This is a genomic window from Rhodanobacteraceae bacterium (genome assembly GCA_016713135.1).
Lineage (GTDB): Bacteria > Pseudomonadota > Gammaproteobacteria > Xanthomonadales > SZUA-5 > JADKFD01.
This window is the reverse complement of sequence record JADJPR010000004.1, coordinates 173,015-287,645: the sequence shown is the minus strand read 5'-3', so window position 1 is coordinate 287,645 and position 114,631 is coordinate 173,015. Positions and strand designations below refer to the sequence as shown.

Below are 114,631 nucleotides of genomic sequence, written 5' to 3'. Positions count from 1 at the left end.
CCAGCAAGGCCAGCAACGCCGCCTCGTCCAGCACCGGCACGCCCAATTCCTGCGCCTTGGTGAGCTTCGACCCCGCCTCGCTGCCGGCGACCACGAAACTGGTCTTCTTCGACACGCTGCCGGACACTTTCGCGCCGAGCGCCTCCAGCCGCGCGCCGGCCTGGTCGCGGGTCAGGCTGTCGAGCGTGCCGGTCAACACCACGGTCTGACCCTTCAGCGGGCCGTCGACGCGCTGCGCCGGGTCGGTCTCGGGCCAGTGCACACCCGCCTGGCGCATCTCGCCGATGATGCGCAAATTGCGCTCGTCGCTGTAGAAGCTGCACAAACGCTCGGCGACCACCGGTCCGATGTCGGGCACTGCGATCAGCGGCTCGGCGGCAAAGGCTTTCTTCGTCTCCGCCTGTTTCAGAGCCGCCGGGTCGGCGAAGTACGGCGCGAGGCGCCGGCTGGCGTCGATGATCCGGTCCAGGCTGCCGAAGTGCTTGGCCAGCGCCTTCGCGGTGGATTCGCCCACATCACGGATACCCAGCGAAAACAGGAAACGCTCCAGGGTGGTCGACTTGCTGCGTTCCAGCTCGGCCAGGATGTTGGCCGCCGAGCGCTCGCCCATGCGGTCCAGCCCAGCGAGCGTGGCCAGGTCCAGCTTGTAGAGATCCGAGATATCGCTCACCAGGCCGGCATCGATGAGTTGCTCGGCCAGCTTGTCGCCGATGCCCTCGATGTTCATCACCCGGCGCGAGGCGAAGAAACGGATCGCCTCCTTGCGCTGCGCCGGGCACACCAGTCCACCGGTGCAGCGGATCGCCGCCTCACCCTCCTCGCGGCGCGCCGGAGAACCGCACTCGGGGCAGGTCTGCGGCAGCGGCGCTGGCTGCGCGTCCGCCGGGCGCCGTTCGAGCACCGGGCCAACGACCTCCGGAATCACGTCGCCCGCACGGCGCACGATCACCGTATCGCCCGGCCGCAGATCCTTGCGCGCAACCTCATCGAAATTGTGCAGGGTCGCATTCGACACGGTGGTGCCACCGACAAACACCGGCTCCAGCCGCGCCACCGGGGTCAGCGCGCCGGTGCGCCCGACCTGCAGCTCGATCGCGAGCAACCGCGTCAGAGCCTCCTCGGCCGGGAACTTGTGCGCGATCGCCCAGCGCGGTGCGCGCGACGAAACCGAGCTCCCGCTGCCAGTCGATGCGGTTGACTTTGTAGACCACGCCGTCGATGTCGTAGGGCAACTGCGGCCGGCGCGCACCGATGCGCTCGAAATAGGCCAGACAGCCCTCCGCGCAGACCGCGACATCGATCTCCGGCGACAGCGGCAACCCGAACGCGCGCAGCCGCGCCAGCAATCCGGTGTGGGTGTCTGCCAGCGCACCGCCAGCGACCTCGCCCAGGCCGTAGGCATAGAAGGCCAGCGGGCGCGCGGCAGCCAGCCGCGGATCCTTCTGGCGCACGCTGCCCGCGGCGGCATTGCGCGGATTGACCAGCTCCTTGTCGCCGCGCTCGCGCGCGCGCCGGTTGAACTCGTGGAAACCGGCGCGCGGCATGTAGACCTCGCCACGCACCTCGAGCACCGCCGGCCAGCCGCTGCCCGGCGCCAGCACCAGCGGCACGGCCTTGATCGTGCGCACGCTGTGGCTGACATCCTCGCCAGTCACACCGTCGCCGCGGGTCGCGGCATAGGCCAGGCGCCCGTTTTCGTAGCGCAGGCTGATCGCCAGGCCGTCCAGCTTCGGTTCGACCGAGAACTCGATGTCGCGCTGCCCAAGCGCCTGTTCGATGCGCGCGACGAACTCCAACACGTCCTCGCGGCTGAAAGCGTTGCCCAGGGAGAGCATCGGCAGCACGTGGGCGATCGCCGGGAAGTCGCCATCGATGGGCGCCGCGCCGACCCGCCGGGTCGGCGAATCGGCACTCGCGAACTCCGGGTGCGCCTCCTCGAGCCGCCGCAGTTCGTGGAACAGCGAGTCGTACTCGGCGTCCGGGATGGTCGGCGCGTCGAGCACGTGGTAGCGGTAGTCGTGGCCGCGGATCTCGTCGCGCAGCCAGGCGATGCGGTCCGCAATCTGAGCTTCGCTGGACATGCGCGGGGCCTACCAGCCGGGCTTGATCTGCAACTGCTCGCGCTTGCGGTCGTACGCGCGCAACTCGTCGCGCAGCGCCGCGATCCGCTGGCGTCCCAGCGGCGTGCGCTGGTCGTCCAGCAACTGCGCGCCGAGCAGGTCGGAGAAGCGCTGCGCCGCCGGCAGCATGGTGTCCCAGGCATCCAGCGCCGACAGTGGCCCGGGCAGGGTCAGGAACAGGACCACGCCCGGCGTGCTGAAACTGTCCATCTGGGCAAGGTCGAACACGCCCGGGCGCACCATGTTGGCCATGCTGAAGATCGGCCCCAGCTCGGGCTTGCTGTCGACCAGGCGATGGAAGATGCCGAGGTCGCCGTGCACCAACCCGGCCTTTTCCGCCGCGACCACCAGTTCCGGTCCGTGCAGGGTGTAGCCGTCCTGCGCCACCACGTACAGGCTGATGATGCGGTCGTGCGGCGCGGCCTCGCGGTGGCCGACCCGCTGGGCCGACGGCTCCGGTCGGTCCTCGCGCTCACTGAGGCCGTCGATCTCGAATGCAGGCAGGTCGTGACTGGCGCCGTCGCGGTGCCAGGGCTCATCCCCAAGGGCGGAAAACGGGGCTCGGCATCGCTGCCGTCGCCAAGTACCGGTTCGCGCCGCGCGTGTTCGGCGCGCGCCTCACTGGCCATCCGCCGCGCCGGCCGCCCGTACCAGTAGATGACCCCGAGCACGACGAGGCCGAGGATCAGCAGGACTACGCGCAATTCTGTGGCGGACATGGCAGCGATCGGTGGATATCTTCGCGCAGCATACGCAACGACGGCGCACAGGCGAAACGCAGGGTGACGCAGACTCAATCCGGGCTTGCGGCGACCGCGGCGCCCGTTATCATGATCCTTGGTTCTGACTTGGCGACGGCGCGTGTCCTTTCTCGAACGACTCAAGCGCGAAGCTGACCAGCAACGGCTGCAAGCCGAGCAGGTGGCGCGCGAACGCGAGGCGCTTGAGACGCGCTACCGCACCCAGATCGAGCCGCGGATGAAGGCGCTGACCCAGTACCTGAGGGCCTTGCGGCCACCTTGCTGGAGGTCCGTCCTGCATTTGTGGTGCAGATGCCCATCCAGGGCTATGGCGAGCTGTGCACCGTGCCGTTTTTCGACTACAAGGTCGAGCACGAACGCCGTCACCGCAGCTTTGGTCACCATGACCTGGTCGCTGCGAGTCGATCCCGAGCGCACACCGGCGGTTCGAGCGGACAACGTCACCCGTGTGCGTACCCTGACCAGCCTGTTCCGCCAGTACCACCTGGGTGGCATCAAGGAGAAGCGCACCGCAGGGCGAGCTCTCGGCGGCGACTTTCCACGCCCGCGGCTACATCAAGGCGCGCCTGCAGGCGCAGATTTCCGCCGAGGATCCGGTATTGCGCATGGTGCTGGACAATGCGAGTTGGCTCGGAGCAGCCGCAAGCAAGTTCCCTGGGAGCGCATCGACGACGCCTTGTTTGACCGCATCGCCCGCTTTGTCGTGCGCGAGGACGATTCACTGTTTTCCTGAGGAACTGCCGGAGGAACTGAAGCAGAAGCTGCGCCGCGAGCAGCCCGCTGCTGCAGCGACGCCCGCGCCAGCGGCAGCCGATCCGGTCATCCTGGCGACGGCGCATTCGCCCGCGCCGCCGGAGGTGCAACCGCCCGTGGCGCAGACCTTGCCGGGGCCCAGTGTCCGCGCCACCAGAGCCTGAACCGCCTTCGCTCGCCACCGCGACCTTCGTGCCTGGGGTGATTCCGGCACCAGCGCCCGTCAGTGCCGTGGATGTCATCGAGTTCGACGAGAGCAAGCTCGGACTGGACCGGTTCGAAGACGCGGACGAGTCGATCGACGGGTTTCCGTTCGGCTCGCCCAGATCGTTGACGCCGGTCACGCCCCCGCGGCGCAGTGCCCCGGTCCCATCGCCCGCCGTCCCTGCGCCCCAGGTCGCCTCGGGACCCGCGCCGGCGGTTGCGCCCAGGCAGTCAACGGCGCGCCCGGCAACCCAGCCACCCCTGCCCGCTGCGCCAGTTCCTGGCCCGACCGCCGCTGCCGCGCGGGCCCCCGCCGCGCCTGCTGCCCCATTGCCACCGCGCCCGGCTGCTGCGCCGGCGGTTCCCGTCGCGGCTCCGCTGCCTCCGGCACAGGACGCGATGCCTGTTGCGCCGGAACCAGACTCCGCGCAATCCGCCGACGCCGAGCGCGAAGCGGCGCGCTGTTTCGCCTCAAGGTCCGCGCCATGCTTGCGCGCATGCGCACCAACGAAGAGCCTGGCAAGAGCTGACGCGCGCCCCGATTCTCGGGGCCGCGGACGTGGCACCCTCAGATCAGCTTGATCTCGCGCAGCCGCTGCATCAGGTAGTCATTCGCCGTGATCGGCTGCGGATAGCGATTCGGATTGTCCGGCGTGATGCACTGCGGCAGGGTCTCGATCAGGAAATCCGGGTTCGGGTGCAGGAAGAACGGCGTCGAGTAGCGCGGCTGGCGCGCCTGCTCGCCCGGCGGGTTGACCACGCGGTGGGTGGTCGACGGGTACACGTGGTTGGTCAGGCGCTGCAGCATGTCGCCGATGTTGACCACGATGGCATCGCCGGAGGTAGTGACCGGCAGCCAGTCGCCCTGGCGCGTCAGCACCTGCAGCCCCTCTGCGCTGGCGCCCACCAGCAGCGTGATCAGGTTGATGTCCTCGTGCGCGCCGGCGCGCTCGTTCGGGATCTCGTCTTCAGTGATCGGCGGATAGTGGATCGGGCGCAGGATCGAGTTGCCGAAATGGGTCTTGTCGGCGAACCAGTCCTGCGGCAAGCCGATATGCAGCGCCAGCGCGGCCAGCACCCGCGAGCCCAGGTCGTCCAGCGCCTGGTACAGCGCATAACCCAGCGTGCGGAACTCGGGCACCTCTTCGGGCCAGAGGTTCTCGCCCATGATCGTGGCGTACTGCGAATCACGCGCGATCTCGCGGCCGATGTGCCAGAACTCCTTCAGATCCGCGTGCTTGGAGTCCTTCGCCGTCTCCACCTTGTAGGGCGTGTAGCCGCGCGCACCGCCGCCGCCGGCCACGTGATAACGGCGCTTGACCGCATCCGGCAGGTCGAAGAAACGCTCGAAGGCCGCATAGGCACCGTCGATCAGGGAGGCCGGGATGCCGTGGCCACTGATGCCGCAAAAGCCGTACTCGCGGTAGGCGCGGCCCAGGTCGGCGACGAAGGCGTCGCGGTCGGAATCGAAGCGGCTGATGTCGAGAGTGGGGACGCCAATGGCCGTGGACTCGCGTGAGGAGATGCGCGGAGTCTAGTTGCGGCGCCTTGAGTGGTGGGTCAGGTCCAAGTCGGAAGTGAAACGTGAAACGTAAAACGTCAACCGGAGCGCGCGCCGATTGACGTTTTACGTTTCACGTTTCACCGGCGCGACGCCGCATTGCGCGACGCAACGAAGGCTCCGCCCCGCGCCTCAGCGCGTCAGCCACACCATCGCGTATGCCAGCGCCGCACTGACCGGAATGGTGAACACCCAAGCCCACAGGATGCGTTCGACCACGGTCCAGCGCAGCGCGTTGGCGCGCTTGGCGAAGCCCACGCCCATGATCGCGGTGGAGATGCTGTGGGTGGTCGAGACCGGCATGCCCAGGGTCGCCGCCGCCGACAGGATGGTCGCCGACGCGGTCTCCGCGGCGAAGCCGTGGATCGGGTGCAGCTTGACCATCTTGTGGCCGAGGGTCTTGATGATGCGCCAGCCGCCGGCGGCGGTACCGGCCGCCATCACCAGCGCACAGGTGATCTTGATCCAGGTGTCGATGCCTTCCTTGTCATGGTCCGGATGCAGGAAGGCGAGCATGTCCGGCAGTCCGTCCAGGGTGCCGGTGGCCTGTGCGCCGATCAGCGCCAGCGCGATGATGCCCATGGTCTTCTGCGCGTCATTCAGGCCGTGGGCGAAACCCATGTACGCGGCCGACACCAGCTGCGCCTTGCCGAAGAAGGCGTTGACCCAGCGCGGTCGCGCCAGCCGAGCGAGCCAGCCGCCGCTCCTGGCCATCAACGCCACCAGCGCGAACAGCAGGCCCATGATCATCATGCCGAGCAGGAAACCGGCGATCGGCGACGAGATCATCGGCACCACGACCTTGTAGAGCAGGCCGCCGCCCTTGTACCAGGGCTCGGCCGACTGCGCCCAGATCAGCGCATCGGTATTGCCGGCCGCAGCGGCCAGCGCGGCGCCGCACAGGCCGCCGATCAGCGCGTGACTGGAACTCGATGGCAAACCCCACCACCAGGTGATCAGGTTCCACACGATCGCCGCCAGCAGCGCGCACAGCAGCACGCCGGAGGTGATCGTCACCACATTGGCATCGACCAGGCCGCTGGAAATGGTCTTGGCCACCGCCTCGCCGGCCAGCGCGCCGATCAGGTTCATGCTGGCGGCCAGGCCCACCGCCTGCATCGGCGTCAGCACCTTGGTGGCGACCACGGTGGCGATCGAGTTGGCGGTGTCGTGGAAGCCGTTGATGAACTCGAAGACCAGCGCCACCACAATCAGCAGCAGGAGCAGCGTCAGTGCCACGGCGACCTCAGCTGTTCTTGAGCACGATCTGGTAGGTCACCACGCCCGCCTCGCGGCAGCGGTCGATGGCCTTTTCGAGGATCTCGTAGAAATCGTGGACCATGAAGGTCTGGATCGGGTCGTACTTGCCGGCATACAGCTCGCGGTACAGCTCCAGCATCAGGCGATCGGCCTCGACCTCGATGGCGCGCAAACGGTCGGACAGCGCCTTCATCGGTTCCAGCTTCATGCCCTTGAGCTCGCTGACCATCTTCAGCACCACCTCGGCCGCGTCCACCAGCATCTTCGCCCGCGGCACGAAGTCCACGCCGTGGATGCGCTCGCCCGCCAGGGCATAGCGCTCGGCGAATTTTTCCACCGTCTTCGGGATGCGGTACAGCGCATTGCCCAGGGTCTCGATGTCCTCACGCTCGAGCACGGTGACGAAGGTGTGCACCAGCTCCGTGCGGATCTCCTCGGCGACCTTGCGCTCGCGCTCGCGCGCCAGGCGGAATTCCTCCAGCGAGGGCTGGTTGGCCTTGCGTTCGACCAGCGCCAGCAGTGCGCGGGTGGCGTCCAGCGCGGCAGCGGCGCTGTCCTGCAGCAATGCGAAGAAGCGATCGCCCTTGCCGAAGATCGTTTGCAGCGAAAACATGGGAACCCCGTCGACTGGCGCATGTGAAGGAAAGATGACAGCGCGCGGATGCTCGCTCAGTCGGGGGTGTCGACGCCAGTGGGCAACTGGAGTCCGACCTCGATGAATTCGCGGATCAAGCTGGTCGCGTAGGCGCCCGGCGGGAGAGTGAAGCGCAGGCGCAAAGCCTGGGGCACGGGGCACGGGGCATGGGGCACGGGAGGCTCCTGCGTGGGCGCCTCGCCAGGCGTGCCGTCGAGCCACTCCCAGACGAGCGACTCCGGGATCATGCGCAACGCGCGCCGCTCCGGTTCCATGCCGACGGACTCCAGGCCGGCGACCAGATCAGCGAATTCGGCCGCGCAATCCTGTTCGAGCGCGGCACAGGCGTCCGCGCACGGCGGCGCCGGCGCGCCCCACAACGGGCCGGTCGGATGGATTTCGCCCTCGGCACAACGCCGCGCCAGGGTCTCGTCCGGTATCGCCGGCCCGAACCAGGCGCGTTTGCCGGCCAGGTTGCACAAATCGCCGGCGACCACCCGGTTCCAGCTGCCCTCGCGCACGCGGCGGTCAAGCACCGCGTTGAAGATCGCGCTGCGCGCCGCGGAGAGCGCGAAGGCACGGTCGCTGCGACCGAGCGACTCGCCGGCGAACAGCCGCCGCGCCAGCGCCAGGTTGCCGTCGGCGTGGCCGAAGCGCTGGGTGCCGAAGTAGTTGGGCGCGCCGGCCGTGCGCAGCGTGGCGAGGATCGCTTCGGCGCGTTCGCGGTCGCCCTCGATGCCGCGCAGGGTCAGTTCGAAGCCGTTGCCGACCAGCGCACCGCGCTTGAGCTTGCGCGAATGGCGCGCGACGTCGAGCACGCGCACGCCGCGCATGTCGAGCAACGACCAGTCGACGCTGCGCCCCGGCAACTGCACGGTGAAATGCTGGCGCGCCACCGCGTGGCGATCCTTCAGCCCGGCGAAGCCCACCGCCACCTGCGGCACCTTGGCGAATCGCGCCAGCCCACGCGCGACCCATTCAGTATTCGCGCCGCGCTTCTCGATGCGCAGCAAATCGTGTTCGCCCTGCCCGTCCGCCTGGATACTGAGGGTCTCCTCGACGATGAAATCCTCCGGGCTGGCCTTGAGCTCGCCCGTCAGCGGCGGCCCACCATGCGCGCAGGCCAGCGTCATGCCGGCACCAGCAGCGCCACCGCCTGCGCGGCGATGCCCTCTTCGCGGCCGGTAAAGCCGAGCTTCTCCGAGGTGGTGGCCTTGACGCTGACGCAGTCCGCCTCGCACTCCAGGTCCTCGGCGATCCGCTCGCGCATCAGCGCCACGTGCGGCGCCAGCTTCGGCCGCTCGCAAACCACCACAATGTCGCAGTTACCGACCGCATAGCCACGCGCCCCGACCAGAGCGCGGCAATGCCGCAGCAGCGCGCGGCTGTCCGCCCCGCGCCAGCGCTCATCCGACGGCGGGAAGTGCTTGCCGATGTCGCCCAGCGCCAGCGCGCCGAGCAGCGCATCGCACAGCGCGTGCAGCGCCACATCGCCATCCGAATGCGCCAACAGCCCACGTCCATGCGCGATCCGCACGCCGCCCAGCATCACATGGTCGCCCGGCCCGAAGGCGTGGACGTCGTAACCGGTGCCGATGCGCGGGTGCAGGGTCATGGTCTGGCAGATTCGTTTTGGAGTGATGTGCAAGTAGAGGAAAAAGTGAAACGGGAAAAGCAAGAACCGGAGCTCGGTTCCGCAACATTCGACTGGAGCGGAGGGATGGCCACAACGCCGGTGGACTCCGGCTCGCCCGAAAGCAGCTCCTCCCTTTCACTTTTCACCTTTCCCTTTTTACCGCTTCTCCAAGCAACCACTCCGCCAGCGCCAAGTCTCGCGCCGTGGTCACCTTGAGGTTGTCCTCGGCGCCTTCGACCAGCAGCGGCCGGCCACCGGCCCATTCGATCGCCTGCGCTTCGTCGGTCGGCTGGCGGTCTTGGGCGATTGCGCCCTCCAGCGCACGCACGAGCGCGCCGCGGCGGAACATCTGCGGAGTGAGGGCGCGCCAGAGTTCGCTGCGGGGCACGGTCTGCTCGACTGCCCTGCCATCGGTCGAACGCTTGAGGGTGTCGCGCACGGGCGCCGCGAGCAGGCCGCCGTCGGCAGCGCCCGCGAGCCGGGTCAGGCGTTCGATGTCGTCCGGCCGCACGCAGGGCCTTGCCGCGTCGTGGACCAGCACAAAATCGTTGTCTCCGACCACCGCGGGCAGCGCGCGCAGGCCGGAGAGCACCGAATCGGCACGCTCGGCGCCGCCGATGGCGGTCAACAGCGGTTTGCCGGATATCGCATCCCAGCCCGGCCAGTGCGGATCGTCGGCGGCCAGCACCACCATCAGCCCGCTGAGCTGCGGCACCGCCGCCAGGCGTTCCAGGGTCCAGCGCAGCAGCGGCCGGCCGTCGATCAGCGCGTACTGTTTGGGCAGCTCCGCGCCGAAACGGCGGCCGCTGCCGGCGGCCGGCACCACCGCCCAGATCACTCGATCGGCTCCTCGCTGCGCGCAGCCGCAGCCGCAGCCGCGCGGCTGGGCTCGGCCACCTGGATCAGCTTCTCGCCCTGCTTGATCATGCCGAGTTCCGAGCGCGCGCGTTCCTCGATCGCATCGCGCCCGGTCTTCAGGTCCTCGACCTCCGCCGCCAGCGCCTCGTTGCGCTGACGCAGCTTTTCGTTCTCCAAACGCTGCACTTCCAGCGCCTTCTCCAGTTCCCAGACGTCGTTCATGCCACCGCGGAACCACAGTTGGTACTGCAGCGCGACGAGCAGGAGCAACAGCAGGAGCAGCAGCCAGCGCATCCGGGAATCAGCGCCTCAGCGGCCGAAGCGGAAGGCGCCGCGACCGGCGTAGCGCGCCGCCGCGCCGAGCGCTTCCTCGATGCGCAGCAACTGGTTGTACTTGGCCACGCGGTCGGTGCGGCACAGCGAGCCGGTCTTGATCTGGGTCGCGGTGGTGGCCACCGACAGGTCGGCGATGGTGGTGTCCTCGGTCTCGCCCGATCGGTGCGACACGATCGCCGCATAGCCCGAGCGGTCCGCCAGCGCGATCGCGGCCAGTGTCTCGCTGAGCGTCCCGATCTGGTTCAGCTTGATCAGGATCGCGTTGGCGATGCCCTGGTCGATACCCTGCTGGAAAATCTTGGTGTTGGTGACGTAGAGGTCGTCGCCGACCAGCTGGCAGCGGGTACCGACGCGCTCGGTCAGCAGCTTCCAGCCAGCCCAGTCGCTCTCGCCCATGCCATCCTCGATGGTCACGATCGGGAACTGGCGCACCCAGGATTCGAGGTAGTCGACGAACTGCTCGCTGGTCAGCCAGCGGTCCTCGGAAGCGAGGTTGTAGCGGCCGTCCTTGTGGAATTCGCTGGAGGCGACGTCCAGGCCCAGCAGCACATCCTCGCCGGCGCGGTAGCCGGCCTTGCCGATGGCCTCGAGGATGACCTCGATGGCCTCCTCGTTGGAGCGCAGGTCCGGCGCGAATCCGCCCTCGTCGCCCACCGCGGTGGCGAGGCCGCGACCTCTCAGCACACCTTTCAGCGCGTGGAAGATCTCGGTGCCGCAGCGCAGTGCCTCGGAGAAGCTCTGCACGCCCACCGGCAGCACCATGAATTCCTGCATGTCGACATTGTTGTCGGCATGCGCGCCACCGTTGATGATGTTCATCATCGGCACCGGCAGCATCGGCGAACGCTCGCCGGCGACGAGTTGCCACAGGCCCTGACCGCGGCTCGCCGCCAGCGCGTGCGCATTCGCAAGCGACACGCCGAGCAGCGCGTTGGCGCCCAGGCGCGCCTTGTTCTCGGTGCCGTCCAGCGCGATCAGCCTGTCGTCCAGTCCTTGCTGGTCGGCCGCATCCAGGCCCACCACCGCCTCGGCGATCGCGCCGTTGACGTTGGCCACTGCCTTGCGCACGCCCTTGCCCAGGTAGCGCGTCTTGTCGCCGTCGCGCAGTTCGATCGCCTCGCGCGAGCCAGTGGAGGCGCCGCTTGGCACCGCGGCACGGCCGCGGTGGCCGGAGGACAGGGTGACTTCGGCTTCGAGCGTCGGGTTGCCGCGCGAATCGAGGATCTCGCGGGCGTGGACCTGGGTGATGGTGGTCATTTCGGATTGGAAAAGGGAAAAGGGAAAAGGAAAAGGGAAGCGCCATTGGGGCTTCCGGGGTGCGCAAGGATAGCCGGATGTGGGCGAGTGAGGGCTCGGGCGATTGGCGGGCAGCGTGCGCCAGCGTCAACCCGGGGCGTGTGACCGCGTTGCAGTTCCCGGCGCATCATCCGTGCGCGCCCTTCGTCGATCCAGGTATAGCCATGCGCCGCTGGTTGCTCGCCCTGCTCCTGCTGCTGTCCACGCCGCTGTCGGCGACGGTCGAATCCGGCCTGTGGTACGACCGCACCCGCGAGGGCCATGGCCTCGATCTGCACCGCTTCGGCGAGGTGTTTTTCGGCACCTTCTACACCTTCGACCAGACCGGCAAGGTGCAGTGGCTGTGGATCCAGACCAGCGACAGCCCGGCGCCGCAAAGCACGCTGGGGCGCTACACCCGCGGCAGCAACGGGGTGGTCAGCGGGCGCGAGGTGGGTGAGATCCGCTTCACCCCGGTGACCGCCTGCCCGGATGGCTTCGCGCGCGAGGGTGCGCGGGCTCTGGTGCGGCTGGACTTCGTGCTCGACGGGCGTGCCGCGACCTGGTGCATCGAGCCGCTGCTCCCGCCCGCCCCGCCGGCAATGGCAGTCACCAACGGGGCCTGGTACGCGCCCGATGACTCCGGCTGGGGCCTGATGTCGCACGCCTATGCGCTACCCGATGGCAGCACCCAGGCCTTCCGCATCCTGTATTTCCACGACCAGGCCGGCCAGCCGCGTTGGGCGTACAGCTATGCCAGCGGCCCGGCACTGGAGCAGGACGCGGTGTTCTACACACCCTATGTGGAATGCACCGATTGCCCGACCTCGCTGATCCTGACCACCCGCATCGGCAGCGGCCGCATCCGCCTCAGCCAGCCGCTGGTGGATGCAGATGGGACACGCAACCATATCGAGGTGAATGTGGCGATCGACGGGGAGCCGCCTTTCGTCAAGTCCAAGGCGCTCGGCATCCTGTCGACGCCCTTGCGCGTGCCAGCGGCGGCAGCAACCAGTGAAGGTCCGGTGGCTGGCAGCATGCTGGCTGAGGGCATCGAACGCTTCGTGAATATCCCTTACGTGCAGCCGCCCACCGGCCCGTTGCGTTGGCGCGCGCCGCAGGCACTGGCCCCGAGCGTCAGCGTGCGCACCGCGCGCGAGCCGGGTGCGCTGTGTCCGCAGCCCGAGGCGGGGCTCGGCGCGCAGGACGAGGACTGCCTGCAGCTCAACGTGTGGCGCCCGGCCGCCCCCGGCCCGCATCCGGTGATGGTCTGGATCCACGGTGGTGGGCATACCCAGGGCTCGGCGGTGCAGGTTCAGGACGGGGCGCTGTTCTACGACGGCACGCCCTTCGCCAGCCGGGGCGTGGTTTTCGTCTCGATCAACTACCGCCTCGGTTTGCTCGGCTACCTGGCACAGCGCGATTTCGTCGCCGAGGCGCCCGACTTCACGCAGGCCGGCAACTACGGCCTGCTCGACCAGATCGCGGCGCTGCGCTGGGTCCAGCGCAACATCGCGTCCTTTGGCGGCGACCCGACGACGGTCACGATCTTCGGCGAGTCGGCCGGCGGGGTCAGCACCTGCGCCTTGATGGCCGCGCCGGCGGCGCGCGCTGTTCCAGCGGGCGATCGTCCAAAGCGGCAACTGCCTGTGGAGCCCGCCCTCACTCGCCACCGGGCTGGCACAGGGCGACCGCGTGACCAGCGCCACTGGCTGCGCCAGCGCGGCGGACAAGCGCGCCTGCCTGCGCAACCTCAGCCCGGGCCAGTTGATGGCCGCGGTGCCGCCGGTGATCGACCCGGCCGGCATGAGCGATGGCGAGAGTTTTGGCCCGATGCTCGACGGCGGCGCGCTGACCGAGGCGCCCGGGCGCGCCATCGCCAATGGCACGGCCGCGCCGGTGCCGCTGCTGATCGGCGTGACCGACGACGAAACCACCACCCTGGTCCCGGCGAACACGCTCCCGGCGACCGCCGCCGGCTACGAGGCGGCCATCCGGGCGCGCTTCCCGGCTATCGCCGAACCGATCCTGCAGCAGTACCCGGCCGCCGCCTACCCAAGCCCTCAACGCGCCTACCAGGACCTGCTCGACGACGCACTGTTCACCTGCGCTGCGCGCCGAGCTGCCAGCGACCAGGCCAGCCGCGGCATCCCCACCTTCCACTATGTGCTGACCGAGACGCTGCCGCAGCCCGGCGTGGCCGCGCTGGAGTCCTTCCATGGCCTCGACGTGGTGCTGCTGTTCGCGCCGGCCGAGCGTCTGGCCGAGTACCCGCTGGCCGAGCGCATGCAGCGCGCCTGGGTGGAGTTCGCCAGCGGTGCGACGCCGGGCAGCGGCGAGGTCCAGCCCTGGCCGTTGTACCAGGCCGCATCCCGACTATCGCGGGAACTGAATGGCGCGCGCAGCAGCAACCTCGTCGACTATCACCGCGACGCCTGCAATTTCTGGGATCGCTACCTGTTTCCCTGAGCCGGACCTGTCCCGCAGACCACATACGGCGGCGAATGGTGGCGTCCCCCACTTCGCATTTGCCTCCGAGATGCGCAGACTCCGCACCTTCGAGACTCGCCCCGGAACCGCCGGCGGGTCCGTCCTGAGGGAGTCCTGCAGATGAGTGACCGGCAGCCATTGCGACTACACGTGCCCGAGCCCAAAGCGCGCCCGGGCCAATCCCACGATTTCAGCGAGATCGTGATCCCGCCAGCGGGCAGCCTGCGCCGCCCGGCCATCGACGAGCCGGACCATGCGATGCGCGAGCACGCCTTCGGCATGATCCGCGTGCTCGACGAGCAGGGAAAAGCAGTTGGTGAATGGGATCCGAAGCTGCCGCCCGAGGTGCTGATCCAGGGCCTGCGGCACATGCTCACCACGCGGATCTACGACGAGCGCATGATGCGCGTGCAGCGTCAGGGCAAGACCTCGTTCTACATGAAGTGCACCGGCGAGGAAGCGGTCGCGGTGGCCCAGGCGATGGCGCTGGACCCGGCCGACATGCTGTTCCCCAGCTACCGCCAGCAGGGTCTGCTGATCGCGCGCGGCTGGTCCCTGGTGGACATGATGTGCCAGGTCTACAACAACACCAAGGACCGCCTGAAAGGCCGCCAGCTGCCGATCATGTACTCGGTCAAGGACGTCGGCTTCTTCTCGATTTCCGGCAACCTCGGCACCCAGTTCCCGCAGGCGGTGGGCTGGGCGATGGCCTCGGCGCTCAAGGGCGACACCCGCATCGCCGCCAGCTGGGTGGGCGACGGCACCACCGCGGAAGCCGACTTCCACTACGCGCTGACCTTCGCAACGGTCTACCGCGCGCCGGCAATCCTCAATGTGGTCAACAACCAGTGGGCGATCAGCAGCTTCCAGGGCATCGCGGGCGGCGAGCAGACCACTTTCGCCGCGCGCGCCGTGGGCTACGGCCTGCCTGGCCTGCGTGTCGACGGCAACGATTTCCTCGCGGTCTACGCCGCTACCCAGTGGGCCGCCGAGCGCGCGCGGAGCAACCATGGCGCCACCCTGATCGAGTTCTATACCTACCGCGCGGCGCCGCACTCCACCAGCGACGACCCCTCCGCCTACCGCCCGGATGAGGAGGCGCAGCGCTGGCCGCTGGGCGATCCGGTCAACCGCCTGAAGCAGCACCTGATCGCGATCGGCGCGTGGAGCGAGGAGCAGCACGAGGCGCTGAACCAGGAACTGGACGAGTACGTCCGCGCGGCGCAGAAGGAGGCCGAGAGCTACGGCACCCTGGGCGTCAAGCCGACCAGCGCGGCGAGCATGTTCGAGGACGTCTTCAAGGAGGTGCCACAGCACCTGATCCGTCAACGCCAGGAATCGGGAGTCTGATCATGGCCCGCATGAACATGATTCAGGCAATCAACTCGGCCATGGACATCATGCTCGAGCGCGACAACAACACCGTCGTGTTCGGCGAGGACGTCGGCTACTTCGGCGGCGTGTTCCGCTGCACTGCCGGGCTGCAGAAGAAATACGGCAAGCACCGCGTGTTCGACACCCCGATCGCCGAGGGCGGCATCCTCGCCACCGCGGTCGGCATGGGCGTGTACGGCTTGCGCCCGGTGGTCGAGATCCAGTTCGCCGACTACATCTACCCGGCCTTCGACCAGCTGGTGTCGGAAGCCGCGCGCCTGCGCTACCGCTCCGGCGGCGAGTTCTGGGCGCCGATCACGGTGCGCTCGCCCTGCGGCGGCGGCATCTTCGGCGGCCAGACCCACAGCCAGAGCCCGGAGGCGATCTTCACCCACGTCGCCGGCCTGAAGACGGTGATCCCGTCCAACCCGATCGACGCCAAGGGCCTGCTGATCGCCGCCATCGAGGACGACGACCCGGTGGTGTTCTTCGAGCCCAAGCGTATCTACAACGGCCCCTTCGAGGGCTACCACGACCGCCCGCTGGTGCCGTGGTCCAAGCATGACCTCGGCGAAGTGCCGGAAGGCTACTACCGGGTCGAACTGGGCAAGGCCAACATCGTGCGCCCCGGCAGCGAAGTCACCGTGCTCGCCTACGGCACCATGGTGCACGTCGCGCTGGCCGGTGTGGCCGAGGCCGGGGTGGACGCCGAGGTGATCGATCTGCGCACCCTGCTGCCGCTCGACATCGACTGCATCGTCGAGTCGGTCAAGAAGACCGGGCGCTGCGTGATCGTGCACGAGGCCACCCGCACCGGCGGCTACGGCGCGGAACTGTCGGCCCAGGTGCAGGAGAACTGCTTCATGCACCTGGAAGCGCAGATCGTGCGCGTGGCCGGCTGGGACACGCCCTACCCGCACGCTTTCGAATGGGAATATTTCCCCGGTCCGGCGCGCATCAAGCGCGCGCTCCTGCAGGTCATGGAGAACTGAGATGGGACGCTACGTATTCAAGCTGCCGGACGTGGGCGAAGGCATCGCCGAGAGCGAAATCGCCGAATGGCGGGTCAAGGTCGGCGACGTGGTCAAGGAAGACCAGCCGCTGGTCGATATGCTCACCGACAAGGCCTCGGTCGAGATCTCCTCGCCAGTCGCCGGCAAGATCATCGAACTCTGCGGCAAGGCCGGCGACATGGCCGCCGTCGGCGGACCTCTGGTGATCCTGGAGGTTGAAGGTGCCGGGACGCCGGGCGCCGACGAGGTGGTCGCATCGCGTGCGGCCGCAGCGGCGGCTCCCGCCCCTGCTGCTGCGCCTGCGCCGCCCCCCGCTGCAACACCAACACCCACACCAGCACCGACGCCCGCGCCGGCGCCGGTCGCACAGTCGACGGCCGCCCCGGCCCTCCCGCGTCAGCCCGGCGAAAAGCCCCTCGCCTCGCCCGCCGTGCGCCGCCGCGCGCAGGATCTCGGGATCAAGCTGCAGTACGTGCCCGGCACTGGCCCGGCCGGGCAGATCCGCCATGAGGATCTGGATGCCTACATCGCGCGCGGCAACGCGCCGGCCGCGGTCGCCGCGCCGGCCGGCCGGGCCAAGCGCGAGAGCGTCGAGGCGATCAAGGTCATCGGCGTGCGGCGCAAGATCGCCGAGGCGATGCAGCGCGCCAAGCAGCGCATCCCGCACTTCGCCTATGTCGAGGAAGTGGACTGCACCGAGCTTGAGAACCTGCGCAAGCACCTCAACGAGGTCCACGGCAAGACCCGAGGCAAGTTGACCCTGCTGCCCTTCCTGGTGCGCGCACTGGCCAATTCGATCGTCAAGTTCCCGCAGGTCAACGTCACCTACGACGACGAAGCCGGAATCGCCTACCGCCACGCCGGCCTGCACTGCGGTATCGCCACCCAGACTCCGAGCGGCCTGATGGTGCCGGTGGTGCGCCACGCCGAGGCGCTGGACCTGTGGCAGACCGGCGCGGAGATCCGCCGCCTGGCCGAGGCCGCGCGCAGCGGCAAGGCCAAGCGCGAGGAGCTGACCGGCTCGACCATCACCATCACCAGCCTCGGCGCGCTGGGCGGCATCGTCACCACCCCGGTCATCAATGCGCCGGAAGTGGCGATCATCGGCGTCAACAAGATGGTCGAGCGACCGATGGTCCGCAACGGCCAGATCGTCATCCGCCAGATGATGAACCTGTCCACCTGCTGCGACCACCGCATGGTCGACGGCATGGACGCCGCCGAGTTCGTCCAGCACCTGCGGGCGCAGCTGGAGAATCCGGCGACGTTGTTCATCGACTGAGAAACGGTGAGTGGTGAGTGGGGAGTGGTGAGTGGCGAGCGCATCGGAACCCGGAATACCGCGCGCTGGACGTTGCCGGGAAGGAGTCCACTACCGCCGCAATTCCACGCACTGGCGAGCTTCTGCCACTTACCACTTACGGCTCTCACCACTTACCGCTGTTGCTGTTGATGATGATCTGGTGGGTTCGGACCTTGTCCGAACGCTGTTGCTGTTGATGTTGACCTGGTGGGTTCGGACCTTGTCCGAACGCTGTTGCCCCCAAAGCGTCCGGACAAGGTCCGGACCCACCAAAGCCCAATACCCGAGGACTCACCGCCATGCCCGAATCCATCCAAACCCAGGTCCTCGTCGTCGGTGGCGGTCCCGGCGGCTACGTCGCCGCGATCCGCTGCGGCCAGCTGGGACTCAAGACCACCATCGTCGAGGCCGACCGCCTGGGCGGCACCTGCCTGATCCGCGGCTGCATCCCGAGCAAGGCGCTGATCCATGTCGCCGGCAAGTTCGAAGCGATGCGCGAGCATGTCGGCGCCGGCAAGCTCGGGATCAAGCTCGACAGCCCGCCGTCCTTTGACCTGGGCGGCGCGGTGGACTGGAAGGAAACCGTGGTCGACCGCCTGAACGGCGGCGTCGCGGCGCTGCTGAAGAAGGCCAAGGTGCGCGCAGTGCACGGCAAGGCGGTGTTCTCCGACGCCAAGAACTGCACCGTCGCGACCACCGACGGCGAGGTCTCGATCAGCGCCGAGCACGTGATCCTGGCCACCGGCTCGGTGGTCGCCGGGATCCCGTCGATCCCCTACGGCGAGCACGTGATGTCCTCCACCGAGGCGCTGCTGCAGCGCGAGCTGCCCAAGCGCCTGGTGGTGATCGGCGCCGGCTACATCGGCATGGAACTCGGCATCGCCTACGCGAAGATGGGCAGCGAGGTGGTGTTCGTCGAGGCGCTGGACCGCATCCTGACCCTGTTCGATCGCCCGCTGGTCAAGCCGGTCGAGGCCTGGCTGAAGCAGCACAAGGTCGCGGTGCACCTGTCGACCAAGGCGATCGGGCTGGTCGAGGACGCCAACGGCCGCGCGCTCGAAGTGGAAGCCGTCGATGGCACGCGCCAGCGGCTGGAATGCGACAAGGTGCTGGTCGCGGTCGGCCGGCGCCCGGCCACCCAGGGCTGGGGCCTGGAAAAGATGGCGGTCACGATGAACGGCCCCTTCGTCAAGGTCGACGAGCAGTGCCGCACCTCGATGCGCAACGTCTGGGCGATCGGCGACCTGATCGGCGAGCCGATGCTGGCGCACAAGGCCTCGGCGCAGGGCGAGATGGTCGCCGAGCTGATCGCCGGCCACCGCCGCAGCTTCAACCCGGTGGCGATCGCCGCGGTGTGCTTCACCGAGCCGGAACTGGTCGGCTGCGGCATGTCGCCCGAGGAAGCGAAGGCCAAGGGCATCGAGGTGGTGGTCGGCCAGTTCCCGTTTGCCGCCAACGGCCGCTCGCTGGCGATGCAGGCGGGTCACGACGGCGGCTTCGTGCGGGTCACCGCGCGCGCCGACAACCACCTGGTGCTCGGCATCCACGCGGTCGGCGCGCATGTGTCGGAGCTGTCCGGCGAATTCGCGCTGGCGCTGGAGATGGGCGCGCGGCTGGAAGACCTGTCCGGCACCATCCACGTGCACCCGACCATGACCGAAACCCTGCCGGAAGCCGCGCTCGCAGCGCTGGGGCACGCGATTCACGCCTGAACCCGCGCCGCCTGCCGCTGCGCGCGGCAGGCGGGTCCCGCCAGCTTGCGGCGGATCTCGCCAGCTTCAGTCGGTGGTGCGGTGGTCGTAGCTCAGCACCCGGCTCAGGCGCCACTGCCCATCCGCGCCGAACTGCCACAGGTTGGCGAAGCGCCCGGTTTCGACCAGTCGCTCGGGCTTGCCGGGTTCCAGCATGTAGAAGCGGTGCACGCCCGTATGCAATGCCCCATAGCCCTGCATCGGGTACACCTGCGAGGTCCCGGCGACCAGTTCGCGGCGGGCGCGGTAGTCCTCGCCGGTGGCCTGGCGCGCGCACATGCCAGCGATCGTCTCGACAAACTGTGTGCCGCTGGACGCCGTCTGGCCGTGCTTGTCGTGGAAGAACTCGAGATCGTCGGCCACCAGTGGGCGCAGGGCCTCGCTGTCGCAGTGGTCGAAGATCGCGCCGAACAGGGTCTGGTCCAGTTGGCTGATGCTCGCCGTCAGCTCCGCGGTTTGCGCCGGCCCGGGCCGCGCCTGGTGCGGTTCGCGGTCAGGCGTGCCGGGCTCGGCGGCACCGGCCCATTGGGCGAAGAACAGCAAGATCAGGATCGGGCGCATGCAAGTTTCCGGTGTGGGATGGCCGCGGCGTCCACGCAAGCGCTGTGCCAGCCGGACAACCTGACAGCTGTCATCCCGACGCACTGACAGCCCGCACTGCGCGCGGGCCCCGGTCATTGCGATTCTGGACTCCCCACCACGGAGTCACGACATGGCCGAAGTTTCGATCGCTGCGCTGCTCGGCGCCAGCAAGCGCTACGGCAGCCTGCAGGCGCTGCAACCCACCGACCTGGCCATCCGTGCCGGCGAGGTGCTGGCACTGTTGGGGCCGAACGGCGCCGGCAAGACCACCGCGCTTGGGCTGCTGACAGGCCGGCTGAGCCCGGACGGCGGTCGCGCCTTGCTGTTCGGCCAGGATCCGCGCGAGTTCGCCGCGCGGCGGCGAATCGGCGTGATGCTGCAGGAAGCCAGGCTGCCGGAGACCCTGACGGTAGCCGAACTGATCTCGCTGCAGTCGGGTTACTACGCGAAGGCGCGTCCGCTGGCGCAGACGCTGGAACTGGCCGGGCTGGAAGACCTCGCGCAACGCCGCTACGGGCGTCTCTCGGGCGGCCAGCAGCGCCGCGTGCAGTTCGCGCTGGCCATCTGCGGCCAGCCGCCGCTGCTGTTCGTCGATGAGCCCACGGTGGGGCTGGATGTCGAGGCGCGCCGCAACTTCTGGCAGGTGCTGCGCCAGTTGCGCAGCGACGGCGCCAGCATCGTGCTGACCACCCACTACCTCGAGGAAGCCGACGCGCTGGCCGATCGCATGGTTTTGCTCGGCGGTGGGCGGGTGCTGGCAGAGGACACGCCCGCCGGCATCAAGGCGCGCGCTGCAGGCAAGCGCGTGCGCCTGGCGACACGCCTGCCCTTAGCCATGATCGCCAGCTGGCCGGAGGCACAGGAGGTGCGCATGGACGGCGAACGCTGCGAGATCTGCTCGGGACAGCCGGAAGCACTGTTGCGCCGCTTGTTCGCCGCCGACGCCAGCGCCTGCGACCTGGAAGTGCTGCCGCTGAGCCTGGAAGAAGCCCTGCTGACCCTGACTGCCGATGCCCAGAAACGCCCGGAGGCTGCATGAATACCCTGACCCAGAACGACACGCTGCGCGCCCCCGGCCTGGCCGGGATCTACCTGCGCGAAGCCGGCTACGAATTCCTGCACCAGTGGCGCACGCCGATGGTGGCGGTGCCCACGCTCGCCTTCCCGCTGGTGTTCTACATCCTGTTCGGCCTGGTCCTGCCCGGCAAATGGGGCCAGTACGACAAGTCCGCCTACCTGCTGGCCACCTATGGCGTGTTCGGCGTGATCGGCCCGGCGCTGTTCGGCTTCGGCGTCGGCATGGCGCTGGACCGCGCCAACGGCCTGCTCGAACTCAAGCGGGTGTCGCCGATGCCGATCGGCGCCTACTTCTTCGGCAAGATCGCGATGAGCCTGATCTTCGGCCTGATCGTGGTGCTCCTGCTGTCGATTGCCGCGATCGGCTTCGGCGGGGTGCGCATCGATCCGCTCACCTGGCTCAAGCTGACCGGCGTCCTGCTGCTCGGCACCCTGCCCTTCTGCGCCCTGGGGCTGTGGGTCGGCAGCCTGGTGCACGGCCAGGCGGCGGTCGCAGTGATCAACCTGGTGTACCTGCCGATGTCGGTGCTGTCGGGCCTGTGGATGCCGCTGTTCGTATTCCCCACGGTGCTGCAGAAGCTGGCGGTGGTGTGGCCGGCGTTCCACCTGAGCCAGCTGGCGCTGGGCACCATCGGCCAGATCCAGGGCGTCCCGCTCGGGCTGCATGCCGGCGTGCTGTTGCTGACCACGCTGTTGTTCCTCAGCCTGGCGGCGCTGCGCCTGCGCGAGCGCTGAGGCTCAGGAGGCGACCACTTCGCGCTCACCACGGTACTGGCCGGGGGTGCGCGCAAAGCGCTCGCGGAAGCACTTGGTGAAATAGGCCACGCTGCCGAAGCCCACCGCATAGGCGATCTCGCCGATCGGGCCGGCCCGCTCTCGCAGCAGCTCCGCGGCGCGTTCCAGGCGGAGCTCGCGGATCAGGTCGCTCGGGGCCTGGCCGGTGCACTCGCGCACCCGGCGGAACAGGTGGCTGCGATCCTGGCGCATGGCATCGGCGAGGTCGCTGACCTTGAAGTCCTCGTCCGCCATGTGGGCGCGGATGGTCGCAATCAGGCGCGCGCGGTAACCGGCGTCGTCGTCGCCCGCGGCCGCGACCGCCACCTCGGCGACCGCCCGCCGCGCGCACTCGCCCGCTTGCGCAAACCGCTCGCGCAGGCGCCGGCGCATGGCGATCAGGTTGTCCACCCGTGCGCGCAGCTCGGCGCCCTCGAAGGGCTTGGTGAGGTAATCGTCCGCTGCCGCGCGCAGGCCCTCCAGGCGGTGGTCGAGGCCGGCGCGCGCGGTGAGCAGGATCACCGGCAGGCCTTCGAGCTCGGCATCGCCGCGGATCTGCGCGCACAACTCATAGCCGTCGAGCCCGGGCATGCTGATGTCGGCCACCACCAGATCCGGCAGGCGCTCGCGCGCCAAGGCCAGGGCGGCCAGTCCGTCGCCAGCTTCGAGCACCCGGTAGGCCGGTGCCAGCTGCGCGCGCACATGGGCACGGATCTCGGCGTGGTCGTCCACCACCAGCACCGTGGTGCGATCAGGATCGCCATCCTCGGCCCCGGCGCCCGCCGCATCCGGCGCTGGCATCACCGCGGCGGACAGCTCCTCCGCGCGGTCGCCCGCCGGCAATGCCGTGCCCGGCGCCAGCGGCAGCAGCACCTCGAACACCGTGCCTTCGCCGGGCGCGCTGCGCACCACCAGGCGGCCATCGTGCAGCCGCGTCAGGTCGTGCACCAGGGCGAGGCCGATACCCGTCCCGGGCTGCAGCCGGGCATCGGCGCCATCGCTGTGGAAGAAGCGCTCGAACACATGCGCCAGATGCTCGGCGGCGATCCCGGGGCCGGTATCGGCCACCTCGATCCGCGCATGGCCGTCCGCCGTCGCCGCCACCGAAAGCTCCACCCGTCCGCCCGGCGGGGTGAACTTGAAGGCATTCGACAGCAGGTTGTCGACGATCTTGCCCGCGTGCCGCCGATCCAGGCTGACGACCAGCGCCTCGCCGGGCGCGCGCCAGTGGAATCCGATGCCGCGCGACCGCGCCAGTGGCTGGAAACGCTCGGCGCTGGCGCGCAGCAGCGCGACCAGGTCCTCGGGGCGTCGCTCCAGGCCCAGCTTGCCCGCTTCCAGGCGGGCCAGGTCGAGCAACTGGTTGGTCAGGTCGAGCAGCACCTCGCCATTGCGGATGGCGCCATCGATGGCCGGCTGCGGGTTGGCGAGGCGCGCATCGCGGATATCCTTGAGCGGCCCCAGGATCAGCGTCAGCGGCGTGCGCAACTCGTGCGCGAGGTCGTCGAAAAAGCGCGACTTCTGGCGATCCAGTTCGCGCAACTGCTCGGCCTGGGCGGCGATCAGCAGCGAGGCCTGCTCGGCCGACGCCTTGCCGCGCGCGAGTTCTTCGGTACGCGCATCGACCTGGCGCTGCAGCTGGCGCCGCTGCGCCTCCAGCCAGCCGACGCGCGCGCGGAAACCCAGCCACATCAGCAGCAACGCGATCCCGCCGAGCAGGACCTTGAACCCGGCGGTCTCGCTCGGGAACGGCTGCACCGTCAGGGCCAGGCGTGCTCCCGGCGCGACCCAGGCGCCACCCGACCAGGCCTGCAGCGCGAATTCATAGGCGCCGGGCGGCACCCGGCTGTAATCGGCGCCACGCCGCGCGCCCGCCTCGATCCAGTCGTCGTCATGGCCCACCAGCCGGTAGCGCAGCCGCGCCTGGTCCGGATCCAGTTGCCGCAATTCGGCGAACTCCACGCTGAAGCTGCGCTCGGCGGCGGCCAAAGTCAGCGGCGCGCCGGCCGGCCACTGGCGGTCGCCGCTGCGCACACGGTCGATCGCAGGGCGCACCGCCGGCGCCAGCAGGGGCGATGCCGGATCGACCACCGCCACCCCATCCTGGGTTGCGAACCATAACTGACCGGTCGTGCTGCGCAGCGCGGCGGTCTGCACGCCACCGTTGGCCTCGCGGTTGCGCAGGCCCGCGGACTCGCGATAGACGTCGATCGCCAGCGGCGCTGGCGTCTCGCCGCGCTCCAGCGCGTCCGCCGCGGCGTCGAGTTCCTGCTGGCGCACGCGGAAGATCCCGTGGTTGCTGCTCATCCAGAACCAGCCGCGATCGGCCAGGATCGCATGCACGCCGTCGCTGAGCAGGCCGTGGGCGGCGCGGATCGAGACGCTGCGCGGCGGCCGCGCCGGCCCATCGGGCCAGCGCATGCGGGCGATGCCGCGGTCCTCGCTGGCCAGCCAGACGATGCCGCCAGGCAGCGGCAGGACATCGCGGATGAAATCGCTGGCGTTGCTGCGGGCGTCGTAGCGCTCCGGCGTCGGCGCCAGGCGCAAGGCGCCGCAGCGGTTGGTCGCCAGCCAGAGCACATCGTCGGGGGCCTCCCGGATCGCACGCACGCTGCAGCCGGCCACCGCATTGCTGCCCGGGTGGCGCACCCAGGCATCACCGGTCCGCTGGTACAGGCCGGCATCGGTGCCCGCCCAGAAGCGGTCCTCGCGATCGAGGAACAGCGAGCCGATGCGCGCCTGGGCCGGGCCCGGCGAGGTCGCGGCCACGAAGTTCCCGGCGTCCGCCTGGCGGAACAGCCCGGCTTCGTAGGTCGCCACCCACAGCGTTCCCGCGGCGTCGTGGGCGATCGCGCGGATGTTGTCGTCGCGCAGCCCCGCCCCCGCGCCGAAACTCGCGACGAGGCCGTCGGCGTAGCGGTTGAGCCCGCCCTTCTGGGTGCCGATCCAGATCGCCCCGTGCGCATCCTGGTGCAGCGGATAGACCTCGCGGGCGGACAGTCCCTGGGCTTCGGACAGCGCGCGGAAAGGCACCGGGCGCAATCGGTGCAGGCCCGCGCCGGAAGTACCCAGCCAGAGCGACCCGTTGTGGTCGAGCAGCCCCTGGGTGATGCGCGTCGCCTCCAGGTCCGGCAGGCGCAGCTGCAAGGCCGGCGCGGGGCCGCCGGTGCGGAACACGGCCGATGCCGAGATGCGCCAGGACGGATCGCCCGCAGTCGCCTGATCCTGCTGCGGCGCGCGGCGCGGGTCGGCGGGGTCCACCTGGTGCAGGCGCCCGTCGCGGTACTCGTGCACGCCATTTTCGCTGCCGACCAGCAAGCCGCCCGCGCCATCGGGCGCGAAGCCGATGGTGGTCTGCAACCAGTCCTGGTCGCCGTCGCGCAGGCGCCGCGCGCCCGCGGGGCCGACCAGCACGACGCCGGCTTCGCCGCCCACCCAGAGCGTGCCATCCGCGGCGGTCGCCAACGCATGGACATGGCCCACGTCCACCTGCGCTGCGCTGGCCACCGCCTGCAACTGCCCGGCCTGCCAGCGCCAGATCCCGGCATCCACCGCCGCCAGCCAGATCGTCGCGCCGGAGAAGCCCATGGCCTCCACCTGCAGCTCGGGCAAGGGCGCAACCGTGAACACTTCGAGCTGGTCGTCCTCGACCCGGCCGAGACCCGGTTGCAGGCTGGCCCACACGCTGCCATCGGGCGCGGCCCAGGTGCGCAGCTCACGGCCGGTCGGCACGGTCCACAGATGGCGCACCTGCGCGGTCGCCGGGTCGAAGGCTTGCAGGGTGCCGACCTCGCTCGCCAGCAGCAGCAAGCCGCTGCGGGTCTCGCGCACGTCGCGCAGGCGGTTGTGCGCGAAGCCCGGCGTGTTGCTGCTGTTGTAGGTGCGAAAGGCGCTGCCGTCGAAGCGCACCAGGCCGTCGAAGGTCCCGAGCCAGAGATAGCCGCTGCGCGACTGCAGCATCTCGCTGATCGAGTTCACCGGCAGGCCGTCGCGCACGCTCCAGGATTCGTGCAGGTAGGCCTCGGCGGCTGGCGCGGCCGTCACCGGCGCGGCCAGCCACCCGGACAGCATGAGCGCCGCCCACCCGGCGGAGGCGCGCGCTGCAGTCGCGTGGATGGAGGGTCGGCGTGCTTCCATGGGCCGGCATCATAGCCAGCGCCGGGGGTCATGATCCGCGCATGACAGCTGTCATGCCGCGGCGCTGACAGCCGCTACTGTGCCCGGCGCGCGCCAACCGCGAATCTCGCCACATCCCCCGCCGAGGTTCCGCCGCAATGAACCGATTGCACTGGCTGGCGCTGGCCAGCGCCGCCCTGCTCGCCTGGCTACTCTGGCAGGCCGTTCCGCAAGCCTCGCGACCAGCCGCCGGGCCGGCCCGGCCGGCGCCCGAGAGCCTGCTGATCCGCGGCGCGCGCGTCTTCGATGGCGAGCGCACCTGGCCGCGCGCCGATGTGCTGGTGCAGGGCGGGCAGATCGCGGCGATCGCCGAGTCGCTGGCGGTGCCCGCCGGTGCCGACGTCATCGATGCCGCGGGGCAGACCCTGCTGCCGGGACTGATCGATGCGCATGTGCACAGCTGGGGCGAGGCGCGCCGCCAGATGCTGCGCTTCGGCGTGACCAGCGCGCTCGACATGTTCTCCTCGCCGGACACGCTGCAGGCGCAACGCGCCGAGCGCGCGGCGCTGGCGCCGACCGACCGCGCGGACTTGTGGTCCGCCGGCGCGATGCTGACCGCGAAGGGCGGCCATGGCACCCAGTTCGGACTGCCGCTGGACACGCTCGACGATCCTGCGGACGCAGTGCGGATGGTCGATGCACGGGTGGATGCCGGTTCCGACTACATCAAGTTCGTGCTCGACAGCGGCCGCGCCTACCGCCTGCCGCGCGCGCTGCCGACCCTGGATGGGGCGCGCATCGATGCGCTGATGGCGGCCGCGCATGCGCGCGGGGTGATGGCAGTGGCGCATGTGGCCGACACCGAGGCGGTGCGCCAGGTGCTCGCCGCAGGCGCCGATGGCCTGGTGCACGTCTGGAGCGACGAGGTCGCCGAGCCCGCCCTGGTGCAGGACCTGGCGCAGCGCAAGGTGTTCGTGATCCCGACCTTCTCGGTGATGGCGGGCCTGTCCGGCGACGGCCGCTCGCGCGAACTGGCGCAGGCGCCGGAGTTCGCTGCCAGCCTGGACGCCGGACAGCGCGCCTCGCTGCAGCAGGAATTCCCGGCACTCTGGCGCAATCCGGCGCACCTCGTGCATGCCCGGGAAACCGTGCGCCGGCTGCACGCGGCCGGAGTGGACATCCTGGCCGGCACCGACGCTGGCAACCCCGGCACCGCGCACGGCGCCAGCCTGCACGGCGAGCTCGAGTTCCTGACCGAGGCCGGGCTGACTCCCGAGCAGGCGCTGCGCGCGGCCACCTCGTTGCCGGCGCGCCGCTTCGGCATCGGCGACCGCGGTCGCATCGCGGCAGGCCTGCGCGCCGACTTGCTGCTGGTGGATGGCGACCCGACCCGCGACATCCGCACCACCCGCCGCATCGTGCGGGTGTGGAAGAACGGCGCGCCGATCGACCGCAATGCGCCGGCCGCAAAGGCGCCGGGCGGCCGCTTCGCGAGCATCCACAGCGATTTCGACGACCCGCAGCACCTGCTCGCCGCCAGCCACGGCGTGGATTGGCAGGCGACCACCGACCAGATGACCGGCGGCGCCTCGCAAGTCCGCCTGGAGACGGCCGGCGGCGCCTCGGGCAGTCGCGGCGCGCTCGCACTGCGCGGTACGATCGCTCCCGGTGCGCCCTACCCATGGTCCGGAGCCATGCTGTTCATGACCGATCCCCCGATGTCGCCGGTACAGGCGCCCGCAGGCCTCACCTTGCGCTTCCAGGCGCGCGGCGATGGCCGCCGCTACAACGTGCTGCTGTTCTCCGGCGCGCAAGCCGGCGGCGTACCGGTGGGGCGCAGCTTCACGAGCACCGCGGACTGGCAGGCGCATACGTTCGCGCTCGCGGACTTCTCCGGCGCGGACCTCGATCAGCTGCGTGCCATCGCGATCACCGCCAGCGCGCCGGATGGCAACTTCGAAGTGCTGATCGACGAGGTTTCGCTGCAGTGACCCACCGCGCGCAGGATGACGCCCCGGCCACCGGCCAGCGCGCGATCGAACTGGACCTGTTCCAGCGGCCGGGCATCGGATTGTTCTACCTGTTCTTCGTGTTCCTGCCGCTGATGTTCCCGCCGGAGGTGAGTCCGCGGGCGATCCTGCTCAGTGTGCTCGCCTGCGGCCTGTTCCTGCCGGCGTACTACGCCTCCTTCCGGCCAGGCACCGGCTGGTGGCCGGCCGCTGCCAGCGCAGTGCTGGGCTATGCGCTGATCCCGTTCAACCCGGGCGGCAACACCTTCATCATCTATGCGATGGCGATGGCGGCGCACCGCCTGCCGCCGCGCGCGGCCATCGGCATGTCGGCCGGGATGCTGCTGGTGATGGGTATCGAGTTCCTGTGGCTGACGCGAGAGCCCTTGGGCGCAATCGGTTTCATCGCGGTGGTCGCGGTGATCGGGACCATGGTGGTCGCCGGAACGCTGTATTCGCGCATGCAACACCGGCGGATGGCCGAGCTCAAGCTGTCGCACGACGAGGTGCGCCGGCTGGCCGCGCTGGCCGAGCGCGAACGCATCGCGCGCGATCTGCACGATCTGCTCGGGCACACGCTGTCCGTGGTGGTGCTGAAGAGCGAACTCGCCGGCAAGCTGATCGGGCGCCAGCCGGATGCGGCCCGCGCGCAGATCGCTGAGGTGGAACAGGTGGCGCGCCAGGCCCTGCGCGAGGTGCGCGAGGCAGTCACCGGCTTCCGCAGCGGCGATCTGAACGCGGAACTGGCGGCCGCAAGGCTGGTGCTGGCCGGCGCCGACATCGAGCTGGATCACGCCGTTGGCGATGTCTCGATCCCGCCGCCGCAGGAGGCCGCGCTGGCACTGGGCCTGCGCGAGGCCATCACCAATGTCCTGCGGCACGCCGGCGCCAGCCGGGTGCAGGTGCGGCTGACCGAGGAGGGCGAGCGGATCTGCCTGCACATCAGCGACAACGGCCGCGGCGGCGACCATGTGCACGGCAACGGCCTGCGCGGGATGCACGAACGCCTGGCCGCGCTCGGCGGCGGCCTGGAAATCGCGCACGGGCATGCTCGCGGCACCCACCTGCGGCTGACACTGCCGCGCGGCGATGCCGCGCTGCCGGCCAGGAGCGCCGCATGATCCGGATCGTGCTTGCAGAGGACCAGGCCATGGTGCGCGGCGCGCTCGCGGCGCTGCTCGGGCTGGAACCGGATGTCGCGGTGGTCGCCGAAGCGGGCGACGGGCTGCAGGCGTGGAAGCTGATCGCCGAGCACTCGCCCGATGTGTTGCTGACCGACATCGAAATGCCGGGCCTGACGGGCCTCGACCTCGCGGTACGCCTCAGGAGGCGCAGTCGCCCACGCGCGTGGTGATCCTGACCACCTTTGGCCGCGCCGGCTATCTCCGCCGCGCGCTGGACGCCGGGGGTGCGCGGCTATTTGCTGAAGGATGCGCCGAGCGAGCAACTCGCCAGCGCCCTGCGCCAGGTCATGCGCGGCGTGCGCGTGATCGACCCGCAGCTCGCGGTTGCCGCCTGGGGCGAGGAAGACCCGCTGACCGAACGCGAGCGCGCCGTGCTGCGCCTTGCCGGCGAAGGCGCCAGCAGCGCCCAGATCGCCGAACGCCTGCATTTGTCGCAGGGCACCGTGCGCAACTACCTGTCGGAGGCGATCGGCAAGCTCGGCGCGGCCAATCGCATCGAGGCGTTCCGGACGGCCAGGCAGAAGGGGTGGTTGTGAGGGGAGCCGTAAAAAGTGAAAAGTGAAAAGTGAAAAGCGAAAAGCCAGTGCGGCTCGGTGCCCCTTGAGCTACTGGGACCCTACGACAGCCGGTGTTCCAGTCGTACCTGAGCCGCTCTTCCTTTCACTTTTCACTTTTCACTTTTTGCTGCCCCCTACATCCCCTCCTCATCGAACGGCCGCGCCTTCACCGCGCGGTCGATGATCTGCAGGGTCTCCAGCAACGCGGCCATGCGCGGCAGCGGCCAGGCGTTCGGGCCATCGGACAGGGCCTTGGCCGGGTCCGGATGGGTCTCCATGAACAGGCCGGAGACGCCGGTGGCGACCGCCGCGCGGGCGAGCGCGGGGACGAACTCGCGCTGGCCGCCCGAACTGCTGCCCTGCCCGCCCGGCAACTGCACCGAGTGGGTGGCATCGAACACCACCGGCGCGCGGGTCTCGCGCATCACCACCAGCGAGCGCATGTCGGACACCAGGTTGTTGTAGCCGAAGCTGACGCCGCGCTCGCAGACCATGATCTGTTCATTGCCGGCATCGCGCGCCTTCTGCGCCACGTGCTTCATGTCCCAGGGCGCGAGGAACTGGCCCTTCTTGATGTTCACCGGCTTGCCGGCGCGCGCGACGTTCTGGATGAAATCGGTCTGGCGGCACAGGAAGGCCGGCGTCTGCAGCACATCGACCACGCTCGCGACCTCGTCCATCGGCGTGTACTCGTGCACATCGGTCAACACGGGCACCCCGATCTGGCGCCGTACCTCCGCCAGCACCTTCAACCCCTCCTCCATCCCCGGCCCGCGGAAACTGGCGCCCGACGAGCGATTCGCCTTGTCGAACGAGGACTTGAAGATGAACGGGATCCCCAGGCGCCCGGTGATTTCCTTGAGCTGGCCGGCGACATCGAGCTGCAACTGCAACGACTCGATGACGCAGGGGCCGGCGATCAGGAAGAAGGGACGGGTGAGGCCGATTTCGAAGCCGCAGAGGTGCATGTTCTTGGAGAGTTGTGGGTTGTGGGTTGTGAGTTGTGGGTCAAAGCGGCAGTCAATGGGGGGCTGGCGATGCGGTCGATGCTGCCCACAACCCACAACCCAGAACCCACAACCCGCCTCTCAGGCCAACGCCGCCCCTTTCGCCCCCGCCAGCCGCGCCGCCTTGTGCGCACGCGCGGCGCGCACGAAGCCTTCGAACAGCGGGTGGCCGTCGCGCGGGGTGGAGGTGAATTCGGGGTGGAACTGGCAGGCGAGATACCAGGGGTGGTCGGGTAGCTCGACGATCTCGACCAGCAGGTCGTCGATCGAGCGGCCGGAGATCACCAGGCCCAGCTGTTCCAGTTGCTGGCGGTAGAAATTGTTGAATTCGTAGCGATGGCGGTGACGCTCGCGGATGATCTCGGCGCCGTACAACTGGCGCGCGAGGGTGCCGGGCTTGAGGCGGCATTCCTGGGCGCCCAGGCGCATCGTGCCGCCGAGGTCGCTGGTGGCGGTGCGGCGCTCGACCTCACCGCTGCTGGTGCGCCATTCGGTGATCAGCGCGATCACCGGATGCACGCAGTCGCGCGCGTTCTCGGTGCTGTTGGCGCCGTCCAGGCCGGCGATCGAGCGGGCGAAATCGACCACCGCCGCCTGCATGCCATAGCAGATGCCGAAGTACGGGATCTGGTTCAGGCGTGCGTGGCGCGCGGCGAGCACTTTGCCCTCGAAGCCGCGCTCGCCGAAGCCACCCGGCACCAGGATCGCGTCGGCGCCTTCCAGAACTTCGGCGCCGAGGCGCTCGACATGCTCCGATTCCACCCAGCGCAGCTTCACCCGGGTGTCCTGGCGCAGGCCGCCGTGGCGCAGCGCCTCGGACAGCGACTTGTAGGCGTCCGAGTGCTCGACATACTTGCCGGCAATGACGATCTCGACCTCGTCCTCGGGGAACTCGCTGGCGCGCACCACCGCCTGCCATTCCGACAGATCCGCCGGACCCGCCTTCAGGCGCAGGCGATCGACCACGATCTGGTCGAGGCGCTGCTGGTGCAGCCACATCATCAGCTTGTAGATCACGTCGACGTCGATCGCCGAGATCACCGCGTCCACCGGCACATTGGTGAACAGCGCGATCTTGCGTCGCTCGGAGTCGGGCAACTCGGTCTCCGAGCGGCACAACAGCACATCCGGCTGGATGCCGATCGAGCGCAGTTCCTTGACCGAGTGCTGCGTGGGCTTGGTCTTGATCTCGCCGGCCGACTTGATGAACGGCACCAGCGTGAGGTGAATGAACAGCGCATGCTCCGGGCCGCGCTCGATGCGCACCTGGCGGATCGCCTCCAGGAACGGCAAGGATTCGATGTCGCCGACCGTGCCGCCGACCTCGACCAGCGCCACATCGTAGCCCTGGGTGGCTTCGTCGATGCAGCGCTTGATCTCGTCGGTGATGTGCGGAATCACCTGCACGGTGGCGCCGAGGTAGTCGCCGCGCCGCTCGCGCCGGATCACGTTCTCGTAGATGCGGCCGGTGGTCACGCTGTTCTTGCGCGTCATCCGCGTGCGCAGGAAGCGCTCGTAGTGGCCGAGGTCCAGGTCAGTCTCGGCACCATCATCGGTGACATAGACCTCGCCGTGCTGGAACGGGCTCATGGTGCCCGGATCCACGTTGATGTAGGGATCGAGCTTCATCATGGTCACACGCAGGCCGCGCGACTCGAGGATGGCGGCGAGCGACGCCGATGCGATGCCTTTGCCCAGGGAGGACACGACACCGCCGGTGACGAAGATCAGGGGAGTCATCGGGGGATCCGGTTGCTGCAAACCGGGGCCGTAGTCTACCCGCTCCGACACGGCCGCGCCGAGTGCCGGTTCAGCGTCGGGCCATGTAGGGGCGGATGGTTGTCGCCTTCTTGGCAGTTGATAGTTGATAGTTGGTACTTGGTTGTTGGTTCCCGGCAGCATGGCACGCCTGCCGCGACTCCGCTGGGAGCGGACTCTGTGCGCGATCTTTCCGGCGGCCGCCAGTAAACGATCGCGGCTGCAGCCGCTCCCACCGAATACGCGCCAAGGTGTTGGATTTCCTACATTTTCATCCCGTGCGGAACGACGACCTTGTGATTGAGTACGCAAACGGACGCAAAGACAGCAAGTGCCGGGATACCCCAGCGCTGTATCGCGTTTGATCTTCTTTGCATCCTTTGCATCCTTTGCGTCCAGAAACACAGTCCGCGATCTTGCGAGAGTCACGATTCGATGCGCGAATGAGCGCACCGGCAGGGGCGACCCGAACTCCCACGGACGCCCGGCATGCCGGCACTTGCGGCCGGCAGACAACCGACAATCAGCACTCGAAGCGCGCCCGCGTGGGAGCTCGCTCTGTCGGATACTTGTTGGACGGTTGTTGCCTGGTGGCGGCAGGACCACGCCTGCCGCGACTCTTGCAGGAGCAGCTTCAGCTGCGATCTTTCCGGCGGCCGCCAGGAAAGGATCGCGGCTGAAGCCGCGTCCGCAGGCAGCCGGCAAATGCTCCCGACAATCGACAACCAGCCCAGCGGCTTGCCCGCGCTGAGCCAACTTACGCCCCCGACCCACAACGAGTTTCCGCTTGTCCTGGCTGGCGCGCTTCAAACCCTATCGATTCACTGGCGAATCGCGGCCTTGCGTGCTGTGCGGCAGCCGGGAACGCAGCGTGGTCGGGAAGCGCGACCGCTACGGGATGCCGTTGCGCAACGCGCTCTGCAGCGGTTGCGGGCTGGTGTTCCTCGATCCGATGCCGACGGCCGATGAGATCGAGCGCTACTACCGCGAGGAGTACCGCCGGCATTACCACGGGGACTCGAAGCCACGGGCCAAGGCGCTGCTGCGTGACGAGCGCGGTGCGCGCGAGCGGGTGGCGCTGATGGCGCCGCTGCTGTGCGCGGGCGACCGGGTGCTCGACATTGGCGCCGGCACGGGTGCCTTCGTCGCCGCGGCGAATGCCGCCGGGTGGCAGGCGGAGGGCGTCGAGCCCAACCAGGGCTTCGCCGCGTTCGCCGCCGAGCACTATCACGCGCGCATACACCCCACCCTGCTGGAGGATGCGCCGCTGGCGCCCGGCAGTTTCGACCTCTGCACCAGTTCGCACGTGTTCGAACACCTGCGCACCCCGGACGAAGCCTTCGCGCGCGTCCACGCGCTGCTCAAGCCGGGCGGGCATTTCCACATCCAGGTACCGGACATTTCTGACCCGCGCCGCACGCCTGCAACACGCTGGCACTTCGGCCATGTGCACGGCTTCACCCGCAAGACCTTGTCCATGCTGGCGTGGAAGAGTGGCTTCGAGGTATTGACCGAATCGCCCCCCGAAGGCCCGCACCTGTTGCTCCTGCGCCTGGACCAAGCAGTCGCCGACTGGCAGCGCCATCCGGGACACGCCGAGGAGATGCGCCGCTTCTTCGCCGAGCACACCAGTTGGCGGCACTTCACCTCGGCCACGCCCTATCAGCGCTTCTTCCGACGCATGGCCCGCTTCCGCCGCGAGAAGCGCGTCCTGCGCGGGCGCTGACGTCCCGCCGGCTTCCCCGCTATCCTCCGCGGCCTTTGCAGACAGCGGAGCACCCCGATGCAACTCGACCAGGTCAAGGCAGCGATCACCGGCGGCGCGTCCGGGCTAGGCCTCGCCGTCGCCGAGCGCCTGATCCGCGAGGGCGCCCGCGTGGCACTGCTCGATGTGCAGGACGACAAGGGCGCCGCCGCGGTGTCCTTCCTGGGCGAGCGCGCCTGCTACCTGCGCACCGACGTGACCAGCGAAGAGGGCGTCGCAGGCAGCATCGCCGCGGCCGCGCAGACGATGGACGGCCTGAACGCCGTGATCAACTGCGCCGGCATCCTCGGCGCCGGGCGCGTGCTCGGCAAGCAGGGGCCGATGCCACTGTCGCAGTTCGAGACCACCATCCGGGTCAACCTGGTCGGCAGCTTCAATGTGGCCAAGGCCGGCGCGCAGATCATGCAGGGCCTCACATCCGGTGCCGACGGCGAGCGCGGCGTGATCGTCAACACCGCGTCGGTGGCGGCCTTCGAAGGCCAGATCGGCCAGGCGGCCTATTCGGCCAGCAAGGGCGGCATCGTCGGCATGACCCTGCCGATGGCGCGCGAACTGGCACGCGTCGGCATCCGCGTGGTCACCATCGCCCCGGGCATCTTCATGACCCCGATGGCCGGCGGCATGCCGCCCGAGGTCAAGGCCAGCCTGGAAGCGATGGTCCCCTTCCCCTCGCGCCTGGGCGATCCCGCCGAGTTCGCCGATGCGGTCTGTTTCGTGCTGCAGAACCGCTACATGAACGGCACCACGCTGCGGCTGGACGGCGCGGTGCGGATGCAGCCGAAGTAGCAGTGAAAGGTGAAAAGTGAAAAGTGAAAGGAAGGCCGCGTCCCATCCCTTCGCCCACTTCACGCTTACACCCATTCACCTGCCTCTCCCTTTTCACTTTTCACTTTTCACCTTTCCCCGCCCCTTATGAAAGCCACCGACATCAAACGCGGCACCGTCGTCGAATACCAGGGCAAGTACTGGATGATCCGCGACGTCGAACGCAGCGCGCCCACCGGGCGTGGCGGCAACACCACCTTCCGCTTCGTGATGTACCAGGTCGGGGTCGACAACAAGATCGACATCAGCCTGCGTGCGGACGATGAACTGAGCGAGGCGGAACTGGTGCGGCGCGAAGCGACCTTCTCGTACATGGACGGCGAGAACTACGTGTTCATGGACGCCGAGGACTACACCCAGTACACCCTGTCGCCGGCGATGGTGGGCGATCTGCCGCTGTACTCCGCCGATGGCGCGCTGGAAGGTGTGCAACTTCTGCTCATCGATGGTGAACCGGTGGGTCTGAAACTGCCGCAGGTGGTCGAACTGGAAGTCGTCGACACCGCTCCATACGTCAAGGGTGCAAGTGCGACCGGACGCGCCAAGCCGGCAAAGCTGTCGACTGGTCTGGAAATTGCAGTGCCCGAATACATCGAGAATGGCACCCGCGTGCGGGTGAGCACCGAAACCGGGGAGTTTGGCGGTCGCGCCTGAGTCCAGGCGAACCGCCTCCCGGATCTGGAGGCGGACATGGCGATTGCAGCGAGAATCATGCCGGTGAGTGGAGCGGACAGTCTGGAACTGAAGATCCCGCCGCTGGCGGTCGTGCTCGTCGCCGCCGGCCTGATGCTGCTGATGCGCTGGCTCACCTCGACCTTGTCGCTGTCGCTGGACCTCGATCTGCGCATGTGGGCGGCCTTGCCGGTGCTGCTGGCCGGTGTCGCCATCGCGGTCGCTGGCGTGGTCCAGTTCCGGCGCGCGCACACCACGGTCAATCCGATGACGCCGGAACGCAGTTCCACCCTGGTCGCGAATGGCATTTATCGCTACACCCGCAACCCGATGTATGTCGGCATGCTGCTGTCGTTGCTGGCTTTCGCCATCGTGTTGGCCAACCCCGCCTCGCTGCTGATCCTGCCCGCTTTCGTGGTCTACATGAACCGCTTCCAGATCATGCCGGAGGAGCGCGAACTGGCACGTCGGTTCGGCGCGGAATTCCAGGCCTTCACGGCGCGCGTTCGTCGCTGGCTTTGACCTGCTGGCGAGGAATCGCCGCGTAGACTGCGGCGATGGACTCACTGACACAGATCGCACTGGGCGGCACCCTCGCGGCAGCACTGGTGCCAGCCGGCCACCGCCGCCGGGCTTTGGTGTATGGCGCCGCACTCGGTACCCTGCCCGACCTCGACGTGCTGATCCGCTACGGCGATCCGGTCGCCGATTTCACCTATCACCGCAGTTTCAGCCACTCGCTGTTCGTGCTCAGCCTGCTGGCGCCGCTGCTGTGGCTGGTTTGCCGGCGTTTCGACACCGCCATCCGCGCCGAGCCCCGGCGCTGGCTGTGGGCCTTCTGGCTGGCACTGGTCACTCATCCGCTGCTGGATGCGATGACGATCTACGGCACGCAGTTGCTGTGGCCGCTGGATCCCACGCCCTATGGCGTCGGCAGCGTGTTCATCATCGATCCGCTGTACACCCTGCCGCTGCTGGTGGCGATGACCTGGATCTGGCGCAAGCCGCTGTCGCGAGGCGCCAGCGCCGGGCTGACGCTGTCGCTGGTGCTCTCGACCGCCTACCTCGGCTGGAGCGTGCTGGCGCAGCGCCATGTGGAGGCACATGCGCGTGCCGCGCTGGGCGCCGCGCCGGAGGCCAGGCTGCTGGCCCTTCCGAGTGCCTTCAACACCCTGTTGTGGCGCGTGCTGGTGCGCGAACCAGGCGGCTATCGCGAGGCCTATCTGTCCCTGCTGGTCGACGAGCAGCCAGGGCCCTGGCGCCGTTTCCGCAGCGCGGACGACTTGATCCCGCAACTCGCGGGCCACTGGGCCTTCGACCGGCTGCAATGGTTCACCCACGGCTACTACGCGGTTCGTCGCGAAGGCTCGGCGGTGACCGTCACCGATTTGCGGATGGGCTCGGAGCCGGCATATGTTTTCAGCTTCGAAGTCGCCCGCGAGATCGATGGCCGGCTGGCGTTTGTAGACACCACGCAACGACCCGGGCTGCGACCCGTCGCCGCCGCCATCGGCTGGCTGGTGTCCCGTGTGGTGACGCCGGGGCATGCGATGCCGCCGCCCGACGAGGTGCTGGCTACACCGCAATCGGCGCCTTGATCGCCGGGTGCGACTGGTAACCGACGATCTCGATGTCGTCGAAACGGAAATCCTCGATCCGCTTGCGCCCGGGGTTGAGCTTCAGCGTCGGCAGCGGGTAAGGCTCACGCGTCAGCTGCAACTCGGCCTGCTCGATGTGGTTCAGGTACAGGTGCGCGTCGCCGAGCGTGTGCACGAAATCGCCCGGCTCAAGCTCGCAGACCTGGGCGACCATCGCTGTCAGCAACGCGTAGGAGGCGATGTTGAACGGCACGCCGAGGAACACGTCAGCGCTGCGCTGGTACAACTGGCAGGACAGTCGGCCGTCGGCCACGTAGAACTGGAACAGCGCATGGCAGGGCGCCAGCGCCATCGCCGGCAGGTCCGCCGGATTCCACGCGCTGACGATCAGCCGCCGCGAATCGGGCGTGCGCCGGATCTGCTCGATCACCTGCGCCAGCTGGTCGATCGCTCCGCCGCCCGGCGTCGCCCAGGAGCGCCACTGCTTGCCGTACACCGGCCCGAGGTTGCCGTCCGCATCCGCCCACTCATCCCAGATCGTCACCCCGTGATCGCGCAGGTAACCGATGTTGGTGTCGCCGGCAATGAACCACAGCAGCTCATGGATGATCGAACGCAGGTGCAGCTTCTTGGTCGTCACCAGCGGGAAACCCTGGGCCAGGTCGAAGCGCATCTGCCACCCGAACACCGAGCGCGTGCCGGTGCCGGTGCGGTCCGTCTTCAGGGCGCCGTGATCGAGGATGTGGCGCAGGAGGGAATGGTATTGGTGCATGGGAAATTTGGAGCGGCGAAGCGGATGACTGGACTGGGCACCGGCTGGCACTTCGCAAGCAGGAGTGAAACGTCAAACGTGAAACGTCAATCTTGCCTCGCGCCAGTTGACGTCTTACGTTTTACGTCTCACTGCTGCCGCGAGCCAATCGGCGAGCAGGGGTAAAACGTTAAACGCAAAAACGTCAATCCACCCCCTGGCCCGTTGACGTTTTACGTTTTACGTTTCACTGCTGCCACCAGCAGCAACCCCACCCCCAGCACCACCATCGGCGCCGACAGCACCTGCCCCATCGTGAGCCAGCCCCAGGCGAGATAGCCGATGTGGGCATCGGGCTCGCGCACGAACTCGACCAGGATGCGGCCGACGGCATAGACGATCAGGAAGACGCCGGAGGTGGCCATCAGCGGCCGCTCGCGGCGCGAGAACCACCAGACGATGGCGAACAGCACCACGCCTTCCCAGAAGGCCTGGTACAGCTGCGAGGGATGACGTGCCTCGCCGAGCAACTGGCCCTGCGCAACCAGTGCCTGGACCTCGGCCACGCTCAGCGGCGGGCCCGGCAAGGCATGCGGGAAGATCACGCCCCAGGGCAAATCGGTCTTGTGTCCCCACAGCTCGCCACCGATCCAGTTGCCGATGCGCCCTAGGCCAAGGCCGATCGGCACCACTGGCGCGATGAAATCGTACATCTGGAAGACCGGACGCCCGGTCCTGCGCGCATACCAGCCGAGCGCCACCAGCACCCCAAGCAAGCCGCCATGGAAGCTCATGCCGCCTTCCCACACCCGCACCAGCATCAACGGATCCTTGAGGAAATCGCCGAAGTGATAGAACAGCACCGAGCCCAGTCGGCCGCCGACGATCACGCCGACCATGCCGTAGAAGATGATGTCCTCGATCTCGCTGCGCTTGAACCCGCGCCACAACTCGTCCGCGCGCCTGCGCGCCAGCACGAAGGCTGCGATGCCGCCCGTGAGGTACATCAGCCCGTACCAGCGGATTGCCAGCGGGCCGATCTCAAGGGCGACGGGGTCGATGGCGTGGACGTAGGGCATGCGGTGGGTTGTGGGTTGTGGGTTGTGGGTTGTGGGTTGTGGGTTGTGGGCAGCGAGGCGCGCACACCTCGAACCTGTGGGAGCGGCTTCAGCCGCGATCTCTGTTCACGAGGACAGTCCTGGCTCGCAGGCCGACCCTGCTCCCACAGACCCGGTCGCGGCTCAGCGAAGTGCGCATGCTAAAGGCTCGCCATCGGGTTGTCGCCGGGCGCGCGTTGCGGCTGCCCACAACCCGGAACCCACAACCCACAACCGCCCTCACCGCCGAACCTCAGCCAGGTAACCCTTCAGATACTCCGTCTCCGGCATCGCCGGGTGCAGCGGGTGGTCCGTCGACTGCGCCAGGCGCTTGAGCACGCGCAGGCGCAGGCCGAGGGCGCGGGCGGCGCGGTTCATCGCGTCCAGCAGGGCTTCAGCGGTGAAGTGATGGCTGCAGGAGCAGCAGGCGACGAGGCCACCGTCGGCGACCAGGCGCATGCCGGCCTCGAAGATGCGGCGGTAGGCCAGCGCGCCCTGCTCGGCATCCTTGCGGCGTTTGATGAAGGCGGGCGGATCGACCACCACGATGTCGAAGCGCTCGCCGCGCTCGCGCATGGCCTTGCACGCGTCGAATGCGTCTGCCTGCAGCACCGATACGCGACTTGCGACTGCGCTGGCGGCCGCATTGCGCTCGACGCTCGCCAGCGCTGCGGCCAAGCTGTCGACGCATAGCGCGCTGGTCGCCCCGTGCACCGCTGAACAGACGCCCCAGCCGCCACCGTAGCTGAACAGGTCGAGCACGCGTGCACCGGAGACGAAGGGCATCAGCGCCGCGCGGTTGTCGCGCTGATCATAGAACCAGCCGGTCTTCTGCCCGGTCAACGGGGAGATCCCGAAGCGCGCACCGTTTTCGTCGATCCACACCGGCTCGACCACCTCGCCGAAGCCGACTGTCACCTCGCGCGGCAGGCCTTCCAGCTCGCGCCCGGCGGCATCGCCGCGCCAGACCAGGGTCTCGACACCGGGCAGCGCACCCAGCGCATCGGCGACCTGCGCGGCCAGGCGCTGCATTCCAGCGGTGCCTAGCTGGACCGACAGCAGCGGGCCATAGCGGTCGACCACCAGGCCCGGCAGACCGTCGCTCTCGCCTAAGATGAGGCGTCCGTACTCGGCCACGCGCAGGCGCTGGCGCAGGGCCACGGCGGCATCGATGCGCCCGCGCAACCAGGCGCCGGGATCGAATCCGTCCGCCTGCGCGTCGAGCAGGCGCCCGGCGATCAGTACATTCGAGTTGACATAGGCCACGCCGTGGCTGATGCCCTTGGCGCTGACCAGTTCGACCAACTGCCCGGTTTCCAGCCCCAGCGCGCCGAGCTTGCCCTCGAATTCGTTGGCGTAGACCCATGCGTGGCCGAGGCGCAGGCGGCGCTCGGCGTCGGGCTTGAGGCGCAGGCTGCGCAGCGTGGACATCGGCGGACCCCTGGGCAGGCGGGCGACACCGTGGCGGCTGGCCCAAGGCTGCGCAAACTACGGCAAAATCCCGCGCTCCGGGAAAGCAGCGCCTGAATACGATTGCACCGGCCGGCGCCAGCGCCAGCCAGTTCCTACACTGCGCCGCATGTCCCGATCCCTGTTCCCCCGCTGGCTGACACTGTTGGTGCTGGCGCTTGCCGGATGGCCCGGGAGCGCGCCGGCCGAGGCGATCCTGCACGCCTTCAACTGGCGCTACGACGAGATCGAGGCGCGCGCGGCGGACATCGCGGCGCGCGGTTACGGCGCGGTGCTGGTCGCGCCGCCGCTGAAGTCCGAGGGCAGCGCCTGGTGGGCGCGCTACCAACCGCAGGACTATCGCGTCATCGACCACCCGCTCGGCAACACCGAGAGCCTGCGCGCGCTGGCCAACCGGCTGCGACCGCTCGGTGTGAAGCTGTATGCCGACATCGTCATCAACCATATGGCCAACGAAGCAGCGCAACGGCCCGACCTCGACTACCCCGGCCAGCGCGTGCTGTCGCAGTACGCCGCGAGACCGTCTGATTTCGAGCGCCAGCGACTGTTCGGCGACCTCGGCACCAACCTGCTGGCGGCGGCTGATTTCCATCCGGCGGGCTGTATCCAGGACTATTTCGACCTACGCCAGGTGCAGACATTGCGCCTGTGCGGCGGTGGCGGAGATCCGGGCTTGCCCGATCTCAACGATCACGACCGCGTGGTCGCCGCGCAGCGCGCCTACCTGCTGGCGCTGAAGCAGATCGGCATCAGCGGATTCCGCATCGACGCCGCCAAGCACATGGGCGAGAAGCATCTGGTCCGGGTGCTGGACGGCGTCATCGACGGCGGCGACTTCGTGTTCGGCGAGCTGATCACCGGCGGCGGCGCGGGCGATCGCGAATACGCACTGTTCCTCGAGCCGTGGCTGTCGCGCACCGAATGGGCCGCCTACGACTTCCCCCTGCACGCGATGCTGCGGCGCGGCTTCGGTTTCGGCGGCGACCTGTCGATCCTGGCGGATCCGCTGGCCGGCGGCCAGGAGCTCCCGGGGGCGCGCGCCGTCACCTTCGCCGTTACCCACGACATTCCCAACAACCAGGGCTTCCGCGGCCTGCTGCTGGATCCGGTCGACGAGACCCTGGCCTATGCCTACCTGTTCGGCCGGGGCGGTGGCTCACCACTGGTCTACAGCGACCACAACGAGAGCGGCGACGGACGCTGGGTGGATGCCTACCGGCGCGAGGACCTGACCGCAATGATCCGCTTCCACAATGCAGTCGCCGGGGAGGCGGAGCAGCGCACGCTGGCCAGCGGCGCGTGCTTCCTCGCCTTCCGCCGAGGATCGCTGGGGCTGGTGGCGATCAACAAGTGCGGGCACAGCGTGGAGTTCGAGGTCGAGGCAGGTGGCGACAAGCTGTGGCAACAAACGCCCTATCGCGATGTGCTCAGCGGCGACACACTGGTGCTGCAGTCACGCCGCCAGCGACTGATGCTGCCGGCGCGCAGCGCGCGCATGTGGTTGCGCGAACCGGGAAGCGAACTGCGCCAGCCGCAGTCGGGTTTGCCGCGCTGACACCCGGACGAATCGCGCGGCAACCGCTACACTCGCTGCCCATGCGCAGCCCGGACAGTTCACCCGGGCACGCCGATGATCGCGAAGGGCTTTACGCCGGGATCGAGGCGTGAGGAGGAGGAAGGGTGGTTCCATTGCGACGACGAGCAAAGTGGAGCCCGGCGCAAGGAGCGAGCGAGCGCCGCGTGAGCGAGGAAATGGCAGCGGACAGCCCGTTGTCTCGTCGCGGCGATCATTCGCGCCAGGCTGGCGAAAACGAGCCATTTCCTCGCGGCCGCGTGCAATGTCCCGGCTAGAGCGTCCGCACCTGCTGCGTTTCGTCGTTTATGTCTGCCTGTATGTGGCGGCGACGGAGTTTGCGGTTTTGTTCATCAGCCTGCCGTCGGACGTCACATTGATCTGGCCGCCGGCGGGTGTGGCCTACGCCGCGCTGGTGTTCCACGGCGTGCGCTGGTGGCCGGTGATTCCGGTTTCGCTGGTCATGACCCATATGCTGGTGACCCCGGCGCCCTGGGCCTTCATTCCATTTTCTCTGGCCAGCAATACCGTAGGCACTTTGCTGGCCGTGCTGTGGGTTTCCCGGATCGCCGGCAAGGACGCGGTAACCCTGCGCGTGGCCAGCGGATTCGTGCTGCTGGTGGGTGGTGTCCTGAGCGCTGTGGTCAGCGGGGTCATCGGGATCAGCGGAATGGTGGTGGCGGCGATGATCCCGCCGCAGGAGTTTCTGCCCGCGCTGGGCAAATGGGTCAGTGGCGACGTGTTCGGCATCGTCGCGGTGACCCCGTTCATGTTGATGGTGCTGCGCGCCATCGAACGACGGCGCTTGACCGACTCCGACCTCAGCTTCGCCGGACGCCCGGAGAAGTTCCTGTGGCTGCTTGCCAGCGTCGCCGGGATCTACATCATCGCCGAGGCCAGCATGGCCAGCCCGGCGTACGCACTGGGCCTGAGCTTCCTGCCACTGGCCTTCCTGCTGTGGAGCGCACTGCGCTTCGAACCGATCTTCACCGCGGGCGCGACGATGGCGTTTGCCTTCATCGTGGTTTCGCTGATCGGGCTGGGTATCGGCGGCTTCCGCGCCCCGACCGATCTGCTCGAGACATTCATCCTGCTGTCGCTGCTGTCGGTGATGGCCATCGTGCCGCAACTGGTGTCGGCGGCGAATTACCGCCTGCGCGCATCGGCCGCCGAAATGCTGCGGCGGGCGCGCACCGACCACCTGACCGGGCTGCCGAGCCGGACGCGATTCGAGGAAGAACTGGCGCAGACGCTGGCGCAGCGGCCGGAGATTGCGCGCGGCGGCGCCGTCGCCTATGTCGACATCGACGAGTTCAAACTGGTCAACGACACCGCCAGCCACGCGGCCGGCGATGAAGCCATCCGCCAGCTCGCCAGCGTCTTGCGCGCCAACTTGCCCGGGGAAGTGCTGCTGGCACGCCTGGGCGCCGACGAGTTCGGCGTGCTGTGGGCGCACGCGGACACCGCGCGCGCCGAGGAAGATGCGCGCCAACTGCGGCTGGCCGTCTCCGAATTCCGTTTCGCGCACGCGGACCATGTGTTCGCGCTGACCGCGAGCATCGGCCTGGTGCCCTTCCCGCCGCGGCGCAGCTCGGTGGCCGAGTTGCTGGCGCAGGCGGACACCGCCTGCTACGCGGCGAAGGGACTCGGCGGCAACCGGGTGCAGTTGCAGTCGCCCGACAATGCCGCGGTGGTCGAACGCACCGCGGCCATGGGCTGGGTGGTACGCATCAACGACGCGCTCGAGAACGATCGCTTCGAGCTCTACGGCCAGCGCATCCTGCCGTTCAAGCCCGAGCCCTTCGAGACCTTCGAGATCCTGCTGCGGCTGCGCGACGACCGCGACGAAGCGCTGCTGCCCGGGCGCTTCATCCCGGCGGCGGAGCGCTTCCAGCTGGCCAGCCGGATCGACCGCCACGTGCTCGACCGCGCCATCCGCTGGCTCGAGACCGACCCGCGCGCGCGCGGCGTGCATCTCAACATCAACCTCTCGGCCTCCACCCTGGCCGACGAGGACTATGCCCAGTTCCTGCGCCAGCGCCTGAAGCAGAGCAGCATCGATCCGGGACAGCTGTGCCTGGAGATCACCGAGACCAGCGCGGTGCGCGACCTGGACCGTGCGCGCCAGTTGATCGCCCAGTTCAAGGCGCTCGGCGTCCGCTTTGCCCTGGATGACTTCGGCACCGGCTTCTGTTCTTTCGGCTATCTCAAGGAGCTGGACGTCGACACCTTCAAGATCGACGGCAGCTTCGTGCGCGATTTCGAACACAACGAGCTGTCGCTGGCCATCGTGCGCGCCATCGTCGAGATCGCCCGCGTGCTCGGCAAACGCACCGTGGCCGAGTCGGTCGAGGACATCCGTCTCGGCCGCAGCCTGCAGGAGATCGGCGTCGACGCGGTGCAGGGCTATGCCTACCACCGGCCGGAGCCTCTGCGGCTGTTGCTGGCGCATGCGGCGTGACGGGAAAGCGCTTGGCGCGTGAGGCGTAGCCCGTTGTGCCGCGCAGCGGCTCAGGGGGCACTTGCCGCAAGCACCCGGGGAACGCGCTGCGCGCGTACCACCGGGCTACGCGATGCAGATCTCCCTCCATGCGCTTGGCGACATGAGGACCGCGGTTGCTCGCCCACCGGATCAACCCTCATTCCCCTTGCCGAGGTCCTTCCGACCCGAGCCCTCGCTTCTCCCATTTTCCCTTTTCCTTTTTCCCGCAACCGAGGAACTTCCGCGCGCCGCCGGCCACTAAGCCCGGGCATGCCTGCAACCCCGTCCAATCCTGATCGTCTGGTCCTCGACTTCCTGCGGCGCAACCGCTGGGACGAATGGCGTGCGCGCGGTGCGGAGTCACTGTTCGTGGCGCTGGCCTCGGCTGTTTTCGCCGGCTTCGCGCTGTGGCTGGCCGATCCGCTGTGGTCGCGCCTGCTGGCGCCCGATTCGCCGTGGATGCGGACCGCGCCGGCATTGCTGCTGGCGCTGGCGACCGCCCTGGCGCTGATGTGGAGCGCGCATCGACGGCACCTTGCATTGGCGCAGGCGCAGCGGGACGACTGGCTGGCGGCGATGCCGATTGCACCGGCCGCGCGCGCACAGGCGCGACGGCGGGTGGCCGCGCTGGCCTCCGCCACCACGTCCGCGGGAATCCTGCTGCTGCTCGGCTGGGTCAGTCTGCGCATTGGCGAAGTGGTGCTGCCGGTGGCGTCGATGGCGGTCGCGGCCGTGGCCGGCGGCGTGCTCGCCGCAGTCCTTCCCGCGGCACGGGTACGGCAAGCCGATCCGGGCCGGACATCCGCTCGCGCGGTCGCGGTCGCGGTGCCGCCGGGCACCCGCGGGCTGGCACTGCTCGGCGCGGCGCTGGAGCCGGTCGCCGCGCGCCTGCCACGCAGCGCGCCCTGGGTCGCGCTGGCCTTCATGCTGTTCCCGCCGTCGACCCCATTGATCGCGGTATTCGGCCTGATGTTGCTGTTCACTTCGCTGACACTGGCGCTCGACCTGATCGCCCACTGGCGCGCACGCTACCTCGCGGATGCCGCCTGGCTCGCCGCACTGCCGCTGGCGCCGCGTCGTTTGCTCGGCGCCTACCGGCGTCCGCTGCTGCGTCGCGGCGGCACCCTGGTGCTGTTGTTCGGCGCCTGCATGCATGCGCTAGGCGCGCCTGCCCTGTTTGCGTCGGCGCTGGCAGCGCTGCTCGCGGCAGTCATGCTCGACGCGGTGTTGTGCGCCCATGCCACCCGCCCGCAGCCGTCGCGCTATCCGCTGCTGCTGATGCTGCACGGCGCCTGCGTCTTCGCCACCGTCCAGGTGCTGCCGCCGGCGGCACCACTGATCTACGCGGCCTGCCTGGGGCAGGCATGGCGCAAGGGAAATTCATGACCGCGGATGTCCTGCTCGAAATCGCATCGCTGCAGCTGGCCTTTGGCACGACGCACGTGCTGCAGGGCGTGGACCTCTCGATCTCCCACGGCCAGTTGCTCGGGCTGGTCGGTCCGAATGGCTCGGGCAAGACCAGCCTGATCCGCGCCATCGTCGGGCTGCTGCCGACCACCTCCGGGCGCGTCCGCATCGATGGCGTCGATATCTCCACCGACCCACTTGCGGCGCGTACCCGGTTCGGATTCGCGCCGGACCCGGCGCGACTGCCCGCCGCCTTGACCGGGCGCCAGGCGCTGGCGGTCACCGCCGCCGCGCGCGGGCTGGCGGAGCCCCCCGCGAGTACCTGGTGCTGTGCGAACGCCTCGGCGCCAGTCGCTGGCTGGACCAGCGCATCGAAGCCTGCTCGCTCGGCACCCGGCAGAAGTTCGCAATCCTGATCGGCCTGCTCGGCGATCCGCCGCTGCTGGTGCTCGATGAGGTCATGAACGGCCTCGACCCGATCTCCAGCCACGAACTCAAGCTGGAACTGATCGAACGCTGCGAGCGCGGTTGCGGGGTGCTGCTGGCCACCCACGGCCTGGAAATCGCGCCGACCCTGCTGACCGATGCCGCGCTGCTGCACGAGGGCCGCATCCGTCATCGCTGGGGGAGCAAGGAACTCGGCCAATGGCGGCATGCCGATCCGGGTGCCTTCGAACGCGCCGTCGTCACGGCGCTGCGCGGGGAGGTTGCGGTAGCCTAGGCTGACCGGACCGCATGGCCGTCCGGGAAGGACTGGCATGGCCAACGATCACGAGATCCGCATCCGCCTCGAGACGCTGAACGAGATCGGCCAGGCACTGTCCTCGGTGCGCGATTTCGACCACCTGATGGAGCGCATCGCCGAGGCCGCGCGCGCTTTCACCCAGGCCGATGGCGTGACCTTCTACCGCATCCGCGAGAATCGCCTCGCCTTCGACCTGCTGCGCAACCTCTCGCTCGGGCTGTACAAGGGCGGCAGCGCGGGCGAACCGGTGGACCTGCCGGAGATTCCCCTGCATCACGCGGACGGCAACCCCAACCATTCGTTGGTGGTGGCGCATGCGGCGCTGACCGGCAACACGGTCAATGTGCTCGACGCCTACAGCGAGCCCGGCTTCGACTTTTCCGGCACGCGTGCGTTCGACGCGCGCACCGGCTATCGCTCGCAGTCCTTCCTCACGGTGCCGATGAAGGATCATGTCGGCGAAGTGATCGGCGTGCTGCAACTGATCAATGCCGGCGGACCGGATCCGGGCGTGCGCGCCTTCACCGACGCCGACCAGGAACTGGTCGAGTCGCTCGCCTCGCAGGCGTCCATCGCGCTCAACAACCGTTGTCTGCTGGAGCAGATGGCCGAGTTGTTCGAATCCCTGATCAAGCTGATCAACACCGCGCTCGACGAGAAATCGCCCTACACCGGCGGCCACTGCGAACGCGTGCCCGAACTGACGATGATGCTGGCCGAGGCTGCAGTGAGCATCGAGGAAGGTCCGCTGGCGGACTTCACGATGAGCGAGGCGGATCGCTACGAGCTGAAGATCGCCGGCCTGCTGCACGATTGCGGCAAGATCACCACGCCGGTCCACGTGGTCGACAAGGCGACCAAGCTGGAGACCCTGTTCGACCGCATCCATCTGGTCGATACGCGGATCGAGATCCTGCTGCGCGACAACCAGATCGCGCACCTGAAGGGTGAGATCGACGCCGCGACGCTGGCGGAGCGGACCCGGCAACTTGCGGCCGACCGCGCCTTTCTGCGCCGCGCCAACATCGGCGGCGAGTTCATGAGCGATGGCGACATCGCCCAGGTGCAGCGCATCGCCAGCCAAGCCTGGAACGATCTCGACGGCAGTCCACGCACGCTGCTCAGCGACGAGGAGGCGATGAATCTCTCGATCCGCCGCGGCACGCTGAACGCCGCCGAGCGCGAGGTGATCAACAACCACATCGTCATGACCATCCGCATGCTCGAGGCGCTGCCCTGGCCGCCGCATTTGCGCAATGTGCCCGAGTACGCTGGCGGCCACCACGAACGGATGGATGGCAAGGGTTATCCGCGCGGCCTGAAACGCGAGCAGATGAGCGTGCAGGCGCGGGTCATGGGCATCGCCGACGTATTCGAGGCGCTGACCGCGCCGGACCGGCCCTACAAGAGCGCCAAGACGCTGTCGGAATCGATCCACATCCTCGGCAACATGAAGCTCGGCAACCACATCGACCCGGACCTGTTCGACGTGTTCCTGCGCGAGCGCGTGTACCTCAGGTATGCCCAGCGCTTTCTCGATCCGAAGCAGATCGACACGATCGACTGGCACCGCGTCCCGGGCGTCAGCGCGGAGCTGGCGGCTTTCCTGAGCGCGAGTGAGGCGCAAGAGTGAACTGCATTTCTGTCCGCAAAGGACGCAAAGGACGCAAAGGACGCGAAGAAATGCGGAGCAAGCCGCTGGGACCGTTGCCGCTGCAGTTGCTTATCCCAGCGCTATTGCTGGAGTCCCTGGATTCGCTGGCCCAGACGCCTTCCTTTGCGTCCTTTGCGTCCTTTGCGGACTGATGAACAGCCTGCACGTTTCCAACGGAATATCCGCAACGGTCGGCCTGCAGCCCGACATCCTCTGCATCGGCTCGGTCCTGTGGGACATCATCGGCCGTGCGCACATGCACATGGCACCGGGCGCCGATGTGCCGGGGCGGATCACGCGCCGGCCGGGCGGCGTGGCGATGAACATCGCGATGACGCTGGCGCGCTTCGGGTTGCGCCCGGCGCTGCTGTCGGCGGTAGGCCGCGACGAGGAAGGCGAGGAACTGGTCGCCGTGGCGCAGCGCATGGGTCTCGATTGCAGCCATGTCTACCGCTCGCAGGACCTGCCGACGGATCGCTACCTCGCGATCGAGGCCGCCAATGGCCTGGTCGCGGCGGTGGCGGATGCCTATTCGCTGGAAGCTGCGGGCGAACGGATCCTGAAGCCGCTGGGCGACGGCCGCCTCGGCAGCTTCGACGCGCCCTGGGCGGGGCCGGTGGCACTCGACGGCAACCTGACCGAGGCGCTGCTGGCGCAGATCGCGCATTCGCCGCTGTTCGCCTTGGCCGATTTGCGGGTCGCCCCGGCCAGCCCCGGCAAGGCCGAGCGCCTGCTGCCCTTGCTGCGCCGTCCGCGCACCACGCTCTACCTGAACCTGGAAGAGGCCGGCATCCTGTGCCAGGACCGCTTCGAGGACGCACCCGCCGCCGCGGCGGCGCTGATCGAACGCGGCGCGCACCGGGTGCTGGTCACCGACGGTCCGCGCGCCGCGGCCTGCGGCGCCGCCGACGGCGTGATCCACCAGGTGCCGCCGCCGGTGCTGCAGACGCGCGTCACCGGCGCCGGCGATACCTTCATGGCCGCCCACTGGGTGGCCGAGCGCCGCGGCGCCGGGCGCGAGGCCGCGCTGGCCGCCGCGCTGCAGGCCGCCGCGCGCCACGTCTCCGGAGAACTCCCCGCATGATCCCGCTGCACTACTCGCCCGAGGTCCGCGCCGCGCGCGACGCCGGCGCGCCGCTGGTGGCGCTCGAATCCACCATCATCACGCATGGCATGCCGTGGCCGCAGAACCGTGACACTGCGCTCGGCGTCGAGGCCGAGGTACGCGCAGCCGGCGCCACGCCGGCCACCATCGCGGTGATGGACGGGCAGATCCAGGTGGGACTGGACGGCGCGCAGCTCGACCGCCTGGCGCAGGCGCAGGGCGTGATGAAGCTCTCGCGCGCCGATCTTGCCGCCTGCCTCGCGCAGCGACGCACCGGCGCGACCACGGTGGCCGCGACCATGATCTGCGCCCACCTGGCCGGCATCGGCGTGTTCGCCACCGGCGGCATCGGCGGGGTGCACCGTGGCGCCGAGACCAGCTTCGACATCTCGGCCGATCTGCAGGAACTTGCGACAACACCGGTCACGGTGGTCGCCGCCGGCGCCAAGGCGATCCTCGACTTGCCCAAGACCCTGGAAGTGCTGGAAACGCTCGGCGTGCCGGTGATCGCGGTCGGCCAGGACGCCTTCCCCGCGTTCTGGTCGCGCGACTCCGGACTGCGCGCCCCGCTGCGGATGGACTCCCCGGCGGAGATTGCCGCGGCCCACCGCATGCGTCGCACTTTGGGCCTGGCCGGCGGCCAACTGGTCGCCAACCCGATCCCGGCCGGGGCCGAGATCCCGCGCCAGGAGATCGACCCGGTGATCGCCCGTGCACTCGCCGAGGTGCAGGCGCAGGGCATCGCCGCCAAGGCCGTGACGCCGTTCCTGCTCGCACGCATCTTCGAGCTGACCCAGGGACGATCGCTCGCGGCCAACATCGCCCTGGTGAAGAACAACGCGCGCCTGGCCGCGGCGATCGCCCGCGAACTCGCCAGGTAGCCCGGGGTACGCGCCCGGCGCGTTCCCCGGGCACTTGCCGCAATGCGGCAGCTGCTGACCGACCAGCTCAGGACCAGTGCGTCCCTGGTCGCCCCGACTTGTGCGCTTGTTCGCGCATCGAACTGTCGCATACGCGTGCCTGCTTTATTGTCCGCAAAGGACGCAAAGGACGCAAAGAAGGCAAGAGCGTCTTGGGTTGCGCAGCATCCCCATGCCCCGCATATCCGGCAAACGATTTGGCTCTACTTTGCGTCCTTTGCGTCCTTTGCGGAAAAATGTCTTTCATATTCATTCCGCAGGGAAAGATCGCCGACGGAGTCGGCTCCACAGATTCCCGGCGTGCGAGCCTCGCTGCCAACAACCAAGAACCAACAACCAACAACCAAACTCGGCCCACACAACGCCTCCATGCCGCCCATCCTCGAACTCGACAACCTCAGCAAGACCTACGCCTCGGGCCTGCAGGCGCTCAAGCCGACATCGCTGACCATCCGCGAGGGCGAGATCTTCGCCCTGCTGGGACCGAATGGCGCGGGCAAGACCACCCTGATCGGGCTGGTCTGCGGATTGCTCCGCGCCAGCGGTGGCAGCGTGCGGGTGGCCGGGCATGACATCGTGCGCGACTACCGTGCGGCGCGCGCGCTGATCGGCCTGGTGCCGCAAGAGCTGGCCACCGAGATGTTCGAGACGCCGCAGGCGGCGATGAATTTCAGCCGCGGCCTGTTCGGGCGCGCGCCGGATCCGGTGCTGGTCGAGCGCCTGCTGCGCGGGCTGACCCTGTGGGACAAGCGCAAGGATCGGATCCAGACGCTGTCCGGCGGCATGAAGCGGCGCGTGATGATCGCCAAGGCGCTGGCGCACGAGCCGCGCCTGCTGTTCCTCGACGAGCCCACCGCCGGAGTGGATGTGGAGCTCCGGCGCGACATGTGGGCGCTGGTGCGCTCGCTGCGCGACGATGGCGTGACCATCATCCTGACCACGCATTACATCGAGGAAGCCGAGGAGATGGCCGATCGCATCGGCGTGATCAACAAGGGCGAGCTGATCCTCGTCGAGGAGAAATCGCGCCTGATGGCCAAGCTCGGCAGCAAGACCCTGACCCTGCAGTTGCAGGATCCGCTCGCGGCGCTGCCCGCCGAACTGGCCTCGTGGCAGCTGCAACTGAAGGACGACGGCCACCTGATCGAATACCGCTTCGACATCCGCGCCGAGGAGAACGGCATCCCCGGACTGCTGCGGCGACTGCACGAACTCGGCATCGGCTTTCGCGACCTCAACACCGAGCAGAGTTCGCTGGAGGACATCTTCGTCAGCCTGACCGGCAAGCAGGGAGCAGCCGCATGAGCGCGCACCCGGCGGTACCGGCATTCAACGCGCGTGCGGTGTGGGCGATCTACCGCTTCGAGATGGCGCGCTTCATGCGCACCGTCGGCCAGAGCCTGCTGACGCCGGTGATCACCACCTCGCTGTACTTCGTGGTGTTCGGTGCGGCCATCGGCGGGCGCATGGGCGAGATCGACGGCGTGAGCTACGGCGCCTTCATCGTACCCGGCCTGATCATGCTGTCGGTGCTGACCGAGAGCATCAACAACGCCGCCTTCGGCATCTACTTCCCGCGCTGGACCGGGACCAGCTACGAGCTCCTGTCGGCCCCGGTGTCGCCCTTCGAGATCATCTGCGGATACGTCGGCGCCGCAGCGACCAAGTCGATCATCCTGGGCCTGGTGATCCTGCTCACCGCCAGCCTGTTCGTCACCCTGCAAGTGAAGCATCCGGTTTGGATGTTCGGCTTCCTGGTGCTGACCGCGCTGACCTTCTGCCTGTTCGGATTCATCATCGGCATCTGGGCGCAGAGCTGGGAGCAGTTGCAGGTGATCCCGATGCTGGTGATCACCCCGTTGACCTTCCTCGGCGGCGCCTTCTACTCGATCAACATGCTGCCCGGCATCTGGCAAACCATCGCGCTGGCCAACCCGATCGTCTACCTCGTCAGCGGCTTCCGCTGGGCCTTCTACGGAACCGCGGACGTCGCCGTGGGCCTGAGCCTGGCGGCGACAGCCGGCTTCCTCGCCGTGTGCCTGGGCGTGGTGTGGTGGATATTCAGGACAGGGTACCGGTTGAAGCAGTAGAGGTTCCGGGTTTCGGGCTCTGGATTGCCGGTTGTGGGTTGTGGGTTCTGGGTTGTGGGCAGCCAGTCAAAAGCGTTTGGCCAGAACCCGCCGGAAGCCGCTGTTGCCGCCCACAACTCACAACCCACAACCCACAACTGCGCCTCACCGCCTCTGCCCCCAGAACCGCTCCATCGCGAGGTAAGTGAAGGACGCCGACCAGCTGACCAGCACGAAGCCGGCGAGCGATTCGGCGGCGGCCATGAAGCGCAGCGCGCCGACGGGCGCGAGGTCGCCGTAGCCCACCGTGGTGTAGGTGATCGCGGAGAAGTACCAGACATCGAGCAATCGAATGTGGCCGTGCTCGCCGATGCCGCCAATGCTGCCAGCGGCGGGTATGTAGTCGGCGACCGCGTAACCGCAGGCGAACAGCAGGATTTCTGTCGCGTGCATCGCCAGCACGCCGACGATGCCGAACAGCACGCGCAAACGGCGTGGGCCGAGGTGCGCATGGCCGAGGTTGCGCTGCAGCAGCATCAGGCCTTCGTATTGCAGCAGCACGCACAACAGGATCACGACCAGGGTGATCGCCACCACGGCTGCCGTCGCCTCCAGCGTGGAGACCGGGACAGCGGACAAGGCTGGCGTCGCCGCGAGCAGCCCGCTCGCTGCGACCGGACTCCAGCGCAAGCTCGGCAGGACGCTCAGCGCCCTTTCACCGAAAACGCGCGCTGCAGCAACTCACCGGAAAACTCAGGCGCATTGACGTGTCCGACGGCATAGCGGTAGAGCGCGGCCGAGTAGATCCCGGCCAGCGCCGACTGCAGCAGCGCCAGGATCAGCGAGGCAAGGAAGCCGAGCACGATCACGGTCACCACCAGGCCTACGCTCTTGGTCGCGACCATCGCGACCGCGAGAAAGCCGACCAGCGCCCACAGGCCGAACTGGATCAGCCCGAAGATCAGCCCGACCCCGCCCTGCCCGATCAGGTTCTCGCCCCAGGTTTCCTTGAGCAGCTTGGCGCTCTCCTTGACCGCATCCATCGGGCCGATGTCGCGGTGCACCAGGATCGGCACGACCATGAAGGTCACCACCGTCCAGGCCGCGCCGAGCAGGCCGGCCACCCACTTGCCGATCCAGCCGGCGCGTTCTTCGATGGCACGCAGAATCATGCCGACGGTCGCCGCGATCGCTGCATAGCCGAGTATGGTGCCGACCTTGGACCAGGCGATCCGCAGGCCGTCGGCCACCGTCGGGTCACCGCCTTCGAGGCGGATCGACGCCGCGCCCACCAGTGCGGTGTTGAAAAAGAAGATCACGAAGTACTGGGTCATGTAGAAGGCGAAGGCCCACACATACCAGACCGGCGAGAGTTCCTTCGACTCGAAGGCGTCTGGATTCCCCTGGATCATCAGGAACAGCGGCGCCAGGAAGCTCGCCGCCACGATGATCGCCGCCACCGAAGACACCGCAGGGAACACCAGCAGTTCCTTGTCCTTCTGCAGCACCGATGCACTCGCCTTGATCAAGGCCCAACTGCGGGAGAAACGCTCGAACATCGGGAACTCCTGGGTACTCGGCGTGGTCCTGCAGGTTAGCGCCGTGTTGCCTTGGGGTGAAGAGCGCCGACTTGAATTTCGGCGCCCCCATCCCCATTCGCGACGCGCGCAACCCGCGTTGCCAATCCATCCATCGGTCCCGTCCGGGCATCCCGGCCAACCACTCTCGTGCCATAAGAAAATGATAGAAATCAAGAATTTGACGAAGAGATACGGGGATCTGCTGGCAGTCGACAAGGTGAGTTTCACCGTCGGCCCCGGCGAAGTCCTGGGTTTCCTCGGCCCCAACGGGGCTGGCAAATCCACGACGATGAAGATGATCGCCGGCTTCCTGACCCCCACCGAGGGCAGCATCAGCGTATGCGGCTTCGATGTCGAAGCGCAGTCGCTGGAGGCCAAGCGCTGCATCGGCTACCTGCCCGAGGGCGCGCCGGCCTACGGCGAAATGACCCCGGCGGGCTTCCTGTCGTTCATCGCCGACATCCGCGGCATCGCGCCCGGGGTGAAGGACCAGCGCATCCGCGAGGTGGTGTCCCGCCTCGGTCTGGAGCGCGTGTTCGAGCAGCCGATCGAGACCCTGTCGAAGGGCTTCAAGCGCCGCGTGGGCCTGGCCCAGGCGATCCTGCACGACCCCGAGGTCCTGATCCTGGACGAGCCCACCGACGGCCTCGATCCGAACCAGAAGCACGAAGTGCGCACCCTGATCCAGGGCCTGGCCAAGGACAAGATCGTGATCGTGTCCACCCACATCCTGGAAGAAGTCCACGCGGTGTGCACGCGCGCGATCATCATCGCCAACGGACGCGTGGTTGCCGATGCGACGCCGGACGAGCTGGAAGCGCGCTCGCGCTACCACCAGGCGGTCACCGTGCGCGCCGACGACCTCGAAGCGATGAAGGCGGCGCTGACCGGCCTGCAGGGCGTCGAGGAGGTTGTGATCGACACCGAGGACAAGGTGGTCACCGCCTTCCCGCGCAAGGGCCAGGCGATCTTCGGCCCGATCACCCGCCTGATCCAGGACCGCAAGCTGGCCGTCAACGAGGTCATGCTCGAGCGCGGTCGCCTGGATGAAGTCTTCCGTACCATCACCCAGACCGGAGCCCGCTCATGAATCCCGTCTCCGTGATCTTCAAGCGCGAGCTGAAGGCCTATTTCGCCACGCCCGTGGCCTATGTGTTCATCGTGATCTTCCTGGTGCTGGCGAATGCCTTCGCCTTCCAGCTCGGCGGGTTGTTCGAGCGCGGCCAGGCGGACCTGCGTCCCTTCTTCGACTTCCATCCCTGGCTGTACCTGTTCCTGGTGCCCGCGGTGGCCATGCGCCTGTGGGCCGAGGAGCGCAACACCGGCTCGATCGAACTCCTGCTGACGCTGCCGGTGACCCAGAACCAGGCCGTGGTAGGCAAGTTCCTGGCGGCCTGGGCCTTCGTCGGCATCGCGCTGGCGCTGACCTTCCCGATCTGGATCACCGTCAACTACCTCGGCAATCCGGACAACGGCGTGATCATTGCCAGCTACATCGGCAGCCTGCTGATGGCCGGCGGCTTCCTCGCCATCGGCAGCGCGGTCTCCGCGGCCACCCGCAGCCAGGTGATCGCCTTCATCATCACCGTGGTCATCTGTTTCGGCCTGCTGTTGGCCGGCCACCCGCTGGTGCTCGGCTTCGCCAAGCTGGCGCTGCCGCAATGGATGGTGGACGGCGTGGCCTCGCTCTCCTTCATCACCCATTTCACTTCGATCAGCAAGGGCGTGATCGATCTGCGCGACCTGATTTTCTTCGGGTTGCTGATCGGTTTCTTCCTGTACGCCACCTCGGTGGTGATCGACCTCAAGAAAGCCGACTGACGGAGACCCCTGACGATGAACGCGATGACCAAACGCGCCTCGGGCGGCCTCGTGCTGTTGCTGCTGGCGCTGCTGTTCGTGGGCGCCACCGTGATCAGCAATCTGGTGCTGCGCGGTGCGCGGATCGATCTGACCGCCAACAACGAGTACACCCTGAGCGATGGCAGCAAGGAGATCCTTGCCAGCATCGATGAGCCGATCAACCTGTACTTCTACTTCTCCGACGAAGCCAGCCGCGACCTCGCGCCGATCCGCACCTACGCCCAGCGCGTGCGCGAGTTGCTGGAAGAGATGGCCAGCCGCACCGGCGGCAAGCTCAAGCTCAGCGTGATCGACCCGCAGCCCTTCAGCGAGGAAGAGGACGAGGCGACCGCCGCGGGCCTGCAGTCGGTCCCGGTGGGCAGCACCGGCGACAAGCTGTTCTTCGGCCTCGCCGGCAGCAATTCGCTCAATGGCAAGGCCTCGATCCCCTTCTTCCAGCCGGACAAGGAAGTGTTCCTGGAGTACGAGGTCGCCAAGCTGATCCAGGGCCTGATCAAGCCGGAGAAGCCGGTGATCGGGCTGATCAGCTCGCTTCCGATCGGCGGCGGCTTCGACCCGACCACCCAGAAGATGAGCGATCCCTGGGCCGTGATGCAGCAACTGGACGACATGTTCGAAGTGCGTCCGCTGGGTCTTGAGGTCAAGGAGATCGACAAGACCATCAAGCTGCTGATGGTGGTGCATCCCAAGGCGCTGGCCGACGACACCGTCTACGCCATCGAGCAGTTCGTGCTCGGCGGCGGGCGCCTGCTGCTGTTCCTCGATCCCAACTCCAACGTCGACCAGAGCGGTGCCGATCCGCAGAACCCGAGCGCCGCGATGTTCGCCGACAAGTCCTCGAACCTCGAGAAACTGCTGTCCGCCTGGGGCGTGGACTACAAGGCCGACCAGGTGGTGGTGGACCGTGCGCTGGGGCTGCAGGTGCAGGTGAGCCAGACCGAGCCGCCGGTGACCCATCCGCTGATTCTCGGCCTGCGCAAGGAACAGATGAACCCCGAGGACCTGGTCAGCGCCAAGCTCAACCTGGTGAACATCGACAGTGCCGGCCACTTCAAGCGCAAGGATGGCGCGTCGACGAAGCTGGAGCCCCTGCTGCAGTCGAGCAGCGAGTCGACCACGGTGTCGACCGAGCGCACCCGCTTCCTGCCGGATCCGCGCGAGTTGCTGAAGGACTTCGCGCCGAGCGGCGAGAACTACATGATCGCCGCACGCCTGTCGGGCAAGCTCAAGAGCGCCTTCCCGGACCGCGCCGGCAATGCCGGTCACATCGCCGAATCCGCCGAGGACGTGCAGGCGATCCTGGTCGCCGACACCGACATCCTGAGCAACCGGCTGTGGGTGCAGGTGCAGAACTTCTTTGGCCAGCAGTTGATGAATCCCTTCGCCGACAACGGCGACTTCATCACCAACTCGTCCGACAACCTGTCCGGCTCGACCGCGCTGATCTCGATCCGCGGCCGCAGCAGCAGCACGCGGCCCTTCGAGGTGGTCGAGGACATGCGCCGTGCAGCCGACGAACGCTTCCGCGCGACCGAGGAGCAACTGCAGGCGCAGCTGACCGAGACCGAGCGCAAGCTCAATGAACTGCAGGCCGCCAAGGGCGACGAGAACGCGATGATCATGACCCCGGAGCAGCAGGCCGAAATCCTGCGCTTCCAGGGCGAGAAACTGCGCATCCGCAAGGAACTGCGCGATGTGCGTCGCAGCCTGGACCAGGACATCGAGAGCCTGGGCAGCCGCACCAAGTTCATCAACATCGCCCTGGTGCCGCTCGGCGTGATCATCGCCGCGCTGCTTTTCTGGAACCTGCGCCGCGGCCGTCGCCGCAGCGCCATGGCAGGAGCCTGAACCATGATGCAGAAGCGTTTGCTTTCGCTGCTGCTGATCACCGTGGCGGTGCTCGGCATCGGCCTGATCCTTTCCCAGCGCCAGCAGCCGGTCTCCTCCGACGGTCGCGCCGAATCCGGCCCGCTGGTCCCCGCGCTGTCCAGCGCATTGAACGACATCAGCTCGGTACGCATCCGGAAGGCCAAGGATGAACTGGTGGCCGAGCTCAGCCGCACCGAATCCGGCTGGGTGGTCGCCAACCGCCACAACTACCCGGCGGACATTTCCAAGGTGCGCGCGTACCTGATCAAGCTGTCCGAGGCCAAGCTGCGCGAGGCCAAGACCAGCAAGCCGGAGAACTACGCACGCCTGGGCGTCGAGGACACCAGCGCCGAGGGCGCCACCGGACTCTCCGTGGAACTCAGCGGCCTCAAGGAGCCGGTGCGACTGATCGTCGGCGTCGCCTCCGGCGGCGGTTCCCCTGGCACCTTCGTCCGTCGCGCTAGCGAAGCCGAGAGCTGGCTGGTCAGCGGCGACATCATTCCCGACAAGGAAGGGCAGAACTGGCTGGCGCGCGAAGTGCTCGACGTCCCCTCCGCCGACATCCACTCGGTGGCGGTGATCGCGCCGGACAAGTCGGTGCTGAAGATCGACAAGCCCGATCCCTCCGCGTTCAACTACTCGGTACACAACCTGCCCAAGGGCCGCCAGCTCAGCTCCGAATCCGCCGCCAATGCGATCGCCGGCGTGCTCTCGAGCGTGACCCTGGAAGACGTCCTGCCCGCCGCCGAGGCCAATGCCGACGCCGCGAGCACCTGGCAGGCCACCTTCGTGGGCTACGACGGCCTGGTCGTGGACCTGAAGCTGTGGGATCGCGACAGCAAGTCGTGGGCGACCTTCGCCGCGCGCCTGGACGAGGAACGCCTGGATGCCTGGGTCGCCGCCGAAAAGGCCAAGGCCGACGCTGCGCGGGCCGAAGCCGAGGCCGCAGCCAGCGCAGCCAAACCGGCGGACGCAGCCAAGCCGGCCGAAGGCGAGCAGCCCGCGGATGCGACGGCTGCGGCCACGCCGCCGACGCCAGCCATCCCCGAGCCCTTCGACGCGGACAAGGCCAAGGCCGACAAGCGCGCCGCGCTGGACAAGCGGATCGCCGAGCTGAACGCGAAAACCAGCCCGTGGGTCTACGCGATCCCGACCTGGAAGACCGCCAATGTCAAGAAGAAGGTGGAAGACTTGCTCGCGCTCAAGGGCTGACGCTGGTCATCCGTGACGTGAACCAGGGCGCTGCTCTCCGGCAGCGCCCTTTTCTTTGGTCTCGCCCGCGAAGGCGCACGGCTGGTCCTGGCCAAGCTCCGCGCTCGGCACGGTGCTCCTGGCGTGGACTCGGATAGTCCCGTGTCCCTCCGCCGCGCGGCATCATCCGCACATGAATCCAGACACCTACTACCGCGCCACCCGGCGCGAACCGGATACCTACCCGTCCCTGGTTGGCATCAGCCGTGCGCGCGTTGCCGTGGTCGGCGGCGGTTATGCGGGCCTGGCGACGGCGCTGGGCCTGGCCGAGCGTGGCTGCGATGGCGTGGCGCTGCTGGAGGCGCAGTCGATCGGCCACGGCGCCAGCGGGCGCAACGGCGGCTTCGTGTTCGGCGGCTATTCGCTCGGCGAGGCGGCCTTGCGCGCCCAAGTCGGCGCAGACACCGCGCGCTGGATGTACCGGCTGACGCAAGAAGCGGTTCGCACGATCCGCGAGCGCATCGCCCGCTACCAGATCCAGTGCGATCCGGTCGATGCCGGCGTGATCTGGGCCAACTGGTTCGACGATCCCGAGGTGCTGGAAATGCGCCGGCGCCTGCTCGCCGACGCCTTCGACGTGCACTGGCAGCCTATGGGGGTGGACGAACTCCGCGGGCAGTTGTTGACGCAGCGCTACCACGGTGGTTTGTTCGAAGCCGATGCCTTCCACATCCATCCGCTGAACCACGCGCTCGGTCTGGCGCGCGCCGCCGATGGTCTCGGCGTGCGCATCCATGCCGGCAGTCCGGTCACCGCCATCGAACGCGCGGGCAATGGCTGGCGCGTGCGCACCGATTCAGGCGAGGTCGTTGCCGAACAGGTGGTGGTCGCCGGCGGCGGTTACCTGAAGGGCCTGGTGCCGCGCCTGCAGCGCGCGCTGCTGCCGATCGCCACCTATGTCGCAGTCACCGAGCCGCTCGGCGAACGCCTGCAGTCGGCCATCCGCACCCGCGCGGCGGTCTACGACACGCGCTTTGCCTTCGACTACTACCGCGCGCTGCCCGACACCCGGATCCTGTGGGGCGGCCGGATCTCGATCCTGGACCGATCGCCTGCAGCCGTCGCCACCCTGCTCAAGCGCGACCTGGCGCGGGTATATCCGCAACTGGGCGATGTGCGCATCGACTACGCCTGGAGCGGGCTGATGAGCTACGCGCGCCACGAGATGCCGCAAATCGGCCAGCTCGAACCGGGTCTGTGGTACGCCCAGGCCTTCGGCGGCCACGGCGTGGCGACCACCACCGCAGCCGGCGAACTGCTCGCCCACGCGATCGCCGAGGACAACCCCGACTGGCGCCGCTTCGCGCCCTTCGGCCTCACCCGCACCTGGCGCCCCTTCGGCTTCCTCGGCGCGCAGGCGACCTACAGCTGGCTGCAGTGGCGGGATCGATTGCGCGAAGGTCGAGGACCCTGATCCCATCGATATGGGGGAGTGTTCCTCCCACTCACATGAGAGCATCGGCAATGCCGCGCTCCTCCGCAAACGGTGAACGTCCGTGTGATTGACCTCATTGTCATCGAGGACGACGGTCCGACCCGCGAGGCGCTGTGCAATGCTGTGGCCGGCGACGAGCGGCTGCGTCTCGTCGGTCAGGCCGGCGACCATGCCGAGGCCAGTACGCTGGTGGAGAATGCGGCGTGCACGGTTGCCCTGGTGGATCTGGATCTCGCGGGGATTCCGTCATTCGACCTGATCGAGCGGCTCGCGCAGTGCGGGCGCACGCGAATCCTCGTGATCAGCGCCTTGGGCGACGAGGCCAGCGTGATCGCCGCCATCGAAGCCGGTGCGGATGGATACCTGCTCAAGGAAGGCGCCATCGCCGATCTGCATACGCCGATCCGGCAGTTGCTTGACGGCCAGGCACCGATCAGTCCCGGGGTGGCGCGCCATCTGCTGCGCAGGATCCGCCCGGATTCCGCGCCGACGGATTCCGGCAGCGGCATGCACCTGACGCCCAGGGAGCAGCAAGTGCTCCAGTTGTTCGCCTTGGGTGCCAGCTACAAGGAAGTCGCCAATCGTTGCGATATCTCGCTGCACACCGTGCGCGATCACGTCAAGGCGCTGTATCGCAAGCTGCAGGTGCATTCGCGCGGCGTAGCCGTCCGACGCGCCGCGGAGAGCGGCCTGATCAAGATGCCCGCACCATGACCACTGCCGAGCCGGTGGAAAACCGGACCGGAGCACACTGGTGGCGCCTGCTTCTGGCAATCCTGGCGGTGCACCTGGGTTACTGGCTGCTGATCGAGCCCTGGCTGTTCGCAAAGGCACGACCACCCGCGCGGCTGCCAATCATTGCGGCCAGTGTTGCGACACCCGAGGGCCCGGATTGGGACCAGGTTTCGCAGGCCCATTTCGTCGCCACCGAACTTCCCTACGAGGATTGCTGCCACGCGCCCGGCTACCGTGCAATCCGTGCCGTTTTCCGGGCCGACACGATCCCGCCCACCGGACTCGGCTTGATCGCGAATACCTGGGCTGACAATTTCTCCTTGTACCTCAACGGCAAGCTGCTCAGCCTGCGCGGACGCATGCGGTTGCCGGACATCACTTATAACGGCCTCGACCGGCAGATCTTCTTCCTTCCGCCCGGTCTGCTGGAACCGGGCGAGAATGCGGTCACCATCGTCATGGTGCGCGATGGCGTGGGTGATTTCGCGGTGGCGCCGCCGCTGGTCGCCGATTACGTCCAACTCAGCGAGCGAATGGCGCTGCGAGACTACATCCTCAACGACTACCTGGTCGTCAGCTACACCACAGGCGTCGTCCTGGGGCTGCTGGCGCTTGCGCTGGCCCTGCGCACGAGCGATCGGCGCCTGCCACTGTGGGCTCTGGTGCTGCTCGCAACGTGGGTGTTCCGACTGGTCATGCTGAATGCCGATGACCCACCGTTTTCGGGCCTGTTGCGCCTCTGGCTCGGTTTCCTGGCGATGGGGCTGCTGGCGGTTGCCTGGCTCAACTTCATCGACGCCTGGACCGACCGCCCGCTGCGCCACCTGCAAACGATCTCCGTCCTGGCGCTGGTTGCCTATGGCATCGCCGGTGGATACTGGTTGCTCGCGGACCCCGTGCATGCGCTCGACCTGCACGACGGGCTGATGGCGATTTTCGGTGCCGCAGCGACCACCGTGGTGGCGCTGCGCCTGGTCTGGCACTGTCTGCGGCATCCGGGCGACCGCGTTTGGGAAGCCGCCCTGTTCCTGCTCTGCGTCAGCCTGATGGCAGCCGACATGATCGAACTGCTCTGGCGCGGTTCCGGTTTCTTCAATCGCATCAACACCAGCCTGCCGCTGCTGATGCTGGCCCTCGCGATCTCCTTCCTCGGACGCAATGTGCACCTGTTCCGTTCGATGAACGAGTTCAACCGGTTGCTCTCGCAAAAACTGGCCGAGCGTGAGACGCAGCTGCGCAGAAACTGGCAGGAGCGCCAGGCATTGATCCGCCAGTCCGCGCTGGCGGAGGAGCGGCGTCGAATCATGCGCGACATGCATGACGGCCTCGGTGGGCGCCTGGTCAGCCTCGCGGCGCAGTTGCAAGGCGCTCGACGCGCGGACGCAGCGCCGATCGGGCACACGGAGATCGCGAGCGAACTCCTGCTGGCGCTGGACGACATGCGCCTGATCGTCGATTCGCTCGACACGGCGGGCGACGATCTCGCTCTCGCGCTCGGCGCTTTCCGTGGGCGGATGGAGCCGCGCCTGCAGGGATCCGGGCTCAGCACCGGTTGGGACCTGGCGCCGGACCTAGGCGAGTTGCATCTGCCCGCAGCGGCGATCCTCGACATCTACCGCATCCTTCAGGAAGCGTTTGCCAATGTGCTCCGCCATGCGCGGGCACGGCATGTCTGCCTGCGTGCCCGGCGCGTTGCCGGCGGCATGGTCTGGATCGATGTCGAAGACGATGGCGCCGGCATGCCAGGCGGCGTCAGCGCGGGCAAAGGCTGCCAAAGCATGTCGCTGCGTGCGGCAAAGCACGGTGCCAAGGTCGAATGGCAAGCCTTGCAGCCGGGTACTCGCGTTCGCATCGAATTGCCGGCGACGGTTCAGCGCCAGGTTCCCGGCGCGGAGAGTGGCGGGCCGGATGCATGAACCGGGCTTCGCCGACACGATTATTCGAAGCCGTTGCTCAAGAGTCGATCGACGCCCATCTGGTAGACATTCCCATTGATCGGATTCAGGCTGAATGCCCCCGGTGCGCCGATCACCACCGAATCGTCCTGGAACCCGAGGGACCAGCCGAAAGAATCCGAGGCACCGGCAAGCCGATAGAACTTCTGCGCCGATTCCATCAGCCCCAGGTCGCCGTTGAACGAATAGCGATACACCGCACCGGTCGACCCCGGCGCCGGGTGTGCGGGATCGGAGACGATCAACACCCGCGACCGCAGGCGCAGGGTGCTGCCAAACACGGCACTGGTGGCGAAGTCGAGCGGCGCCAGCGCGTAGCGCAGGTCCCAGCGCGCCGCCGATGCGGGGTTGTTGAAGTAGGCGACTGCCGTGCCGGTACGTCGGTTCAGCTGCGTCAACTTGGCACCCGGCGCCCCGACGAACAGGGCGGAACCATCCGCTTCGTCGATTCCGATGCTCGCCCCGAACCGGGCCTCGACTGCGGTATCGATGTTGTTCGGCAGCGCCAGAGTGCCGCGGGACTGGAACATGCCGCCCGCGAGTTCCCAAACGTACACCCGCCCGGTGGTGGTTTCGGCCGGAGCGCCGACCAGGAGCATGTTCCCGTGCAGCGCCACCGCGCCGCCGAACTGTCCGCCGACCACGGCACCGGCGCCCGAATCGAGCACCTGGAGCAGTTGCCAGTTGGTCCCGTTCAATTGCCAGACATGCACCCGGCCGCGATTGCCATTGTCGTAGGGGACGCCCAGCGCGACCAGATCGCCGCCGATGGATACAGACACATCCGGAGCGAGGTTGCTGCTGGCGCCCACGAGCGCCGGAATCAGGGTCTGTTCGACCGCACCGTCACGGTAGACGTGTGCCCGTGGGAAACCGAGCTGGCTCACGACATGGCGCACCCCGAATGCGGCGCACCGGTATGCGAAATAGCCGGTGCCCACATCGCCGGTTGGAGATCCGGAAACCTGGCTGGGCAAGGGATTCCACCCGCCACCGGCCCCGATCTCCACTGGCAGGCTGCGCCCGACGCGACTCGACCCCGAGGCGCTGTTGGACCCCGCGGCGCCCACCAGCCAGCGGCGCGGCTGGGTCCCGGCTGCGACTTCCGCCAGGCACGAGCCCGTATTGCGCGCATTCGCCGACGTGAAAACCTGGTCGACCCTGGTGATTTCCTGCAGGGTGACCGATCCTGCCTGGGCCGTTGCCGCCTGGGCCAGGAGCGCGAGGAGTGTCAACCTTGTCTGTCCGTTTGAAACCAGTCTGAAGGCTTTCATGCACCGTGGATGGGTTGATGCGGTGCACGCAGGATGTCACCGGCGCAATTCCAGACAAGCGCCACAGATATGGGGGTAGGTGCCCGCGGCCGAGCGCAACCTCAGTCGGCTCGCGCGCTGCGCATGGGAATCATCCGAAGCCATTGCACGCACGCGTTCTCGCGCCGCGCGTGCATGGCTGGCCGCGCACTCAGCACTGCCGCTGCCGCACCACCTCGAACAGGAATACGCCGGCCGCCACGCTGACGTTGAGGCTCTCGACGTTCGGTGCGATCGGGATTTTCCACAGGTAGTCGCAGGTCTTGCGGGTGAGTTCGCGCAGGCCTTCGCCCTCGCTGCCCATGACGATGGCGATCGGGCCCTTGAGGTCGGCCTGGTAGACGCTTTCGGTGGCTTCGCCGGCGGCGCCGCCGACCCATACGCCGGCTTTCTTGATCCGTTCGAGGGCGCGCGCGAGGTTGGTCACGCGCACCAGCGGCAGTTTCGCGGCCATGCCGGCGGAAGCGCGAACCACCGTCGGGGTCAGGCCCACGGCGCGGTCCTTCGGCACGACCACCGCCATCGCGCCCGCCGCGGCCGCGGTGCGGATGCAGGCGCCGAGGTTGTGCGGATCCTGCACGCCGTCGAGCACCAGGATCAGCGGCGGCATCGCGGCGGCTTCGATCATGCGCACCAGGTCGGCCTCGTCCAGCGCCTCCGGCAGCCGCCAGCGCGCCGCGATGCCCTGATGGCGGTCGCTCGCCACTCGCTTGTCCAACTGCGCCCGCGGGACGCGCTGGACAGCGATGCCGGCCTGCTTCAGCCGCTGCGCCAGCCCGTCGACCCGCGCATTGCGCTTGCCGTCCTCGACCAGCACTTCGAGGATCCGCGAAGGATCCGATTCCAGCTGCGCCTCGACCGCATTCGGGCCGAGGAGCCAGTCGTTGTCAGCAGTCATGTTGTTGGAGCCGGAGAGCACGAGGGCACGAGGGCACGAGGGCACGAGAGCGAGAGCCGACCATCGCGGCATTCAATCCAGAACTCCACAATGTGGATCAGAGCGCGAAGCTCCCGAGGCGAGGCACAGCCGCTCTCACGTGCCCTCGTGCCCTCGTGCCCTCGTGCCCTCGTCATCGCCGCCGCCCGCCACCGCCGCGCCGCTTGCCGCCACCGCCGCGACTCTCGCGGAAATCGGACTTGCCCTGCTCGGCGCGGGTTTCGTGCTCGCCGGCCAGGCGGAAGTCGATCTTGCGTTCCATCGCGTCGACGCGCAGCACCTTGATGCGCACCTTGTCGGCGAGCTGGAAGCTGGTGCGGGTGCGCTCGCCGACGAGCCGGCGGCGGCGCTGGTCGTAGTGGTAGTAGTCGTTCGGCAGCTGGGTCACGTGGACCATGCCGGTGATGCGGGTTTCCAGGATCTCGACGAACAGGCCGAAGGAAGCCACGCCGGTCACCACACCGTCGAACTCGGTGCCGAGGTGGCGCTCCATGTAGGCGCACTTCAGTCGGTCGGCGACGTCGCGGGTGGCCTCATCCGCGCGCCGCTCGGTGGCCGAGCAGCTGCGGCCAAGGTCCGCCATCCGCGCCGGGGTGTAGGTGTAGTCGGCCGGCGTGCGCTTGCCCAGCGCATGGTGGATTGCGCGGTGCACCAGCAGGTCCGGGTAGCGCCGGATCGGCGACGTGAAGTGCGCGTACGCGCTCAGCGCCAGGCCGAAATGGCCATCGCACTCGGCGGTGTAGGTGGCCAGGCTCTGCGAGCGCAGCACCACCGCCTCGATCAGCGCGCCGTCCGGGCGTGACTTGGCGCGCTTGAGGATCTCCATCAGGTCTTCCGGCGTGAGGTCCTCGTACGGCGGGATCGGCATGCCGACGGTGCCCAGGAAATCCGCCAGTTCCTCGTACTTGTGCGTCGGCGGGCGCGGATGCACGCGGTACAGCGCCGGCACCCGGCTGCGCTTCAGGAACTTCGCCGCGGCCACGTTCGCCGCGATCATGCATTCCTCGATCAGCCGGTGCGCGTCGTTGCGCTCGTACAGCTTGACCGCATCGATGTTGCCGGCCTCGTCGTAGCTGAACTTGACCTCCTGGCCCTCGAAGTCCAGCGCGCCGCGCTCGTTGCGGCGCCGCGCGAGCACCTGGTACAGCCCATGCAGGTCCTTCAGTTGCGGCAGCAGGTGCTGGTAGTGGCCCAGCGATTCGACCCGCCCATGGCCGATCGCGTTCCACACCTGGTTGTAGGTCAGCCGCGCGTGCGAACGCATCACCGCGGCGAAGAAGCGCGCGCGGGTGGTCTCGCCGCTGGCATCGATGCGCAGCTCGCAGGCCAGGCACAGGCGGTCCACTTCCGGTTTCAGCGAGCAGATGCCGTTGGACAGCTTCTCCGGCAGCATCGGCACCACGCGGTTGGGGAAATACACCGAGGTGCCGCGCAACTGCGCCTGGTCGTCGAGCGCACTGCCGGGGTAGACGTAGCTCGCCACGTCGGCGATCGCCACATACAGCTTGTAGCCGCCGCCGCGGGTAGGCTCGCACCAGACCGCGTCGTCGAAATCGCGCGCGTCCTCGCCGTCGATGGTCACCAGCGGCAGCTCGCGCAGGTCCTCGCGGTCGCGGGCCTGCGCCGGCTTGACCGTGTCCGGAATCTTCGCCGCTTCCTTGACCACCGCATCCGGCCATTCGTGCGGGATGTCGTGGCTCTCGATGGCCATGTCGATGGCCAGCGAGGTACCGACTTCCTCGCCCAGCACGCGGACGATCCGGGCCACCGGCTGGCGGTGCGCACTCGGCGGCTCGACGATCTCCGCCACCACCACGTCGCCCGGCTTGGCGCCGGCTTCCTGGCCATGCGGGATCAGCAGGTTCTGGTGGATGCGCTGGTCGTCCGGCGCCACCACGCCGAAACCGGCCTCCTCCAGGTAGCGCCCGACCACCCGCGGCGAGCGCCGCGACAGGATCGAGACGATCGCGCCTTCCGGGCGGTCGCGCTTGTCACGCCCGACCACGCTGACCAGCGCGCGGTCGCCGTGCAGCACCTGGCGCATCTGGAAGGGCGGCAGGTAGATATCGCCCACGCCCTCGTCGGGTTTGAGGAAGCCGAAACCCTCGCTGTTGGCGATGATGGTCCCGGCGATCAGGTCCATCTTCTCGGCCAGGCCGTAGCCGCCGCGGCGATTGCGCAGCAGCCGGCCCTGGGCGACCAGTTCCTCGAGCAGCACGCGCGTGCCCTCGATGCCTTCCTCGGTCTTGAAGCCGAGCTCGTCGGCGATCTCCTCGGCCTTCATCAGGCGCGCGGAGGCCTGCATGAATGCGAGAAGCTGGGCGGCGCCTGGCGCCTTGGGCTTGGTGGTTTTGGGCATGTGCGAAGGCTACAGGGAAGCGCGCCGCGGCGCTGCGCTAGAGTTGCGGACCGGATTCAAGCATCAGGCGGCGGCGTGTCGGTCGAAATCCCCAACTACATCCTGCAAAGCCGGCTGGGCGAAGGCGCGATGGCCGAGGTCTGGCTGGCCGAGCACCGCCGCAACGGGCGCAAGGCCGCGATCAAGGTCCTCAAGCCGGCGGCGCTAGCCGACGAGAGCTTCGAGAAGCTGTTCCTGCGCGAAGGCCAGGTGCTGGCGAGCTTCGACCACCCCAACATCGTGCGCATCTACGACAACGACCGTGTCGGCGACACCGCTTACCTGGTGATGGAACACCTGGCCGGCGGCACCCTCGCCGAGCGCATGCGCCGCGCACCGATCACCATTGGCGAGACCCTCGGCCTGGTGGTGCAGATCGCCAGCGCGCTGGAGGCCGCACACCGCCAGCAGGTGATCCACCGCGACCTCAAGCCCGCCAACATCATGCTGCGCGACGAGACCACGCCGGTGCTGACCGACTTCGGCGCGGCGCGGCTGCTCGACCGCAGCACGATCTACGGCAAGGACGGCATGATCGTCGGCACGCCGGTCTACATGTCGCCGGAACAGGTCTCCGGCCAGACTCTGGGCGGCAGCAGCGACCTCTACGCCCTCGGCGTGATCTTCTTCGAACTGCTGACCGGCGATCGCCCCTTCCCCGGCACCAGTTTCCCCGAGATCGCCGCGCAGCATCTGTACGCGCCGATCCCGCAGCTGCCGCCGGCCGTCGCGATGCTGCAGCCGGTACTCGACCGCCTGCTGGCAAAGAAACCGGAAGACCGCTACGCCGACGCACAGGCGTTCATCGACGCGCTGCGCGAGGTGTTCATCCATGATGAGGCACTGCGCCAGCAGGTGGGATTCGCCGCCACCAGCATGGCCTGGTCCAGCCAGCTGCGCGCGCTCGGCTTCGCCCTCGACCCCGGGCAGAAGAACCAGGTGCGCCGCGCCCAGGGCGATTACCTGCGAGCCGGCACGCCCGCGACGGATGCGGTCGCGACCCAGCCGGCTGCGGCGGTCCGATCCTTACCGGAGACCGCAACGAGATCCGCGAGCCCCACCCTATCGAAAGCACCCGCCATCGCCGCGATCGCGGCGGCGCTGGCCGCGTTGGCGGCCGGCGGCTGGTGGCTGTCGCGTCCCGGACCGACCGCCCCCGCGCCCATGATCGCGCCGGCGCCCGCGCCTGCAACGCCCGCACCCGAAGCCACCCTCACGCAGCCGCCCGCGGCCGGCACTGACGACGAGCCCGCCACCCGCCCAACGCCAGCCACCCCGCCCGCCAGCCGCGGGCGCTTCATCGTGATGGTCGACGGCAATGTCCGTGACCGCTGGCTGGACCTGACCTGGGCCGCCAGCGACAATGGCGCCGACATCGACTGGATGGACGCTCGCGACTATTGCTACGGCCGCGGCGACGGCTGGGCACCGCCCTCGGTGGCCCAGCTCGATGAACTGTACGACGCCACCGGCGAGAGCACCCAGGCCTGCGGCGAGGCCACCTGCCGCGTCACGCCGCTGATCAAACTGTCGGCAGCGCGCATCTGGACCGGCGAAGGCACTGGCGACGACCTGCGCGCGGTAATGATCGACCTCTCCACCGGCAAGCGCGACGACTACGCCCGCGTCAACCCCTTCGGCCAGCGCGCACTGTGCGTGTTCAAGCCCTGAAGTTCAACCACTCCCGAACAGCGCTTCAAATGGCGGTTGACAAGGACCCGACATCCTTCTAGATTGCGCGGCTCTCGACGGCGCAACGCGCCCGCGGGACACCTGCCGAGGTGGCGGAATTGGTAGACGCACTAGTTTCAGGTACTAGCGGGGCGACCCGTGAAGGTTCGAGTCCTTTCCTCGGCACCAATCGCATGACCTAAAGCCCCGTTTTTACGGGGCTTTTTGTTTTCGTGGTCCCAAGATGGTCCGGCCTACTCGCCCGCCCTCGCTTCCCGATCCACCTCGCGCGCGATCTCGGCGCGCTCGCGGCTGAGTTCCCGGATCTCGAGATTTTTCTCGCTCGCCGTCATTTCCGGATAGCGGCCAACCTCGCGGTTCCGGCGGTTGATCGCAGCCAGGCGCTCGCCGGCCGAGCTGTACCGCGAGCGCAGCGAGTAGCGCGGTGCGTCCTGGAGTTCTTCGAGGCGAGCGTCGTCGCCGTCTGGGCGCGCACGCCCGCGTTCGCTTGAGGGCTCCGCGCGACATGGCCACAGCCGCTGAGTCCTTGTAGGCTTGCCGCTCCGTCGCCAGTGGAACGAGCGTCCCGTGACCGAATCGCCGCCCACCGCGCCGCCGCGCATTGCCTTCGTGGCCAGCAAGACCGAGCCGGCGCAGGCCGCGCTGCGCGCGTTGACGAACCGCTATCCATCGGTGCCGGTGAAGGAGGCGGATGTGATCGTCTCGCTCGGCGGCGACGGTTTCATGCTGCACACCCTGCACCGCTACGCGGCGGACCGGAAGATCCCGGTGTTCGGGATGAAGCTCGGCACCGTCGGTTTCCTGATGAACCTGTACCGCGAGGAAGATCTGCTGGCGCGGTTGGCCGCGGCGCAGCAGGCGGTATTGCATCCGTTGCGGATGACCGTGGTCGGCGAATCAGGCGGGCTGCATACCGCGCTGGCGATCAACGAGGTCTCGCTGCTGCGCCAGACCAAGCAGGCGGCCAAGCTGCGGATCTCGGTGGATGGCATCGTGCGCGTGGAGGAACTGATCTGCGACGGCGCGCTGCTGGCCACTGCTGCCGGCAGCACGGCGTACAACCTCTCTGCCTACGGCCCGATCCTGCCGCTCGGCTCCGACGTGCTTGCGCTGACCCCGATCAGCCCCTTCCGCCCGCGGCGCTGGCGTGGCGCGATCGTCAAGCGCAGCTCGGTGGTGAAGTTCGAGGTGTTGGACCACTACAAGCGCCCGGTCAGCGCCACCGCCGACGCCACCGAAGTGCGCGATGTGATCGAAGTGGAAGTGCACGAATCGCAGAACGACGCGGTGACCGTGCTGTTCGATCCCGAGCACAGCCTGGAAGAGCGCATCCTGTCGGAGCAGTTTGCGATGTGAGGCGAAGGCACGGGCGGGACTGGGGGCTGGGGGTTGGGGCTGGGTGCTCGGCTCGAACATGCCGAGACTGCGCGGCTTCAGCGCATGACTCAATCCTGCAGCAACTCGAATTCCCCCGCGCACGCGCCCCAGCCCCCAGACCTAGCCCCGCTCTTTCGCCGCCAAGCACCTGTCACCCCCTTTCCATCCCGCCTAGACTGATCCCGTCCGACCGCCACGGAATCGACTTGTGTCCACCCTGGAACCGCGTATTCCCGCGCCCGACCGCCTGACCGTCGCGATCTCCTCGCGCGCGCTGTTCGATTTGTCGGCCGAGCACCAGTTGTTCGAGCGCGAGGGGCTGGATGCCTACCAGGCCTACCAGATGGCCAACGAGGACGAGGTGTTGCGGCCGGGCATCGCATTCCCGCTGGTGCAGAAGCTGCTCCGGCTGAACCAGATGAAGCCGGACACGCCGCAGGTGGAGGTCATCCTGCTCAGCCGCAACAGCGGCAACTCGGGGCTGCGGATCTTCAATTCGATCGAGCATTACGGGCTGGGCATCGTGCGCGCGGCGTTCACCAACGGGGCGCCGCCGTTCCAGTACATCGAGCCCTTCGGTGCCAACCTGTTCTTGTCGGCGCATGCGGACGATGTGCGCCAGGCGCTCGAGGCTGGCTACGCCGCGGCGAGCATCCTGCCCTCGCAGGCCAACGCGAGCCGCCACCCGGAGCTGCGCATCGCCTTCGATGGCGACGCGGTGCTGTTCTCCGACGAAGCCGAGCAAATCAGTCACCACGAGGGCCTCGATCGTTTCCACGAAAGCGAGCGCCAGTTGGCGCACCAGGCGCTGTCCGGCGGCCCGTTCCGCACGGTGCTGATGGCGTTGCACCGGATCCAGGCCGCGTTCCCGGCCGAGCATTCGCCGATCCGCACCGCGCTGGTCACCGCGCGCTCGGCGCCGGCGCACAAGCGCGTGATCCTCACGCTGCGCGAATGGGGCGTACGGATCGACGAAGCGCTGTTCCTCGGCGGCCGCGACAAGGGCCCGTTCCTGGCCGCATTCGGCGCCGACATCTTCTTCGACGACCAGCGCAAGAACGCCGAGAGCGCCAGCCGCTTCGTGCCCACCGGGCACGTGCCGCACGGCGTGGCGAACAAGGGCTGATCGTCCCGGATGAAGGCGCCGATTCAGCGCAGCGCCAGTCGGCTTGGATATGGTTGGCGCATGAAGCTCAGCCGATTGCCTCTGGTTCTGGCCGTACTGCTCCCGGCCTGCACGCCGGGCGTGAACATCGATGTGCGCCGCGCCGATCCGAACGCCGCCGCCCCGGTGCAGCCGCCATCGACGCCGATCCATCCATCGGCAATCCCGACCCCTGCGCAGATCGCCGCGGCGGCCGACCTCAACGGACCCTTCGAGCCATCGCCGCGCCTGCCAAGTTCTGAACTCCTGCCGGGTGTGCCGCTGACCGGCCCCGGCTACCGGATCGCAGACGACGCCCAAGTGGTGGATTACTACGGCCAGTTCGAGCTGCGCAGCGATGTCGGCGCGCTGGTGGCCGATGGCGCCAGCGTGCTCCAGTTGCGCGTGCGCGAACTGGATGCCGTGCGCCGGCTGGACAAGGTGAGTTACACCGAGGTCTTTGGCACCGCAGCGCGACGCAGCGCCGAGCGGCCGGTAGACGCCGTGCGCCAGGTCGGTGGCGAACCGGTCGACACTGTGTCCGGTCTGCCGGCAGGCATTGGGCGCTTCCTGGTGCGCACCGCGCGCAACATCCGGGAACTGGCGCTGGACCTCAACGACGCGGCCATCGATGCGATGGCCGATGACGATGAAGACGAAGACGGCCAAGAGGACAGCGGGCCGAGCACCGGCGAGCGCGCGCAGAAAGTGGCGACCCAGGCGACGCTGCGTTACATCGGCTACAACAAGGCGCGCCGCGAGATCGCGCGCCAGGTCGAGGCCGATCCCTACAGCACCAACCCGATGCTGGACGAGCGCCTGGACAAGCTGGCCTGGGCCGCGTGGTCAGGCGCAAAGTTGACCGGGCTGGCGGTCGGGCTGATCGGCGGCGTGGCCGGCCAGGCGCTGGGCTACGCGCGCGACGCCTATGAACTGGTCTGGGAGTTGCCGCCCGAGGACCTCAAGCGCCGCAACCTCGAAGTGCTGGCGGACTTCGGGATCCGGGGCAAACCGGCGCGCGACTTCGTCCGCCGCAGCAAGGCCTTCACCCTGACCCAGCAGACCGAATTCATCGAACTGCTGCGCCTGCCGCTGTTCGCCCCCGCGCGCCAGCACCTGTTCGAGCACGCGCTGGCGGCCGAGCGCGAGATCCACGCGCGCTTCCTGATCGACGCCATGCGCATGCTGCTGCACGCCGAGCGCGCCCAGGCGCCGGGCGCGACGGCGACGCTGGTGGGCGCCTCCCCTGCCCTGCGCCGCAGCGATGGCAGCCACATCATCGCGCTGCCGGTGGACTATTTGCACTGGACTCGCGAAATCGCCGCGTTTGCCTGGCGCGACGACCTGATCGGCAGCCACAACCTGCTGCTGGTGACCGGCGAGTTGTCGCCGACCGCACTGGACGCGTTTTCGGCAGCCGGATGGAGCGTGCGCGAGCGGGTGGATCCGCGACCGACAGCGGAGGAGAAGGCGGAGGTACGGACGGCGCCACTCGGGGTGCCTTGAGGTAACGCGGTGAAACGAAAATCGTACCTGATTCGTACCAATCCTCATCGCGGGAGCGCCCCAAGAGCAACAGCGCTTGGACAAGGTCCAAACCCACGCACAGCAAGCTCGCGCCATCTGTGGGTTCGGACCTTGTCCGAACGCTTTTCACATCGCCGGTCCATCGGCGATGAGGATTGGTACGAATCAGGAAATCGTAAAACGTCAACGACAGCCCGCGGCAATTGACGTTTTACGTTTCACATTTCACCCTGGACCTCAGGTTCAATTCCAGAGCGAAGAGCTTCAATCTTCTTCCGAAATCGCCTTGCGCTTGCCAGCCAGCGGCTTGATCCGCGCGACCATCGCGGCGGCGACCTTGATGTTGCCGGCGATCACATTGCCGGATTCGAACCAGTCCTCGCCGCCCTCGAAATCGAGCACCACGCCGCCCGCCTCGCGCACCATCAGCGCGCCGGCGGCGACATCCCAGGGCTGCAGCCCGAACTCGAAATAGCCATCGAGGCGCCCGCAGGCCACGTAGGCCAGGTCGAGCGCCGCCGAACCGGTACGGCGCAAGTCTTCGCCATCGTCCAGCAGCGACTTGGCCATGCGCATCTGCAGCGCCAGGCGGTGGCGCTGCTTGAACGGGAAGCCGGTGGCGACCAGCGCGCCAGCCATGCCGTTGCGCGCGCCGATACGGATGCGACGCTCGTTGAGGTAGGCGCCGCTGCCCTTGGTCGCGTGGAAGATCTCGTCGCGCACCGGATCGTAGATCACGCCGTGCTGGATCACGCCATCTTCCATCATCGCAATGGACACGCAGCAATGCGGGAAGCCGCGCATGAAGTTGCTGGTGCCATCGATCGGGTCGATCACCCAGACGTAGCGCGAGTTGCCGCTGCGGCCGGTTTCCTCGCCCCAGATGGCGTGGTCCGGATAGGCCTTGCGGATTTCCTTGATGATCTCGGCCTCGGCCAGCTTGTCGGCGTCGGTGACGAAATCGTACTGCCCCTTGTCGCTGACCCCGATGGCATCCGCGCGGTGGATGCTGCGCTGGATCACGGTGCCTGCCCTGCGCGCGGCCTGGACAGCAATATTCACGGCGGGCTTGCGCATCGGGGACATCTCGGATTTGTAAGGACCGCGAAGGCTAGCAGACGCGGCCGGAGCGGCCAAACCACGTTCCGGCATCCACCGCCCATTGCTATCTTGGGCGCGCCGCACCCGGAGCGCGACGATGACCAAGAGCGAACTGACCGAGATGTACCGCGCCTACCTCGCCGAGGAAGGCTACCTGCCGCATGTCGAGGACAACGGCGATGTCACGTTCAAGTTCGAGGGTGGCCTGTACATCCTGATCGTGTCCGACGACGACGAGGAGTACTTCCGCCTCGCCTACCCCGGTTTCTGGGAGATCGAGAACGAGGAGGAACGCCTGCGCGTCAACCAGGCGGCACTCCAGGCCTGCATCGAGATCAAGGTGGCCAAGGTCTACCCGCTGGGCGACAACACCTGGGCCGCGGTGGAGCTGTTCTGCAATCCACCGGAACACTTCAAGAGCGTGTTCCAGCGCTCCCTGCGCGCGATCCAGTCAGCCGTCGACTGCTTTTCGGACCATCTGCGCAACAGTCGCTGACGCCGGCTTCCACGCGACAAGCCGCGAGCGGTTGATTCTGGTAGGGCGGTGTATCGCGCAGCGATTCACCGCCAGCGGCAAGCACCGGGGAACGCGCGCACCCCGGCGCGACAGTGGCCCCCCCCGCAATGTTGAATTTCATACATTTTCAGCCCGTGCGGAACGGCGACCCTGTGATTGAGTACGCAAGGACGCAAAGGGACGCAAAGAGCCCGGGGATACCAGCGCTGAATCGCGTTTGATTTTCTTTGCGTCCTTTGCGTCCTCCTCCGAAACACGCCGCGCTATGCCGAACAAGCGCACCGGCAGGGGCGACCGGAACTCCCTCAGAGCATCCCGCGCACCTTGACCAGCGCCGCGAGGAAGCGGTCGACCTCGTCCGCGGTGTTGTAGAAAGCCAGCGAGGCGCGCGTGGTGGCGCCGACCCCAAAGCGCTGCATCAGCGGATGCGCGCAGTGCTGGCCGGAGCGCACGGCGATGCCGTCCAGGTCCAGCAGTACCGCAAGGTCGGTGGCGTGCGCGCCCTCGACGACGAAGCTGACCACCGGCACGCGCTCGCGCGCATCGCCGGTGAAGCGCACACCCGGCGTCGCGCGCAGGCCCGCGCGCAGGCGCTCGCCGAGCGCGTCCTCGTGCGCGCGCAGCGCGGGCCAGTCCTGTGATTGCAGCCAGTCGATGGCGGCCGCCAGGCCGACGAAGCCGGCGATGTTCGGCGTGCCGGCCTCGAAGCGCCGCGGCGGCGGCGCGTAGACCGTGCCGTCGAAACTGACCGACTCGATCATCTCGCCGCCGCCGATCACCGGGCTCATCGCATCGAGCAGATCAAAGCGGCCCCACAGCGCGCCGGTGCCGGTCGGCCCGTACAGCTTGTGCCCGGTGAACACGTAGAAGTCGCAACCCAGCGCGCGCACGTCGACCGGGAAATGCGGCACCGCCTGCGAGCCGTCGACCAGCAGCGGAATTCCACGGGCGCGGGTCTGCGCCGCAACCTCCGCTACCGGATTGACCGTGCCGAGCACATTCGACACATGCGCCAGGCCGACCAGCTTGGTGCGCGGGCCGAGCAGCGCCAGCAAGCCCGGCAGGTCGAGCGTACCGTCGTCATCTATCGGCGCCACCTTGAGCACCGCGCCGGTCTGCGCGCACAGCAGCTGCCAGGGCACGATGTTGGCGTGGTGCTCCATCTGGCTGACCACGATCTCGTCGCCGGCCTTCAGGCGCGGGCGCAGGTAGCCAAGCGCGACCAGGTTGATCGCCATCGTGGTGCCACTGGTCAGCACCACCTCGCGCGCGGCGGGCGCGCCGATGAAGGCCGCGATCTTCTCGCGCGCGGTCTCGTACAGCGTGGTCGCTTCCTCGCTCAGCGTGTGCACCGCGCGCGCCACGTTGGCGTTGTGGCGGCGGTAGAAATCGTCCACCGCTGCGATCACCGCCAGCGGCTTCTGCGCGGTGTTGGCGCTGTCGAAATAGACGAGCGGCTTGCCGTGGACCTCGCGCGCGAGGATCGGGAATTGCGCACGCAGCGATGCGATGTCCATGCGGCTCACGCGCTCTGCGGCAAATGCGTGGACACGCGCTCGGCGAGCGCTGCGCGCAGGTCGGGCGAATCGATGGCGGAGAGCACTTCGCCGCCAAAGGCCAGCGTCAGCATCTGACGCGCCTGCGCCTCCGGGATGCCGCGCGAGCGCAGGTAGAACAGCGCGCGGTCGTCGAGCTGGCCCACGGTGGCACCGTGCGAGCACACCACCTCGTCCGCCTCGATCACCAGTTCCGGCTTGGTGTCGATCTCCGCATGCGGCGACAGCAGCAGGTTGGATGTCTTCAGGTGCGCCTCGGTCTGGTCGGCACCCGGCGCGACGGTGATCAGGCCGTTGAACACGCTGCGGGCGCGCTGGTTGGCGATCGCCTTCCACAGCGTGCGCGAAGACGCGCCGCCCGCGGAGTGCGCCAGCGACAACTGGGTATCGTGGTGCTGGCGGCCCTGCAGCGCCACCAGTCCGGCGACACGCGCCTCGCTCCCCGCGGCTGCGAGGTCCAGCGCCAGGGTGTGGCGCGACCACAGCCCGCCGAGTTCCAGCGCCACCAGGGCAAAGCGCCCGCCAGCAGCCACGCGCACATCTGAATGCTGGACCGACTGCGCCTTCGCGCCGGTTTCCTGCACCCGGATCCAGGTCAGCGAAGCGCCGTCCTCGACCTCGATGGCGAGCAGCCGGTTCGCCAGGCCGGCAGCGACATCGGATCCGAAGTGATGTTCGACCAGCGAGATCGACGCGCCGCTGCGCACGCGCACCCGGCAGCGCGACTGCGCGAGGCCCGCGGTGTTGTGCTGCCAGGCGAGGCGCCAGATGCCGCTGACCGGCGCCGTCACATCGACCTGCAGTTCCTCCGCGGCACCGGCGTGCGCCAGCCAGCGGAAAGCCTGCGCGCGTGCGGTCCTCGATTGCAGTCCGTGCGGTGCCGCGCTCTGTGGGAGCGGGCTCTGCCCGCGATCATTTTCTGTTTCTGTGGCGACAAGCTCGCGGGCGGAGCCCGCTCCCACAGGTGCGGCGGCAGCGGAAACCACCGTCACCCCATCCGGCAAGGTATCCGCCAGGACATCCTGGCCACCGGCACACTCCACGAGCGTCCCCGCGATCCCGCTGAGTTCCGGCAGCCCCAGCGAATCGACGAACCCCGCCGTCGGATCCAGCGATTCCATTCCGCCGAGCGTGCTGAAGCGCCAGGCTTCGACCTTGCGGTCCGGCAAGCCGGCGGCGGCGAATGCCGCCCGCGCCGCAGCCGCATCGGCGCCCGCAGCGGCCGGCAGCGCCGCCAGCAGGCGATCGGCGAGCGCGCTGCTCATGCCGCGGCTCCGAGCTTGCGCTCCTTGACCCAGGCGTAGCCGTGCTCTTCCAGTTCCAGCGCGAGGGACTTGTCGCCGCTCTCGACGATGCGCCCGTCGGCCAGCACATGCACGAAGTCCGGCACGATGTAGTCGAGCAGCCGCTGGTAGTGGGTGATCACGATGAAGCCGCGCTCGGGCGAGCGCAGGCGGTTGACGCCCTCGGCGACGGTCTTCAGCGCGTCGATGTCGAGGCCCGAGTCGGTCTCGTCGAGGATCGCCAGGCGCGGCTCGAGCATCGCCATCTGGAAGATCTCGTTGCGCTTCTTCTCGCCGCCGGAGAAACCTTCGTTGACCGCGCGGTGCATCAGCTCGTCGGAGATCGAAAGCACCTTGAGCTTCTCGCGCGTCAGCTTGAGGAACTGCATCGAATCCAGTTCCGGCTCGCCACGCGCCTTGCGCTGCGCGTTCAGCGCGGTCTTGAGGAAATAGGTGTTGTTGACGCCGGGAATCTCCACCGGGTACTGGAAGGCCAGGAACACGCCCTTGGCGGCGCGCTCCTCGGCCGGCAGCGCCAGCAGGTCCTCGCCAAGGTAGCGCACGCTGCCCTCGGTGACCTCATAGCCTTCGCGCCCGGAGAGCACATTGCCCAGGGTCGATTTGCCGGCGCCGTTCGGCCCCATGATCGCGTGCACCTCGCCCGCGTTCACGGTGAGGTTGAGCCCCTTCAGGATCTGCTTGCCCGCCACGCGGGCGTGCAGGTTGGTGATTTCGAGCATCGTTCGATTTCCGAGTCTTGCTTGCGTAGGCCGGTGTACGCAGCTTCACCGCGTTCACCGGCGCCTTTGCCGTTTCTTGTTGCCGGTGAACCGCTGCGCGGTACACCGGCCTACCAGATCCCGCCTACCCGATCGCCCCTTCCAGGCTCACTTCGAGCAGCTTCTTGGCCTCCACCGCGAACTCCATCGGCAGTTCCTTGAACACCTGCTTGCAGAAGCCGTCGACGATCATCGACACCGCGTCTTCCTCGCTGATCCCGCGCGACAGGCAGTAGAACAACTGGTCGTCGGAGATCTTGCTGGTGGTGGCTTCGTGCTCGACGATCGCGCTGGGGTGCTTGACCTCGATGTACGGGAAGGTGTGCGCGCCGCAGCGCTTGCCGATCAGCAGCGAATCGCACTGGGTGAAGTTGCGCGCGCCCTCGGCGTGGCGCTCCACCTTGACCAGGCCGCGGTAGGTGTTCTGCCCGCGCCCGGCGGAGATGCCCTTGCTGATGATCTTGCTCTTGGTGCGGGCACCCAGGTGGATCATCTTGGTGCCGGTGTCGGCCTGCTGGCGGTGGTTGGTCAGCGCCACCGAGTAGAACTCGCCCACCGAATCCTCGCCGCGAAGCAGGCAGCTCGGGTACTTCCAGGTGATCGCCGAGCCGGTCTCGACCTGGGTCCAGCTGATCTTGCTGCGCGCGCCGCGGCAGTCGCCGCGCTTGGTCACGAAGTTGTAGATGCCGCCGACGCCGTTCTCGTCGCCCGGGTACCAGTTCTGCACCGTCGAATACTTGATCTGGCCATCGGTCAGCGCGACCAGCTCCACCACCGCGGCATGCAGCTGGTTCTCGTCGCGCATCGGCGCGGTGCAGCCTTCCAGATAACTGACCGAGGCACCGTCCTCGACGATGATCAGGGTGCGCTCGAACTGCCCGGTGTCGCGCGCGTTGATGCGGAAATAGGTGCTGAGTTCCATCGGGCAGCGCACGCCCTTGGGCACGAACACGAAGCTGCCGTCGGAAAACACCGCCGAATTGAGCGCCGCGAAATAGTTGTCGCCCACCGGCACCACGCTGCCGAGGTACTGGCGCACCAGCTCCGGGTGCTCGCGCACCGCCTCGGAGAAGGAGCAGAAGATGACGCCGGCCGCGTTCAGTTCCTTCTTGAAGGTGGTGCCCACCGAGACCGAGTCGAACACCGCGTCCACCGCCACGCCGGCCAGCCGTGCGCGTTCGTGCAGCGGCACGCCGAGCTTGTCGAAGGTCTCCAGCAACTTGGGATCGACCTCGTCCAGCGACTTCGGCTGGTTCTTCTTCGGCGCGGCGAAATAGCTGATCGCCTGGAAGTCGATGGCGGCGATGGCGAGCTTCGCCCAGTCCGGCTGCTCCATCGTCAGCCAGTGGCGATAGGCCTTCAGGCGCCACTCGGTCATCCATTCCGGCTCGGACTTCTTCGCCGAGATCAGGCGGATGACGTCCTCGTTCAGGCCGGGCGGCACCACCTCGGTCTCGATCTCGGTGATGAAGCCATGCTCATACGACTTGCGCACGACCTCGTCGACCGCGGCCATGCCGGTGCTCACGGGGGCTTCGATGGTTTCAGTGCTGGTCATGGGCTGCCGCTTCGAATCGAGGGGGAGTGTTCAACGCGGAGACGCGAAGAACGCGGAGAGAAGCAGGATCATGCGGTGAATCGCCTCCGCGCAGAGGTCGCAGCCAGCGCCCCAGACGCAAAGACCCAGAGGAAGGGGAGCGATCCAGGCTCCTGCCTTTCTCCGCGCACTCCGCGTCTCCGCGTTGAATGGGGATCCGGTCCACGACAGCCATGGCTCATGCCTCGACCACGAGCCGCTCGACATGCACGCGCGGCTGCCAGCGCAGCGGCGGCGCGGCCATGTCGGCCAGGGTCACGGCGCGCAGCGCGGATTCCACGGCGTTGCTGATCTTGCGCAGATTGCTCGACACGGTGCAGTGGCTCTCGCGGTCGCACAGGCCCGAGTGGATGCTGCACTCGGTCATGCCGAGCGGGCCCTCGATGGCGGCGATGATCTCGGCGATGCTGATAGCGTTCGCCGGCCGCGCCAGGCGGTAGCCGCCGCTGGCGCCGCGAGTCGACAGCACCAGCTCGGCCTGCGCCAGTTGCTTCAGCAGCTTGGCCACGGTCGGTGCCTCCAGCCGGGTGCGCTCGGCGAGCGCCTGCGCGGACAGCTGCGCGGCCGGATCCTCCGACAGGCAGGCCATCAGCACGGTGGCGTAGTCGGCGAGTTTGGACAGGCGGAACATCGGCTTGCGGGCCCGGCAATCGATACAGGACCAAAATAGTACCAATTGGGTGAACCGCCGATCAACGGCGGCCTGCAGGCTGGCGCGGTCCTTGCGTTGAACGGGCATGCCCGCCCTCCACGCCCTCGCCCCGCCAGGCCCCGATTCGCCCGCGCAACGCCGCGCCGGGCCGCCTGCGTGGCACGCACGGCTGGACCTCGGCTTCGCGCGCCACCCGCAGGCATGCACGCGTCTGGTGCGCAACCGCTTCGAGGGCCCCTTGCGGGTGCAGAAGCCGCTGTACCCGGAAGGCGCCGGCATCGCGCATGCGCTGCTGCTGCACCCGCCGGGCGGTCTGGCCGGTGGCGACCACCTGGAGATCGCGCTCGACCTGGCCGATGGCGCCGAAGTGCTGGCGACCACCCCGGGCGCCACCAAGTGGTACCACGGCGAGCGCGGCGCCGCGCGGCAATCGACCACGCTGCGGCTGGGCGCGGATGCCTGCCTGGAATGGCTGCCGCAGGAATCGATCCTGTTCGACGGCGCCGAAGCCCTGCAGGCGCTGCGGATCGAGCTCGACCCGGGTGCACGCATGTTCGGCTGGGACATCGTGCAGTTCGGGCGGATCGCGGCGGGCGAGCAGTGGCTGCGCGGCCGCTGGTGCCAGCGCGTGCAACTGCTGCGCGCCGGCCGCGAGCGCTGGCGCGAACAGGTGGCGCTCGGCGCCACCGACCCGCTGCGCGACTCGCCGCTGGGGCTGGCCGGGCATCCGGTCATGGCCACCGCCTGGGCCTCGGCACCCGCATTGCGCGACCAGGTCGACGACTTGCTCGACGAACTGCGCGAGCGTGCAGCGGAATTTGCGCTGCCCTGCGGCATCAGCTGGCTGGGCGCGCCTGCCGACGTGCTGCTGGTCCGCGCGCTCGGGCACGACTGCGCGGCCGTGCGTGCCCTGCTGGAATCGCTGTGGGCGCTGCTGCGGCCCGCAGTGGCCCATCGCAACCCCTGCCAACCCCGGATCTGGAACACCTGACGCATGGAACTGTCGCCGCGCGAGAAGGACAAGCTGCTGCTGTTCACCGCCGCCCTGCTGGCCGAGCGCCGGCGCGCGCGCGGCCTGAAACTCAATTATCCCGAGTCCGTCGCGCTGATCAGCGCCGCGATCATGGAAGGCGCGCGCGACGGCCGCAGCGTCGCCGAACTGATGCACTACGGCACCACCCTGCTCGGCCGCGACGACGTCATGGACGGCGTACCCGAGTTGATCCCCGACATCCAGGTCGAGGCCACATTCCCCGACGGCACCAAGCTCGTCACCGTCCACGGACCGATCGCATGAACGCCCACGCCAGAAACGCACTCGCCCTGCTGCTCCTCGCACCCAGCCCGCTGCTGGCCCATCCCGGTCATGCCCCGGGCGAACCCGAGCACTGGGTGTACGCCGCTCTGCTCGCGGCGCTGGGCGTCGCGGCGGCGATGATCTGGCAACGGCGTCCCACCGAGCGAAACCGCGGGCGGCGACCCGGAGACCACCAGTGATTCCGGGCGAAGTCCTCGTCGAAGCGGGCGAAATCGAACTCAACGCGGGCCGCGCGACGCGCGCGCTGACGGTCGCCAACACCGGCGACCGCCCGATCCAGGTCGGCTCGCACTACCACTTCTTCGAGGCCAACAGCGCCCTCGATTTCGACCGCGCCGCCAGCCTGGGCTTCCGCCTGAACATCGCGGCCGGCACCGCGGTGCGCTTCGAGCCCGGGCAGGCGCGCACGGTGGAACTGGTCGCCATGGCGGGTGCGCGCAAGGTGTACGGCTTCGCCGGTGCGGTGATGGGCGAGTTGCCATGAAGATCTCGCGCCAAGCCTATGCCGAGATGTACGGGCCGACGGTCGGCGACCGCGTGCGCCTGGCCGACACCGCGCTGCTGATCGAGGTCGAACGCGACTTCACGATCTATGGCGAGGAGGTCAAGTTCGGCGGCGGCAAGGTGATCCGCGACGGCATGGGCCAGAGTCAGCGGAGCAGCGCCGACTGCGCCGACACGGTGATCACCAATGCGCTGATCGTGGACCACTGGGGCATCGTCAAGGCCGACGTGGGCCTGAAGTCTGGCCGCATCAGCGCCATCGGCAAGGCCGGCAACCCGGACATCCAGGCGGGCGTCACCATCGTCATTGGCCCCGGCACCGAGATCATCGCCGGCGAAGGCCTGATCCTCACCGCCGGCGCGATCGACAGCCATATCCACTTCATCTGCCCGCAGCAGATCGAGGAAGCGCTGGCCTCGGGGGTCACCACCATGCTCGGCGGCGGCACCGGCCCTGCGGCCGGTACCAACGCCACCACCTGCACGCCCGGACCCTGGCACCTGGCGCGCATGCTGCAGGCCGCCGAAGCCTTCCCGATGAACCTCGGCTTCCTCGGCAAGGGCAACGCCAGCCTGCCGGGCGCGCTCGTCGAACAGATCGACGCCGGCGCCATCGGCCTCAAGCTGCACGAAGACTGGGGCACCACGCCGGCTGCAATCGACTGCGCGCTCGGCGTGGCCGAGGGCAGCGATACCCAGATCGCGATCCACACCGACACCCTGAACGAGTCCGGCTTCGTCGAGACCACTCTCGCAGCGTTCAAGGGCCGCACCATCCACACCTACCACACAGAAGGCGCCGGCGGCGGCCATGCGCCGGACATCATCAAGGCGGCGATGCTGCCGAACGTGCTGCCTTCATCGACCAATCCGACCCGGCCTTACACCGTCAACACCCTCGACGAACACCTCGACATGCTGATGGTCTGCCACCACCTCGACCCGGTGATCGCCGTGGACGTGGCCTTCGCCGAGAGCCGCATCCGCCGCGAGACAATCGCGGCCGAGGACATCCTGCACGACCTGGGCGCGTTTTCGATGATCTCCAGCGACAGCCAGGCGATGGGGCGCGTGGGCGAGGTGATCCTGCGCACCTTCCAGACCGCGCACAAGATGAAGCTGCAGCGCGGCAGCCTGCCCGGCGACCCCGCGCGCCACGACAATTTTCGCGTGCGGCGCTACATCGCCAAGGTCACGATCAACCCGGCGATCACCCACGGCATCGCGCACGAAGTGGGCTCGGTGGAAGTCGGCAAATGGGCCGACCTGGTGCTGTGGCGCCCGGCATTCTTCGGCGTCAAACCCAGCCTGGTGCTGAAGGGCGGCAGCATCGCGATGGCGCCGATGGGCGATCCGAACGCCTCGATCCCGACCCCGCAGCCAGTGCACTACCGCCCGATGTTCGCCGCCTTTGGCCGCAGCCTCAGCCACAGCTCGCTGACCTTCGTCTCGCAGTCCGCGCTGGCCGCCGGCATCGGCGAGCGCCTGGGCCTTACCAAGCCACTAGTCGCGGTGCGCGGCTGCCGGCGCATCGGCAAGGCCGACATGATCCACAACAGCGCGACACCGGAGATCCGCGTCGACCCGCAGACCTACGTGGTGCACGCTGACGGCGAGCCGCTGTGGTGCGAGCCCGCGCAGGTGCTGCCGATGGCGCAGCGGTATTTTCTTTTTTAGTGAGTGGTGAATGGTGAGTGGTGAGTAGCAGCCGGCATGGCCGGGCGTTTGCTGGAGACCTGAAACAACACGAATTGACCTGCCGCACTTGCCGGCGCTTACTCACTACTCACCACTCACCTCCATGCTCATCCGCACCCGCATCCCCGCCGCCGACTGTCCACCCGACGCACTCGCCGCCCACGCGCTGGAACTCACGGCGGCGCAGCGACGGCGGAGCCGCCAGCGCATCCTGGTAGACGGGTTGGAGCTGGGCATCGCGCTGCCACCGGGGACGACGCTGGAACCGGGCGACCAGTTGGTCGCGGACGACGGCCGGCGCTTCGAGGTCTGCGCCGCGGCGGAGACCGTGGTGCGGATCCGCTCGGACGACGCCACCACGTTGGCGCGTGCCGCGTATCACTTGGGCAACCGGCATGTCGCGGTCGAGGTCGGCGCAGGCTATCTCGCGATCGAACCGGACCCCGTGCTGGAGGCGATGCTGGCGCAGATCGGCGTGCACTGCGAACCCGCCATGCTGCCGTTCCAACCGGAATCCGGCGCCTACGGCGGCGGCCATCGGCATGGTCACGACGCCACCTTCGCCGACGATCACCGCCTCGCGCAGGCACTGTTCGCGCATCACGACCACCCGCATCCGCATCCGCATCCGCATCCGGAAGCGAAAGCGGATCAGGATCGAGCGTCATGACCCGGCGCAGCCTGGGCCGGGTGCCGGCTAATCGGCGCCTTTCCGTGCTGCGGGGCGGCCCGCCTCGAACTCGGGTGTGCGCCCCTGTGGGAGCGGGCTCCGCCCGCGATCTCTTGACGCAATCGGCGACAGATCGCGGGCGGAGCCCGCTCCCACCCAGCGCCGCGGACCTCGATCCAGCCTGCCTCCCCGGCCTGCTGCAACTCGCCTCCGCCGCCCTTCCCATCGGCGCCTTCAGCCATTCGCTCGGTCTGGAAGCCGCGGTGGAATCCGGCGTGGTGCACGATGCCGCCGGCGCCGAGCGCTGGATCGGTGATTACCTCGACCTCTGCTGGGCACGCGGTGACGCACCCTTGTGGCTGCGCGCCCATGCCGCGTGGGAATCGGCGGAACTGGGCGAATTGCATGCGCTCAACGACCGCGTGCTGGCCGTACGCGAGAGCAGCGAGTTGCTGCTCGAATGCACCCAGACCGGCCATTCGCTGCGCCAATGGCTGCTTGCGCTGCCGGCCTTGCCGGCACTGCGCCCGGACCAGTTGCTGGCGCTGGCCGCGCTGCAACCGCTTGCCTACGCCACTGCGCATGCGCTGGCGGCGCGCGCGCTCGGGCTCACGCCGGCCATCGGCCTGCACGCCGCGGGCTGGGGCCTGTTGGAAAACCTCAGCACCGCCGCAGTCAAGCTGGTGCCGCTCGGCCAGACCCAGGGCCAGGCGCTGTTGCGGCGACTGGGGCTGCGGCTGCCGGCAGCGATCGCGCAAGCGATGACGACCGGCGAGGACATCATCACCCACTTCGCGCCGATGCTGGCGATCCGCTCGGCGCAGCACGAAACCCAGTACTCCCGATTGTTCCGTTCCTGAGGATGCCCATGTCGCACTGGAGCCAGCGCCGCACCCGTCCCCTGCCCCCGCTGCGCGTCGGCATCGGCGGCCCGGTGGGTTCGGGCAAGACCACCCTGCTGGAGATGCTGTGCAAAGCGATGCGCGCGCGGCATGACCTGGTCGCCATCACCAACGACATCTACACCAAGGAAGACCAGCGCCTGCTGACGGTCTCCGGCGCCCTGCCGCCAGAGCGGATCCTCGGCGTGGAAACCGGCGGCTGCCCGCACACCGCGATCCGCGAGGATGCCTCGATCAACTTGGAGGCGATCGAACGCATGCTCGAGGTATTCCCCGATGCCGACATCGTGTTCATCGAATCTGGCGGCGACAACCTCGCCGCGACTTTTTCGCCCGAATTGTCCGACCTGACGATCTACGTGATCGACGTGGCCGGCGGCGAGAAAATCCCGCGCAAGGGCGGCCCCGGCATCACCCGCTCGGACCTGCTGGTGATCAACAAGACCGACCTCGCCCCACACGTCGGTGCCAACCTCGAGATCATGCGCAGCGACACCCTGCGCATGCGCGGCGACAAGCCCTTCGTGATGACCGATCTGCGCCGCCAGCAAGGGCTGGACCAGGTGGTGGCGTTCATCGAGCGCGAGGGGCTGGTCGGGGCCTGAGGTCAGCGCCGGGTCCACTTGCGCGCGCTTTAAGCTCGACATGCGACAACGCGACCAAAGAAGCCGGCCGGGTCCTCACGCCCGCATCGTCCGGCCCTGCCGTGCGGCAATGACGCGCGGCGCCCTGCGACTACTGCTGCAGGGCCGCGATTGGCGCGATGGTGGTCGCCCGGATGGCGGGAACCAGCATGGCCAGCAGTGCCGCGACCGATAGCGCCGACAACGCACCCGCAAACGCGCCGACATCCCACGGGCTGATGCCGTAGAGCAGTCCGCTCAGCAGCTGTCCCGCTGCAAGCGCTCCGAGCGATCCGAGCACCAGACCGAGCACGACCAGCTTCAGACCCCGGCCGACGACCATGCGCACAACGTCGACGGCCCGCGCGCCGACCGCGCGACGGACCGCGATTTCCCGGGAGCGTTGCCCGACCAGATGCGCAAGCACGCTGAAAATGCCGACCGCCGCCAGCATGGCAGCGACGCCGGCGAACACGCCGATCAACTGGGCGCGAAAGCGCGGGTGGGCGATCGCACCCGCGAACATCTGCTGCATCGACTCGAATCGCGCCGGCACGTCCGGACCGGCAGCGTGCAGGATGCTGCGCACAACCCCGGTGAGCGAGGCCTCGGGCAGCGAGGTCCGCGCGATGATCGACAGCGACCCACCGACGCCCTGCATCGACGCTGCATACAACACCGCAGGGGGTGGCCGGTCCGGATCCTGCCAGCGGGTGTCGCCGACCACGCCGACGATCTCCATCCACGGCGCGTTGGGACCCGGACGAATGCGCTTGCCCAGCGGAGACTCGCCCGGAAACGTGGTGCGCGCCAAGGTCTCGTTGACGATCACCACCGGCGGTGTCTCCGCCGTGTCCGCGCGCGAGAAGTCCCTCCCGGCGTGCAGCGGAATCTCCAGCGCGTGGAAGTATCCGGGCGTGATCGCGTTGAACTCGGCCTTGGGCCGCGCTCCCGGAAGCTCGTCCGGCATGCCTTCGACCAGGTACTCGCGGGCCGGCCGGCGCTCCCGGCCCATCGGCAGGAAGGCCACACCGGCCGCCGCCGAGATGCCGGGCTCCGCCCGCAGCCGGTCGATCACATCCGCGTAGAAGCCGATGCGCTTGCGCCGGTCCTCGTCGGAATTGGTCGGGTACTGGGTGTAGGCCACCATCACCCGCTCGGTGGCGAAGCCGACATCTACCCGTTGCAGCTCCTGGAAGGATCGCAGCAGCAGGCCGGCCGTCACCAGAAGCACCACGGACAGCGCGACCTGCGCGATCACCTGCCCCGAACGCAGACCCTGGCTGCCCGCCACCGTCGTGCCCTTGCCGCCATCACCCTGCCGCAGCGCGTGCGACAGGTCCAGCCGGGAGGCATGCAGGGCGGGCAGCAAGCCAAAGACCACCAGCGAAACCAGCGACAGGCCATAGGCGAACAGCACCACCGGTGCATCGATGCGCACCTCACTCAGGCGCGGCAGGTCGGCCGGCAGCCAGGCCAGCAATGCCCACAGGAAGGCGGACGCCAGCACCAGGCCCACGGTCGCCGCTAACACCCCGAGCACGCAGCTCTCGGTCAGCAGTTGCAGCACCAGCCGGCCGCGGCTCGCGCCCAGGGCCGCGCGCAAGGCCATCTCACGCGTCCGCCCCGATGCGCGCACCAGCAGCAGGCTGGAGACATTCACGCAGGCGATCAGCAAAACCAGGATCACCGCGCCCATCAGCATCAGCAGCATGTTCTGGACGCCGCCGGTGAGTCGCTCCTGCAACGGCACCAGCGCCACCGACTTGAGCCGGTTTTCCGGGTGCTTCGCAGCCAGGTTTTCGCCAATGGTGCGCATCTGCGCCTGTGCGCTGGCCAACGGCACGCTGGCCTTGAGCTTGCCGACCACCTGGAAGTCGGCCGCGCTGCGCTCGGTACCGGTGCTGCGCCACGCCGCCCACAGGTCGGTGGCATCGGGGTAGCTGAACCCGGGCGCGGCCACGCCGACGATTTGCATCGGCGAGCCATAGACCACGATGGTTTGGCCCACCGCGGCCTGCGCGCTGCCGAAGTGCGCCAGCGCCCAGCCATGGCGCACGACGACCACCGTCGGCGGCGCGTCGTCAGCCGGGGCATCCTGCTCCGTGAGCAGCCGCCCGGCCGCTGGCGACTGGCCGAACACGGCAAAGAAATCCCGCGAGACATACATGTCGTTGGCAAACTCGGCGCGATCGCCGACGACGATGGCGACATCCTTCTCGCCACCGTAGTAGGCCATGGCTTCGAACGCGTCGTTCTGCGCCTGCCAGTCGGCGAAGTCCGGCGTTGACACATCCGGGCTGGCGCGTCCGCTGTTCGCCCAGTAGGTCTCGACCGCAACGATCCGCTCTGCATCCGGATACGCGAGCGGTTGCAGCAAGACTGTGTTGACGATCGAGAACATCGCGGCGTTGGCGCCGATGGCCAGCGCGAGTACGAGCGTGGTGCCGAGCGCGAAGCCCCAGTTCTTCAGCAGGCCGCGAATCGACAGGGTCAGCTCGCGGATCAGCGCCCCCCGAACCGAAGCCATCGTCGCCGCTCGTGCAGTCGTTCGTTGCATGAATCCCTCGGTACTGGTTGGGCTGCCGGCCCGTAGCAATTACCGAGCCATCACGCAGGTCGTTGATTATCCAGCCTTCGACTGAGGCCACACCGAACGCGCGTCGCGATTCTGGACAAGGCCTGTCCACAATCGAAGGCCAGGTACTCGCGACTTCAGTGCCCAAAGCGAGCACGTCGAATCGAGGACACACACCGCCGAATCGAGGACACGCACAAATCCGCAGATTTCGGACGCGCCCGTCGGCAATTTCCGACAGCCCACGCCAATCCGGCCGCGCATGCGCTGCATGTGACGCAAGCCCGCTCAGTACGGGTACCAACCAACGCCCACGGGTGTGCATCCCTGCCGGTCCCGCTGTGTACGCCGCGCTTGGCTCTGCGGGCAAGACCCGGGCTATGCTTTCGGCGCGTGTGCGTGTGTCTATTGCGCGCAATCACAGCAACCGCTGCGGACCGCCGCTCTGCGCATCCGCAGTGCGGCATACCCGTTCCTCGATCCGACCCAGCCAAGCGGCCGGTGCACTGCAAAACGGAGTCATGGCCTCCTTGGATACAACCGACGCGGATCCTGCGATCCCTGCTGACCCACTGCCGGAGCTGCGGTGCACGCGTGGTCTGAGCGCGGCGGATGTGGCCTTGTTCGGCACGATCTATGCCCAGCTCAAACCGCGTGCGCATCAGTTGTTGGCCGGACAGCACGGCGGCACGCTCAATACGACCGGGCTGGTGCATGAGGCCTTCCTCAAGCTGCAGCAGCACGCCGGGAATCTGGAAGGGCAACGCCATCTGTATCGATTGACGGTACTGGCGATGCGGCAGATCTTGCTGGACCGGGTGCGCTTCAAGGATGCGCAGCGCCACGGCGGTGATCTGACGCGGGTGACGCTGACCGGACTGGACCTCAGGGATCCGCAAACGCCCTGCGACATCGTGATGTTTGACGATCTGCTGGATCGATTGCGCGAGGCCGATGCGCGCAAGGCTGAAGTTTTCGAACTGCGAGTGCTGGCTGGACTGGAGCTGAAACAGATCGCCCAGCTGTTGGCGATGACCGACATCACGGTGCGCCGCGACTATCGCGCTGCCTGTGTGCTGGTGCAGCACTGGCTGGCAGCTTGATGGCATCGCGGGGCGATCGTTTCCTGGGGTCGATTCGAATGCCGGCCAGAATACGCGGCGTGTGTCACGTCCATTGCTCCTGAATCAAGCTCCTGTGGCGCCTGAGCGCCAGCGCCTGACGACTGGGTGGTCATCACCGAGCTGTGTGCGCAACGCCTCCCATGCCGTCCGAAGAGCCTCCGGATCAGCGGCATTACCCGCCAGTTTCGCCGTCCACAACACGCTCCATGCGGCATCGATGCCCACCTCCCCAGTCATGGGCGCCGCTGCGGGGTCGGCGGGCGGAGCCAATTGCATCAACTGCACCGCCAGCGCTTCGTGGCCGCCCGCCAACAAGCGTTCGGCAGCACCCAGGCGCAGTCTACGTGCATTGCGCGGGCCTACACCGCCTTGCGCAGCCATGCCCTCCAGTGCGTGCTGCAACTGCTGCACCGTGCGCAAGTCCGGCCGCTCTGCAAGCGCGATGAGTGCCTGGCTGACCGGCAGGATGTGCGCAATCACTGCGGGCGGTGCGGGCCCGATCGCGGCTTCAACGACCGCCAACTGCCGCCGGGCCAGATTCGTGCGACCGGCCCACTGTGCCACATCAATCTTCACCATACGCATGCGCTGACAGTCCAGCGTGTCTGCTCCAACCACTGCGCAGAAGCGTTGCTGTGCCTGTTCCGCCAGTGCCAGTGCTTCATCATCACGACCCAGCAGGGCCAGCGCCTTGGCCATCGAGGATTCCCGGGCTGCGGCACTGGGGATGTTTTCGACACTGGCACCCGTCCGTGCCACGCGCTCGAACACCTGCAGTGCCGCGGCTGGCCGACCCGCCAGCAATTCCAGATTACCCAATACGGTTTCGGCGGTCGCGAACGTGACCATGCCCTGCAATCCGGCCTGCTTCCAGATCGCCAGCCCCTCGCTGGACAGATCATGCGCGGTGTCGACTTCGCCCGCGAACATCGCTGTCTGCGCGGCGTTGATCAGCAGTTGTCCGTATCGCATGGGACTGACCCCGGCCGCATTGCGCACGAGCGAAGCAGCTGCCAACGCTTGCTGGAACGCGGCGGCAGGCTCTCCGCGGGTACGCAGCCACTGCGCACGCACGATCTTCAATTGCGCCTGAGCCAGGTCCTTGCGCGGGCCCAGGCGCTGTGCTGCCTGCTCACCCGCATCGAGTACCTCGTCCACTTCGTCGACTCGGCCGACCCGCAGATAGCTGACGCCGAGCGTTTCTGAAAAATTGACCTGTTCAAGATCGGACAAGGATTCGCGCCGCGGTCCCATGGCCTCCAGCAATTCGATGGCGTGCTTGAAGTCATTGCGCACCAGAAACAGCTCCGCCTGTCCCAGCTCGATCGAACGCCTAGCCGCTGGATCATTGGCGGCCACGCTGGCATTGATGTCACCGGCCATCTCCAGCAAGGCATCCGGTGTCATCGCGGCGCCACCAGACAAGGCCCGGTTGATCACGCTGGCATAGTGTTCCTGCATCAGCTCCAGTCGTTGCGACTGCGCAATGGCCAGATCGCGATCAATCTGCGACTGATGGGCGAAGGCTTCGGCCAGACGGGTCTGCTGCTGCGCGCGACGGGCTTGCAGCACGCTGACCGTGGTCAAGCCCAGCAGCAGGCACAGCCCAAGGACGGCTGCAGCGCTGCCGTATGGATGGCGGCTCAAAAACTTGGAGAGCCGATACGAGCGGCTGTCCGGGCGTGCGCGAATCGGCTGCCCATCCAGGTAGCGACGCAGATCATCGGCCAGCGCTTGCACCGTGGGATAGCGCCGCGGCGGATCGTGGGCAAGGCAGCGCAGCACGATGGTGTCCAGATCACCGCGTAGCGGACGCGCTCGACGTGTCGAGCCACTGTCACGCGCCAGCGCCCGCGAGGGTGCCTCGGCACGCCAGCCGGCGCTGATCTGCGCCATTTGCAGCCCTGCGCCGCTGTGTACGAATGGACGTCGGCCTACCAGCAGCTCGAACAGGATCACACCCAGCGCATACACATCGGTGGCGACACTGATCCCGCCACCCTGCACCTGCTCGGGCGCAGCATAGTTGGGTGTGAACACCCGTGCGCCGGTCTGCGTCTGCGCACCATCCGAACCATCGTCGAGCAGCTTGACGATGCCGAAATCCAGCAGCTTGACCTGGCCGGCCTGGTCCACCAGCAGATTGTCGGGCTTGAGATCGCGATGCACGATCAGCTTCTGGTGGGCAAACTGCACCGCATCGCATACCTGCAACAGCAGACGCAGGCGGGCCGCCAGCCCCAGGTGGCGGTCGCTGGCGTAACGTGTGATCGGCAGGCCGTCCACCAGCTCCAGCGCAAACCAGGGCTGCCCACGCTCATCGACCCCACCGTCCAGCAGCGCTGCGATGTGCGGATGCTTGAGCCCGGCGAGCGTCTGTCGCTCCCGCAGGAAGCGCTCCAGCAGCACCTGTCGACGGGTGTCGTCCCGGGCGTGGGTGTGCAGCAACTTGATCGCCACTTGTTGTGCGTATTGACCATCGACGCGCTGGGCACGCCACACCGCGCCCATCCCGCCACGACCGATTTCGCTCAGCAACTCGAACGGTCCCAGCCGCCGTCCGGCCCAGGCCATGGCGGGTGCCGTCTCGGACTGGCCCAGCGCGAGCACGAAGCCGGGCTCCGCAGCGCTGTCATCAAGGCGGTTCAACAACAGCAGGACTTGCTCATGCAGTTCCGGCTCCGCGGCCTGCAAGGCGGCCAGGCGGGCGTGCCGCTGCGCAGCGGGAAGTTCGGACAGCTCCAGAAACACCGCGGCGGTGCGGGCAGTGCCGAGCGAGTCAGACATGAGGATCCAGCGATCACGGGGGAGCATCCATGATCGCTGAAGGGGAGCTCGGGCTGGGGGTCAGCATGCTGTTCGCACAGCAGACAATCCGCAGGCCGACTGGCCATGGGGAGCTGCGCTGCACGTCCTTGGGAAGCGCGGACCACAGGCCCGCGCACCCAGGCATTGCTGGCCCGCTACGCGCGGTTCATCGCGATTGCAGCTGCTGCAGCGCCACCTCGATCTGGGTCAGCCGATCACGCAACTGCGCGTTTTCTGCTTCCAGTTTGGCATTCAACCCCTGGATGGCCGCCAGGGCCACCCCATCGGCATCCACGGTGGCAATCGCCTTGCCATCACCGGCCAAGCCAAAGGCCGCTTTGAAATCCTCGGCCACGGGTCCGATGTGGGTGCCTTCAGCGGAGGTCTTGTAGGTCCAGGTGGTGATCGGCAGGCCGATCAACTTTTCCAGCATGGCACCCGTATCCACGGCCTGGAAGCCTTCCTTCAGTTCACGGCTGGAGGCATTGGTCCATACGCCGCCGTTGGACAGCAAGGCACCGTTGCTCATGGTAAAGAAGTTGGCCCCGGCGTTGAGATTGAACGTATTCCAGGTGAAGCCGCCGGTGGCATCGTCCAGGTAAAGACGCCCGAACCTGCCCACACGGGTTTGCAGGACCAGATCCGCATCAGGATCGCCATCGGGGCGCGGCGCGAGCAACATGTCATAGCCCGGCTGCCCCCCGGGTGGGGTGACCGAGTTGAACAAGACACCCCCATCATCGTTGACCACCATGCGCCAGGCGTTATTGGCAAAGATGCCGGTCCAGTTGGTGTTGTTGGAACCGCGTCCAACAAAGGACCTGTCCTGAACCTCGTCGCTGAGCCACAGACCTCCACTGGTGTCTGCCGCGCCGACGCCGGCAGCCCCGCTGCGCAAACGGCCGCTGAATTGATAGACCGGCGCCCCCACATTCTGTGTGGCTGTAGAGACGCCATCAAAGAATTCGAAGGCACCACCGTTGTTGGCGAAGATAAGGTTGTTGTTGGAGTCTCGGACATACATCGTGGCAATCTTTCCGGTGCGCGATTCCAGTTGCAAATCGGCATCGTCATCGCCGCCTGTGCGCGCGCCTACCAGCAGATCGGCCGAGCCATTGGTGATCGCCGCGCGCTTGTGGACCGAAACACCATCGGGCGAACTCAGCACCAGGGTCTGGCTATCGGCGTTGCCCAGATAGTTGACCGTCGGATTGCTGCCGGTATCACCCGTGGTGCTCCAGCAAGCGCCGATCAAGGGTGCCAGCGTCACCTTTTCGCGTGAAGAGAGCGGCAGCAGAGTCCCGCTGCTGGCGCCATCACGCACCGCCGCCTGCAGCCACGCACTCTGGTTTTGGGCGGCCTGCGGGGCTTCCAGTTCGAGCTCGAACACACCGTCTCGCACCTGCACATCGTCAAAGGTGATGGGCTCATCGAGCAGCGCACCACCTGCCGGCGCGTTGTACAGCGCAATCTGGATGTCATAGCGGCCATTGGCCGGCTGGCCGGCATCACTGAGCTGGCCTTGATAACGCATGCTGGCGGCACCGGCCGTCTGAGCGAGCGCCATCAACAGGGCGGAACACAACATGGTGCGGGTAGTCGAGGTCATGGCGGGCATCCTGGTCATTCGAAACCGTTCTGGAAAATGTCGTCTGTGGAGCTGCAGCTGGTGCTGCCGTCTCCCTGGTTGCTGGACTTCAGCGAGAAGCGACCTGTGCTGACACGATCAGGGAGGTACAGCCGGGCGCTTGCCGTGACCGCATAACGCCCGCCAGGTGACGCGGCGGGCGCGACCATCAGCGTGCCGTTGAGGGCGAAGCGCGACGTGGCGCCAGGGCCGGGATCCGGTTGCGGTTTGGCCGCCAACAGCGCGGCGGCGGTCAAGCTGAGCAGAATCGACATGCACGTCTCCGTGGGTGGGGCTCAAGAACAAGAGACGAAATTTCCTGCGCGCAGCGCTCATTGCCGGTGGCGGCACTGGCACCGAAGCGAGAACGGTCGAGCCACAGCAAGCACACCGCGCCGACCTGGCTGAACTGGCACCGATGTTGGGAATTCGCGGCCTGTCGGTAACGGCGGTCTCAATCACCGAATCCATCGAACTCGTCGACGCAACCGGCCGCCAATCGCACCCCACCAAGCGCGGATGCGTCACGGGCAAGCCGCCGGCGTTGCTTGCCCGCCTGGGCATGGACTCACCAGTGCACCCACCGCGTGCGCGCGATCAAGCCCGAACAAGGCTCAGGCCGGGCGTTGACTTTGGCCTGACCAAGCCCTTGAAATCACGAAGTAGTCAGTGGACACCTGCGCGTGTGCCTGCGTTCGTCGGTCAGGGAATCGACGGTTGTCCCCGCTTCTTTACAGCCAACCCGCGCAAGGCGTACTGGGGGGCTTCTGCCGCGTGATGGGCAGGGAAGGTGCACTCCTCGACAAAGCAGAGGAAATCGGTCAGCGCTGGCTGCGCGGCCAGGACATCAGGCCACCGACGCGCGGACCTTCGTGTATTGGGCCAGCGGATCGCCGAAATACAGCCATGGCATTCGGGCTACCAGACCCTCGGTCAGCGCGAAGGCGCGATCGCAACGACTCACATCGCGGGCCAGCGCGAAGCACAACGCGAAGGCGTTGGCGCCACTGCGGGTGGCGCTTCGGTCGCGGCCCTCGCCGAAGCGCGCGAATGCCGCTGCGAGTTCCTCGCGCACCGGCTTGCGACGCATGTACTCGCGCCGCTCATCGACATCTTCGCTGTCGATGAGTGCCTCGATGTGGGCCATCGGGACCAGCACCTGCAGCGCGGCGGAACGATCGCAGTGCTCCCGCGCAAAGGCGAACATCGCGGCGTGGCTACCACCCCACTTGGCGCAAAGCGCGGTCTGCATCGCCCGATGCGCACCGACCAGCGTCGGTGCTCGCGCGATGGCGTGATCGAAAGTGGCGCGCGTGTGCTCCTCTTCGGACTGCAGGCCCATGCGTACGCGGATGGCGAGCGCGGCAGGCAGTGCGCTGTCCGGATCGAGTCGCTGCGCCGCCTCGAGGTCGGCATCGGCCTGTTCAAGGCGCCGGAAGAACTCGGCGAAGGCAGCATCGTCGACCTGGTCGGCGCGCCGGCTGCTGCGCGCTTGCCAAGCCCAGTGCGTGCCGTGCTCCCCACGCACCAGGTACGCGAGCGGCGAAGCCGGGCTCCGGCTCACCCACTGGTCGAGCCATTCGGGGCGTCCGTCCCAGTCGCTGCAGGCGTGGATCCAGTGCTCGAGCGTCTGCGCGTCCGGCGCCGTCCCGAGGCGCGCCTCAGCAGCGCGGAAATCGCCAGCCGCCAGCGCCGTGCGTATTTCGCGCGCCACCGGGTCGCCCCAGGCGACATCGATCGTCGGCGTCGGCGTTCGCTTCTTCAGCAGGATTGAAAACAGCCACTCGACCAGTCCCAGCATGGTCCTGTCCATTGCGCGAATGCACGCATCATAGACGCGCGCCGAAATGCACGAACTTGCCACAGATCCTTCGATTTCCGACCGCGCATGTTCCGCGCATGACGCAAGCCCGCTACCTGCTGGTCCGGGTCAACGCCCACGGCGTCTATCACTGCGTATCACGCCATGTCCGCCGCACTTGGCTCTGCGGGCAGGATCCGCTCACAGGCGCGGACCACGGGCCGGCAGTCCGAGGTTGCGGAACTTCGGTCCCGGGGGACAGTCTTCGGTTCAGAGTTCGATCGATTTCGTGATTGCACTCTCCCCCGCCATCACGTCCGACAGGACTCCGCATCAGGGAACCGCCAATGCCCGCACGCAAACTCATCAGCTTTCTCCTGGTGGCCGCATTTGCCATCCGCGCTTCAGTCAATGACGTCGGGGCCGCCCAGAGTTCAGAATCACCCGTGCGCGATGAGGTCACCCAGCAAGCCTCGACACCTGATGAGGCTCGCATCGGGTCAGATCTCAAGAATCACTATCTGTTCGTGGGCAACTTGGCGCTGGGTGCAAGTCCGGGCAGCAACGACCAGATCGACTCACTGGCAATTCGGACCTCTGTCCGCAAGGGCGAAGTCATCGAGTTCAGGGTGACCTCGGTGTACTACGCAGATCTGAACGGCGAGCCGCAGCGCGAGGTGGACTCGATCGTCAGCTATCGGATGGATGGCGACAACTGGGTCCTGCGTAGCGTGCAAGTGGAAGGCACTCGCAACGTCACCCCCAGCAATCCGGGTAACGCGGCCGAGCCCTGTTGAACCCGGTCCAGCGGCTCGATCACTGTCAACAACGAAACGCTGGTCGCCCGATTGCTGCCGGGCGCGGCGTCGATGCACTTGCGAGAGGGTCGCGCGAGGCAGCTCCCTTCGACGCCGCGTCGCGATGGAGCGATCAGGATCTCGCCGCTGGGCGCGAGCGAGTGTCTTGCCACGCAGTTTTCCTGGACCCGTTTCGTGCTCTTTTGTGAGTGTCCCGGTCGCCCCTGACCGGTGCGCTTATTCGCGCATCGAACTGGAGGGCACGAGGCCACGAGGGCACGAGGGCACGCAAGAGCCGGTTCGGTGCGAAGGAGCGCCTTTGCGTGCCCTCGTGCCCTCTTGCCCTCGTGCCCTCCGAATTATCATTGCCAAATCAATGCTTTGCGGCATTTTCGGTGAGAGTTCCGGTCGCCTTTGCCGGTGCGCTTATTCGCGCATCGAACTTCTTCGCGACCCGCGCCACTTTTCTTGTCCGCAAAGGACGCAAAGAACGCAAAGGAAGCGAAAGCGGTTTCCGCTCTTCTTTGCGTCCTTCGCGTCCTTTGCGGACAAAATGCTCTTCAGATCAATGAGTTATCGGATGTTCGGTGAGAGTGCCCAGGCTGCTTTCCCAAGCTCCTTGCCGGTGGTGGCTGCGTCTTTCGCCTTGGCTTCGTCCAGCTTCCGCTTCGCGTGTCGCGCCACCGTCATTTGGCATGAGCCGAGATACCGGGAGCATCCGATGGACCTCTTGCCGATAGCGCTGTTCCTGGCGGCCTTCGTGACGGCACTCCCCGCCGAAGTTGAGGCGGATGACTCGAAGATTGAGACGATCACGGACGGCTATGCCAAGGCGGGGACGTTGGTCATCCTGGGCGATCGCCGCGCAGTGAATCTCCGGTGTAGCGGAGAGGGTGCGCAAGCACGGTGCCACCTCAGAAATACTTGCCGCGCGGCCCCTGGCGCAGGCGCGTGAAACCACTGAACTCCCACGGCCGCAAGGCCAGCAGCAGGCTGACGCCGTGGCGTTCGGCGACCGGCAGCCCGAGGTCCTGCTGCACCAGTTCGTCGAGCTGGCGCGCCAGCGCGCGCATGCCCTCGTGCAGCTTGTACACGGAGGCGCGCGAGAGCATGCCGCCGACGAAGTGCATCTCCTCGCCGGGCTGGTCGAAGCGTGTGGCGAGGAATTCCGGCAGCACCTGGGTCGCGAAGTAGCGCTGCACCGGACCGTCCTTGCGCCAGCCGAAGTTGCGCGCCGTGCGCCGCTTGATGCGGCCGAAGGGCATCAGCTCGATCAGGCCGAGGCGTTCCAGCGCGATCAGGTGGCGGGTCAGTTGCGGTCGCGTGAACTGCCAGGTCTCGAGGATCTCGGCCTCGCCCCAGCCATTGATCACCAGGTAAGCCGTCAGCAGCAGCGCCGGATCGCCGAGCAGCGCACGCTCCTGCGCGGGGTCGAGTTCGGTGACCAGCGGCTGCAGCTCGCGGCTCTGTTCGACCAGGTCCGAGATCTCGACGCCGAGCCAGTCGCACAGCAGCTCGATCCGCTGCAGCGACAGCTCGGCTCGCGAAAACAGCCGCTTGACACTGGCTTCGCTGAGCGCCAGCACCTCCGCGGCCTGCGCGTAGCGGCGACCGCGCTGGCGCAGCAATCGCTTCAGGGCCTGGTGGATCGCGTGGCTTTGTTTCATCGCGCTGGAGCCTGGAAGGTAGCGCATGATGCTACCGGACGGTGCGCGGGCTGCCATCTCGAAATCATTAGTTGAGTTTCGTGCGACCTGCACTCAACGTCGGCGCCAGGTCCTGGAGGAGAATCGAGATGGATACGGCTAGTGCGGTGATCGCGGCCGCTTTCGGCATGTGGGTGCTCGAACAGTGGCGCCCCGGCCAACCCCAGCCGGACTCGCGCCATTGGTGGTCGCGCTTGTTGCTGTTGAACCTCGTGCAACTGGCGGTGGCGCTGCTCGGTGCGCGTACCTGGGACCACGCGCTCGCTGGCGCGCCGAAGCTGCTGCAAGTCGATTACGGCCTGCTGCCCGACGCGCTGCTCGGCTACCTGCTGATCACCTTCGTGTTCTACTGGTGGCATCGTGCGCGCCACCAGTCGCCGTGGCTGTGGCGCACCTTCCACGCGGTGCACCACAGCGCCAGTCGGATCGAAGTCCTGACCAGCTTCTACAAGCATCCGCTGGAGATCCTCGCCAACGGCCTGCTGACCAGCCTGTTGCTGGTGAGCGTGCTCGGGCTGCAGCCGGCGAGCGTCGCGCTGGCACTGACCTTCGCCGGCCTCGCCGAGCTCTTCTACCACTGGAATGTGCGCACGCCGCACTGGCTCGGCTACCTGATCCAGCGGCCGGAAAGCCACCGCCGCCACCACCAGCGCGACTGGCACCGCGACAACTACTCCGACCTGCCGCTGTGGGACTGGTTGTTCGGGACCCTGGACAACCCGCGCGAATCGCCGCGCGAATGCGGCTTCGCCGACGACCGCGAACGCCAGCTCGGCCGCCTGCTGCTGTGGAGGACGCCGCGATGAACCGCAACTGGTATGCCGCCTGCCTGCTGCTGGTCGGCTGTACGCAGATGCTCGCCGACGTCTGCGGCTGGCGGCGTGTGCGGGCACTCGCGGCCACGACTCAGGTCGCGCCGGCGATGAAGGTGTTCACCGCCCATCGTGGCTTCGAGACCTTCGCCAACCGCTTCTTCGTCGCCGGCGCGGATGACGACGGTCGCTGGCACGAGGTCGAGATCGATCCGGCGCGCTACGCCGGCCTGCGCGGCCCCTACAACCGCCGCAACGCCTACGGCGCGGCCTTTGCGTACGGCCCGCTGCTGCGCAGCGATGAGCGCACCCGCGGAATGCACGCCAGCGTGCTGGTGCATGCGCTGTGCGCACCGGGCCTGGCCGCCGCCGAACTGGGGCTGGGCGCGCACCAGCGCTGGCGCATCCGCGTGCAGCCGCGTGCGGACGCGCCGGCGCGCCTGCCGCTGGTGCAGACGCTGGATTGTGCAAGCCGGGAGGTTGTCGATGAATGAGCGTGCCAGCGACTGGACCCGTGGCCACTACGCGATCTACCGTGCCTTGCTCGGTGCCTTCCTGGTGGTGCACTTCGCCAGCCTGCTGCCGTGGGCGGCAGAACTGTTCTCGGCGCAAGGCATGCTCGGCGATGCGCAGCGCTCACCGCTGTTCGGCCTGCTCCCGAGTCCTTTCTGGCTGGACGACAGTCCCTGGATGGCGACGCTGCTGCTGCTGTCAGGCGTCGCCTGCGGCGTCGCCATCGCCTGCGGCCGCCTTGACCGTACCGCCGCGGTGGTGTGCGCGCTGCTGCTGGCGTGGCTGCACGCGCGCAACCCGCTGATCGCCAACCCCAGCCTGCCGCTGCTCGGTTGGATGCTGCTGCTGCACGCCGGCGTGCCGCGCGCAGCCGGTGACGACATCGGCTGGCGGCTGCCGCGTTCGCTGAGGCTGGCGCACCTGGCGATGCTCGCGCTGTGCTACAGCTACAGCGGCTGGACCAAGTTGCAATCGCCGGCCTGGGTGGCTGGCGACGCGGTCGCGATGGTCCTGCAGAACCCGCTCGCGCGCGATCACCTGTTGCGCACGCTTCTGCTGGACTGGCCCGGCCTGCTGCACGCGATCACGCTTGCGATCCTGTGGGTGGAACTGCTGTACGCGCCGCTCTACCTGTGGCCGCGGCTGCGCGCCATGCTGTGGTCGACCATGCTGCTGGCGCAGTGCGGCTTCCTGCTGCTGCTCGATTTCGCCGACCTGACGATCCCGATGCTGCTGGCGCACCTGCTCGCCTTCGACCCGCGCTGGGTGCAGCGCTGGGCCAGGCCGCAAGCGCTGACCGTGCTTTACGACGGCGCCTGCGCCTTTTGCCACGGCTGCGTGCGCATCGCGGCAACGGAGGGCGCGCAGCCGCTGCGGGTCGCCGCGCTGCAGTCGGACTACGCGCGCCAACACGGCTTCGACGTGGCGGGCGAGAGCGTGATCGTCATCGACGCGAATGGCCAGGTGCACCGGCGCGCCGCGGCGGTCGCCGCCGTGCTGCGCCACTGCAGCGGCCTGTACGTGCTCGCCGGCCTGCTGCTCGGCGCGTTGCCGCGGGGGCTCGCCGATGCCGGCTACGATGTCGTCGGCCGGCTGCGCCTGCGCCTGGCCGGGCGCAGCGACTGTCCCTGGATCGGCGGTGCGGCGGCGGCGCGCGTGCAGCAACTCGATCGCGATGACGCCAATCCGCCGAACATGCCCGCAGCCGAAGGCGCAAATCGCGCTGCAACTGCCTTGACCACCTACTGATATCGGGATCCTTCGGGCGCCGGCCGGGCTCGCTCAGTCCTCCACGCAACAGACGAGGTTGTTCCCATCGAAGGCGAGCATCGTCGAACCCCACGGCGCGGCGACCTCCCAAGCGGTTGCCCATTGCGGCTGCAGGTTGGCGCGGGTGCCGTTGTGCGCGGCGCTCGACGATGTCCAGGAATTGCAGTCGCCATTGCCCGCCACAGCATTCGTGCAAGGATCCGTGCTCACGGCGTTGTCCAGTCCTCGATCTGCAGATCCGGTACGTGGCCGAAAGCCCGGTCGCTGGTCACGAGCACTGCGCCCGTTTCCAGTGCGTGTGCGGCAATCAAACGGTCGAGCGGTGCGAGGTTCCTTCCTGCGATCTCCATCCTCGCCCGGAGCGCGCCATAGGCCTCGGCGATCGCACCGTCCCAAGGCAACACGTCGACCCGAAGCAAGAACTCATCGACCGCGATCTTGAGGCGGGTTGCCTCCGGGCGCCGAGCCAAACCGATCGCCAGCTCTCCCGCCGTTATCGCGCTCACGCACAGGCTGGACATCGAATGATCTTGCACCCGTTCCACCAGCGTCGATTGCCTTCGGATGAGGAGGCTGACGATGTTGGAGTCGAGCATGTAGCGCTTCACGCCGGAACATCCGCGAACGGATCGCGATCTCCGGCGTCGCCCTGATCACGATCGGACAGGAAGTCAGACGGAACCTCGACCCCATCGAGCGCCGCAAGGAAGCCCTTCCAGTCCGGTGGCTTGCGAGAAAGGATGATGTCTCCCGTCTGCTCGTCCTGGCGGATGAAAACCTCCTTGGTATCGAAACGAAAGGCCGCCGGCAGCCGTACCGCCTGACTGCGGCCGTTCGTGAACACCTTCGCGGTCTGGTTCATCGTGGCCTCCATGGTCGTGATGGATACCATGGTATACGGCAGGTAGTGGAGCCGCATGGAGCGCCTCGACCCAACCAGCGAGCTAGCGTGGTGTTCCGCAATTACCTTGAATTATTTCCGCGCCTTTTGCGCCGATGCGGCGTTGCTCGTCGTCGCCATAGCCCTGCTATGACTCCTCCTCTCGCCTTGCCTCGCCGCAAAATTCATCGGAAATTTCTTCAACCTAATTGCGGAACACCACACTAGTCCGGTCGCTCGACGAGTTACGGATTGTCCTCGATTGCTTGTCGGCGGAGTCGATGGGCGATGGGTGTCCTCGCTCCGGTCTGGGTGTCCTCGCTCCGCTTCGGTGTGATGGGTGCCCTCGCTCTGCTCATTCTGTGAGACGGTGCTCTTCTCACTCGGGTCGGTCGCTGCCAACGCCTGCGTGCAACCTGCGCCCCTCTTGCTTGCTCACGGCGGACGCGAAAACATCGCGGCATGGCCGCTCGCACGAAAATCCTGATCGCCGTGGGAACGATCCTGGCACTGACCGCTGCCGGCGTCGGGATCTACCTGCAGCAGGCGCAGGAAGCCGCGCGCGCGCAGGCGCACTACGAAGAGTTGCGCAACCGGCGCGAATATCGTGCCGAGACGGTCGCCTGCAGCATCCGCTTTCCCAACGGCAACGTTTCCCGCGTAACCGCCTACGACGAGAGCTTTCGCTGGCGCGGCTATCGCGTCGAGCTGGCCGGAAGTTCTGACGATTCCGAAGGCGAGCAATGGGCCGAGTTCTATGCGCTCGACGATGCCGCCGCGGCGCAGGCCTTGATCGACGGCTTCGCCGCCGACCTGACCCATCTGCTGATTCGCCAACGCCTATGGCAGCACTACTTCCAGGGCGGATTTCTCGACGACGTCGACCAACTCGCGGACAAGCATCGCGTGCTCGCGGCGGGCGACGAGAGCGGCTGGCGCATCAGGATGAGCGTCATCGAGAACGCGGCCCTGCCCGCACAGGTGGTCGCCCCGCCGTCCATGGCTATGCTGCACCTGCCCCATCTACCCGACATTCTCGAGCGCATGCGAGAAGCGCGTTGGAGCGACTGGCGTGCCCTCGATCTCGACGATCCCGAGCGCCAGGCCGATCGCGACGCCTACCGCGCCGCCGAACGCAGCGCGCTGCAACCCTGGCGCGACAACAAGGCAGAGCTGCAACGCCAGAAAGAGCGCTTCGCCCGCGCCCACCGACAGTTTTACCTCGTCGAAGCCGCCCGCGACCTCGGCGGCGGCCATGTCCTCATCATCCGTCGCTTCGGCTCATTGATCGGCTCCGCCACCCTCGAAGGCGCCGCGCAGAAGATCGCCGGAATGGCTAACAGCCTGACGTGTCTGAGCGCAGAGGCGGACGCGCCTTTGTAGAATGTGCTGAGGCGAAGGCGAACGGCATCAAGGCCGCGCCTTTGCAGGATGCGGCGAGCTCCGCGAACCCACGTGCTGCGTGCCGTTAGCGTCGAGTGAGCAATGCTGGCTAGACGTTATTCGGATTCCTCATCCGCGGCGTCGTCTTCGACCTCTTCCTCTTCCGCCACTGCCTCCGCCTCATCAGTCGGTGCCTCTGGCTCAGCTACGGCTACTTCGGGCGCAGGCGCCGCCGATTGAGCACCCGCTTCCTGTGCGTCGCCCTTCGCGTGGTCGCGAATTTCCCCGAATTGGTCGTCGAGAGCTGTTTTTTCTATCCAAAAGTCAAGTCTGAGGTTGTCCTTGTATTCGGTTTCTGCCTCTTTGGTCGAGGCAGGGGAGGCTTTGGCGGAATCCACCGACGAGGCTGCGAGCGCCAGCGCGACGCCTGCCGTGAACAGGAAGCGGACCAGTGGGTCGTTCATTGGCGCACCTCTCATGCCAAACCGGGATGATGAAAGGGTAGCACGCGGCTGCGGATCGGAAACGCGGAAACGAGGACACCAACGCGGAAACGAGGACACCCGCGGAAACGAGGACACCCGACGATTCGACACGCAGCCGGAAACGAGGACACCCGACGATTCGACACGCAGCGGGAGACACTGCTGCTGGTCGCAGGCGCACGAAGCGAGGACAGGCACAAATCATCGCTTTCTGACACCGCCGTCGGAGTCTTCTGACAGCCGGTGCCAACCGATTGCGCCATGCTGCTCCCATGACGCAAGCCCGCTCCCTCCTGGTCCCCGCCAACGCCCACGGCATCTATCACTGCGTGTCCCGCTGTGTACGCCGCGCCTGGCTCTGCGGGCAGGATCCATTGACGGGCACCGATCACGAGCATCGCCGGCAGTGGGTTGAAGATCGCCTGGCGCAGTTGGCGGAGCTGTATGCCGTCTCGATCTGGGCCTACGCGGTGATGAGCAATCACCTGCATATCGTGATCGAGATGCATGCCGACGTCGCGCGGTACTGGGATCCGGACGAGGTCGCCGCCCGATGGCTGGGGCTGTATCCGCCGGAGGATGGTCAGTACGAAGCAGCGAAGGCGCAGATCGTCGCGAACGATGCCCGGCTGGCTGTGCTGCGCGCGCGGTTCTGCAGTCTCTCGTGGTTCATGAAATCGCTCAGTGAGCCCATCGCCCGCCGCGCGAACGTCGAGGACCACTGCAAGGGCCGGTTCTGGGAAGGACGCTTCCGATCCCAGGTCCTGCTCGACGAGACCGCAGTGCTGTCGGCCATGGCCTATGTGGACCTGAACCCCATCCGCGCCGGCATGACCTCGCAACTGGAGGGCTCGGTACACACGAGCATCCTGAAACGTATCCGAGCCATCGAGTCGGAACCGCGTGGCGAGACGTTGTCCTGCACGACCGGTGGCAACCGTCGCGCCACAACCAGCGAACCGCGCCGACCTCAACTGGCGCCGGTGCTGGGCATTCGCGGCCTGCCGGTGACGGCGCTCTCAACCACCGAGTACATCGAACTGGTCGACATGACCGGCCGCCAATGGCACCCCAGCAAGCGCGGGCGGATCACGGGGAAGCCGCCGGCCGTCCTCGGCCGCCTGGGAATGGACTCAAACGAGTGGACCCACCGCGTGCGCGCGGTCAAGCCCAAGCAAGGCTTCTGTCGCGTTATCGGCAGCGAAAGTGCGCTCCTCGACAAGGCAGCGGAAATCGGCCAGCGCTGGCTGCGCGGCCTGGGCGTGGCTCGTTCGCTCTCCAACTGAGCGCGACAGACCATCCTTTCCGGCGCCGCGGGCGCCTGGGGGCGTTGGCCTTGGTCGGACCAAGCCGTTGAAATCACGAAGGAATCAGCAGCGAGCGGTGCGTGTCTCCCCGTTCGTAGGGTGTGGAATCAATGCGTGTCCCGGCTTTTAACCACCAGCCGCTCGACGTGCACGCGCGGCTGCCAGCGCAGCGGCGGCGCGGCCATGTCCGCCAGCGTGACGGCGCGCAGCGCGGATTCCACGGCGTTGCTGATCTTGCGCAGATTGCTCGACACAGTGCAGTGGGTCTCGCGGTCGCACAGGCCTGCATGGATGCTGCACTCGGTCATGCCGAGCGGTCCCTCGATGGCGGCGATGATCTCGGCGATGCTGATCGCGTTCGCCGGCCGCGCCAGGCGGTAGCCGCCGCTGGCACCGCGGGTCGACACCACCAGTTCCGCCTGCGCCAGTTGCTTCAGCAGCTTGGAGACCGTCGGTGCCTCCAGCCGGGTGCGCTCGGCCAGCGCCTGCGCCGACAGCTGCGTGGCCGGATCTTCCGACAGGCAGGCCATCAGCACGGTGGCGTAATCGGCCAATTTGGACAGGCGGAACATCGGCGGCGAGGCCCGGGAATTGATACAGGACTAAAATAGTACCAATTGAGTGAACCGCCGATCAACGGTAGTCCGCGGGCTGGCGCGGTCCTTGCGTTGAACGGGCATGCTCGAAATCAGCGCCCTTGCAACACTCGCCCCGGCCATACCGCCGGACATCGGCTGCGGACCGCCCGCGTGGCAGGCGTGGCTGGAGCTTGATTTTTCGCGTGACCAACGGGCGTGCACGCATCTGGTGCGCAACCGCCATGAAGGCCCCTTGCGGGTGCAGAAGCTGCTGTACCCGGAGGGCGCGGATATCGCGCATGCGCTGCTGCTGCACCCACCGGGTGGACTGGCCGGCGGCGATGCCCTGGACATCCGATTCGCGCTCAACCAGGGCACCGCGGTGCTCGCCACCACGCCCGGCGCCACCAAGTGGTACCACGGTGAGCGCGGTCGCGCGCGCCAGACGGTCTCCCTGCGTCTGGAAGCGGGCGCCTGCCTGGAATGGCTGCCGCAAGAATCGATCCTGTTCGAAGCCGCCGACGCCGAACAATCACTGCGGATCGAGCTGCACCCGTCGGCGCGCATGTTCGGCTGGGACCTCGTGCAGTTTGGCCGGATCGCGGCCGGCGAGCGCTGGCTGCGCGGCTGTCTCCGTCAGCGCCTGCAACTCTGGCGCGACGGCCGCGAGCGCTGGCGCGAGCAGGTGGCGCTCGGCGCGGACGATCCATTGCGCGACTCGCCGCTGGGCCTCGCCGGCCATCCGGTGATGGCGACCGCCTGGGCTGCCGCGCCAGACCTGCCGGCGCAGATCGAAGCGCTGCTCGGCACCCTGCGCGAGCGCGCGGCGCAGTTTGCCCCTGCCCTGCGGCATCAGCTGGCTGGGCGCGCCCAGCGAGTTGCTGCTGATCCGCGTGCTCGGGCCTGACTGCGCGCCGGTGCGTGCGTTGCTGGAGGCGCTGTGGGCGGCGCTAAGGCCCACGGTCATCGGCCGCAACCCCTGCCCACCCCGCATCTGGAACACCTGAGACATGGAACTGACGCCGCGCGAGAAGGACAAGCTGCTGCTGTTCACCGCCGCCTTGCTGGCCGAGCGCCGCCGCGCGCGCGGCCTGAAGCTGAACTACCCGGAGTCAGTGGCGCTGATCAGCGCCGCGATCATGGAAGGCGCCCGCGACGGCCGCAGCGTGGCGGAACTGATGCATTACGGCACCACCCTGCTCGGCCGCGACGAGGTCATGGAGGGCGTGCCCGAGATGATCCCCGACATCCAGGTCGAAGCCACCTTTCCCGACGGCACCAAGCTCGTCACTGTCCACGGACCCATCGCATGAACACTGCACGCACCACCGCGTTTGCCCTGCTGCTTGCCGCGCCGACGGCGCTGCTCACACACCCGGATCACGCACCCGGCGAGCCCGAGCACTGGGTGGTCGCGGCACTGTTCGCGGCCCTTAGCCTGGCGGCAGTGGCGCTGTGGCAACGCCGTCGCAGCGCGGAGATCCGCAGGCGCGGACCGGACGAACGCCGATGATTCCCGGCGAACTGCTGATCGACGCCGGCGAGATCGAACTCAACGCCGGCCGCGCGACGCTCGCGGTCACGGTCGCCAACCTGGGCGACCGTCCGGTCCAGGTCGGCTCGCACTACCACTTCTTCGAGGTCAACGACGCGCTGCGCTTCGAGCGCGCACCCACGCGGGGCTACCGGCTCAACATCCCGGCCGGCACCGCGGTGCGTTTCGAGCCGGGGCAATCGCGCAGGGTGGAACTGGTCGCCATGGCCGGCGAGCGCCGGGTCTATGGATTCGCTGGCGCGGTGATGTGAGCGCTCGAATGAGCATCTCTCGCCAGGCCTATGCCGAGATGTACGGCCCCACGGTGGGCGATCGCGTGCGCCTGGCCGACACCGCGCTGGTCATCGAGGTCGAACGCGACTTCACGGTCTACGGCGAGGAGGTGAAGTTCGGCGGCGGCAAGGTGATTCGCGACGGCATGGGCCAGAGCCAGCGGATCAGCGCCGAGTGCGCGGACACCGTCATCACCAATGCGCTGATCGTGGACCATTGGGGCATCGTCAAGGCGGATGTGGGCCTGAAGGGTGGCCGCATCAGCGGCATCGGCAAGGCCGGCAATCCGGATATCCAGCCGGGCGTGAACATCGTCATCGGCCCCGGCACCGAGATCATCGCCGGCGAGGGATTGCTGCTGACCGCGGGCGCCATCGACACCCATATCCATTTCATCTGCCCGCAGCAGATCGAGGAAGCGCTCGCGGCTGGCATTACCTCGATGCTCGGCGGCGGCACCGGCCCGGCGGCCGGCACCAACGCGACCACCTGCACCCCGGGCCCCTGGCATTTGACGCGCATGCTGCAGGCCGCCGAGGCCTTTCCGATGAACCTGGGCTTCCTCGGCAAGGGCAATGCCAGCCTGCCCGCGGCCCTGCACGAGCAGATCGACGCCGGCGCCATCGGCCTCAAGCTGCATGAGGACTGGGGCACCACGCCGGCTGCCATCGACTGCGCGCTCGGCGTGGCCGAGGACAGCGACACCCAGATCGCCATCCACACCGACACGCTGAATGAATCGGGCTTCGTCGAAACCACCCTGGCGGCCTTCAAGGGCCGCACCATCCACACCTATCACACCGAGGGCGCGGGCGGCGGCCATGCGCCGGACATCATCAAGGCGGCGATGCTGCCGAACGTGCTGCCCTCGTCGACCAACCCGACCCGCCCGTACACCGTCAACACGCTCGACGAACACCTCGACATGCTGATGGTCTGCCACCACCTCGATCCGGCGATCGCCGAGGACGTGGCCTTTGCCGAGAGCCGCATCCGCCGCGAAACCATCGCCGCCGAGGACATCCTGCACGATATCGGCGCGTTCTCGATGGTCTCCAGCGACAGCCAGGCGATGGGCCGCGTGGGCGAGGTGATCCTGCGCACCTTCCAGACCGCGCACAAGATGAAGCTGCAGCGCGGAAGCCTGCCCGGGGACCCGGCGCGCCACGACAACTCACGGGTCAAGCGCTACCTCGCGAAGGTCACGATCAATCCGGCGATCACCCACGGCATCAGCCGCAAAGTCGGCTCGGTGGAGATCGGCAAATGGGCCGACCTGGTGCTCTGGCGCCCGGCCTTCTTCGGCGTCAAACCCAGCCTGGTCCTGAAGGGCGGCAGCATCGCGATGGCCCCGATGGGCGATCCGAACGCCTCGATCCCGACGCCGCAGCCGGTGCATTACCGCCCGATGTTCGCCGCCGCCGGGCGCAACCTCATGCACAGCGCGCTGACCTTCGTCTCCCAGTCCGCGCTGGCCGCCGGCATCGGCGAACGCCTCGGACTGCACAAGCCCCTGGTCGCGGTGCAGGCCTGCCGCCGCATCCGCAAGGCCGACATGATCCACAACAGCGCCACCCCGGAGATCCGCGTCGACCCGCAAACCTACGTGGTGCATGCCGATGGCGTCGCCCTGTGGTGCGAGCCGGCGCAGGTGCTGCCGATGGCGCAGCGGTATTTCCTGTTTTGAGCGGCAAAGCAAGCCCGCGTAGGCCGGTGTATCGCGCAGCGATTCACCGGCCATGGAGCGCCGGGGAACGCTGCGCGTACCCCGGCCTACGCTACTCACCACTCACCATCCCATGCTAATCCGCACCCGCATCCCCGCCTCTGAATGCATCCCCGACGCGCTGGCCGCGCAGGCGCTGGAGCTGACCGCCGCGCAGCGAAGGTGCAGCCGGCAGCGGATCTTGCTGGATGGCGTGGAGCTGGGCATCGCATTGCCGCCCGGGACCACGCTGGAACCCGGCGATCAGTTGCTGGCCGATGATGGCCGGCGCTTCGAGGTCTGCGCCGCGCCGGAGACCGTGCTGCGGATCAGTGCGGACGACGCCACCACGCAGGCGCGCGCCGCCTACCACCTGGGCAACCGCCATGTGGCCGTGGAGGTGGGCGACGGGTACCTGGCCATCGAACCCGACCCGGTGCTGGAAGCCATGCTGCTCCAGATCGGCGTCCGCTGCGAACACGCGCAGTGGCCGTTCCAGCCGGAAACCGGTGCCTACGGGGGCGGCCATCGGCACGGGCACGACGCGACCTTCGCCGATGACCACCGGCTGGCGCAGTCACTGTTTGCGCACCACCACGACCATCCGCATCCACACCCGCATCCGGATGGCGGCGACGGAGACTCCGCGTGCGTCGGCGCCGCCTAGGCCGTGCGGTGGCGCCGCAGCGCCTGTCCGCTCGGCGCGACGCGTGGCGCCGAGATTTCAACCGCGCTCTTGTGGGAGTTGGGGCGACCCTGGCCGGTGCGCTTGTTCGCGCATCGAACCCTCGCGCAGTTCCGGTCAATTTTCCTGTCCGCAAAGGGCGCCAAGGACGCAAAGAAAGCAGGAGCCAAGCTGCGTGGGCTTTCCATCGCGCTGGTCACTCTGACACGTGCCTTCGCTCTTCTTTGCGTCCTTGGCGTCCTTTGCGGACAAAAATATTCGTCGGCTCAGTGACTTGAAGTATGTTCAATGAGATTGGCTGCAGCCGAGTTCTTTCCCCACAGCCGCTGGGCGCTGGCGCGCAAAGCCCGCTCCCACCCGGCGCCGCTGGTCCGGACCTCGCCTGCCTCCCGGCCCTGCTGCAACTCGGATCCGCCGCCCTGCCCATCGGCGCCTTCAGCCATTCGCTGGGCCTGGAGGCCGCGGTCGATGCCGGCGTGGTCCGCGATGTGCAATCCGCCGAGCACTGGATCGGCGACTACCTCTCGCTCTGCTGGGTGGCCGGCGAGGCGCCGCTCTGGCTGCGCCTGCACGCGGCCTGGGAGCGCGCGGATGCGGGCGAAGTCTCGGCGCTCAACGATCGCCTGCTCGCGGTGCGCGAGAGCAGCGAGTTGCTGCTCGAATGCACCCAGACCGGGCATTCGCTGCGGAAATGGCTGCTTGCGCTGCCCGCCGTGCCGGCGCTGCGCCAGGACCAGCGCGAGCTGCTGGCCATGTTGCAGCCGCTCGCCTACGCCACGACGCATGCACTGGCCGCGCGCGCGCTCAGGCTGTCGCCGGCCATCGGCCTGCATGCCGCGGCCTGGGGCTTGCTGGAAAACCTCTCCACTGCGGCGGTCAAACTGGTGCCGCTGGGCCAGACCCAGGGCCAGGCGTTGCTGCGCCGACTGGCGCTGCGCTTGCCCATGGCGATCGCGCAAGCGCTGGCAAGCACCGAGGACACGATCGCCCACTTCGCACCGATGCTGGCCATCCGTTCGGCCCAGCACGAAACCCAGTACTCCCGATTGTTCCGTTCCTGAGGATGCCCATGTCGCACTGGAGCCAGCGCCGCACCCGTCCCCTTCCCCCGTTGCGCGTCGGCATCGGCGGGCCCGTGGGTTCGGGCAAGACCACCTTGCTGGAAATGCTGTGCAAATCGATGCGCACGCGGCATGAGCTGGTTGCCATCACCAACGACATCTACACCAAGGAAGATCAGCGCCTGCTGACGGTCTCGGGCGCGCTGCCGCCCGAGCGCATCCTCGGCGTCGAAACCGGCGGCTGTCCGCACACCGCCATCCGCGAGGACGCATCGATCAACCTGGAAGCGATCGAACGCATGCTGGATGCCTTTCCCGACGCCGACATCGTGTTCATCGAATCCGGTGGCGACAACCTCGCCGCAACCTTCTCGCCGGAGCTCTCGGACCTGACGATCTACGTGATCGACGTGGCCGGCGGCAAGAAGATCCCGCGCAAGGGCGGTCCCGGCATCACCCGCTCCGACCTGCTGGTGATCAACAAGACCGACCTCGCGCCGCATGTCGGCGCCAACCTCGACATCATGCGCAGCGACACCCTGCGCATGCGCGGCGACAAACCCTTCGTGATGACCGATCTGCGTCGTCAGCAGGGCCTCGCCGACGTGGTGGCCTTCATCGAGCGCGAGGGGCTGGTGGGCGGCTGAGCCTGGCGGCGCGATCGGCGACCGCGTGAGATGGCCTGGTGTTGGCTGTTGGTGTTGGTGTTGGAAGAGCGGAGCCGCACGTCGCCCCGCGCGCTGCCCTGACCAACACCAACCACTCACACCAACACCGGCTCTCGCCTCACCCGCCGCCCGCCACACTCCCGCGCACTCCGCCACGGGTCAGGTCCAGCGGGTCCATCAGGTCGCGCAGGCGCTGTTCCGGCAACCCGGTGGTTTCGCGGGCCACATCGAGGATCGGGCGACCTTCGGCGTAGGCGCGCTTGGCGGTGGCGGCGCCGAGTTCGTAGCCAATCACCGGGTTCAGCGCGGTCACCAGGATCGGGCTGCGCGCCAGCGCTTCGTCGATGCGCTCACGGCGCACCTGGAAGCCGGCGATGCAGCGGTCGCCGAGCAGCGGCATCGCGTTCGCCAGCAGACTGAGCGACTCCAGCAGGTTGCGCGCGATCAGCGGCAGCATCACGTTCAGCTGGAAATTGCCGGACTGACCGGCGACGGTGATCGCCGCATCGTTGCCGATCACCTGCGCGGCCACCATGCAGACCGCCTCCGGAATCACCGGGTTGACCTTGCCGGGCATGATCGACGAGCCCGGCTGCAGCGCCGGCAGCGCGATCTCGCCCAGCCCGGCCAGCGGCCCGGAATTCATCCAGCGCAGATCGTTGGCGATCTTCATCAGCGCGCAGGCCAGCGCCTTGAGCTGCCCGGACAACTCGACGCATTCGTCCTTGGCCGCGATGCCCTCGAACAAATTGCGCGCGGATTCGAAGGGGCGCCCGGTGACTGCCGTCAGCTCGGCGCAGACCGCCGACGCGAAGGCCGGATCGGCATTGATGCCGGTGCCGATGGCGGTGCCGCCGACCGGCAGCCGGCGCACGCGCTTCAGCGTGTCGCCGATGCGCTCGCGCGCGCTGCGCAATTGCGCCGCCCAGCAGCCGAGTTCCTGACCCAGCGTCAGCGGCATCGCATCCATCAGGTGCGTGCGGCCGGTCTTGGCCACGTCGGCGAACTCGTCGGCGCGGCGGTCGATGCTGTCGATCAGTTCATCCAGCGCCGGGAACAGCGCCTCTTCGGCCAGCAGCACGGCGCCCAGCTGGATCGCCGTCGGGATCACATCATTGGACGACTGGCGGGCGTTCACGTGGTCATTCGGGTGCACCGCCACACCCGCGGCGCGGGTCGCCAGGGTCGCGATCACCTCGTTCGCGTTCATGTTGCTGGAGGTGCCCGAGCCGGTCTGGAACACGTCCACCGGGAAGGCATCGTCGTGCGCGCCCTGCGCCACCGCCAGCGCCGCCGCCCGGATCGCCGCCGCCCGTTCGGCATCCAGATAGCCCAGCCGCGCATTGACGCTGGCCGCGGCGGCCTTGACCAGCCCCAGCGCACGGATGAAACCGCGCGGCAGCCCCTGGCCGCTGATCGGGAAGTTGTCGATGGCCCGCTGGGTCTGCGCGCCCCACAGCGCATCGGCGGGCACCCGCAGCTCGCCCATGCTGTCTTTTTCGACACGGTATTGCGGCGATCCGCTCATGGGCGCGCTCCTGGTTCGGGTGCCCGCAGTCTAGGCTGGCGCAGGCCCGCTGGCAGGAAGGTCCGGGAAGCCGGCGCCGGGATGGCCGGGCGAGGCGTTAGGATCGCCCCTCAGCCACCTGCGACGAATCCCGATGACCCTGCAGCGCTGCGCCTGGGCCAATGGCTCCGACCTCGAAGCCGAGTACCACGACCGCGAATGGGGTGTGCCGGTGCACGATGACCGCACCCTGTTCGAGTTCCTGACCCTGGAAGGGGCGCAGGCCGGCCTGTCCTGGCGCACCGTGCTGGCCAAGCGCGCGGGCTACGCGCGGGTGTTCCTCGACTACGACCTTGAGCGCCTGGCGGCGCTGAGCGAGGCGGACCTGGAAGCGCGCCTGGCCGACCCCGGCATCGTGCGCAATCGGCTGAAGGTCTGGTCGGTGCGCGGCAACGCGCGCGCCGCGCTGGCGCTGCAGCGCGAGTTCGGCAGCCTGGACGCCTATTTCTGGCGCTGGGTGGACGGCCAGCCCATCGACGGCCAGCGCCGCGAGATGCGCGACGTGCCCGCCCGCACCGAACTGTCCGACCGCCTGAGCAAGGACCTCGGCAAGCGCGGCTTCAAGTTCATCGGCAGCACGATCATGTATGCCTTCATGCAGGCAGTGGGATTGGTCAACGACCATTGGCTGGGATGCCACGCCCGGC

The 114,631-nt window shown here is 67.9% G+C and carries 103 protein-coding genes, 1 tRNA gene and 2 pseudogenes (2 of these 106 cut by a window edge); 64 read left to right on the top strand and 42 right to left on the bottom strand.

Annotated features, from left to right (window positions below; translation table 11 throughout):
• The 3 genes and pseudogenes from ligA to IPK27_07025 form a co-directional block, all read right to left on the bottom strand.
• Window positions 1-2,081: pseudogene (gene ligA / locus IPK27_07035) on the bottom strand (NAD-dependent DNA ligase LigA); it reaches 23 nt to the left of the window's first position.
• Between the two features lie 9 nt (window positions 2,082-2,090).
• The gene (gene zipA, locus IPK27_07030; protein ID MBK8067375.1) at window positions 2,091-2,624 is read right to left on the bottom strand and encodes a cell division protein ZipA; all 534 of its coding nucleotides are present in this window, start codon (window positions 2,622-2,624) and stop codon (window positions 2,091-2,093) included.
• A gap of 449 nt (window positions 2,625-3,073) precedes the next feature.
• On the bottom strand, window positions 3,074-3,265 hold the full coding sequence (locus IPK27_07025; protein ID MBK8067374.1) for a hypothetical protein: 192 nt from the start codon (window positions 3,263-3,265) through the stop codon (window positions 3,074-3,076).
• On the opposite strand from IPK27_07025, the gene IPK27_07020 reads away from it, so the two are divergent.
• Complete coding sequence (locus IPK27_07020) at window positions 3,264-3,614, top strand: hypothetical protein (GenBank protein ID MBK8067373.1); 351 nt, start codon at window positions 3,264-3,266, stop codon at window positions 3,612-3,614. The genes IPK27_07025 and IPK27_07020 overlap by 2 nt on opposite strands.
• Before the next feature lie 792 nt (window positions 3,615-4,406).
• On the opposite strand, the gene IPK27_07015 is transcribed toward IPK27_07020, so the two are convergent.
• The 8 genes from IPK27_07015 to eno all read right to left on the bottom strand — a co-directional run bounded on the left by IPK27_07015 (window position 4,407) and on the right by eno (window position 11,380).
• Window positions 4,407-5,339 carry an isopenicillin N synthase family oxygenase gene (locus IPK27_07015; protein ID MBK8067372.1) on the bottom strand — a complete coding sequence of 311 codons (933 nt, stop codon included), beginning with the start codon at window positions 5,337-5,339 and terminating at the stop codon, window positions 4,407-4,409.
• Between the two features lie 192 nt (window positions 5,340-5,531).
• Window positions 5,532-6,638, bottom strand: coding sequence for an inorganic phosphate transporter (locus tag IPK27_07010; GenBank protein ID MBK8067371.1), 1,107 nt, complete (start codon window positions 6,636-6,638; stop codon window positions 5,532-5,534).
• A gap of 7 nt (window positions 6,639-6,645) precedes the next feature.
• Window positions 6,646-7,272, bottom strand: a complete 627-nt coding sequence (locus IPK27_07005; protein MBK8067370.1) for a DUF47 family protein — start codon at window positions 7,270-7,272, stop codon at window positions 6,646-6,648.
• A 56-nt stretch (window positions 7,273-7,328) separates the two neighbouring features.
• Window positions 7,329-8,426 carry a tRNA pseudouridine(13) synthase TruD gene (locus IPK27_07000; protein MBK8067369.1) on the bottom strand — a complete coding sequence of 366 codons (1,098 nt, stop codon included), beginning with the start codon at window positions 8,424-8,426 and terminating at the stop codon, window positions 7,329-7,331.
• Complete coding sequence (gene ispF / locus IPK27_06995; GenBank protein MBK8067368.1) at window positions 8,423-8,908, bottom strand: 2-C-methyl-D-erythritol 2,4-cyclodiphosphate synthase; 486 nt, start codon at window positions 8,906-8,908, stop codon at window positions 8,423-8,425. Before ispF ends, IPK27_07000 begins: the two co-directional genes overlap by 4 nt.
• Before the next feature lie 163 nt (window positions 8,909-9,071).
• Entirely contained in the window at window positions 9,072-9,755 is a 684-nt protein-coding gene (locus tag IPK27_06990) for a 2-C-methyl-D-erythritol 4-phosphate cytidylyltransferase (GenBank protein MBK8067367.1), read from the bottom strand.
• Between the two features lie 8 nt (window positions 9,756-9,763).
• Complete coding sequence (ftsB, locus tag IPK27_06985) at window positions 9,764-10,081, bottom strand: cell division protein FtsB (GenBank protein MBK8067366.1); 318 nt, start codon at window positions 10,079-10,081, stop codon at window positions 9,764-9,766.
• Between the two features lie 15 nt (window positions 10,082-10,096).
• Window positions 10,097-11,380, bottom strand: coding sequence for a phosphopyruvate hydratase (gene eno, locus IPK27_06980; protein MBK8067365.1), 1,284 nt, complete (start codon window positions 11,378-11,380; stop codon window positions 10,097-10,099).
• A 203-nt stretch (window positions 11,381-11,583) separates the two neighbouring features.
• On the opposite strand from eno, the gene IPK27_06975 reads away from it, so the two are divergent.
• The 5 genes from IPK27_06975 (at window position 11,584) to lpdA (ending at window position 19,290) form a co-directional block, all read left to right on the top strand.
• A complete protein-coding gene (locus tag IPK27_06975; GenBank protein ID MBK8067364.1) occupies window positions 11,584-13,995 on the top strand; it encodes a carboxylesterase family protein in 2,412 nt (803 codons plus the stop codon).
• Window positions 13,996-14,008: 13 nt separating this feature from the next.
• Window positions 14,009-15,238 (top strand): 3-methyl-2-oxobutanoate dehydrogenase (2-methylpropanoyl-transferring) subunit alpha, encoded by a 1,230-nt coding sequence (locus IPK27_06970; GenBank protein MBK8067363.1) that lies wholly within the window; start codon window positions 14,009-14,011, stop codon window positions 15,236-15,238.
• Window positions 15,239-15,240: 2 nt separating this feature from the next.
• Window positions 15,241-16,254 carry an alpha-ketoacid dehydrogenase subunit beta gene (locus IPK27_06965; GenBank protein MBK8067362.1) on the top strand — a complete coding sequence of 338 codons (1,014 nt, stop codon included), beginning with the start codon at window positions 15,241-15,243 and terminating at the stop codon, window positions 16,252-16,254.
• A 1-nt stretch (window position 16,255) separates the two neighbouring features.
• Window positions 16,256-17,557 carry a 2-oxo acid dehydrogenase subunit E2 gene (locus IPK27_06960; protein MBK8067361.1) on the top strand — a complete coding sequence of 434 codons (1,302 nt, stop codon included), beginning with the start codon at window positions 16,256-16,258 and terminating at the stop codon, window positions 17,555-17,557.
• A gap of 320 nt (window positions 17,558-17,877) precedes the next feature.
• Entirely contained in the window at window positions 17,878-19,290 is a 1,413-nt protein-coding gene (gene lpdA, locus IPK27_06955; protein ID MBK8067360.1) for a dihydrolipoyl dehydrogenase, read from the top strand.
• 66 nt (window positions 19,291-19,356) lie between these two features.
• Here lpdA and IPK27_06950 read toward each other — a convergent pair whose 3' ends face one another.
• Window positions 19,357-19,890, bottom strand: a complete 534-nt coding sequence (locus IPK27_06950; GenBank protein MBK8067359.1) for a nuclear transport factor 2 family protein — start codon at window positions 19,888-19,890, stop codon at window positions 19,357-19,359.
• Window positions 19,891-20,041: 151 nt separating this feature from the next.
• Here IPK27_06950 and IPK27_06945 point away from each other — a divergent pair, with 151 nt between their 5' ends.
• Complete coding sequence (locus IPK27_06945) at window positions 20,042-20,950, top strand: ABC transporter ATP-binding protein (GenBank protein ID MBK8067358.1); 909 nt, start codon at window positions 20,042-20,044, stop codon at window positions 20,948-20,950.
• A complete protein-coding gene (locus tag IPK27_06940; GenBank protein MBK8067357.1) occupies window positions 20,947-21,723 on the top strand; it encodes an ABC transporter permease in 777 nt (258 codons plus the stop codon). Before IPK27_06945 ends, IPK27_06940 begins: the two co-directional genes overlap by 4 nt.
• A 3-nt stretch (window positions 21,724-21,726) precedes the next feature.
• Here the strand turns inward: IPK27_06940 and IPK27_06935 are convergent, their stop codons facing one another.
• Window positions 21,727-25,899, bottom strand: a complete 4,173-nt coding sequence (locus IPK27_06935; GenBank protein MBK8067356.1) for a response regulator — start codon at window positions 25,897-25,899, stop codon at window positions 21,727-21,729.
• A 137-nt stretch (window positions 25,900-26,036) separates the two neighbouring features.
• Here IPK27_06935 and IPK27_06930 point away from each other — a divergent pair, with 137 nt between their 5' ends.
• The 3 genes and pseudogenes from IPK27_06930 (at window position 26,037) to IPK27_06920 (ending at window position 29,607) form a co-directional block, all read left to right on the top strand.
• The gene (locus IPK27_06930) at window positions 26,037-27,869 is read left to right on the top strand and encodes a CIA30 family protein (protein MBK8067355.1); all 1,833 of its coding nucleotides are present in this window, start codon (window positions 26,037-26,039) and stop codon (window positions 27,867-27,869) included.
• Complete coding sequence (locus IPK27_06925; protein MBK8067354.1) at window positions 27,866-29,008, top strand: sensor histidine kinase; 1,143 nt, start codon at window positions 27,866-27,868, stop codon at window positions 29,006-29,008. The genes IPK27_06930 and IPK27_06925 overlap by 4 nt, the downstream gene beginning before the upstream one ends.
• A pseudogene (locus IPK27_06920) lies at window positions 29,005-29,607 on the top strand (response regulator transcription factor). The gene IPK27_06925 and the pseudogene IPK27_06920 overlap by 4 nt, the downstream one beginning before the upstream one ends.
• Before the next feature lie 155 nt (window positions 29,608-29,762).
• Here the strand turns inward: IPK27_06920 and kdsA are convergent.
• Window positions 29,763-30,596: a 3-deoxy-8-phosphooctulonate synthase gene (kdsA, locus tag IPK27_06915; protein MBK8067353.1), complete on the bottom strand. Its 834-nt coding sequence runs from the start codon at window positions 30,594-30,596 to the stop codon at window positions 29,763-29,765.
• A 120-nt stretch (window positions 30,597-30,716) separates the two neighbouring features.
• Window positions 30,717-32,375: a CTP synthase gene (locus tag IPK27_06910; GenBank protein MBK8067352.1), complete on the bottom strand. Its 1,659-nt coding sequence runs from the start codon at window positions 32,373-32,375 to the stop codon at window positions 30,717-30,719.
• A gap of 805 nt (window positions 32,376-33,180) precedes the next feature.
• On the opposite strand from IPK27_06910, the gene IPK27_06905 reads away from it, so the two are divergent.
• The 5 genes from IPK27_06905 (at window position 33,181) to IPK27_06885 (ending at window position 37,253) form a co-directional block, all read left to right on the top strand.
• On the top strand, window positions 33,181-34,119 hold the full coding sequence (locus tag IPK27_06905; GenBank protein MBK8067351.1) for a class I SAM-dependent methyltransferase: 939 nt from the start codon (window positions 33,181-33,183) through the stop codon (window positions 34,117-34,119).
• 57 nt (window positions 34,120-34,176) lie between these two features.
• A complete protein-coding gene (locus IPK27_06900; protein MBK8067350.1) occupies window positions 34,177-34,944 on the top strand; it encodes an SDR family NAD(P)-dependent oxidoreductase in 768 nt (255 codons plus the stop codon).
• A 126-nt stretch (window positions 34,945-35,070) separates the two neighbouring features.
• Entirely contained in the window at window positions 35,071-35,637 is a 567-nt protein-coding gene (yeiP, locus tag IPK27_06895; protein MBK8067349.1) for an elongation factor P-like protein YeiP, read from the top strand.
• 57 nt (window positions 35,638-35,694) lie between these two features.
• Window positions 35,695-36,177, top strand: coding sequence for an isoprenylcysteine carboxylmethyltransferase family protein (locus IPK27_06890; protein MBK8067348.1), 483 nt, complete (start codon window positions 35,695-35,697; stop codon window positions 36,175-36,177).
• Window positions 36,178-36,212: 35 nt separating this feature from the next.
• Window positions 36,213-37,253, top strand: a complete 1,041-nt coding sequence (locus IPK27_06885; protein MBK8067347.1) for a metal-dependent hydrolase — start codon at window positions 36,213-36,215, stop codon at window positions 37,251-37,253.
• Here the strand turns inward: IPK27_06885 and IPK27_06880 are convergent.
• From IPK27_06880 to IPK27_06870, 3 genes are all read right to left on the bottom strand, one after another.
• A complete protein-coding gene (locus IPK27_06880; protein ID MBK8067346.1) occupies window positions 37,231-38,025 on the bottom strand; it encodes a thymidylate synthase in 795 nt (264 codons plus the stop codon). The genes IPK27_06885 and IPK27_06880 overlap by 23 nt on opposite strands.
• 212 nt (window positions 38,026-38,237) lie before the next feature.
• A complete protein-coding gene (locus IPK27_06875; GenBank protein ID MBK8067345.1) occupies window positions 38,238-39,083 on the bottom strand; it encodes a prolipoprotein diacylglyceryl transferase in 846 nt (281 codons plus the stop codon).
• A 258-nt stretch (window positions 39,084-39,341) separates the two neighbouring features.
• Complete coding sequence (locus IPK27_06870) at window positions 39,342-40,532, bottom strand: class I SAM-dependent rRNA methyltransferase (GenBank protein MBK8067344.1); 1,191 nt, start codon at window positions 40,530-40,532, stop codon at window positions 39,342-39,344.
• A 148-nt stretch (window positions 40,533-40,680) separates the two neighbouring features.
• Here IPK27_06870 and IPK27_06865 point away from each other — a divergent pair, with 148 nt between their 5' ends.
• The 10 genes from IPK27_06865 to IPK27_06820 all read left to right on the top strand — a co-directional run bounded on the left by IPK27_06865 (window position 40,681) and on the right by IPK27_06820 (window position 52,547).
• Entirely contained in the window at window positions 40,681-42,126 is a 1,446-nt protein-coding gene (locus IPK27_06865; GenBank protein MBK8067343.1) for an alpha-amylase family protein, read from the top strand.
• A gap of 283 nt (window positions 42,127-42,409) precedes the next feature.
• The gene (locus IPK27_06860; protein ID MBK8067342.1) at window positions 42,410-44,605 is read left to right on the top strand and encodes an EAL domain-containing protein; all 2,196 of its coding nucleotides are present in this window, start codon (window positions 42,410-42,412) and stop codon (window positions 44,603-44,605) included.
• 291 nt (window positions 44,606-44,896) lie between these two features.
• Window positions 44,897-46,012: a hypothetical protein gene (locus IPK27_06855; GenBank protein ID MBK8067341.1), complete on the top strand. Its 1,116-nt coding sequence runs from the start codon at window positions 44,897-44,899 to the stop codon at window positions 46,010-46,012.
• A complete protein-coding gene (locus tag IPK27_06850) occupies window positions 46,009-46,449 on the top strand; it encodes an ATP-binding cassette domain-containing protein (GenBank protein ID MBK8067340.1) in 441 nt (146 codons plus the stop codon). The genes IPK27_06855 and IPK27_06850 overlap by 4 nt, the downstream gene beginning before the upstream one ends.
• Entirely contained in the window at window positions 46,359-46,754 is a 396-nt protein-coding gene (locus IPK27_06845; protein ID MBK8067339.1) for an AAA family ATPase, read from the top strand. Before IPK27_06850 ends, IPK27_06845 begins: the two co-directional genes overlap by 91 nt.
• 37 nt (window positions 46,755-46,791) lie before the next feature.
• On the top strand, window positions 46,792-48,411 hold the full coding sequence (locus IPK27_06840; GenBank protein MBK8067338.1) for a GAF domain-containing protein: 1,620 nt from the start codon (window positions 46,792-46,794) through the stop codon (window positions 48,409-48,411).
• Between the two features lie 172 nt (window positions 48,412-48,583).
• Entirely contained in the window at window positions 48,584-49,516 is a 933-nt protein-coding gene (locus IPK27_06835) for a kinase (GenBank protein ID MBK8067337.1), read from the top strand.
• On the top strand, window positions 49,513-50,418 hold the full coding sequence (locus tag IPK27_06830) for a pseudouridine-5'-phosphate glycosidase (GenBank protein ID MBK8067336.1): 906 nt from the start codon (window positions 49,513-49,515) through the stop codon (window positions 50,416-50,418). The genes IPK27_06835 and IPK27_06830 overlap by 4 nt, the downstream gene beginning before the upstream one ends.
• A gap of 408 nt (window positions 50,419-50,826) precedes the next feature.
• Window positions 50,827-51,762 carry an ABC transporter ATP-binding protein gene (locus IPK27_06825; protein MBK8067335.1) on the top strand — a complete coding sequence of 312 codons (936 nt, stop codon included), beginning with the start codon at window positions 50,827-50,829 and terminating at the stop codon, window positions 51,760-51,762.
• Window positions 51,759-52,547 (top strand): ABC transporter permease, encoded by a 789-nt coding sequence (locus IPK27_06820; GenBank protein MBK8067334.1) that lies wholly within the window; start codon window positions 51,759-51,761, stop codon window positions 52,545-52,547. Before IPK27_06825 ends, IPK27_06820 begins: the two co-directional genes overlap by 4 nt.
• A 144-nt stretch (window positions 52,548-52,691) precedes the next feature.
• Here the strand turns inward: IPK27_06820 and IPK27_06815 are convergent, their stop codons facing one another.
• Window positions 52,692-53,165 (bottom strand): two pore domain potassium channel family protein, encoded by a 474-nt coding sequence (locus IPK27_06815; GenBank protein MBK8067333.1) that lies wholly within the window; start codon window positions 53,163-53,165, stop codon window positions 52,692-52,694.
• A 65-nt stretch (window positions 53,166-53,230) separates the two neighbouring features.
• Window positions 53,231-54,085 (bottom strand): hypothetical protein, encoded by an 855-nt coding sequence (locus IPK27_06810; protein MBK8067332.1) that lies wholly within the window; start codon window positions 54,083-54,085, stop codon window positions 53,231-53,233.
• A 181-nt stretch (window positions 54,086-54,266) separates the two neighbouring features.
• Here IPK27_06810 and IPK27_06805 point away from each other — a divergent pair, with 181 nt between their 5' ends.
• From IPK27_06805 to IPK27_06775, 7 genes are all read left to right on the top strand, one after another.
• Window positions 54,267-55,196: an ABC transporter ATP-binding protein gene (locus tag IPK27_06805; GenBank protein MBK8067331.1), complete on the top strand. Its 930-nt coding sequence runs from the start codon at window positions 54,267-54,269 to the stop codon at window positions 55,194-55,196.
• A complete protein-coding gene (locus IPK27_06800; GenBank protein ID MBK8067330.1) occupies window positions 55,193-55,927 on the top strand; it encodes an ABC transporter permease subunit in 735 nt (244 codons plus the stop codon). Before IPK27_06805 ends, IPK27_06800 begins: the two co-directional genes overlap by 4 nt.
• A 24-nt stretch (window positions 55,928-55,951) precedes the next feature.
• Entirely contained in the window at window positions 55,952-57,817 is a 1,866-nt protein-coding gene (locus tag IPK27_06795; GenBank protein MBK8067329.1) for a Gldg family protein, read from the top strand.
• Between the two features lie 3 nt (window positions 57,818-57,820).
• Window positions 57,821-59,050, top strand: a complete 1,230-nt coding sequence (locus IPK27_06790; GenBank protein MBK8067328.1) for a DUF4340 domain-containing protein — start codon at window positions 57,821-57,823, stop codon at window positions 59,048-59,050.
• 172 nt (window positions 59,051-59,222) lie between these two features.
• Complete coding sequence (locus IPK27_06785; protein ID MBK8067327.1) at window positions 59,223-60,503, top strand: FAD-binding oxidoreductase; 1,281 nt, start codon at window positions 59,223-59,225, stop codon at window positions 60,501-60,503.
• A gap of 72 nt (window positions 60,504-60,575) precedes the next feature.
• Window positions 60,576-61,238, top strand: coding sequence for a response regulator transcription factor (locus IPK27_06780; GenBank protein ID MBK8067326.1), 663 nt, complete (start codon window positions 60,576-60,578; stop codon window positions 61,236-61,238).
• Window positions 61,235-63,175 (top strand): hypothetical protein, encoded by a 1,941-nt coding sequence (locus IPK27_06775; protein MBK8067325.1) that lies wholly within the window; start codon window positions 61,235-61,237, stop codon window positions 63,173-63,175. The genes IPK27_06780 and IPK27_06775 overlap by 4 nt, the downstream gene beginning before the upstream one ends.
• A 20-nt stretch (window positions 63,176-63,195) precedes the next feature.
• Here the strand turns inward: IPK27_06775 and IPK27_06770 are convergent, their stop codons facing one another.
• The 3 genes from IPK27_06770 to rnr form a co-directional block, all read right to left on the bottom strand.
• On the bottom strand, window positions 63,196-64,449 hold the full coding sequence (locus tag IPK27_06770) for a hypothetical protein (protein ID MBK8067324.1): 1,254 nt from the start codon (window positions 64,447-64,449) through the stop codon (window positions 63,196-63,198).
• Between the two features lie 229 nt (window positions 64,450-64,678).
• Window positions 64,679-65,425, bottom strand: a complete 747-nt coding sequence (rlmB, locus tag IPK27_06765) for a 23S rRNA (guanosine(2251)-2'-O)-methyltransferase RlmB (GenBank protein MBK8067323.1) — start codon at window positions 65,423-65,425, stop codon at window positions 64,679-64,681.
• A gap of 172 nt (window positions 65,426-65,597) precedes the next feature.
• Complete coding sequence (gene rnr / locus IPK27_06760) at window positions 65,598-67,823, bottom strand: ribonuclease R (protein MBK8067322.1); 2,226 nt, start codon at window positions 67,821-67,823, stop codon at window positions 65,598-65,600.
• A gap of 75 nt (window positions 67,824-67,898) precedes the next feature.
• Here rnr and IPK27_06755 point away from each other — a divergent pair, with 75 nt between their 5' ends.
• Entirely contained in the window at window positions 67,899-69,533 is a 1,635-nt protein-coding gene (locus tag IPK27_06755; GenBank protein ID MBK8067321.1) for a serine/threonine protein kinase, read from the top strand.
• A 104-nt stretch (window positions 69,534-69,637) separates the two neighbouring features.
• A tRNA-Leu gene (locus tag IPK27_06750) sits at window positions 69,638-69,722 on the top strand.
• A 65-nt stretch (window positions 69,723-69,787) separates the two neighbouring features.
• Here IPK27_06750 and IPK27_06745 read toward each other — a convergent pair.
• Entirely contained in the window at window positions 69,788-70,156 is a 369-nt protein-coding gene (locus IPK27_06745) for a hypothetical protein (protein MBK8067320.1), read from the bottom strand.
• Between IPK27_06745 and IPK27_06740 the strand changes: the two genes are divergently transcribed.
• The 3 genes from IPK27_06740 (at window position 70,122) to IPK27_06730 (ending at window position 73,581) form a co-directional block, all read left to right on the top strand.
• Window positions 70,122-70,910 carry an NAD kinase gene (locus IPK27_06740; protein ID MBK8067319.1) on the top strand — a complete coding sequence of 263 codons (789 nt, stop codon included), beginning with the start codon at window positions 70,122-70,124 and terminating at the stop codon, window positions 70,908-70,910. The genes IPK27_06745 and IPK27_06740 overlap by 35 nt on opposite strands.
• A 229-nt stretch (window positions 70,911-71,139) precedes the next feature.
• The gene (locus IPK27_06735) at window positions 71,140-72,057 is read left to right on the top strand and encodes a 5'-nucleotidase (GenBank protein MBK8067318.1); all 918 of its coding nucleotides are present in this window, start codon (window positions 71,140-71,142) and stop codon (window positions 72,055-72,057) included.
• Between the two features lie 60 nt (window positions 72,058-72,117).
• Window positions 72,118-73,581 (top strand): hypothetical protein, encoded by a 1,464-nt coding sequence (locus IPK27_06730; protein MBK8067317.1) that lies wholly within the window; start codon window positions 72,118-72,120, stop codon window positions 73,579-73,581.
• Between the two features lie 285 nt (window positions 73,582-73,866).
• On the opposite strand, the gene IPK27_06725 is transcribed toward IPK27_06730, so the two are convergent.
• Window positions 73,867-74,679, bottom strand: coding sequence for an inositol monophosphatase (locus IPK27_06725; GenBank protein ID MBK8067316.1), 813 nt, complete (start codon window positions 74,677-74,679; stop codon window positions 73,867-73,869).
• A gap of 121 nt (window positions 74,680-74,800) precedes the next feature.
• Between IPK27_06725 and IPK27_06720 the strand changes: the two genes are divergently transcribed.
• The gene (locus IPK27_06720) at window positions 74,801-75,199 is read left to right on the top strand and encodes a hypothetical protein (GenBank protein MBK8067315.1); all 399 of its coding nucleotides are present in this window, start codon (window positions 74,801-74,803) and stop codon (window positions 75,197-75,199) included.
• Window positions 75,200-75,525: 326 nt separating this feature from the next.
• Here the strand turns inward: IPK27_06720 and sufS are convergent, their stop codons facing one another.
• From sufS to IPK27_06695, 5 genes are all read right to left on the bottom strand, one after another.
• Window positions 75,526-76,737, bottom strand: coding sequence for a SufS family cysteine desulfurase (gene sufS / locus IPK27_06715; GenBank protein MBK8067314.1), 1,212 nt, complete (start codon window positions 76,735-76,737; stop codon window positions 75,526-75,528).
• A gap of 5 nt (window positions 76,738-76,742) precedes the next feature.
• Entirely contained in the window at window positions 76,743-78,041 is a 1,299-nt protein-coding gene (gene sufD, locus IPK27_06710; protein ID MBK8067313.1) for a Fe-S cluster assembly protein SufD, read from the bottom strand.
• A complete protein-coding gene (gene sufC, locus IPK27_06705; protein MBK8067312.1) occupies window positions 78,038-78,799 on the bottom strand; it encodes a Fe-S cluster assembly ATPase SufC in 762 nt (253 codons plus the stop codon). Before sufC ends, sufD begins: the two co-directional genes overlap by 4 nt.
• A 124-nt stretch (window positions 78,800-78,923) precedes the next feature.
• Window positions 78,924-80,354, bottom strand: a complete 1,431-nt coding sequence (gene sufB / locus IPK27_06700) for a Fe-S cluster assembly protein SufB (protein ID MBK8067311.1) — start codon at window positions 80,352-80,354, stop codon at window positions 78,924-78,926.
• Window positions 80,355-80,613: 259 nt separating this feature from the next.
• Window positions 80,614-81,066 (bottom strand): SUF system Fe-S cluster assembly regulator, encoded by a 453-nt coding sequence (locus tag IPK27_06695; protein ID MBK8067310.1) that lies wholly within the window; start codon window positions 81,064-81,066, stop codon window positions 80,614-80,616.
• 106 nt (window positions 81,067-81,172) lie between these two features.
• Here IPK27_06695 and IPK27_06690 point away from each other — a divergent pair, with 106 nt between their 5' ends.
• The 8 genes from IPK27_06690 to ureG (IPK27_06655) all read left to right on the top strand — a co-directional run bounded on the left by IPK27_06690 (window position 81,173) and on the right by ureG (IPK27_06655) (window position 86,784).
• Window positions 81,173-82,078: an urease accessory protein UreD gene (locus tag IPK27_06690; GenBank protein MBK8067309.1), complete on the top strand. Its 906-nt coding sequence runs from the start codon at window positions 81,173-81,175 to the stop codon at window positions 82,076-82,078.
• A 3-nt stretch (window positions 82,079-82,081) separates the two neighbouring features.
• Window positions 82,082-82,384 carry an urease subunit gamma gene (locus IPK27_06685; protein MBK8067308.1) on the top strand — a complete coding sequence of 101 codons (303 nt, stop codon included), beginning with the start codon at window positions 82,082-82,084 and terminating at the stop codon, window positions 82,382-82,384.
• Window positions 82,381-82,584, top strand: coding sequence for a hypothetical protein (locus tag IPK27_06680; protein MBK8067307.1), 204 nt, complete (start codon window positions 82,381-82,383; stop codon window positions 82,582-82,584). Before IPK27_06685 ends, IPK27_06680 begins: the two co-directional genes overlap by 4 nt.
• Window positions 82,581-82,889, top strand: coding sequence for an urease subunit beta (locus tag IPK27_06675; protein ID MBK8067306.1), 309 nt, complete (start codon window positions 82,581-82,583; stop codon window positions 82,887-82,889). Before IPK27_06680 ends, IPK27_06675 begins: the two co-directional genes overlap by 4 nt.
• Window positions 82,886-84,586 (top strand): urease subunit alpha, encoded by a 1,701-nt coding sequence (gene ureC / locus IPK27_06670; GenBank protein ID MBK8067305.1) that lies wholly within the window; start codon window positions 82,886-82,888, stop codon window positions 84,584-84,586. Before IPK27_06675 ends, ureC (IPK27_06670) begins: the two co-directional genes overlap by 4 nt.
• A 124-nt stretch (window positions 84,587-84,710) precedes the next feature.
• Window positions 84,711-85,277, top strand: coding sequence for an urease accessory protein UreE (gene ureE, locus IPK27_06665; protein ID MBK8067304.1), 567 nt, complete (start codon window positions 84,711-84,713; stop codon window positions 85,275-85,277).
• Between the two features lie 113 nt (window positions 85,278-85,390).
• Window positions 85,391-86,137, top strand: a complete 747-nt coding sequence (locus IPK27_06660) for an urease accessory protein UreF (GenBank protein MBK8067303.1) — start codon at window positions 85,391-85,393, stop codon at window positions 86,135-86,137.
• A gap of 8 nt (window positions 86,138-86,145) precedes the next feature.
• On the top strand, window positions 86,146-86,784 hold the full coding sequence (gene ureG / locus IPK27_06655; protein MBK8067302.1) for an urease accessory protein UreG: 639 nt from the start codon (window positions 86,146-86,148) through the stop codon (window positions 86,782-86,784).
• 130 nt (window positions 86,785-86,914) lie between these two features.
• On the opposite strand, the gene IPK27_06650 is transcribed toward ureG (IPK27_06655), so the two are convergent.
• The gene (locus tag IPK27_06650) at window positions 86,915-89,332 is read right to left on the bottom strand and encodes an ABC transporter permease (protein MBK8067301.1); all 2,418 of its coding nucleotides are present in this window, start codon (window positions 89,330-89,332) and stop codon (window positions 86,915-86,917) included.
• Between the two features lie 578 nt (window positions 89,333-89,910).
• Here IPK27_06650 and IPK27_06645 point away from each other — a divergent pair.
• Window positions 89,911-90,483: a hypothetical protein gene (locus IPK27_06645; protein ID MBK8067300.1), complete on the top strand. Its 573-nt coding sequence runs from the start codon at window positions 89,911-89,913 to the stop codon at window positions 90,481-90,483.
• Window positions 90,484-90,567: 84 nt separating this feature from the next.
• On the opposite strand, the gene IPK27_06640 is transcribed toward IPK27_06645, so the two are convergent.
• The 3 genes from IPK27_06640 to IPK27_06630 form a co-directional block, all read right to left on the bottom strand.
• On the bottom strand, window positions 90,568-93,291 hold the full coding sequence (locus tag IPK27_06640; GenBank protein ID MBK8067299.1) for a serine/threonine protein kinase: 2,724 nt from the start codon (window positions 93,289-93,291) through the stop codon (window positions 90,568-90,570).
• A 187-nt stretch (window positions 93,292-93,478) separates the two neighbouring features.
• Window positions 93,479-94,921 carry a tail fiber domain-containing protein gene (locus IPK27_06635; protein MBK8067298.1) on the bottom strand — a complete coding sequence of 481 codons (1,443 nt, stop codon included), beginning with the start codon at window positions 94,919-94,921 and terminating at the stop codon, window positions 93,479-93,481.
• A 14-nt stretch (window positions 94,922-94,935) separates the two neighbouring features.
• Entirely contained in the window at window positions 94,936-95,214 is a 279-nt protein-coding gene (locus tag IPK27_06630; protein ID MBK8067297.1) for a hypothetical protein, read from the bottom strand.
• Window positions 95,215-95,228: 14 nt separating this feature from the next.
• Here IPK27_06630 and IPK27_06625 point away from each other — a divergent pair, with 14 nt between their 5' ends.
• A complete protein-coding gene (locus tag IPK27_06625) occupies window positions 95,229-95,717 on the top strand; it encodes a hypothetical protein (protein MBK8067296.1) in 489 nt (162 codons plus the stop codon).
• A 69-nt stretch (window positions 95,718-95,786) separates the two neighbouring features.
• Here IPK27_06625 and IPK27_06620 read toward each other — a convergent pair whose 3' ends face one another.
• Window positions 95,787-96,752 carry a hypothetical protein gene (locus IPK27_06620; protein MBK8067295.1) on the bottom strand — a complete coding sequence of 322 codons (966 nt, stop codon included), beginning with the start codon at window positions 96,750-96,752 and terminating at the stop codon, window positions 95,787-95,789.
• Window positions 96,753-97,087: 335 nt separating this feature from the next.
• Between IPK27_06620 and IPK27_06615 the strand changes: the two genes are divergently transcribed.
• A complete protein-coding gene (locus tag IPK27_06615) occupies window positions 97,088-97,537 on the top strand; it encodes a hypothetical protein (GenBank protein MBK8067294.1) in 450 nt (149 codons plus the stop codon).
• A gap of 914 nt (window positions 97,538-98,451) precedes the next feature.
• Here the strand turns inward: IPK27_06615 and IPK27_06610 are convergent.
• Window positions 98,452-99,204 carry a helix-turn-helix transcriptional regulator gene (locus IPK27_06610; GenBank protein MBK8067293.1) on the bottom strand — a complete coding sequence of 251 codons (753 nt, stop codon included), beginning with the start codon at window positions 99,202-99,204 and terminating at the stop codon, window positions 98,452-98,454.
• A 128-nt stretch (window positions 99,205-99,332) separates the two neighbouring features.
• Between IPK27_06610 and IPK27_06605 the strand changes: the two genes are divergently transcribed.
• From IPK27_06605 to IPK27_06595, 3 genes are read left to right on the top strand one after another with little or no spacing between them, the layout of a single operon-like run.
• Window positions 99,333-100,049: a sterol desaturase family protein gene (locus tag IPK27_06605; GenBank protein ID MBK8067292.1), complete on the top strand. Its 717-nt coding sequence runs from the start codon at window positions 99,333-99,335 to the stop codon at window positions 100,047-100,049.
• Entirely contained in the window at window positions 100,046-100,549 is a 504-nt protein-coding gene (locus IPK27_06600) for a hypothetical protein (GenBank protein ID MBK8067291.1), read from the top strand. The genes IPK27_06605 and IPK27_06600 overlap by 4 nt, the downstream gene beginning before the upstream one ends.
• Entirely contained in the window at window positions 100,542-101,816 is a 1,275-nt protein-coding gene (locus IPK27_06595; GenBank protein ID MBK8067290.1) for a DUF393 domain-containing protein, read from the top strand. Before IPK27_06600 ends, IPK27_06595 begins: the two co-directional genes overlap by 8 nt.
• A gap of 33 nt (window positions 101,817-101,849) precedes the next feature.
• On the opposite strand, the gene IPK27_06590 is transcribed toward IPK27_06595, so the two are convergent.
• From IPK27_06590 to IPK27_06580, 3 genes are read right to left on the bottom strand one after another with little or no spacing between them, the layout of a single operon-like run.
• Window positions 101,850-102,047, bottom strand: a complete 198-nt coding sequence (locus IPK27_06590) for a hypothetical protein (GenBank protein MBK8067289.1) — start codon at window positions 102,045-102,047, stop codon at window positions 101,850-101,852.
• Complete coding sequence (locus tag IPK27_06585) at window positions 102,044-102,445, bottom strand: type II toxin-antitoxin system VapC family toxin (protein ID MBK8067288.1); 402 nt, start codon at window positions 102,443-102,445, stop codon at window positions 102,044-102,046. The genes IPK27_06590 and IPK27_06585 overlap by 4 nt, the downstream gene beginning before the upstream one ends.
• Window positions 102,442-102,699, bottom strand: coding sequence for an AbrB/MazE/SpoVT family DNA-binding domain-containing protein (locus IPK27_06580; protein ID MBK8067287.1), 258 nt, complete (start codon window positions 102,697-102,699; stop codon window positions 102,442-102,444). The genes IPK27_06585 and IPK27_06580 overlap by 4 nt, the downstream gene beginning before the upstream one ends.
• Window positions 102,700-103,179: 480 nt before the next feature.
• Between IPK27_06580 and IPK27_06575 the strand changes: the two genes are divergently transcribed.
• The gene (locus tag IPK27_06575; protein ID MBK8067286.1) at window positions 103,180-104,100 is read left to right on the top strand and encodes a hypothetical protein; all 921 of its coding nucleotides are present in this window, start codon (window positions 103,180-103,182) and stop codon (window positions 104,098-104,100) included.
• A gap of 116 nt (window positions 104,101-104,216) precedes the next feature.
• On the opposite strand, the gene IPK27_06570 is transcribed toward IPK27_06575, so the two are convergent.
• Window positions 104,217-104,564: a hypothetical protein gene (locus tag IPK27_06570; protein MBK8067285.1), complete on the bottom strand. Its 348-nt coding sequence runs from the start codon at window positions 104,562-104,564 to the stop codon at window positions 104,217-104,219.
• A gap of 275 nt (window positions 104,565-104,839) precedes the next feature.
• Between IPK27_06570 and IPK27_06565 the strand changes: the two genes are divergently transcribed.
• Window positions 104,840-105,871, top strand: a complete 1,032-nt coding sequence (locus IPK27_06565) for a transposase (GenBank protein ID MBK8067284.1) — start codon at window positions 104,840-104,842, stop codon at window positions 105,869-105,871.
• A 128-nt stretch (window positions 105,872-105,999) separates the two neighbouring features.
• Here IPK27_06565 and IPK27_06560 read toward each other — a convergent pair whose 3' ends face one another.
• The gene (locus tag IPK27_06560; GenBank protein ID MBK8067283.1) at window positions 106,000-106,464 is read right to left on the bottom strand and encodes an SUF system Fe-S cluster assembly regulator; all 465 of its coding nucleotides are present in this window, start codon (window positions 106,462-106,464) and stop codon (window positions 106,000-106,002) included.
• Window positions 106,465-106,699: 235 nt separating this feature from the next.
• Between IPK27_06560 and IPK27_06555 the strand changes: the two genes are divergently transcribed.
• The 8 genes from IPK27_06555 (at window position 106,700) to ureG (IPK27_06520) (ending at window position 112,396) form a co-directional block, all read left to right on the top strand.
• A complete protein-coding gene (locus tag IPK27_06555) occupies window positions 106,700-107,377 on the top strand; it encodes an urease accessory protein UreD (protein MBK8067282.1) in 678 nt (225 codons plus the stop codon).
• Window positions 107,378-107,480: 103 nt separating this feature from the next.
• The gene (gene ureA, locus IPK27_06550) at window positions 107,481-107,783 is read left to right on the top strand and encodes an urease subunit gamma (protein MBK8067281.1); all 303 of its coding nucleotides are present in this window, start codon (window positions 107,481-107,483) and stop codon (window positions 107,781-107,783) included.
• Window positions 107,780-107,983 carry a hypothetical protein gene (locus IPK27_06545; GenBank protein MBK8067280.1) on the top strand — a complete coding sequence of 68 codons (204 nt, stop codon included), beginning with the start codon at window positions 107,780-107,782 and terminating at the stop codon, window positions 107,981-107,983. Before ureA ends, IPK27_06545 begins: the two co-directional genes overlap by 4 nt.
• The gene (locus tag IPK27_06540; GenBank protein MBK8067279.1) at window positions 107,980-108,276 is read left to right on the top strand and encodes an urease subunit beta; all 297 of its coding nucleotides are present in this window, start codon (window positions 107,980-107,982) and stop codon (window positions 108,274-108,276) included. The genes IPK27_06545 and IPK27_06540 overlap by 4 nt, the downstream gene beginning before the upstream one ends.
• A gap of 8 nt (window positions 108,277-108,284) precedes the next feature.
• The gene (gene ureC / locus IPK27_06535) at window positions 108,285-109,985 is read left to right on the top strand and encodes an urease subunit alpha (protein ID MBK8067278.1); all 1,701 of its coding nucleotides are present in this window, start codon (window positions 108,285-108,287) and stop codon (window positions 109,983-109,985) included.
• A gap of 112 nt (window positions 109,986-110,097) precedes the next feature.
• A complete protein-coding gene (ureE, locus tag IPK27_06530) occupies window positions 110,098-110,670 on the top strand; it encodes an urease accessory protein UreE (GenBank protein ID MBK8067277.1) in 573 nt (190 codons plus the stop codon).
• Between the two features lie 299 nt (window positions 110,671-110,969).
• Window positions 110,970-111,749 (top strand): urease accessory protein UreF, encoded by a 780-nt coding sequence (locus tag IPK27_06525; protein MBK8067276.1) that lies wholly within the window; start codon window positions 110,970-110,972, stop codon window positions 111,747-111,749.
• Between the two features lie 2 nt (window positions 111,750-111,751).
• Window positions 111,752-112,396, top strand: a complete 645-nt coding sequence (gene ureG / locus IPK27_06520; protein MBK8067275.1) for an urease accessory protein UreG — start codon at window positions 111,752-111,754, stop codon at window positions 112,394-112,396.
• A gap of 139 nt (window positions 112,397-112,535) precedes the next feature.
• Here the strand turns inward: ureG (IPK27_06520) and IPK27_06515 are convergent, their stop codons facing one another.
• Window positions 112,536-113,945: a class II fumarate hydratase gene (locus IPK27_06515; protein ID MBK8067274.1), complete on the bottom strand. Its 1,410-nt coding sequence runs from the start codon at window positions 113,943-113,945 to the stop codon at window positions 112,536-112,538.
• Between the two features lie 133 nt (window positions 113,946-114,078).
• Between IPK27_06515 and IPK27_06510 the strand changes: the two genes are divergently transcribed.
• Window positions 114,079-114,631: the 5' portion of a DNA-3-methyladenine glycosylase I gene (locus tag IPK27_06510; protein ID MBK8067273.1), read on the top strand. Its footprint extends 17 nt past the window's final position; the window shows 553 of its 570 coding nt (coding positions 1-553); the start codon lies at window positions 114,079-114,081; its stop codon lies off the right edge, out of view.

Excerpts from the sequence above, each read along its gene's own strand:
- IPK27_06945 (MBK8067358.1), top strand. The coding sequence starts at position 20,042 with ATGGCCGAAGTTTCGATCGCTGCGCTGCTCGGCGCCAGCAAGCGCTAC.
- IPK27_06615 (MBK8067294.1), top strand. The coding sequence starts at position 97,088 with ATGCCCGCACGCAAACTCATCAGCTTTCTCCTGGTGGCCGCATTTGCC.
- ureA (MBK8067281.1), top strand. The coding sequence starts at position 107,481 with ATGGAACTGACGCCGCGCGAGAAGGACAAGCTGCTGCTGTTCACCGCC.
- ureG (MBK8067275.1), top strand. The coding sequence starts at position 111,752 with ATGCCCATGTCGCACTGGAGCCAGCGCCGCACCCGTCCCCTTCCCCCG.
- IPK27_06545 (MBK8067280.1), top strand. The coding sequence starts at position 107,780 with ATGAACACTGCACGCACCACCGCGTTTGCCCTGCTGCTTGCCGCGCCG.
- IPK27_06850 (MBK8067340.1), top strand. The coding sequence starts at position 46,009 with ATGACCGCGGATGTCCTGCTCGAAATCGCATCGCTGCAGCTGGCCTTT.
- IPK27_06730 (MBK8067317.1), top strand. The coding sequence starts at position 72,118 with ATGAAGCTCAGCCGATTGCCTCTGGTTCTGGCCGTACTGCTCCCGGCC.
- IPK27_06775 (MBK8067325.1), top strand. The coding sequence starts at position 61,235 with ATGACCACTGCCGAGCCGGTGGAAAACCGGACCGGAGCACACTGGTGG.
- kdsA (MBK8067353.1), bottom strand. The coding sequence starts at position 30,596 with ATGCACCTCTGCGGCTTCGAAATCGGCCTCACCCGTCCCTTCTTCCTG.
- yeiP (MBK8067349.1), top strand. The coding sequence starts at position 35,071 with ATGAAAGCCACCGACATCAAACGCGGCACCGTCGTCGAATACCAGGGC.
- IPK27_06570 (MBK8067285.1), bottom strand. The coding sequence starts at position 104,564 with ATGAACGACCCACTGGTCCGCTTCCTGTTCACGGCAGGCGTCGCGCTG.
- ftsB (MBK8067366.1), bottom strand. The coding sequence starts at position 10,081 with ATGCGCTGGCTGCTGCTCCTGCTGTTGCTCCTGCTCGTCGCGCTGCAG.
- IPK27_06610 (MBK8067293.1), bottom strand. The coding sequence starts at position 99,204 with ATGAAACAAAGCCACGCGATCCACCAGGCCCTGAAGCGATTGCTGCGC.
- IPK27_06865 (MBK8067343.1), top strand. The coding sequence starts at position 40,681 with ATGTCCCGATCCCTGTTCCCCCGCTGGCTGACACTGTTGGTGCTGGCG.
- IPK27_06875 (MBK8067345.1), bottom strand. The coding sequence starts at position 39,083 with ATGCCCTACGTCCACGCCATCGACCCCGTCGCCCTTGAGATCGGCCCG.
- IPK27_06725 (MBK8067316.1), bottom strand. The coding sequence starts at position 74,679 with ATGCGCAAGCCCGCCGTGAATATTGCTGTCCAGGCCGCGCGCAGGGCA.
- IPK27_06965 (MBK8067362.1), top strand. The coding sequence starts at position 15,241 with ATGGCCCGCATGAACATGATTCAGGCAATCAACTCGGCCATGGACATC.
- IPK27_07000 (MBK8067369.1), bottom strand. The coding sequence starts at position 8,426 with ATGACGCTGGCCTGCGCGCATGGTGGGCCGCCGCTGACGGGCGAGCTC.
- IPK27_06640 (MBK8067299.1), bottom strand. The coding sequence starts at position 93,291 with ATGTCTGACTCGCTCGGCACTGCCCGCACCGCCGCGGTGTTTCTGGAG.
- IPK27_06870 (MBK8067344.1), bottom strand. The coding sequence starts at position 40,532 with ATGTCCACGCTGCGCAGCCTGCGCCTCAAGCCCGACGCCGAGCGCCGC.
- IPK27_06910 (MBK8067352.1), bottom strand. The coding sequence starts at position 32,375 with ATGACTCCCCTGATCTTCGTCACCGGCGGTGTCGTGTCCTCCCTGGGC.
- IPK27_06975 (MBK8067364.1), top strand. The coding sequence starts at position 11,584 with ATGCGCCGCTGGTTGCTCGCCCTGCTCCTGCTGCTGTCCACGCCGCTG.
- ispF (MBK8067368.1), bottom strand. The coding sequence starts at position 8,908 with ATGACCCTGCACCCGCGCATCGGCACCGGTTACGACGTCCACGCCTTC.
- rnr (MBK8067322.1), bottom strand. The coding sequence starts at position 67,823 with ATGCCCAAAACCACCAAGCCCAAGGCGCCAGGCGCCGCCCAGCTTCTC.
- IPK27_06970 (MBK8067363.1), top strand. The coding sequence starts at position 14,009 with ATGAGTGACCGGCAGCCATTGCGACTACACGTGCCCGAGCCCAAAGCG.
- IPK27_06950 (MBK8067359.1), bottom strand. The coding sequence starts at position 19,890 with ATGCGCCCGATCCTGATCTTGCTGTTCTTCGCCCAATGGGCCGGTGCC.
- IPK27_06630 (MBK8067297.1), bottom strand. The coding sequence starts at position 95,214 with ATGTCGATTCTGCTCAGCTTGACCGCCGCCGCGCTGTTGGCGGCCAAA.
- IPK27_06540 (MBK8067279.1), top strand. The coding sequence starts at position 107,980 with ATGATTCCCGGCGAACTGCTGATCGACGCCGGCGAGATCGAACTCAAC.
- IPK27_06580 (MBK8067287.1), bottom strand. The coding sequence starts at position 102,699 with ATGAACCAGACCGCGAAGGTGTTCACGAACGGCCGCAGTCAGGCGGTA.
- IPK27_07025 (MBK8067374.1), bottom strand. The coding sequence starts at position 3,265 with ATGGTGACCAAAGCTGCGGTGACGGCGTTCGTGCTCGACCTTGTAGTC.
- IPK27_06800 (MBK8067330.1), top strand. The coding sequence starts at position 55,193 with ATGAATCCCGTCTCCGTGATCTTCAAGCGCGAGCTGAAGGCCTATTTC.
- IPK27_06835 (MBK8067337.1), top strand. The coding sequence starts at position 48,584 with ATGAACAGCCTGCACGTTTCCAACGGAATATCCGCAACGGTCGGCCTG.
- rlmB (MBK8067323.1), bottom strand. The coding sequence starts at position 65,425 with ATGACTGCTGACAACGACTGGCTCCTCGGCCCGAATGCGGTCGAGGCG.
- ureC (MBK8067278.1), top strand. The coding sequence starts at position 108,285 with ATGAGCATCTCTCGCCAGGCCTATGCCGAGATGTACGGCCCCACGGTG.
- IPK27_06855 (MBK8067341.1), top strand. The coding sequence starts at position 44,897 with ATGCCTGCAACCCCGTCCAATCCTGATCGTCTGGTCCTCGACTTCCTG.
- IPK27_06830 (MBK8067336.1), top strand. The coding sequence starts at position 49,513 with ATGATCCCGCTGCACTACTCGCCCGAGGTCCGCGCCGCGCGCGACGCC.
- IPK27_06685 (MBK8067308.1), top strand. The coding sequence starts at position 82,082 with ATGGAACTGTCGCCGCGCGAGAAGGACAAGCTGCTGCTGTTCACCGCC.
- IPK27_07020 (MBK8067373.1), top strand. The coding sequence starts at position 3,264 with ATGACCTGGTCGCTGCGAGTCGATCCCGAGCGCACACCGGCGGTTCGA.
- IPK27_06805 (MBK8067331.1), top strand. The coding sequence starts at position 54,267 with ATGATAGAAATCAAGAATTTGACGAAGAGATACGGGGATCTGCTGGCA.
- IPK27_06885 (MBK8067347.1), top strand. The coding sequence starts at position 36,213 with ATGGACTCACTGACACAGATCGCACTGGGCGGCACCCTCGCGGCAGCA.
- sufC (MBK8067312.1), bottom strand. The coding sequence starts at position 78,799 with ATGCTCGAAATCACCAACCTGCACGCCCGCGTGGCGGGCAAGCAGATC.
- ureE (MBK8067277.1), top strand. The coding sequence starts at position 110,098 with ATGCTAATCCGCACCCGCATCCCCGCCTCTGAATGCATCCCCGACGCG.
- IPK27_06560 (MBK8067283.1), bottom strand. The coding sequence starts at position 106,464 with ATGTTCCGCCTGTCCAAATTGGCCGATTACGCCACCGTGCTGATGGCC.
- IPK27_06605 (MBK8067292.1), top strand. The coding sequence starts at position 99,333 with ATGGATACGGCTAGTGCGGTGATCGCGGCCGCTTTCGGCATGTGGGTG.
- IPK27_06900 (MBK8067350.1), top strand. The coding sequence starts at position 34,177 with ATGCAACTCGACCAGGTCAAGGCAGCGATCACCGGCGGCGCGTCCGGG.
- IPK27_06575 (MBK8067286.1), top strand. The coding sequence starts at position 103,180 with ATGGCCGCTCGCACGAAAATCCTGATCGCCGTGGGAACGATCCTGGCA.
- IPK27_06690 (MBK8067309.1), top strand. The coding sequence starts at position 81,173 with ATGCCCGCCCTCCACGCCCTCGCCCCGCCAGGCCCCGATTCGCCCGCG.
- IPK27_06720 (MBK8067315.1), top strand. The coding sequence starts at position 74,801 with ATGACCAAGAGCGAACTGACCGAGATGTACCGCGCCTACCTCGCCGAG.
- IPK27_07005 (MBK8067370.1), bottom strand. The coding sequence starts at position 7,272 with ATGTTTTCGCTGCAAACGATCTTCGGCAAGGGCGATCGCTTCTTCGCA.
- IPK27_06595 (MBK8067290.1), top strand. The coding sequence starts at position 100,542 with ATGAATGAGCGTGCCAGCGACTGGACCCGTGGCCACTACGCGATCTAC.
- ureE (MBK8067304.1), top strand. The coding sequence starts at position 84,711 with ATGCTCATCCGCACCCGCATCCCCGCCGCCGACTGTCCACCCGACGCA.
- IPK27_06890 (MBK8067348.1), top strand. The coding sequence starts at position 35,695 with ATGCCGGTGAGTGGAGCGGACAGTCTGGAACTGAAGATCCCGCCGCTG.
- IPK27_06860 (MBK8067342.1), top strand. The coding sequence starts at position 42,410 with ATGTCCCGGCTAGAGCGTCCGCACCTGCTGCGTTTCGTCGTTTATGTC.
- IPK27_06635 (MBK8067298.1), bottom strand. The coding sequence starts at position 94,921 with ATGACCTCGACTACCCGCACCATGTTGTGTTCCGCCCTGTTGATGGCG.
- IPK27_06825 (MBK8067335.1), top strand. The coding sequence starts at position 50,827 with ATGCCGCCCATCCTCGAACTCGACAACCTCAGCAAGACCTACGCCTCG.
- IPK27_06515 (MBK8067274.1), bottom strand. The coding sequence starts at position 113,945 with ATGAGCGGATCGCCGCAATACCGTGTCGAAAAAGACAGCATGGGCGAG.
- IPK27_06880 (MBK8067346.1), bottom strand. The coding sequence starts at position 38,025 with ATGCACCAATACCATTCCCTCCTGCGCCACATCCTCGATCACGGCGCC.
- IPK27_06525 (MBK8067276.1), top strand. The coding sequence starts at position 110,970 with ATGTTCAATGAGATTGGCTGCAGCCGAGTTCTTTCCCCACAGCCGCTG.
- IPK27_06840 (MBK8067338.1), top strand. The coding sequence starts at position 46,792 with ATGGCCAACGATCACGAGATCCGCATCCGCCTCGAGACGCTGAACGAG.
- sufD (MBK8067313.1), bottom strand. The coding sequence starts at position 78,041 with ATGAGCAGCGCGCTCGCCGATCGCCTGCTGGCGGCGCTGCCGGCCGCT.
- IPK27_06940 (MBK8067357.1), top strand. The coding sequence starts at position 20,947 with ATGAATACCCTGACCCAGAACGACACGCTGCGCGCCCCCGGCCTGGCC.
- IPK27_06620 (MBK8067295.1), bottom strand. The coding sequence starts at position 96,752 with ATGGACAGGACCATGCTGGGACTGGTCGAGTGGCTGTTTTCAATCCTG.
- eno (MBK8067365.1), bottom strand. The coding sequence starts at position 11,380 with ATGACCACCATCACCCAGGTCCACGCCCGCGAGATCCTCGATTCGCGC.
- IPK27_06810 (MBK8067332.1), bottom strand. The coding sequence starts at position 54,085 with ATGTTCGAGCGTTTCTCCCGCAGTTGGGCCTTGATCAAGGCGAGTGCA.
- IPK27_06650 (MBK8067301.1), bottom strand. The coding sequence starts at position 89,332 with ATGGCTTCGGTTCGGGGGGCGCTGATCCGCGAGCTGACCCTGTCGATT.
- IPK27_06680 (MBK8067307.1), top strand. The coding sequence starts at position 82,381 with ATGAACGCCCACGCCAGAAACGCACTCGCCCTGCTGCTCCTCGCACCC.
- IPK27_06695 (MBK8067310.1), bottom strand. The coding sequence starts at position 81,066 with ATGTTCCGCCTGTCCAAACTCGCCGACTACGCCACCGTGCTGATGGCC.
- lpdA (MBK8067360.1), top strand. The coding sequence starts at position 17,878 with ATGCCCGAATCCATCCAAACCCAGGTCCTCGTCGTCGGTGGCGGTCCC.
- IPK27_06820 (MBK8067334.1), top strand. The coding sequence starts at position 51,759 with ATGAGCGCGCACCCGGCGGTACCGGCATTCAACGCGCGTGCGGTGTGG.
- sufS (MBK8067314.1), bottom strand. The coding sequence starts at position 76,737 with ATGGACATCGCATCGCTGCGTGCGCAATTCCCGATCCTCGCGCGCGAG.
- IPK27_06600 (MBK8067291.1), top strand. The coding sequence starts at position 100,046 with ATGAACCGCAACTGGTATGCCGCCTGCCTGCTGCTGGTCGGCTGTACG.
- IPK27_06790 (MBK8067328.1), top strand. The coding sequence starts at position 57,821 with ATGATGCAGAAGCGTTTGCTTTCGCTGCTGCTGATCACCGTGGCGGTG.
- IPK27_06935 (MBK8067356.1), bottom strand. The coding sequence starts at position 25,899 with ATGGAAGCACGCCGACCCTCCATCCACGCGACTGCAGCGCGCGCCTCC.
- ureG (MBK8067302.1), top strand. The coding sequence starts at position 86,146 with ATGTCGCACTGGAGCCAGCGCCGCACCCGTCCCCTGCCCCCGCTGCGC.
- IPK27_06745 (MBK8067320.1), bottom strand. The coding sequence starts at position 70,156 with ATGCGCGGCGGCGCGGTGGGCGGCGATTCGGTCACGGGACGCTCGTTC.
- IPK27_06930 (MBK8067355.1), top strand. The coding sequence starts at position 26,037 with ATGAACCGATTGCACTGGCTGGCGCTGGCCAGCGCCGCCCTGCTCGCC.
- IPK27_06795 (MBK8067329.1), top strand. The coding sequence starts at position 55,952 with ATGACCAAACGCGCCTCGGGCGGCCTCGTGCTGTTGCTGCTGGCGCTG.
- ureC (MBK8067305.1), top strand. The coding sequence starts at position 82,886 with ATGAAGATCTCGCGCCAAGCCTATGCCGAGATGTACGGGCCGACGGTC.
- IPK27_06960 (MBK8067361.1), top strand. The coding sequence starts at position 16,256 with ATGGGACGCTACGTATTCAAGCTGCCGGACGTGGGCGAAGGCATCGCC.
- sufB (MBK8067311.1), bottom strand. The coding sequence starts at position 80,354 with ATGGCCGCGGTCGACGAGGTCGTGCGCAAGTCGTATGAGCATGGCTTC.
- IPK27_06785 (MBK8067327.1), top strand. The coding sequence starts at position 59,223 with ATGAATCCAGACACCTACTACCGCGCCACCCGGCGCGAACCGGATACC.